The organism is uncultured Winogradskyella sp. (genome assembly GCF_947496485.1).
GTDB lineage: Bacteria > Bacteroidota > Bacteroidia > Flavobacteriales > Flavobacteriaceae > Winogradskyella.
Map to the genome: position 1 here is coordinate 57,672 of NZ_CANMCZ010000004.1, position 115,343 is coordinate 173,014.

Consider the following 115,343-nt stretch of genomic DNA (forward strand, 5'->3'; position numbering starts at 1 on the left):
TTCATTAACTCTAAATCAAGAAGTAATTGATAATATTTACACTAAGCCTACTAAGCAAAAATTACGTTCTACATTAAAGCAGATTTTGAAACTCATACCTAATCATAAAAATCATAAATTCTATACGCTTACAGACTACGGGTTTTTTATAGAATCTATTCGCAAAAATGTTGAAGAAAAGCATATAGATTGTATTGTAATGGGCACAAAAGGTGCTTCAGGATTAGAAAGAATAATCTTAGGGACCAATACAGCAGATGTTATTACCAAAGTAAAATGCAATGTGTTTGCTATTCCTGAAAATGCCGAATATATACCACCAAAAGAAATTGCCTTTCCAACAGATTTCTCATTATCTCATAGTTTACAGGTTTTGCAACCAATGACTGAAATTATAGAACGGTTCAATGCTTCTTTAAGAATTCTTCATATCAGTAAGAAAAAGGCAGATTTAAATGATGATCAAAAGAATAACAAAGAATTACTAGTGGATTATTTTAATAATCACGATTTCACTTTTCATTATTTAACAAACAAAAAAGTAGAAGATGCAGTGCAATGTTTTGTAGAGAGTAGAGATATTAATTTAATATGTATGGTTGCTAAAAATCTGAATTATTTTCAGCAAATATTATTTCATTCTAGAATTGAGAAGATAAGTTATCATACAGATGTACCATTTTTGGTATTACACGAAAAAAACTAATATTATGGACAATTCAATTTTTTTGGCAAAGTTTTGGGGCTGGTATCTCATTATTTTCTTTTTAATATTAAGTCTTAATCCTAAACGTATTAAACAAATATTTGATGATTTAAAAGATCAGAAATTCTTGATTCTTTCTGCCTTAATAGCAGTGATTGTCGGATTACTAAACATTGTTTTTCATAACATTTGGGAACCAAATTACAAACTTATTATTACACTAATTGGCTGGTCCTCCTTGTTTATTGGTTTGGCTCTATTTGTATTGCCTAAACGAACTGTTAGTTGGTTAGAATTTGTTAATATTAAACTTGTACAAGTTATATATATGTTGCTCTTTTTTATAGGTGTTTATTTACTCAATACAGCATATGGTATCGTGTTTTTTTAAGAAAAACTAGTTAGCTGATAAAGATCAGTGACAATGGTTTACTATCTGTTTATTTTTGTATTGTCATTTAGTAATGACTGAAGAAAGTGGGGATTTTCTTTAAAAATGCAATTAATCAAAAGAAAGCCAAAATAACAATTTGGCTTTCTTTTTTGAAAAAATTCCAAAAACTGATATTCCTCATTTTTGAACGCTATCTCTAGTTGTATATTAGTGTCATAATTTAAAATAACGTTCTTTAAAATATTGAATATAATGATTCTAATATATCTATAAACTTGAAAATTTTATAGATTATAAAAAAAGTGTTTTGAACTCGTATTTAGCAATAACTCATTCTAATGATGCTTTAGCTATTTAATTATGGTTAAAGGTTGCTTAAGGTTAAGTTTTAAAATTGAACACTTTTAGAAACAGGAGGTCTCGACTTCCTGTTTCTTTTCAAACAAACAGATTTTCATAGATTAGAGTAGAGAATTTGTATAGAAGTATTCAAATCTGTGGTTTAGTGATTGGGATTTTGATTATTAGGAATATTAAGAATTTTTAGTGATTGATTATATTGAACTATAGAATTGAATACTACTAAAAAGAAACAGGAAGCTTAAACTTCCTGTTTTTTTTGTTTTTAAGGCTTATTTATGTAAGGTGTAATGATTGTCCTTACATTTATAGCTTTAGTCCAAAATATAAATCACCTGCATCAACAAGTCCTGGTTTAATATAACCTTTGCTGGTTAACATATCATCAATAGTGGCGCTCCATAGATGTGCTACACCTTAAAATAATTTTTTAAAACATAATATTTTGGTAAATCATAGATTTAAGCTCTTTTGGTAGTTCGCTTCTTAAGTCTTCTAATTCGCCTAATGAGATGTATTTACGCAATAGAATAAATGTAGTGTCAATATAATTTGAAGCAACTTCATCAGACTCAAAATCATGGATAGAAGTTACACCGTCATAAGCTCTCACTACATCGATAAATTCGGTCATGTTTTTAATCTTTTCTTTTTTATGAAGTGTCCAGCCATTAACATAAACGGCTTTTAAAAACATTGGGAATTGAGCAATGAGTTGCAAGGATTCTTGTGTAGAAACTACATCTCTCAATCCATGAAGAATGGATGATAATATTCGTCCTGCTTTTTCTGTATCATCACCAATGTTTAATCCCTTTGTATATTCTTTTAAGAATGTGTTGGCTTCTGTCGCGAACTTATTAAAATTTAGTGCCATGATTTTTGTTTTTAACTGTATATAAAGATGCTAACTGAATGCAAAAATTGAAATGATATTTATCAGTGTGATTCAAATAGCACTTTTTTTAAGTTATTTTATTAAATAAAAAAGCATAACTGATATTTATCAGTTGCTATTAATTAATTTCTATTTATGTTTATAACGTCATTTGGTAATGACATCAAGAAAATGGGGATTTTCTAAAAAGTATGCTATTAATCAGAGAAGAAGCCAAGTTAAAGACTTGGCTTCTTCTTTTATGATTAATGCATTAAATCAGTGCAATATCTCTCAGATAATATTACAATCTCTTCTGATAATTATCATAGTTTTTGAGTTATCTACTAGTTAACTTTACTAGTGAATGCAAAAACAAGTACCAATGTTTTCAATACTGCTTCCTACCGATTTCTCCGAAAATGCAATGAATGCAATCAAATATGCCTTAGAATTTTTTAAGTACCATAAAACGGAATTCTATTTTATGCATGCTTACCAAAACGAATTTTATGATAGTGAAGAATTGGTGTCTAGAGATGTGTATGATGATATTCTAGATTCAGTTAGTAAACAATCTCAAAGTGGGTTAGAGGAGCTACTAACAAAAGTTAAACAAATTGCTCCTAACCCTAGATATAATTATCATACAATTTCAGCTTTTAATACACTTGTTGAAGAGTCAAATTCTATCGCCGATAAGTATAATATAGATTTGATTGTTATGGGAACAAAAGGCAAATCTAACGATCGAAATATTGTTTTCGGAAGCCGAACATTTCAGGTCTTAAAGTATGTGCAGTGTCCTGTGCTTGCTATACCATCTAACTATTCTAATACACAACCAAAGCATATTTTATTCCCTACAAATTATTTGATACCAAATAGGCGTAGAGAATTAAAATTATTATCAGAATTGGCGAAACCTTACAGAAGCGAAATAGATGTTTTATACATTTCTAAAAGCGATAAATTATCAATGCGCCAAGAAGATAATAAAGCTTTTATAGCAGACACACTAAGAGATAATAAAGTAAATTTTTGTAATGAGGACAGCAATAAAATAGCAGAATCTATAAAAAATTATATCAAAGAAAAAAATATAGACATTATTGCTATGGTAAATACACAGCATTCCTTTTTAGAGGATATGCTATTTCCTTCAGAGATCGATAAAGTGAGTTTAGGATTAGACATCCCATTATTAGCATTGCAAAACACTATACGCAATTAAAAAAATAGTATCATGAAACATATACTTTTACCAACAGATTTTTCCGAAAATTCTTGGAATGCCATTACTTATGCTATCAAACTTTTCAAAAATGAAAAGTGTGTTTTTCATTTGTTAAATACCTATACACCTGTAATATATCATGTTGAATATGTTCTAGGTTATCCTGCTCAATTTGGATTGGGAGATGCTGTTAGAAATACGTCGCAAGAAAACTTAAAAGAATTGGTGGAAAGAATTTCTATAGAATTTCCTAATAATCCCAATCATAAATTTGAAACTTTAGCGAGGTTCGATACTTTGATTTCTGGCATAAAGGAATTTTTGAACAAGCACAAAACGCATATTATAGTTATGGGTACCAAAGGTGCTACAGGAGCTAAAGAAGTATTATTTGGCTCTAATACAGTAAATGTGTTTAATGAAATAAAATATCCTGTTTTGGCAATTCCATCTGATTTTGAATATGAAAATCCGCTCGAAATATTATTTCCTACAGATTTAGAAGCTAACTATAAAGACACGCAACTTAGTTTATTGAAAGAAATTGCAAAGTCTCATAATTCTAGAATTAATGCTATGCACGTATCAACTGGCTATGAATTAACAGAAGAACAAATCAGTAAAAAGCAAGAGCTAGAAACTTTGTTTAAAGACAATTCATATCTGTTCCATGACTTAAGAAGCATGAATGTAGATGAGGCTATTAATGAATTTCAGATTAAAACAAAAACCAACATGTTGGTAATGATTAATAACAAGCATTCATTTTTTGAAAATTTATTTTTTCAATCTAAAGTCAAACAAATTGGATTTCATTTACATATTCCATTTTTGGTAATTCCTTCAGCACACTGATTGAAATCATTTCGTTAGGACATTGTAGGCACTAACTTTAAAATGAAATTAAAGACTTAAGTCATGAAAAAAAATATCTTACTACCCACGGATTTTTCAGACAATGCTTGGAGTGCAGCCGTATATGCTTTTAAACTATATGCAGAGGAACAATGCACATTTTATTTCTTGCACTCGTCCAAAATGAGAGTTTCGACTATGTCTAACATATCTAATAAATTAACGTTGATTATGGCAGAAAATGCCAAGAAAGAACTCTCGGAATTAAAGGCAATGGCAGAAAATGCTAAAGTTAATGCCAACCATAGTTTCCAGATTATTCTAAGCACCGATGATTTGGAAGATGCAATGGAAACTGCAATTCAAGAGCACAAGATAGATCTTGTTGTTATGGGTACAAAAGGTACGACAAAGGCTAAAGAAATTGTTTTTGGAAGTAATACTGTAACCGTTATTAAAAGGGTAAAGAGTTGCCCAGTTATGGCCGTACCAGATGAATTTGATTTTGTAGAACCAGAGCAAATTGCTTTTCCAACAGACTTTAACCGTTTTTATGGTGAAGAGTTAGATCCACTAAAACGTTTATCAAAACTCCATAATTCTAAAATTAGAATAGTTCATATTAATAAAGAAGACGATCTCTCAGATTTACAAAGCTACAATTTAGCAATGCTAAAAGCTTATTTAGAAGATTATCCTCATAGTTTTCATTGGATGCCAGACTACGGTAAAAAAGAACAAGCCATCAAGGATTTTATTGACGAACTCAATATTAATCTTCTGGTTATGATAAACTATAAGCACAGTTTTATAGAGAGCATAGTAAAGGAACCAGTTATTAAAAAATTAGGATTTCATCCTACAATTCCATTTCTCGTGATACCATCAAACCAAAAATAACCTGTTATGAAACGCTCAATTTTAATACCCACAGACTTTTCGGATAATGCATGGAACGCTATTGTCTATGCTCTTAAATTATATGCAAATGAAGAGTGTACGTTTTATTTTTTGCATTCTTGGGCAATTTCAAGGTCAACAGTAAGATCTTATATTACAACACATTACGTTGACTCATTAGAAGGAGATGCTTTAAAAGAATTAACAGAACTAAAAGAAATGGCAGAAAATGCCAATGTCAATGCTAATCATAATTTCGAAATCCTTTTGAGTAAAGAAAATTTGATTAAGGCCATTTCGACTGCTATAAAAAAGCATAACATAGATTTAGTTGTAATGGGCACTAAAGGTGCAACTAAAGCACAAGAATTTTTCTTTGGAAGCAATACTGTAGATGTCATTAAAAAGATGAAGCTCTGTCCGATTTTGGTCGTACCAGATGATTTCGATTTTGTGGAACCTAAGCAAATTGCGTTTCCAACAGATTTTACTAGATTTTATGGCGAGGAATTGTTACCTCTAAAGCTCATGTCAGAATTATTCAATTCTAAAATTAGAGTGGTTCATATTAATGAAAAGTCAAGTTTGTCTAAAACGCAAGACTATAATTTTTCTATGTTGCAAGTCTACTTAGAAGATCAACCACATAGTTTTCATTGGATGCCAGATTATGCAGACAAGGCAGTTGAGATCAATGATTTTATAGATGAGTTAGATGTTAATATACTTGCTATGATAAACTATGAACATAGTCTTATAGAACGTATAGTTAATGAGCCTATAGTTGCTAAAATAGGATATCACCCAGTAATTCCATTCTTGGTTATTCCATGTTCTGTCTGATATATATCATTTCAGTTCGAAGTTTTACATATTAATTTTAGCTAATGCAGATTTAATACTAATGTTATGAGACATAAAATTTTACTTCCAACGGATTTTTCAAAAAACTCTATGAAAGCAATTAATTATGCAAGAGAGTTATATAAAAATGATCATTGTATTTTTTATGTGCTAAATGTGTTCTCTGCTACTGGAAATATTTTAGAAAGTTTATTGAATATGGAACCTGGTAGTGAACTCTATGAAACCGCTAAGCTTAATTCTGAAAATGGTTTGGCAAAGGTTTTTGATATGATAACTATGAGTGATACTCATAATCCTAAGCATCATTTTGAAGTCATTTCCCAATTCAACAATGTTATTGAAGCCATAAAAAATATAGTAGATAAAAAAGATATTGAAATGATAGTAATGGGTACGAAAGGAGAAACCCATTCTAGAAAATCAGCTTTCGGTAGTACAGCAATATATGTAATGGAAAAAGTACGTAATTGCCCAGTACTAGTTGTGCCACAAAATGCAAAAATCAAATTACCAAAAGAGATCGTTTTTCCTACAGACTTTAAAATAAATTTCAAAAGAAAAGAATTAAACTATCTCACAGATATTGCAAAAAAATGTAATGCCACAATTGTAATTCTACATATAGCTGAACAAGATGAATTAGATAAAAACCAAAAAGAAAATAAACAGTTACTGGAAGAGATTTTACAAAACACAAATTATAAGTTTCACAATCTATCTCATACATCAGTTACGACTGCAGTTAATCTTTTTGTTGAGAGCAGAGAAAGCGATATGGTAGCTTTTATAAATAAGAAACATGCATTTTTCGGAAGTGTTTTGAGTAATCCGATGGTTAAGGAAATTTCATTTCATTTAAATGTTCCAATATTGACAATGCACGATTTAAAAAACTAAAATATATACTCATGAAAAAGACAGGCGTTTGGTTAGATAAAGACAAAGCATATATTGTAAACTTAGACAATGAAAAAGAAATATTTACAACAGTATCTTCAAACATAGAACACTATAACATTCGTGGTGGTTCTGGAACACGTTTAAAAGGAGGTCCTCAAGATGTTGTGCAAGACAGTAAATATTTAGAGCGCGAAAAGCAACAGTTAAAGAAATACTTTAAAGCTGTAGCTGCTCAAATAGATGATACAAATGCTTTGGTAATATTTGGTCCTGCAGGTACTAATGAGCAATTTTCTAAAGAGTTGCACGAAAATTACAATAACTTAAGTACAAAAATAAAAGCAGTGAAAAAAGCTGATAGTATGACAGAAAACCAAATAAAAGCTTGGGTAAGAGACTTCTTTAAAACGAATTAAGTTTTTCACATTTTTTAAAACAAATATCAATGAAAAACGAAAGTTTTGATATTATAAAAGCTTCAGGTGAAAAAGTTAAATTTTCATTAGATAAGCTAAGAGCATCATTAAATAGAACAGGTGCTGAAAAGCAAATAGTGGATCAAATTCTAGATAAAGTTCGCGATGAATTATATCAAGGTATTTCTACGAAAGAAATTTACAATAGAGCATTTTCATTACTAAAAAAGAAGAAAAGCTATTTAGCCTCAAAATACAAACTAAAAAAGGCCATATATGAATTAGGACCAACCGGTTTTCCGTTTGAGCGTTTTGTGAGTGCCGTTTTAGAATATTCTGGTTATACCGCCGAAGTTGGTAAAACTTTACAAGGTCGTTGTGTTACTCACGAAATTGATGTCTTAGCGCATAAGAATAATGAAACTACTATAATTGAATGTAAGTTTCATGGAGAGCAAGGCTTAAAGTGTAATGTTAAAATTCCTCTGTATATCAATTCTAGATACCAAGATGTAAAAACGCACTGGAATTCGAACCCTAAAAATGGAACTTTACTCACTAAAGGTTGGGTGGTAACAAATACAAGATTTACAAAAGATGCTTTGCAATATGGTAACTGCTCTGGACTCTATTTAGTAAGTTGGGATTATCCAAAAAATGATGGCTTAAAAGATAAAATAGATAGATTAGGTCTATATCCTATTACTGTTTCTACTTTACTTACTAATAGAGAAAAGCAGTTTTTATTAAGTAGAGACGTAGTGCTTTGTAGAGATTTATTAGACGATAAATTTTACTTAGATCATCTTGGTATTTCTGATACAAGAAAAGAAAAAATCCTAAACGAAATATCACAGCTGTGTGCTGTTGAAAATCATTAAAGATGAATCATTTTGTAAAAGTAAATTTTTTAGGAGCTTGTGGAGTTGTTACTGGTTCTAAGTTTCTTATTGAAACATCAGAGCTTAATGTTATGATTGATTGTGGTATGTTTCAAGGTCTCAAAGAACTCAGAGAATTAAATTGGACAGATCTTCCGATAAATGTGTCAGCAATTGATGTTGTTCTGCTTACTCATGGTCATTTAGATCATGTTGGGTATTTACCACGACTCGTAAAACAAGGATTTACAGGAAAGATTATTGGCACAGCACCAACACTGGCAATAGCAGAAATTATTCTAAAAGATAGCGCGAAAATACACGAAGAAGATGCAGAAAAAGCCAACAGAGAAAAATATACTAAGCATAATCCTGCTTTGCCTTTTTACACTGTAAAAGAAGCAGAAAACACTATAAAGCTTTTTAAAGCAGAAGGGGAGGACCAATGGCTAACATTATCAGAACATATAAAGTATCGTTTTCAATACAATGGACATATTATTGGTGCTACATTCATAGAATTAGATGTAAATGGTAAGCGCTTTGTGTTTTCAGGTGATATAGGAAGACGAGACGATTACCTTTTAAGTGAACCTAAAATGCCAGAATGGGCAGATTTCTTATTTATAGAAAGTACTTACGGAAATAAGTTACATCCAGAAGAAGATGTAGAAGCCTTATTGACAGAAATAATTATAGACACCATTCATAAAAAAGGAAATTTAATAATACCAAGTTTTGCAGTAGAGCGTTTACAAACACTTATGTATATCTTATGGCAACTTTACAAGAAAAATAAAATACCAAAAATTCCAACTTTTATAGATAGTCCTATGGGCAATAATGTTTTAGAAGTTTTTAAACAATTTCCGAAATGGCACAAATTATCTTCAAAAGACTACCAAGCCATGTGTAATCATTTCAATATTATTCAATCGTATAGAGAAACATGGGAAACCATTGATGATAAAAGATCTAAGATTGTAATTGCTGGAAGCGGAATGGTAACTGGTGGACGTGTGCTAACTTATTTACAACAATTAATAGATGAGCCATCCACAACTGTATTATTGGTCGGTTATCAAGCAGAAGGAACCAGAGGAAGACAATTACTAGATGGAGTGCACGAAATCCGTTTTTTTGGAAAATACTACCCTATAAAAGCTACTATAAAAAGTATAGAAAGTTTATCAGCGCATGCTGATCAAGAAGATCTTTTACATTGGATGAGTGCAATTAAAAATATTCCAGAGGCCGTCTATCTCATCCATGGTGAACCAACGGCATTAGATACTTTTAGAGTTAAGATAAAAGACAAGTATAATTGGAATGCAACTATTCCTAAACTTACTGATATGTATAAATTGGTAGTCTAAAATCCATGATTCTTCTATAATCCAATACGTTGTAATAAAGTACTGACATTACTGTTAAATTCCTGTTATCGAACAATCTAAACTGATTTATATCATTTCGAAAATAGCATGCCCAGATTATCTTAGTGTATATATTATAAGTTTAATCTATAAAAAACAAACATCATGACAACATTAATGAAACGCAGAAACAGAAGACGTAATTTAACGCCTTTAAGTGAGAGATTATTCCCAACTTTGAGTAATAGATTATTATCTCCATGGGAAGATAGAATGTTTCCATCTAATTTTGGTGAACTACAAAACATGGTAAAATTCGATGATATTTTTAATGATGATTTCTTTGAAGAAGACAGCCTTATGCCAGCTATGAATGTTAAGGAGCATAATGATGATTATGAAATAGAAATCGCGGCACCAGGTTTTAATAAAAAAGATTTTGAAGTAACTATCGATGGAAATATGCTTAATATTTCTGGTGAGAAAAAAGAAGAAATTGATGAAAAAGATGAAAATTATACTTGCAAAGAGTTTAGTTATAAGTCATTTAAGCGTTCTTCAACATTACCAGAATCTATTGATATAGACCAAGATGTAAAAGCAAAATACAAAGATGGTATTTTACAAATTAAATTATTAAAAAAAGAAGAAGCCAAAAAATTAGAGACTAAAAAAGTTATCGAAATTTCTTAATTTCAAAAAGCAGAAAGGAATTGATATTTCAATTCCTTTCTGCTTTTATTCTAAACCCAAATAAAATGAAAACGATACAAACAAATGCACGATATGTGGAATGGTTAAGTGCCGATGAAATGCACAACGAATCAAAAGAATGGTTGTCTCAGTTAGAATTTGTAAAAGATGAGCACCTATTTTTTGAAGACCTAATAAAATCATACACACTACAACTTATTCATCCAGAAAAATTTGCTCATAATAAAGAGATTATTGATGCTATTAACAAATCTCAAAAACAGAACAACTATTTAATTAAGGCTATAATAGTTCATGAAAGTAAGTTGCAAATATTGGTAGATGGCATTAATCAGCCTAAAGAAGAGAGACGATATAGAAATGAGCATAAAGCTTTAATCAATAGGATAAACGATCATTTGAAGCACTATAGATCTTTAAAGTCACAATTATTTGATATCGTAAAAAAGATAAAAAAAGAAGAAAAGATAGGACTCTTAATAGATAAAAGATAGAAATATTATAGCTATGAAACCTTTAATTACATTCATATTTGCTTTGTTATTATTGAGTTGCAATTCCACGCAGCTTGTAGATACCTGGAAAAATCCAGAAATAACAACTTATTCACCTACAAAAGTTTTAGTTGTAGGTTTAACGTCTAATTTAGAGGCAAGACAAGAATTTGAGAATAAACTTAAGTACGAATTTGAAATGCGTGGGGCAGAAGCAGCTAGTAGTATGGATGTTTTTAACCCGTCATTTAAATCCGAAAAGTTAACGATAGATGATCTTAAAGCATTAGAAAATGATTTAACTAATGATGGCTTTGATACCATTTTGTTTACAAAAATAGTTGGTGTTGAAGATAAAATGGTTGAGAAGATAGATTATGGTGATTTTGATGAAACGCACAAGAAGTTTCGAGAAGACTACTTAAAGCATCAAGATATTTTTTATGATCCAGAGTATTATGATGCCTATACAGTATATCATGCGGAAACAAGCATGTATTGTATTTGCCCTTCAAAAGATAGAGAACTTATCTGGAAAGGCTACATTGATATTATAGATCCAAGATCTGGTGATGATACTATTAAGAATTATGTAAACTTAATTCTACTTATTTTAGAGGAAGAACAACTAATTAATGTGAAGCAAATTATCGAAGAAAAACCACAGGAACAGGCAATTAATTAAGCACACTATTTTTGATCCTAGAAGGTTTTAAGAGTGAAATATCAATAAAGGCACTCTTATATTATTACTTATTTTAGTTGTTGGTGATCCTGTGAAGAAACGCTCAAAAAGACTTTCTTTTTGAACTAGTAGTATTGTTAAATCTATATGGTGCGTTTGTGTATAAGAGTCTACCGTTAATTCTATTGGAATACCAGTGATAACATGATATTCGTGTGGTATTTCCTTTAAAAAAGCACTAATATTTTCTTTGTCTTTTAGTTCTTCTTCTGAATCTTCGTTATTTGGTTTTATCCTTAGGAGATGAATTTTTTTACCAAAGCGCTTTACAAAACTTACAGCATCAGCAAAAGCATTTCCACTTAATGAATCGGTCAGGTCTAAAGGCAACAAAATTTCGTTAGGAGGTCTGTATTTAAAGCCTTTTGGGATGACTAGAGTAGGGCAATCTACTTTTCTAATAACATTAATAGTATTACTTCCAAAAATAACCTCACTTGCGCCTGTAACACCATTACTTCCCATAACCACTAAATCAATATTTTTAGATGTTTTTATTTGATTAATAGAGTCGGTTAGATTATCGTAATCTACTATAGACTTAATGGAATAGGTTTTGGTTTCAAACTCATCTTTAAGTTTTGCAACGAGTTCATCCAATTTGTCTTTGGTTTTTTTAATAATGGAATCGTATAGACTTTGGTTTCCTGATAGCATCAAATCATCACTCATAAAGGACGAAGAACTTTGCACATTTAAAACTGAGAAATTACATTTATCACTTTCAAATTGTTGTAATGCATAACGAATGGCATTGATTGAATTTTCTGAAAAGTCTGTAAGTAGCAGTATATTCTTCATAATACTAGGTTTAACTCTATAAATTTAAGATTAGTTAAGTAAAACAACTATGACAAAGGTCATACTGCTATAATTGAAGAACTATGAAATAATAAAGTTAATTATTCATAATAGTTAGTATTATTTCGTTTTAACCTAAACCTTCAAATCAGTTTGAAGATTTTTTAAAGATGTAATAAATGGCTGTTTGGTCAAAACTTCTCCAGTTGCAGCTTTGATAGCATTTGCCAAAGCACCACCTGCTGGTGGTAAACCCGGTTCGCCTAATCCTGTAGGTGATAATTCATTTTTCACAAAATGGGTTTCTACGATTGGAGTTTCTTTCATTCTTATTAAACGATAGGTATTGAAATTGACATCCTGAGGTTGTCCATTCTCAAATGAAAAGTCTCCATACATGGCATGTCCAATACCATCAATAACGCCACCTTCAATTTGATTTTTTGCTCCTGTTGGATTCACAACGATTCCACAATCTACAGCTACAGTAACTTTATCAATTGATGGTTGGCCGTTTTTCATCGTTATATCAACAACTTCTGCTACATGCGTATTATGACTGTAATAAGCAGCAAAGCCTTGAAATACATTATCACTAGTTTTTCTCCAATTGCCTTTTTCAGCTGCAAGTTTTATAGTGTCTGACATTCGTTTAGCTGAATACTGAATATTGGGATCTTCTCCGTCTTTCACTTCTTTCAGTAAATCTAGACGAAGTTGAACAGGGTCTATATTTAATTCATCTGCAAGTTCATCAATGAAGCTTTGTTCAGCAAAGGCTAGAAAATTTGTGTACGGTGCTCTCCATGCGCCTGTTGTGATATTACTTTGATAATTAGCTGTATCAACTTGATAATTTTCTATGGCGCCAGCTGGGAAAAAGTGTGGAATTAAGCCATACATATTACTATTGATAGCGGCTTCTTTTAGATGATAGCCCGAAATTTTATTATCCTTTATTGCCGCTGCAATTTTGTATTTAATTGCAGGACGATAAACGCCTAAAGCCATATCGTCTTCTCTAGTTGAAACTAACTTAACGGGTTGCTTAATTTTATCTGAAATTTCGGCTGCTTCATAAACAAAATCACCATAAAGACGTCTTCCAAAACCTCCACCCATTCTTGTCATATCTACGTGTACATCTTCGATATTACGATTTAATAAAGAAGCTACAACCTTAGCTGCTGCTTCGGGAGTTTGTATAGGTCCAACTAAATGTACTTTCTCATTTTTTACATCAGCGTAAAAATTCATTGGCTCCATACAATTATGAGGTAAGAAGGGAGATTCGTAAACCCGTTCTATAACTTTATCGGCATTAGCGAAAGCTTTTTTTACATTACCATCAGATCTTCTGGTATCAAATTCTTTTCCGTTTAATAGATCATTCAACTTTTTGTCATGTAATTCTGTACTCTCAGTCAAGGATTTATTTTTCCATATCGCTTTTATAGCTTTTTTACCCTTTATAACATCCCAAGTCGTTTTTCCTATTACGACCACTTTATCTGATTCACTTAAACGTACACTCCAATGTGCAGATGGGTCAAACTTTTCTTGATTTAAATAGTTTCTAGCTTTTTCTCCAATAACAATCACATCAATAACACCTGATAAAGCTTTGGCTTCAGAAGCATCATATGATTCTAAAATTTGTCCAAATGCAGGTGGTCGAAGTACTGAGGCATACAACATTCCATCTGTTTTATAGTCTAATCCAAATAATGGTTTTCCAGTTATAATATCATCTATATCTACATTAATAGCATCCTTGCCAATAATTTTATAATCTTTTGGTAATTTCAAAGTCACATCTTCTGGCACTTCTAGAGTAGCAGCTTCGTTGACCACATCTCCATAACTCAGTTGGTCACCATTTGAATTTTTAATAATACCATCTGAAGCGGTACAAGAAGATGCATCAACACCCCATTTTGCAGCTGCAGCATTAACTAACATTTGTTTTGCAGTTGCACCAGTTTGGCGCAAAGCATCCCAGCCAAAACGAATAGACTGACTTCCTCCGGCAACTTGTCTCTGAAAATTTTCGGTATCTAGAGCTCCTTGCTCAACAGATACATGTTCCCATGGTACATCCAATTCTTCAGCAATAAGCATTGGCATTGATGTTTTTACTCCTTGTCCAATTTCTGGATTTGGTGAAAAGATCGTCACATAACCATTATCAGCAATTTTAATAAAAGCATTAAAATCGTTGAAGTTGAGTTTTGAAACATCAACTGGTGGAACAGCCGCTTCTTTACAAGAATTAAAAAAGTTAAATCCGATTAAGAGTCCACCACTAGCAAGTGCAGAAGTCCTTATAAAATTACGTCTGCTAAATGTTATTTTGTTTTTATTTTCCATAATGATTCGGCTTAAGACATTTTTTTGGCTGCTAAGGCAACTGCTTTTTCAATTCGGTTATAACTCGCGCATCTACAGAGATTACCATGCATGGCATTTCTAATCTCTTCGTTATTTGGATTTGGATTTTGTTTTAAAAAAGAAGTTGCTGTCATTATTTGGCCAGCTTGGCAATAACCACATTGCGGAACATCTAACGCTTTCCAAGCATGTTGTACAGGATGCAACTTATCTTTTGCTAAACCTTCGATTGTTGTGATTTCAGACCCTTCTAATCCCGAAGCTGGTAATAGACAACTTCGAGTTGCTACACCATCAACGTGAACAGTACACGATCCGCATTGGCCAATACCACAACCATACTTTGTGCCAACTAAATTAAGTTCGTCTCTGAGCACCCAGAGTAGAGGAGTGTCTGAATCGGCTTCAATGCTGACTTTCTTTCCGTTAACTTTTAGATTATAACTTGCCATAGACTTTATTTTATTCATCTAAAGTTAATGTATTTTATTGAGTTTTTTTAGAATTTAACAACTCTTCATAATCTTCTATAGTATCAATATCTACCAAATTGGCATCATCTAAAGGAATAACATCTTGCTCGTTAGAATTTAAAAATGCTTTAGCACCTTTGTCTCCTTTAAGCATTAGCAATTTATCAAAATGGTTTTTAGGAATTATGGCTGGAACACCATAAGTTTTAGTATAAGTTGAAGCTACTATTTTTCCGTAATGATTTTTATAACTAGTAATCATACTATTTATATATTGAGTTTTTATAAAGGGTTGGTCACCCAATAGCAATATAATCGCATCAAGTTTTTGATTGGATATATGTTGAATTCCTGTAACTATACTAGAACTCAATCCAGATTTATATTCAGGATTAAAAATGGTTTCAATACTGTATTTTGAAATAGATTTTTCTATAGCCTTTAGATTTGCACCTAAAACGCAATAGACTTTATTGGCATCAGATTGTAATGCATTCTCAATGACTATACCTAACAATGTAGTGTTACCAACTGGTAATAGCTGTTTGGCAGAATTCATTCTGGTAGAACTACCTGCAGCAAGAATAAGAATAGCAATATTCATTAATTAAGTTTCATTTATAACTCATGCTAAAGTTATTCAAAATCTAATACATCTGTTGAAGCCTATGTTATGTTATTTGAAGTAGAATCGAAAAGTCTTAGTAACGAAGTAATTCTAAAATTGATGTTTAATTATTACTATATCCTTTTTTTGACTGATAACTTAAGATAAGACCATGTGTATTTCCAATGGGAGAATTATTTGTTGCGAGATTATAATTATAAATAACTCGAAAATTATTAAACAGATATATACCTGCTAATAGGTTATAAGAGTTACTGGTTCTATAACCAGCCCCGAGTTCAAATTTGTTTCTAAAACTTACAGTAACATTAATGTCTGCCTGTAATGGGGCACCATTTTCATACTTTAATAATACGTTTGGTTTAATCATTAAATTTTCAAAACGATTGTTGTAAAAACGATATCCAAAATAACCATAATAGGTATTTGTAATATTAAAACTCTTATCGGAAACGAGAGCATCGCCTATAACATTTGGTGAAGAAAAACCAACATAGAAGGCGTTGTGATTAAACAAAAAACCAAAACCAATGGTTGGTACTGTTGCATTAATATCTTCGGCAAAAACTTCGTCATTGATAATACCTAGTTCAGTTAAGTTGTCTTGATATTGTTGCACACCAGCTGTAATACCAAAAGAAAGTACACCAGGATGGTAGTTCTGCCAATAAGGACGGTCGCTATCAAAATCAAAATATATCTTATAGGCATATGCAGCAAAAAAGCTAGTGGAAGTCGTAACTCCAATTTGATCTCTAATGATACCAGCACCAAGGCCTATTTTTCTTCGATTAACGGAGCCATGTCCGCTTAAAGCAAAATTTTGAGGACTGCCTTCAAATTGGTTAAAGTAGCCCGAATTACTTATAGAAAACTCAGTACTTGGTGTGCCACCAGCATAAGCAGGGTTTATTAAAAACGGATTGTAATTATACTCTGAAAATAAAGGTGTTTGCTGAGCAAAAACAGTATTTAGTAAAGACATTACTAATCCAATGATTACAGTTGTAGCTGTTATTTTTTTTCTAAAATTCATCTCTTTATCTTTTAATAACAACGTAACCTTTTAAGGTTTTAAAATTATGTTCGCCACTAATTGAAAACTGAAAAAAGTAAGTACCATCTGGTAGTTTGCCAGCACCCATTTTGGTTTTTCTATTTGCTATACCTCTAAAGACATTAGACGTATTATTATAATCATTAATCTCAAAGACTAAATCTCCCCATCTATTATAAATAGTTACCGTATTTTGAGGATGATCTTCTATCCCTTCAATATTCCAAAAATCGTTTACACCATCTCCATTAGGAGAGAAGCCATACTTTACATCATTCTTTGGCACTAAAAGGCTAGTAAATGTACCTTCTGAACAGTTTTCAGCATCTCCATTTATATTGTATGCAATAATAGTAATGTAATAGGTGGTTATACTTTCTAAATCATCGTCAAAACTATATGATGTTGTGAGTCCAACGTCTAAATTATCTATAATGTCTGTTCCACCTGATGATGTACCTACAGATAATAAGTAACCATCTGCGTTTAAAATGGATTCCCAACTTAAGGTGGTTTCTACTGCTACATCTGTTTCCCCATCAAAAGGGCTAATAAGATTAGTACAAAGTGGAGTTTTTACCATATCAAAACTTTCTGAAATACATCCTGCGGCTTCAACAGTTCCATTGATAGGGATAATCGTTACAGCAACTACTTCATTGTTTAAGAATGGATTGGTAAAGTTGTAGAACGTATCTGTTGTTTCAAAATCACTAATATTATTATTCACAGTACCAGTTATGGTAACTTTATAGGAAGTGGCGTTAGCTACTGAATTCCATGTGATTTGATTTAGAATAGTTTCAATATCTATAGCACCATCCATTGGGCTAGTAAGATTGGTACAGCCAGGTGTTTCAGCAATAATTGTAAAACTTTCTGAAGAACAATTAACAGCCTCAACAGTTCCATTAATAGGAATGATAGTAACGTTTACAACCTCTTCATTTATAAACGGATTAGTAAAATTGTAGAAGGTGTCATTAGTTTCAAAATCAGTTACGTTGTTATCCGCTGTTCCTGTGATAGTAACTTTATATGAAGTAGCATTTGTTGCTGTACTCCAAGTGATTTGATTTAGTGTGGTAGTGACGTCAATAGCACCATCTAAAGGACTTGCAAGGTTAGTACAACTTGGTGTTTCGGCAATTATAGTAAAACTCTCTGAAGCACAACCTGCAGCCTCAACAGTTCCGTTTACAGGAATGATAGTTACAGTTACAACTTCATTATTCAAAAATGGATTAGTAAAATTGTAAAAAGAATCTGTTGTTTCAAAATCGATAATATCATTATTCATAGTACCAGTGATGGTAACTTTATACAAAGTAGCATCAGTTACTGAATTCCATGTTATAATGTTCAGAGCAGTTGTAATATTAACAGCGCCATCTAAAGGACTCATTAGATTGGTACAGCTTGGCGTTTCAGCAATAATGGTAAAACTTTCAGAAGAACAATTAACAGCCTCAACAGTTCCATTAACAGGAATAATAGTTATAGTTACAACCTCATCATTTAAAAAAGGATTAGCAAAATTGTAGAAGGTATCTGATGTTTCAAAATCGGTAACATTGTTATTTGCAGTTCCTGTAATAGTGACCTTATATGAAGTGGCATTTGTTGCTGCATTCCAAGTGATTTGGTTTAAATCTATCGCAATATCTGTAGCTCCATCTAAAGGACTAGTAAGATTTGTACAACCTGGTGTTTCGGCAATAATAGTAAAACTCTCCGAAACACAATTTACAGCTTCTACAGTGCCATCAATAGGAATAATAGTTACATTAACCACTTCGCTATTTAAAAATGGATTTGTAAAGTCATAGAATGTATCTGATGTTTCAAAATCGGTAATATTATTATTTGCAGTACCAGTGATAGTGACTTTGTAACTTGTAGCATTAGTTACAGCATTCCAAGTCATTTGATTTAAATCTACTGCAACACCTATATCAGTATCTATTGGACTAAGAAGGTTAGTACAGTTTGGTGTTTCAGCAATAATTGTAAAACTTTCTGAAGAACAATTAAAAGCCTCAACAGTTCCGTTAACAGGAATAATAGTTATAGTTACAACTTCATCATTTAAAAACGGATTAGTAAAATTGTAGAAGGTGTCCGTTGTTTCAAAATTCGTAATGTTGTTGTTCGCAGTTCCTGTAATAGCAACCTTATATGAAGTAGCATTTGTTGCCGCATTCCAAGTGATTTGATTTAAGTCTATAGCAACATCTGTAGATCCATTTAAAGGATTGGCAAGGGTTGTACAGCTTGGTACTACAGGAATAATAGTAAAACTTTCAATACTACAACCTGTTGCATTTTCAGTTGCGTTAAATGGAATAATAGTAACAGTGACAACTTCTCCATTTAGAAACGGATTTGTGAAATCGTAGAATGTATCTGTGGTTTCAAAGTTGGTAATATTATTGTTGGCTGTTCCTGTAATTGTTATTCTATATGAAGTTGCATTTGTTGCTACGTTCCAAGTGATTTGGTTTAAATCTATAGCGACATCTATAGCTCCATCTATAGGACTTGTAAGATTAGTACAGACAGGACTTGTTGAAATAGGATCTTCAGTTCTGAAAGTTTCTTCAGTACAACCTGTTGCATCTCCAATTGCATTATAAGGAATTATTGTGACGTAATACGTTCTGCTATTTTGTAGGTCATTTGGGATATTATATGTTGTCATATTACCAACATCTATACTATTGGCTATTTCAATTCCACCACTTGTAGTACCTATACTGATTAAATAACCAGTTGCATCTGGTACTGTATCCCAAGTTATATCTGTATCTATTGCTACATCTATTGCATTATTAAGTGGATTACTTAAACTTGTGCATAAAGGTGCTCTAGGAATGGTTTGCGTTGTAAAACTTTCTGTAGCGCAACTATTAGCATCACCTTCATCATTATAAGGTGTAATTGTTACATCTATAACAGTTTCTTCAGGTAAATCAGTAGTAAATTCATACGTGTTAATATTACCTACATCTTCATTATTTACTAGTATTACACCTCCAGGATTTGTAACTACAGTTATTCTATAACCATTAGCATTAGTAATCGGTGACCAACTTAAATCAGTATCAACTTCAACTTCGGTATCACCATTTAATGGTAATGTAAGATTTGTACAATCTGGAATGGTTGCAGGATCTGTTGATATTGTAAAACTTTCTTCCGCACATGGTCCTATAGCTTCTCCATTATCATTAAAAGGAATGATTGTTACAAAAACAGTTTCTCCACCAGCGAAATCAGTTGGAAATTCATATGAAGTGACATCGCCTAAAGTTTCATTGATGACTGTACCACTTGGCTGTATTGTTATTTCTAAACGAAAACCATTAGCAAATAGCACATCTTCCCAAGTCAAATTTGTATTTACAGGCACATCTGTTGCTCCGTTTAATGGTAAAATTAATTGTGTACATTCTGGGATAGGACAGTCTAAAACATCTCCAACGATATTCCAACCATAATTAGTTATAATATCTTGTCTTTCTTGTAATGCATCACAGTAGAGTAGTGTGGAAGCACCGAGAGTTAGTCCTGGTGTTAAGGTAAGATCTGACCATGCTATTAAAGTGGCATCGTAATTTTCTCTAGATAAGCCAGAACGATCTAACATATTGGTTGCATTAGTAACATTACTTATGTCCCAATCCACTAAATTTTGATTAAATGCACTTGCATCTCTAAACATACTTCGCATAGTTACAGTGCCAATATTCCAAGCATCCATAGATTGATTATATGATGTAGCATCTCTAAACATATTCTCCATATTCTCAACTCCTGTGACACGCCAATTATTTAAGGTCTGATTAAAAGATGTTGCTCCATAGAACATATTTTCCATGGTTAGTACTTGACGCACATTCCAGCTATTTATAGCGCTATCAAATGAAGTCGCATCTTGAAACATACCTTCCATGGTCGTTACAGAGGCAACATTCCATGATTCCATGGCTTGGTTATAAGTTGTTGCTTGCATAAACATTTCTTCCATGGTAGTTACGAAAGACACATCCCAATTATCTATGTCTTGATTAAATGTGGTAGCTCCTTTAAACATCGCTTCCATTGTAAGTACTTCGCCAGTATCCCAGTTATTTAAGGGCTGATTAAAGTCTGTCGCATCTTCAAACATGGACATCATATTGGTGACAGAAGCGACATTCCAACTATTTATTGGATTGTCGAAAAGAGAGGCTCCTTTAAACATAGCATCTGTAAGTGTTACAGAACTTACATCCCAAGCATTTAATGGTTGATTAAAACTTGTTGCATCTTCAAACATAGAAGACATAGTAGCAACTGCACTCACATCCCAATTGTCTATAGGTTGATTAAAAATAGCTGCACCTTCGAACATAGAACTCATATTCACTACAGAGTTGACATCCCACTGATTTAAAGGTTCGTTAAATGCGGTGGCATTCTCAAACATACTAGCAGTTGTTAAGACGTTTGTAACATTCCAGCTATTAATATTTTGATTGAATGACGAAGCATTTCTAAACATGCTAGACATATTAGTGACTGATGATACATCCCAAAGATTTAATGATTGATTGAATGAAGTTGCACCAGAAAACATTGAGCTCATAGTTATAACGTTACTAACATTCCAAGCATTAATTGGTTGATTAAAATCAGTTGCACTTGCAAACATTTGGCTCATGTTAAGTACATTATCAACATCCCATAATGCTATTGGTTGATTGAAAGTACTCGCAGATCTGAACATACTTTCCATGTTTGTAACATTGCTAACATTCCAACTACTTATATCATTATTATAAGCAGTGGCAGACTCAAACATATCTTCCATTGTTTCAACGCTGCTAACATTCCAATTGTTTAAAGATTGATTATAAACAGTTGCACGCTTAAACATACTTTCCATAGTAGTTACGTTGCCAACATTCCAATTATTTATGGTTTGGTTAAATGCTTTTGCATCTTCAAACATTCTACTCATGGTAGTTACATTTGATGTATTCCAGTTATCAATATTTTGATCAAATTCGTCTGTTCTAAAGAACATCAAAGACATATTGGTTACATTACTAACATCCCAATTATTTAAGGGTTGGTTGAATATACTGGCTACGCCAAAAGTTGCGAACATGTTAGTGACATTACTGACGTCCCAATTATTTATATTGCCATTAAAATTTTGACAGACGATAAACATTCTGCTCATATCAGTTACAATCGAGAGGTTAGGTATATCTGTTGCATTATATTCCATGTTATCACAACCTGCAAATGCTCCTTGCATAGATTCCCAAATTTGAGTTCCCCATTGGTCTATACTTATGAGTTTAAAAGCATCACTATTAAATTCTTCATGTCTTGGTGCAGGAAAATCACCGATTATACTGACCGTATAAACACCTGGGATTAAGTATGTATGAGTGAGCTCTCCTGTAACATTATTGTTATATTGTCCATCTCCCCAATCAATGGAATAATTGTAAGTTATACCCGAATTCGCTTGAATTTTCAATTGATTTGGAGGTGTAGTTTGATTACTTTCTTGAAGTTGTGTATCGTACGTTAACTTGAATGCTTCAGGACTGTTTACCCAACTTTCAACAGTTTTAAAATAGGTTTCCTCACAACCAACAGCTGGCCCTTCGTCATTGTAAGGAATTACAGTAACAAATACGTTATCACCAGAAAGAAATTCATTTGTAAAGGTTACGCTTACTACATTACCAACGTCTTCATTATCAAATATGATTTGTAATATGTTACCCATATCATCTTCTCTGCGTATACTAACTAAATAACCTGTCGCGTTAGGTGCAGGATTCCATATGATATTAGAATTGGCAGGCACATTTAAGTCACCATCGATAGGTGAAATTATATCAGTACATAATACGAAGGAACAATCAACACTATCACCAGTTATTGTCCAATTGTGGTCGTCAATGAGATCTTGTCTTTCATCTAGACTATCACAATAGGTTAGAGATATGGCACCTAAAGACACATTATTCTGAACACTTTGAGCTGACCAATCTATAAGTGTAATATCATAGTTTTCTAGTGATAAGTCAGAATTGCTTAGCATATTAGTCATGTTTGTTACACTTGTAATATCCCAAGAACCAAGACTTTGATTAAAAACTGAAGCTCCATTAAATGCATTAGACATATTTGTGACGTTGCTCACATTCCAATTTTCTAGCGGTTGGTTAAATTGTGGAGTATTAGAGAATATATTTTGAATGTTTGTAAGCGCATTAGTAGTCCAATTATTTAATGGTTGATTAAATTGTTCTGCACTACTAAACATACTTGCCATATTATCCACTTGGGCAACGTTCCAATTATCTAAAGGTTGATCGAAATCAGGAGTTAGATTGAACATAGAAGACATGTTAGTTACATTGGTAACATTCCAATTACCAATGGGTTGATTAAAATCACATCTTCTGAACATGGTACTCATATCAGTAACATTGCCTGTATTCCATAGGTTTAGTGGCTGATTGAAGTCAGTACCGCCAAATATGCCATCAAACATACCTCGCATACTGGTTACGTTACTTACATCCCAACTATTTATTGGTTGATTAAATAATCTAGCTCTCTCAAACATGAGAATCATTGAAGTGACATTACTTACATTCCAATTGGCTAGTGGTTGATTAAATACACTAGCCTCTTTAAACATATAGTCCATAAGCGTTACACTACCAACATTCCATGCTTCAATTGGTTGATTAAATGCATTTGCATCCTCAAACATACCTGTCATGTCAGTAACATTACTTACATCCCAATTATCTAATGGTTGATTAAACACTCGTGCGTCTTCAAACATCTCGTGCATCGTTGTAACGTTAGCTACATTCCAAGAGTTTAAGGGTGAATTGTATTGAGATGTTCCTCTAAACATGCGAAACATTGTAGTCACTTGATTGACGCTCCAATTGTCTATATTTTGATTGAAAGAGGAAGCCTCGTTAAACATTCCAGACATATCAGTTACAGAAGAAGTATTCCAGCTGTCTAGAGGCTCATTAAAATTTCCTGCATCAAAAAATGTTTCAGACATATCTGTAACAGAGCTGACATTCCAATTATCTAATGGTCTATTAAATATACCAGCATCAGCGAACATACCCGATATATTAGTTATGGTACTCGTATTCCAATTATTGACAATACCATTAAAAGAAATACAATCCCTAAACATATTTTGTAAACTTGTTACCTGCGATAAATCTGGTGAGGAAATGGCATCAAAATTTAAGTTTCTACAACCATAAAAGGAGTTCTCCATACTTAGCCATTGAATATTTCCCCAATCGAGGATTTCTTCAATCTTTAGTCGATCGCCAGTATCATTAAAATATATTTGAGGAAAAGTTCCTGATATATTTATGGTGTAACTACCTATAGATGCATATGTATGAGTGATATTGCCAGTAACGTTAGTATCTGTATTACCATCTCCCCAATCCACTGTGTAGTTGTATGTAAAAGTTGGGTTAGTTGGAATTTCAATTTGGTTATCTAGAGTGGAATTGTTTTCTATGTTAGCGGTGTTCCATATAGCACTAAAATCCTGAGAAAAAATATTAATGGTAAACAGTAATGCTAGTATAAATGTAAATTTTCTATTCATATTGCTAATGGATTCTAATTAAGATATGATCAAGTCTATGGGATCTATGAAAATCACACTACATCGACAAACATACAAAAAAATAGGTTAAACGGTAATTATTTGTATTAATAATAGTCGTTTTATTGTTTGTTTCTTTGACAGAAAAGTAAAAGATAGTTTCAGTCTTATAATATTTAGACCATCTTTTAATCATTTGCCTCAGTACTTATATTACATTCCAATCTTAATTTCTTTACACCTTTTTAATATTAGTAATGACATATATTTTTCAAGATTTACATTAAAGTTGCAAGATTGCTTTATTAGATTGAGAATTGTATACACTATTATTTTTATGACTATTTATTATTAAGTTTTACTTTACAAATTTAGTATTGAACATTATTCTATAATACCCTGAAAACCGTTAAATTTTAATTTATCCATGCTCTTGAAATTAATAATTCGCTTTAAGTTGTAAAATCAAACAACCCATAATTGCGTATTTTTACAAAAAATAAAATCAATGTCTATAATAGAAAAATTAAAATGGCGTTATGCCACCAAAAAATTTGATAATACTAGATCACTTTCTGAAGAAAAACTTACCATTTTAAAAGAAGCCTTTAACCTAACTGCACTGTCTTATGGTTTACAAACTTTAAAACTTGTTGTTGTTGAAAATAAAGAGCTTAGAGAAAATTTGGTAGAATTGTCTTATGGTCAACGTCAAGTTGCAGATGCTTCGCATTTACTGGTATTATGTATTCAGACTGAAATAGATGAAGAAGATGTCAATAAGCATTTTGAAACAATTAAGACAATAAGAAATACTCCAGATACCATTTTAGAACCGTTTAAAGCACAAATGAAATCTACAATTAATGGTATGCCAGTTGACAAGAAGATAGGTTGGGCGAGTAAGCAAGCTTATATTGCATTGGGAAATTTAATGACAGTTTGCGCTGTTGAAGGCATTGATAGTTGTCCTATGGAAGGTTTTATTCCAGATCAGATAGATAGAGCCTTGAATTTAGAAAAACATGGTCTAGCGTCTGTTTTGATGTTTCCTGTTGGTTACAGAGCGGATGATGATATGTTTGCTGACTTTAAGAAAGTAAGAAAGCCGTTGTCTGAAACCATCATAGAATTGTAAATATTTTATTAAAAAAAAATCTCAAAACTTATATTTGTTTGAGTAAATTCAACTTTTAATTGTAATAAAATTTATGCCAGGATTCGAATTATTTAGTGACCTAGAACGAAAGGAAGTCAATGATGTTTTAGACAACGGAGTTTTAATGCGTTATGGCTTTGATGGTATGCGCAAAGGCCACTGGAAAGCTAAAGAATTAGAATCTGAACTCGAAAAAACATTTGGTTCTAGTCATGTGCAATTAGTCTCTAGTGGTACTGCTGCTGTATCTGTTGCATTAGCATCTGCAGGTGTTGGCGCAGGTGATGAGGTTATTATGCCAACATTTACTTTTGTAGCGAGTTTTGAAGCTATTATGATGTTGGGTGCCATCCCTGTTTTAGTGGATATTGATGATACATTAACATTAGATCCTAAAGCGGTTGAAGCTGCTGTGACTTCAAAAACCAAAGCAGTTATGGTTGTGCAAATGTGTGGAAGTATGGCAGATATGGATGCTTTAAGACAAGTTTGTAATATCCATAAATTAATTTTTGTTGAAGATGCTTGCCAGGCCATAGGCGGAACTTATAAAGGAAAATCATTAGGAAGTATAGCAGATATTGGCTGTTTTTCTTTCGATTTTGTAAAAACCATTACTTGTGGAGAAGGTGGAGCAGTGGTTACCAATAACAACGACTATTATATTAATGCAGATCATTACAGTGATCATGGACATGATCATATTGGTAATGATAGAGGTGCAGAAACACATCCGTTTTTAGGCTATAATTTTAGGATTTCTGAGTTACATGCAGCAGTAGGTTTAGCACAAATAAGACGATTACCAGAGTTTATTGCTATACAAAAGAAGAATTATACAATACTTAGAGAAGCACTATCTCAAATTCCTGAAGTTATATTTAGAACAGTGCCACAAGGAGGCGAGGAGAGCTATGCGTTTCTAAATTTCTTTCTGCCAGATGCTGAATCTGCTCAAAAAGTGTCAGGGGCATTTAAAGAAAATGGAATTGATGTGTGCTGGAATTATTACCAAAATAATTGGCATTATATTAGAAAATGGAATCATTTAAAAGAATTGAAATCTTTATTTCCAATTTCTAAAGAAGTAAAAGAAGGTTTGAAATATCTACAGACCAAAACCTTTGAACAATCAGATCATTATATTGCTCGAAACATATCTTGCTTAATAAAATTATCTTGGACTGAAGATGAAGTTAGAGCTCGTGCTGATAAGATGGTAGAATGCATCACAAAAATTATCTCGAAGCGATAATTTTGTGCATGTATTGCTCGCGTATAGGTTAAAAATTAGTTTACACTTATAATTATTTATAGTTTTATAAAAAAAAGTTATGAAGTTAAATTACATTTTAACCAAACTGTGCTTATTATTTTGCTTCTTATCATTGGCACAACAAATGCCTATTGACTTTTCTGAAGGAACAGATAATTTTTTACCTTTTGGCAATAGCAGTTTTTCATTTAGCACTGATCCAGAAAACTCTAGTAATGATGTTGGTGAGTTTTTTAATGATGGTTCTGAACCATGGCAAGGTTTTTACTTGGATTTAAATCAGCCCATAGATTTAAGTGTAGAACAAATTATTACATTATCTTTTTATCAATTCGACTCTAATGCTCACAACATTATGATAAAACTAGAAAGCGGAATAAATGCAGATGTAGAAGTTGTTCAAAGCAATTCTGGTTCTGGCTGGACAGAAAATATAAGCTTTAATTTTGCTAATGCTACGTTTAGTGGTACCTCTACATCTGTTAATGCAACAGGAAGCTATAACAGATTAACCATTTTTATTGATGGTGGTGTTGCAACTTCTGGCACTTATTTAATTGATAATATAGATGATGGCACAGAACCAACAGATCCACATGCTTTAGATATTGTTTATTCTGATTTAGTCTGGTCAGATGAGTTTAATACAAATGGCCCAATAGATACCAATAATTGGTTCCATCAAACTCAATTACCTGCAGGAGGAAGTTGGTTTAATGGCGAGGAGCAACATTATACTAATCGTATAGAAAATTCATTTGTTGATGGTGAGTTTTTGAATATTGTGGCAATAAAAGAATCTTTTACAGATCAAGGGGAAACCAAGCAATATACATCTGCACGACTGAACTCCAAATTTGCATTCACTTATGGTAGAGTAGATGTAAGGGCAAAATTACCATTTGGTGATGGAACTTGGCCGGCAATTTGGACTTTAGGAAAAAATATTACTGAGGCTGGTGCGTATTGGCAAACTCAAGGGTTTGGTACAACAGGTTGGCCAGCTTGTGGCGAGATAGATATTATGGAACATGGACTTGGAGCTACAAACCATGTAAGTAGTGCATTGCACACACCTTCTAGTTTCGGAAATACAATAAATTTTCAGTCTTATGTGTTAAATGATGTGGCCAATGAGTTTCATGTATATTCTATGAACTGGTCACCTAACCAGATTACATTTTTAATTGATGGCGTAGGTTTTTATACTTATAACCCTACAGTGAAAGATGACAACACCTGGCCATTTTATGAAGATCAGTATTTACTTTTAAATGTGGCTATGGGTGGTGTAGCTGGTGCAATAGATCCCAGTTTCACAGAGAGTAGTATGGTAATTGATTATGTTAGAGTCTATCAAAATACAGGTTTGAGTGTTGATGATGTATTTACTAATAAGTTAGATGTTTATCCTAATCCAACTTCGAATGTCATCAATGTTATTTCTGAAGAAAATATAGATAGTGTTGAATTGTTTAATTCTTTGGGACAATTGGTAATTAATAAAAGCCAAGAAACCAAGCAACTCGATATTGAAAATTTAAACTCTGGAGTTTATATTTTGAAGATATATTCAGGAGATTTTTCTACAACAAGACGAGTAATAATAAACTAGTAGTTTACATACTCAACAATCTCTAAACCATAACCAATCATACCCACACGTTTAGTTTGTAAGGCATTAGACATAAGCTTAAGTTTACTAACTTTAAGGTCATGTAAAATTTGTGCTCCAATTCCAAAATCCTTAGAATCCATTGGTATTCTAGGTGCTTTAGTTAGTTTACCTTCGATTTGACTTTCTTTTAGTATTGAGAGTCGAGATAGTAAGTTCATAGATTCTGCCTGCTGATTAATAAAGATAATAGCACCTTTATTCTCAGAATTAATAGCATTGAACATATCATCAAGCTTCTGGTCCGCATTGTTTGTTAAAGTACCTAAGATATCATTATTTACCAAGCTCGAGTTTACACGAGTAAGCACAGGTTCATCTGATTTCCAATTGCCTTTAGTAAGAGCAATATGTATTTGATTATTTGTTGTTTGTAAGTATGCTCTAAGTCTGAATTTACCAAAACGAGTTTCTATCTCAAAATCTTCTTTCTTTTCAATTAGCGAATCGTACTCCATACGATAAGCCACTAAATCTTCAATAGATACTATTTTTAAGTTAAACTTTTTAGCTACTTCTATGAGTTGTGGTAAGCGTGCCATTGTACCATCTTCATTCATTATCTCAACGATAACACCTGCAGGTTCAAAACCAGCTAAACGCGCAAAATCTATTGCAGCTTCGGTATGTCCTGTTCTCCTTAAAACACCACCTTCCTTTGCTACCAAAGGAAAAATATGTCCAGGTCTCGCCAATTCAAATGGCTTAGTATCTTTTTTAACTAAGGCTTGTACTGTCTTTGCTCTATCACTTGCAGATATACCTGTACTTACACCATTTCCTCTTAAATCTACGGAAACTGTAAATGCCGTTTCCATAGGATCTGTATTATTTCTAACCATCATGTTGAGTTCTAAATCTTCACAACGATGTTCTGTTAGTGGTGCACAAATTAAACCACGACCATGCGTTGCCATAAAGTTTATCATCTCTGGTGTTACCTTATCTGCAGCTGCTAAGAAGTCTCCTTCATTTTCTCTGTTTTCGTCATCAACTACAATAATAACTTTGCCTTGTCTAATATCTTCGATGGCTTCTTCAATTGTATTTAAGCTTGTTTTAGTATTCACAGTATTGGTTATCATAGTACTAAGTTATAGTACAAAGGTACGTTATTTTAAATTTTTGCGAGAGACGAGTGCCTCATCAATTTGTTTTTTCTGAATGTAGTAAAATATAAAATATAGAGGTAATCCTAATAATATATAGAGAAGTGCATTGATACTTTTCGGTTTGCCCAAATGTTTATATAAATCTGAATGTTTGGAGAAAGATTTTATAAGTGAAAAAATAAAAATCACGAAAATAACTATACCAATAATAAAAAGTGTATTACCTAAAGTAGGGAACTTATTGTTTTCAAATATTCTTCCAGCCACAGAAAGTATTGTAGAAATTATGTAGGTAATAAGCGCAAGCTTAGAATCTTCTTCGTATGTGTTTTTTAAGCGAAGTGCTTCTTCATAATTTTCATTTGTTAGGTTACCTGTAAGCTTCAGTTCTTGTTTGGTAATACCTCTAGAATCTAAAATTGAAATAGCAGAGTTTTTATATTCAATCTTAAAATCTGAAGGGTTATAATTTTTTATAATACTTTTTAATTTGTCGTTATCATAATTTAATAGGGTCTTATATTCATTCGAATTTGTATCGAACTCAAGATCGCTAATTGAAACTTCTTTCTTCTTTATTCTAAATAGTTTTTTTAATGGTTCTAAAATGCTATCAATTTCGAAACCTCCTTTATCATTTGTAGCTCTAGAGGTTAAATAGATACTTAGAGGTAACATAACCGCCGTTGAAAGCCATGCACCAATAATTGGACTAAAACTTCCTTTTTCAGCACTGTTTTTTGCGAAAATGCCGAAGAAGTAATAGGTTAAAAACAATACTATGGCGATGACCATTGGTAAACCAAGTCCACCTTTTCTTATAAGTGCACCAAGAGGAGCGCCAACAAAAAATAGTATGATACATGCAAATGCTAAAACAAATTTATCGTGCAATACATGAATATGTTTGTTTAGTAAAATAGCCTTGCCTTGTGCTGTTTTTTTATTACTATCTAATATCTGTTTTGTACTGTTAGATGAATTTACGGCTAAATTTAAAATCTGAATTTTACTATTAATGGAAGTGAAAAGATCTAAAACATTACCGGTGTAGAGGGAGTCTTTTTCTGGCACTTGCATATTTAAATTTAATGCAGGATAATTAGTTCTATTATATAGTGTACTTGATAAAGTATTATAGTCTTCTGTTTTTTTATTATACAAGCTATCAATTGTATATTTAAGTTGCTTTACGTCTAACATGTTATATCTGTCACTGTAGCTTTTCTCATCTAAATCGTCAGAATTTAAAACCTCTAAATCTACATTGATAATGTATTTATCAAAATAACTTCTCGCATGCGGTTTATTAGTGTTTTTTCTTGAATCATTATTAACAATTTCTTGGTAGCGATTTCCATTAATCAATTCTAATTGCAGAACATTAGAATCTGGACTACTCTTTAATTCCCCTTTTTCAGCGACAATTACTGTATAGTTTCCACTACGTGTTTTGATTTTTTCATGGATGATAACATTATGAAGAAATTCACCATTATCACCACTTTTCTCTTCTACTTTAATATTTATGTTACCAATGTCATTAAATTGTCCTTCAGCTATGGCAAGAGCAGGCTTTTTCTTTGCGATATTTCGTCTTAGGTTATAAAAATTGTATTCTCCCCAAGGAATTACATTGTTGGCAAAGAAGAAACAACCAATACCAAGTGCAATAATAAATACACTTAGACTTCTCATAGCACGCTGCAACGAGATACCAGTAGATTTCATTGCTGCAAATTCATAGTTTTCGGCAAAGTTACCAAACACCATTATAGATGATAATAAAACAGTTAAGGGAACAACCAAAGGAATGAGCTTTGGCATGTAGTATAGAATAAATTTTGCAGTAACAGATATGTCTAGGTCTTTACCAGCAAGTTCAGCAATGTAGAGCCATACTCCTTGTAAAATAAAGATGAACATAAATATAATAAAGACGCTAAAAAACGTCCTTAAGAATGTGATAAGTATATACCTATCTAATATTTTCATGCACTAATTCTTATTTATCTCAATGGTTATATATAAATATCTATACATGTATCTCTCTAAGAGCGTTAATAAAATAGATGTTTAACTAAACCTTAATCGATTTTATTGATATAGTAATCACTGTACTTACCTTCGTCAAATGTAAATAAGGTTTTTGAGATAGGCTGGTCGGTTTTAAAAGAATTAACAGTTAATGTTGTTTTTGTTCCATTTTTACCAACTTCTATTAAATTATAAATATGATTAGTAGTTGCATCTATACCTAACAATACATGCTTAATTTCAGAATTAGTATCAATAGGGTTCAATTTTACGTACTGAATCTTTCTGCCTTTTACAGTTTGAACAATATCCATTTTGTATGTATAACCATCTTCATAAAACGATAACATTTTACTAGGAGTAATAGTGTTTTCGTCTTCTGAGTTATCTGAAGAAATAGTTACTTCTTCGTCTTCTGGACTTATAGTGTATAAAGTTTCTCCGTCAAAAATACGTGTAACGCCTAAGATATTTAGTTTATATTTTTCCCCTTCAATAACCACATCTCCACGCGTTTCTTGCGAGATATTTTCGCTAACATTGTTTAGTTCGTATTTAAAGTCTAAGCTAATGTTTTTATAGGCTTTAATTTTTGTGCTTACCTCATTTAGTAATGTTTCAGCTTTTGCATCACTTTGTGCAAATGTTGTAAGTCCTAATGCTACAAATGCTATTACAAATAATTTTTTCATCTTTATTAATTATATAATCTTATTAATTTTTTTCGTTTTCTAATAATTGATCTAAAGCTACTAAATCGGGCACTAATACTTGCCTGGCTTTGCTGCCTTCAAAAGAACCTACAATTCCTGCAGCTTCTAATTGGTCTATAATTCTACCAGCCCTGTTGTAGCCTAATTTCAACTTTCGTTGTAATAAAGAAGCCGAACCTTGTTGTGCAGTCACAATAATTTCTGCGGCATCTCTAAACAACTTATCTCTGTCTGATATATCTATATCAAGATTTGTGCCACCTTCCTCACCGACATATTCTGGTAATAAGTGAGCATCAGGATATGCTTTTTGGGAACCAATAAATTCAGTTACTTTTTCAACTTCTGGTGTATCCACAAATGCACATTGAATTCGGATTAAATCATTTCCTTGTGTATAGAGCATATCCCCTCGACCAATTAATTGATCTGCGCCAGAACCATCTAAAATAGTCCTTGAATCGATTTTACTCGTTACCCTAAATGCAATTCGCGCTGGGAAGTTAGCCTTTATAATACCTGTTATTACATTTACTGAAGGACGCTGTGTTGCAATTATTAAATGAATACCAATAGCACGAGCTAATTGTGCTAAACGTGCTATAGGTGTTTCTACTTCTTTACCAGCTGTCATTATTAAATCCGCAAACTCATCAACTACCAAAACGATGTATGGTAAAAATGCATGTCCATCATTTGGGTTTAATTTTCTGGCTTTAAATTTAGCATTGTATTCGGCAATATTTCTACAAAATGCGTTCTTAAGCATCTCATAACGATTATCCATTTCAATACAAAGCGAGTTTAAAGTATTTATCACTTTTGTATTATCTGTAATAATAGCATCTTCACTATCTGGTAACTTCGCCAAATAATGACGTTCAATTTTATTGAATAAAGTAAGTTCTACCTTTTTTGGATCTACTAATACAAACTTAACTTCTGCAGGATGTTTTTTGTATAATAAAGAGGTTAAAACTGCATTAAGTCCAACCGATTTACCTTGCCCAGTTGCACCAGCCATGAGTAAGTGAGGCATCTTTGCCAAATCCACAACAAATGTTTCGTTGCTAATGGTTTTACCAAAGGCAATTGGTAATTGCATTTCTGATTTTTGAAATTTCTGAGAAGCAATAACCGAACGCATCGATACAATAGTGGATTTTTTATTCGGTACCTCTATACCAATAGTTCCTTTACCTGGAATAGGTGCTATAATACGTATACCAAGTGCAGCAAGTGATAAGGCAATATCATCTTCTAAGTTTTTAATTTTTGAAATTCTAATACCTGCATCTGGTACAATTTCATAAAGCGTCACTGTAGGGCCTATAGTCGCTTTAATACTGCTAATACCTATTTTATAATTACTTAGCGTTTCAACGATTCTATTTTTATTTTCCTCAAGTTCTTCTTGATCTATCGAAATTCCTTCATTATCATATTTTTTTAATAAGTCTAAAGGTGGAAATTGATACTTTCCCAATTCGAGCGTTGGATCAAAAAGACCGAAATCTTCCACGAGTTTATCTGAAAGATTATCAGTTTCAGATTTTTCTTCTTCAACCGTTTCAACTTCCATTTCTAATTCTGGTGTATCAATGGTATCTTCTTTTGGTTTTTTAGCGACTTCCATTGTCAGCTTTTCATCCTTTGGTTCTGGTTTGGAGTAGTTACTGATAGTTGGCTCAGGTTTATCTAATGGGATTTCGAAAGCAGATTTTATAGCTTCAGCTTCTTCAGTTAAACTATTATCTATAATTACAGTAGATTCTGAATTGTTCGATTCTGAATTAAAGTCGTCTTTAATATTCCGTTTTGCACGCTTAAAAATATTTACAAATGTATCTCCAGTAACTTTAAATCGAATGGCTAAATAGGCAATGAGTCCAAAAAGCAATAATAGGGCAGTGCCAATTTTACCAATATAATCTTGAAAGAAGTGATTCATTTCAAAACCTATAGTTCCGCCGAGCATATCATATTTATGTGTAAAAAAACCAAACAAAATAGATAACCAAATAACAATTAGTGTTCCCCAAATCCAATGCTTACGTAATTTGGCTTTCTTCAAATTTAAAGTCACATATACACCGGAGAGGAATACTAAGCCAGAAAAAATAAAAGATGGAACACCAAAACCTTTGGTGATAAAGAATTCGCTCACCCATGCACCTAATTGATTTGCCCAATTTTTGTATTCTTGAGAACGTTCTGGAAATGTACTTAAAACACTTTGATCCTCTTTTCCGGTAAACACAAAAGATAAAAATGATATAAAAAGAAGCACACCAAGAATGATTAGCAAGCTACCAAAAACGAGTTTTTGTTGACTCGATAATTTATATGACCGCTTTTTAGCTTTAGCCTTTGGCTTTGCCTTGGTTGTAATTTTCTTTTTAGTTGTCTTTTTTGCCATTCTTACTTTCCGGTTTAATCGGAAATCTATTATTTATTAGTATTCTTTAGCCTTATTAGAAATACCATTTACATAGTGTTCTATAATGTTTAAGTTTTTTGCAAGTTCTGATCCTGTAAATCCATTAATATCATCATAACCGATGTTAGCATTATAAAACTCTATATAGGCACTAGCCAAGGGCAAATAAGACCAATGCCATTTTTCAAGATTATAACCAGTTCTTCCGTTTTCTTTTTCAGTATAAACTTGATAAAAACCATAATCGTTTGCGTTTGCATTCAGCCAATCGTAAATAGCTTTGCCTTTTCCGTTGCTAAAATACGAATTACTTAAACTATTTAGGTCTAAATCCGTTCCCCAATGATGACGAGAAGAGGTTGGCATAGAACTGTATTCTAGAATTTTCTGAGCACGCCCTAAAGGTTCAAGATTATTATACGCATTCCATTTACGTTCCCAAATGACCTTTTGTTCTTCATAATTTCGTGTGCCAGATAGGATATTTAATACGATGCCATCTTGTTTAGCTGCGTGAAACATTTTTAAAAAAGCACTATATACTTCTTTATTAAGATACAGGGTTTTTGCTGAGTGTTCTGAGTTTATTTTTATAAATGTAGTATCTGTTTTATATTCAAACTGCCCTAAAACAAAGGCTTTTGTGATAGTCTGATTAAGATTATCTATGGGTTTAATTGTATCTATTTGAGTGTGTGTAATTTCTGATGTATTGATTTTTTTAGCCTTCAAATTACAGCTTAGAACAATGAATACAATAGAAAATATAGCAAGAAAAGATTTCATTTTAAGTTTAAAGCTATTGCGAATTTTTAATTCAACAAAAATACAAATATGTAACGTTTATATTATTGCTTTTGGTATCTAAAGAATTTTAGGTAAATATATGATGCCTGCTATAATTACAGCTACAATTGAAGCAATGAAAACGGCTCCAGCTGCTACATCTTTTATTAATCCAATTTTTGGATGCTGATCTGGATGAATAAAGTCAGCAATGTATTCAATGGCAGTATTTACACCCTCAATACTCATTACCAAGCCAATCATAATAATTTGCACAAGCCATTCTGTTTTAGAAATTTCAAAATAAAAACCAGCAATAGTAACTACAATTGCAATACATAATTGAATTTTTATACTGGCTTCAGTTTTAATTAATATGAGCATTCCTTTAAAAGCATAGCCCACACTTTTTAATCTGTTAACTAAAAAAGAATCTTTTTTCTGCATAAAAAGTTATGCTAAGCTAGAAAGTGCACTCTCGTAATTAGGCTCATCTGCAATTTCTGAAACTTGCTCTGTGTGCAAAATAGTTCCGTCAGTATCTATAACGACTATGCAACGCGATAATAGAGTTTCAAAAGCTCCAGTTTTAAAGGTTAAACCATAATCATCACCAAATTTTCCGGTTTTGTAATCAGAAAGGCTTTCTACATTTTCTATTCCTTCTGCACCACAAAAACGAGCCATTGCAAATGGTAAATCTTTTGAGATACATAATACTTTAGTATTTTCTAATTGACTGGCTTTTTCATTAAATGTTCGTATTGATTGTGCACATGTGCCAGTATCTACACTAGGGAATATATTAAGAACCAATCTACTGCCTTTATAATCTGTTTTAGATTTGCTCGATAGATCAGTTGCTGTAAGTTTAAAATCTGGAGATTTGCTACCAACAGGTGGTAAGTTTCCTTTGGTTTCTACAGGTGTACCTCCTAATGTTACTTTTGCCATTTTATATAAGTTTTAGTGTGTTAAAAATAGCAACTTTTGTGTGTATTTCTATTAAATAAAGTATAATATTTGAAAATATTATGAGCTCATATTCAATCTTAATTGAAGTTGTCTTAATTATTTAATAATCAGTGTTTTAATTTTTTATAATTGAATTACTAGCACATTTAAACGAAGTTATATGTCGTTTAAGTAATTTATTGAGCTTAATAAAACAAATATTTTAACTTCGAACTCTCTAACTACTAGCTATAACTAAAACGTTTGGACAAAATCCCTATTTGTCTGTAATTAAACATTTTTTATGAATTTTAGAATACAAAAGTCTAAGGTTCTCCGCAATCTTTTTATTGCCGTGGGACTGTTAGCAATAGGGAATCTTTTTTCTGTCTATCTCATATTTAATTCTGCAGGAATGGAGAGTAAGGTGCCAAGACTTCTTATTAAGCTCTTCAATGTTAATTTAGAAGCTAATCTACCGACATATTTTTCATCTTTAATGTTACTAGCTAATGGAATTTTATTAGCAGTAATTGGTTATGGAAGTAAGGAGAAAAGTGGAAAATTTTGGTATTGGATTGGATTATCTGCTATTTTCGTTTTTTTGGCTTTAGATGAAATGATTCAAATCCATGAGCAGCTTCGTGCACCAATGGAGTCGCTCTTAGGAACTACCGGTATTTTATATTATGCTTGGTTTATTCCTTACATTATAATCGCTTTATTAATTGGTATTGCATATTTTAAATTTATGATGCAGTTACCTAAAAGGACATTAAAGCTGTTTATTGTTGCTGGCGTACTTTTTGTTTCTGGAGCCGTTGTGATGGAAGCCATAAGCGGTATGCATGCTGAAAAATATAGTGAGAGAACGCTTACTTATGCACTAATGTATAGTTTCGAAGAGTTTCTAGAAATGTCTGGAGCTGCATTATTCATGTACGCATTGATAGAATACATTACAATAGAGTTTAAAAATCTCAAATTAAAATTTAAGCCCAAAAAGGATAAAAGTAAAAAGAATAAGAATGCAATCCTTGAGGTTTAACTGCTAAAAAAATAATAAAAAAGGCTCATAAAATTTTATGAGTCTTTTTTATATGATATAACACTAAGCTATCGTAATTCAGCACCAAGCTTATTCTCGAAATTAGTCTGTAACTTAGACATAATCTTATCAATTTGCTTATCTGTTAATGTTTTGTTTTCGTCTTGAAGTGTAAAACTTACCGCATAACTCTTTTTGCCGGCTGGTAAATTTTTACCTTCATATACATCAAATAAATTCACATTTTTTAGCAATTGTTTTTCTGTTTGCTTTGCGATGGTATAAATGTCTTCAAAAGATACATTGTTGTCTAATAATAGTGCAAAGTCACGTCGTACTTCAGGATATTTAGAAATCTCGGTAAATTTAATTTTATTATGCTGAGCCATGTCTAAAACATTATCCCAATTAAAATCTGCAAACAATACATTTTGAGAAATTCCGAAATGCTTCAAGATGGGTTTTTTTACCAATCCAAAATCAACAAGTTGTTTCTTTCCAAGAGATAAGTTCATTCCTTCACTAAGAACGTCGTTCTTAGTTGGTGCTGATTTTAAACGGTTCAATCCTAAGCGCTGTAAGACGGTTTCTATAGTACCTTTTAAATAGAAAAAATCGCTTGGAGTTGTAATTGAATTCCAACGTTCCTCTGATTTATTTCCGGTTACAAAAACAGATAAATGTTTATGCTCTTCTCTAGTATCAGAATATTGATGATAGGTTTTTCCGAATTCAAATAACTTTAAATCTTCACGTTTTCTATTAATATTATGTGAAACCGCTTCTAATCCAGAAAATAATAGAGACTGACGCATCACTTCTAAATCATTACTAAGCGGATTTAGCATTTTTACGTTGTGGTCTTCGTTTAAATCTTCACTTAGCTCTACATATTTTGGTGAGGTTAGCGAATTTGCCAAAATCTCATAAAATCCTTGAGAAGCCAATTGGTTACCTATAATATTTTGTAGTTTATAATCTTCAAATCTGGATGAGTTAGAAATAGAAGCATTCAGCTTTTCAGTAGTGGCGATATTATTGTAGCCGTAAACTCTAAGTATTTCTTCAATAATATCAGCTTCGCGCTGTACATCATTTCTATATGCAGGAACCGTTAGTCCTAAACCAGCTTCAGTGACATTATTAACCTTAATTTCTAATGAGGAAAGGATACTTTTTATAGTCTCTTTCGGAATTTCTTCACCAATTAACTTTTTTGCATTTTCAAAACTTAGGCGAACTTCGAAATCCTTGATTTTATTTTGATAAGCATCAAAAATATCACTAGCAATCTCGCCACCTGCAATATCTGTTATTAAAAGTGCGGCACGTTTTAAGGCATATTCTGTAATGTTTGGATCTATTCCTCTTTCGAATCTAAAAGATGCATCTGTATTTAAAGCATGGCGCTTAGCCGTTTTACGGATACTTACAGGATCGAAATAAGCACTTTCTAAAAATATGTTAGATGTGCTTTCGGTAACACCAGAATCGATACCTCCAAAAACACCAGCGATACACATTGGTTTTTCTGCATCGCATATCATAAGGTCATCTTCGTGTAATTCGCGAATAACACCATCGAGTGTTGTAAATTTTGTACCAGATTTACACGTTTTAACTTCAATCTTATTACCAGAAATTTTATGTGCATCAAAAGCGTGGAGCGGCTGTCCCAACTCATGTAATACATAGTTGGTTGCATCGACTATGTTATTAATAGGAGATAGGCCAATAGCTTTTAAACGGTTTTGCAACCAACTTGGAGATGCCTCTACCTTAACTCCAGAAATCGTAACGCCACAATAGCGTGGTGCTTTTTCTATATTTTTTACATCTACATCGATCTTTAAGGAGCGTGCGTCTACATGATAAGAACTTACAGAAGGAGTAATTAACTCTAAAGCTATTTCTTGTTGTAATAAACCAGCTTTTAAATCGCGAGCCACTCCATAATGGCTCATAGCATCAGCTCGGTTAGGAGTTAAACCGATTTCAAAAACATCATCGTTTTCAATCTTAAAAACCAAGGATGCAGGTGAACCAACTTTTATTTTCTCATCGAGTACCATGATACCATCATGAGATTCTCCAAGACCTAGTTCGTCTTCGGCACAAATCATACCGTGACTTTCCTCACCACGAATCTTCCCTTTTTTTATCTTCCAAGCTTCACCTTCAGCTGTATATAACGTTGTTCCAATAGTCGCTACAGGTACCTTTTGTCCTGCAGCTACATTAGGTGCACCACAGACAATTTGTAAAGGGGTATCTGTACCAATATTTACAGTTGTAACTTTTAAGCGATCTGCATTTGGATGTTGCACACAAGTTAAAACTTCCCCAACAACAATACCCTCCAATCCGCCTTTTACGGATTCGTAGCGTTCTATACCCTCTATTTCTAAACCAAGATCGGTTAGTAATTCGCCAGTTTTCTCAGCGTCCCAATCTATCTTTATAAACTGCTTAAGCCAGTTGTATGATATCTTCATGTGTCAATTTAGTGAAGGTGCAAAGATAGTAATTCCGATAAGCTGATGAAACGGTTAATTAGCTTTTTTATGTAAGGTTTTTGTTGTTATTTCGAATATTATTAAAACTCAGATTATAATGCGATATATATTTACCTGTCTTATAGCAATAATGCTATTTTCTTGTACTGACGAAAAGAAACAGGAAACACTAAAAACCGGAACGTACAGAGCGGTCTTAGAAGTACAGGATAAAGAAGAATTACCTTTTATTTTTGAAGTAGAATCACCTACAAAACTAAAAATCTTTAATGCTGAAGAAGTTATTGAAGTCGACGAAGTAGAATATCGCAACGATTCTATTTTTATAAAAGCACCAGTGTTTGAGGGTTATTTTGCAGGTGTTTTTGAAGATGATTTTGCAATAAAAGGAACATTTATTAAAGAGAGCTTAGATAGAGTTGTTCCCTTTTATGCACAATATGAAAGATTAGAGCGCTTTTATGCGTCAAATTCTGCAAATAAAAGTGTTACAGGTATTTGGGAAACTGTTTTTAGTAAAGGCATTGAAGGAGAGGAATATATAGCGAAAGGTATTTTTAAGCAGGAAGGGGATAAGGTTACAGGAACATTTAGAACAACTACTGGTGATTATCGCTATTTAGAAGGTGTGATGGATGGTAACAAATTGAAACTCTCAACTTTTGATGGAGCACATGCTTTTCTGTTCACTGCTATAGTAACAGATTCTACAATGGAAGGTAGCTTCTATTCTGGTAACCATTGGAAAGAACCTTTTGTTGCTAAGAGAAACGAAGCTTACGAACTGCCGAGCGCAAACGACCTTACTTTTTTAAAAGATGGCTACGATAGCTTAGAGTTTTCATTCCCAGATGAAAACGGCAATATGGTGTCATTAAATGATGAGCGATTTGAAAATAAAGTAGTAATTGTACAGATTATGGGAACTTGGTGCCCAAACTGCCTAGACGAAAGTAAATACTACACCAAATTCTACCAGGCTAATGCAGAACGCGGAGTAGAGATTGTTGCTTTAGCTTTTGAGTATGCCAAAACTGAAGAGAAAGCATTTAATAGTATTAATAGACTGCGAGAAAAACTAAACATATCCTACCCAATTCTTTTGGCTCAATACGGAACATCTGATAAAGCCAAAGCACAAGAAAAGTTGCCGATGCTAAACCATGTGTTGTCTTATCCGACCTCAATTTTTGTAGATAAAACAGGTAAAGTACGTAAAATTCATACTGGTTTTAATGGACCCGCGACTGGTAAAAAGTATGAAGATTTTAAGACCGAATTTGAAGGATTTATTGACGCATTATTAGCTGAATAAATTTAGGTTGCATTTATCTTGCTTATTTCTCAAAAACTGCTACAGCTCTTACAGGCGAGCCAGTTCCTCCTTTAATTTTTAATGGAAAACCAATAAATCTGAATCTTCCTTTATCAATTAGTAAATGAAGATTTACCATATTTTCATAATGTGTAAAATTCAGTTCTCCACAAATATGATGAACCTCCTTATTTGATATTCTAGGAACGCCTGGTGACATAGTTTCAACTCCAAATGCTGATATTTTCTTTTCTCCAAGCCATCTCGCAGAATCAGCAGTAATTCCAGGACCATTACTCCAATTTTTTCCATTAAAGTTTTTTCGATAGTGGTCAGTATAAAATAGTACAGTATCTCCTTTTTTAATTTCTAAGCTGGCTTTTTTACAAGCATATTCAATTTCGTTTGGTTCAATTAGTTCTTTTAATCCTTTATGAGAAAAATCTAAACAGATACCTTCCGTATAGAACATTGATAAAGGCATTTTGTCGATAGATTTTCCAAAATGCTGAATTTCCATATGATTTATTGCATCAACATGAGTTCCTGTATGTTCTCCCAATTCTAATTTGTGTACAGCTGGTGTTCTTGTTTTTGGATTTTTTACCCCATTCCATTCTTCGTGAGAATTGTGAACTGCCATTTTAACTTGGGGAAGGTCTTTATAAACTGGCATTCCTTCGTAAATTTCTTGACTTAAATCAATTATTTCTGTCATTCAGATTGTGTTTTCAAATTGTGGGTAATGTGTTTGTGTATGGCTTGATTGCTTTTTACTAAGATAGCAAATAAAGAGAAGTCCATTTTTTAGAAACAACAGAAATTCCGAGTAGACTAGAACCACGTAATGAATTATACTCGTTGTTAGCAATAGTTATTTATATTCAGATTTTAATAACGCAAAAACTATCGAATCATCCATTTTATTATTATCAAAATAATGGTGTTTTAAAATACCTTCTTGCTTGAATTTCATTCTTTTTAGCAATTTTATCGAAGGCGTGTTATTTGGACTTACAAATGCTTCTATTCTTTCTAAATTCATTTTGTTAAACCCATAATTTACAATTAATGCTATTACTTCAGACATTATACCTTGACCTTTATAGCTGTCATCAAAAAGTTCATATCCTATTTCTGCTCGATTGTGGTCAGTGTACCAAACATGAAATCCACACCAGCCAATAATCACATTTGTTTTTTTATCAATTAATTGATGGTAAAGGAACTTCTTATTATGTGTAGAAAGACCTTTTTTATACTTTTCTTTTTCTTCCAATAATTTTTCAATCGAGTTTAAACCAAGAATATGTAATTGCTCATCTTGAGACATATCAGAATAGATAGAATCAAAACTTTCTTGAGTAAGTTTTCTCAAAATTAATCTATCAGTTATTATTTCTTCAAACTTCATTTTTAATTATAGACGTTGTTGAGTGTAGTTATCTATTCATTGATTGGTCAACAAAATCAACTGCTTCTTTAACTTCTATTGTAAATACTCCGCCTTTGCCACTGTCAAATGCTTCTTTCCATTGAAGGTAACCATCCATAAAGTCAGGTAATTCATCAGTTGTGCTTTCCAATTCAGTCAAACTTTTTATAATAGCTTCTTTGTCAAATGGTAAGTGTCCAATTTCTTTCGAAATTCCGCCCTCAATATGTTTATTTTTGATTTTTAATCCGTTAACAGCGATGTGGACTATTTCACCTCTTTTTCCATAATCTTCAACTTTTAAAATCACGATTCTGGATTTTTCTTCTCCTTTTCGCGTATTATATTTCCATATTTGTCCGCTTTTCAGTTCTGATGTATTTTCATTTTTCTTGCTTTGTCCGAATAAACCAAAAAAAGAGAATAATAATATCATTGGATAAAGTTTATAAGATTGTTTCATTTTGTCTTGGACGTTTTCTCTAATTATACACGTTATTGGTAACAGTATTTTATTCAGCTAATATGCCTTTTTTTACACTATCATTCAAAATGTTTTTGGTGAAATCCCACAATTTTTCTGAACCTTTTTTTATAACTTTTTTCTTTTCAAAAACTGTTTCGTAGTCAACTTCAAATTCTTTCCAAGTTCCGCCATTATTTGAAGCATTTTGTAAAATTGGTTCGAGATTGTCTAGTGATTTGGCGAATTTTGCCTCGTTAGAAGTTCCGTTCTCAAATTCAGACCAAACTTCAATAAATTCGGTTGCTTGTTTTTCTGGAAGAATACCAAATATTCTTTCCGCACACTTCTTCTCTTCTTCGGTATTATCGTGACTTTTTTCCTTATCATACAAAAAGGTGTCTCCAGCGTCAATCTCCACTATATCGTGTATCAGTACCATTTTGATAACTTTCAATAAATCAATTTTATGGTCTGAATAGTCACTTAAAACTACAGCCATCATAGCTAAATGCCAACTATGTTCAGCATCGTTTTCTTTTCTATCACTATTGAAAAGTTTAGTCTTACGTTGTATGTATTTGATTTTGTCAATTTCTTTAATGAACTCTATTTGCTTTAATAAATCTTCTGTAATCATTTAGATTTGTTACTTTTTTGTATGTACCCAATATTGTTGTATACTGTATTAACTTTTGTCAGATATACTTTTTATTTTTCCGTTTTCAAATTCAAACTCTGACTCTCCCTTTAATTCTAATGTGTCTCCAGACTTCATTCCGTTTGGTAAATCAATTGCCAAAACTGCTTTGTAATCAATACTAATAGAAACTTTCGAATTATTAAAATTCCATGAAGTTATAGTTTGTTTCCTTTGTTTGAAATATTGCTTTGCTGATTTCGCTTGCTTTTTGAATTCATTTATTCCTTCAGTTCTTAAATCAACATTACTATTGGAAATATTTTCGAATACAATATTATCATTCAGGTTTTTTACCATTCCATTAATGTCAAAATTGTTGTATGAGTCTACATAACTTTCAATTATTTTTTTCTGATGTTCTTTCATAGTGCTTTTATATTGACAACTCAAAGTTAGAATTAGTAATAAAGTTAGCTTTAGATATTTCATTTAGGTGTTCCTAATATTGCATGCCAACGGTTTGTGTATGGTTAGTTGCGTGGTTCAGCAACTAAGTTAGCAAACAAATGACAGATAGAAAATTCCAGTGGACTTTTCAAAGTAGGCGAGAACAAGTAATTGCTTATAGCCATTGCTGTGTGCAGTTTTATTTAATTGAAATAAATTTTATTCTCTACTAATAAACATATTTAAAAACCTAGTTTATTATCATGGATTGTTGACATGAATAGTTTGTAATATCACAAGCTGGAAATTGAGGGGAAAAGATATTATTCACGCTCCATGTTCCGTCAAATAAATCATTATCTGGATTATATACTCCATTAAAGGATAATGTTGCAATCCAATCACCGCCATTATTGGGGTCTTCACAATCTTGTACTCCGCCATAATCTATATCAATGCTAAAACTAAGATTATTATTGCTAAAACTATATGTGGTCATTTCATTCAACAAGCTATGTGCTGTACTAGTAAATGTAATCGTATTATTATCATTAACAATAAATGTAAATGCCCAATCACCAGCGTTGTCAGAGTTCGAGCAATTTCCAACGAAATCGGTAGTTTCTCCTGAATAACTACCTGTAAACTCAAATTCATTTTCCTCTGAGTTTGCACTAAATGTTGTTATACTTTCAATATTTGTTCCATCAGCTTTTTTTACAGTTACTTCGACTGTTTGAGAATCAGTATTATCACCAAGTGTCCAAAACACTTGAGCAAATCCATTTTCATCTGTTATAACCGATTCTTCATCCAAACTTCCACCACCTGCTGTTACAGAAAAATAAACAGGGACAAAAGGCATTGGATTATCTAAAGCATCTATAACTTTTACTTTTAAAGGTTCGTCTAGAATTTGTCCTTGGTCTGCTGTTTGATTATTACCTGATTCAATAGTCAATGAAGTTGGTGCATTCCAAATAGGCTCTTCATAACTGTCTGTTGATGAAAAGTCAGCTAGTGTATTTCCAAAAATTGTAATGTCAACACCTGTTGTTAAATTTAATCCTGCTTTTAATTCAGCATCCCAATCTAAAGAAGGTGAAGCCACATTAAAATTAAAATCTTCCGTAAGTTCTGGTTGGCAATACGGTCCAATAACACCATAGAATTTTAAACTTGCTCTTGGTGTTATGGTAAGGTTTTGTGCTATATTAACCTGTCCTCCAAAATCCATAGAATTAAGTTCTAAATCAGAAGTTAAATCAAAATTCCCAGTCCAATTATCATTTTCGTATTTAACTCCAGTGGTCACACCAAATGTATTTGTCCAACTAGAGAGCCAAGTCACATTGGTATCAATGCTAGCATTTAATTCTGCAACTAATTGCGTATTTATAACCACTACTACAGGAACACCAGCCACAAGAAAAGTTAAGTATTTATCGTAATCAAGTAATGTTTCCGAAAATTCAGGTAGGCTTAAACTACCAGCCACAGTTACATCAAAATCGCAGTTTATTTCTAAGTTAGCATTATCAGCTTTGAATTCTAAAAAATCTAATCCACCAAAGAATGAGTAGTCAGCGTTGAAACTAAAATTAGGGTCAAATGTTGCATTTCCATTAGTTATGGTAAACGTTGCATTTCCATCATCATACAAAACCGTATTTGAAAAATTATAGCCCAAACCATTTTTATAAAAACTAACACCTTTTCGAATATAATTTACTTGAGTTTTTTGAGTAACAGGATTTGCCATTCTTGAACTTTCCGAAATATCTGTATTAAATTGAATATTTACATTGTTAAAAACGTCATCAATCGTTGCTTGAGTAGTTTGCATAGACAAACTATTCCCATTGGAACTTACTGAAATTACCTTTCTTAAAAATCCTTCTCCTTCGTCTCCGACAATAATGTCGTTAGTATTTATTTCTGGCACTTCACTTGTAAAATCTATGTTATAGATGCCACTGTTTAAGTCAGATTCAGAACTTGTGAGATTAGATTTATCGTCTAAAATGATGACAACATTTTCGGCAACTTCAGGGTCTAATTGATTATCAGGATTTTCATCTGCCCTAGAATCATCTTTTGAACACCCGAAAAAGATTAAAAGTGTTAAGAGAATAGTTAGTTTTTTCATTGTTAAGAGAGATATTTATTAATAGCTTGTTAAAAGTAGGAAAAATATTAATAATAGTACGTACCATATACCAGGTATTCAGTTTCTTAAAGTGAACACAACTAGTTGTTATTAACTAAAATTATAAAGCTTAATCTTTATATCCTTAACCATTCTTCATAAGTGACCACGCGCTTTTCACTATCAGGTTTTGTTTTTCCGTTTAAAACGCCAATAAATTCTAGCTCATGTCCGTCTGGATCATTAAAGTAAATTGATATTGCAGGCATCCAAACAAAAACCATTGGTCCTTCTGTTCCGTCATTTAAAAAATTCCAACATTTTATGTCTCGAGATTTCAGATAATTCAAAGATTCGTTTTGAATCCAATCTGAGTCACACTCAAAAGCAAAATGACGAATGTCAATTTCTTCTTTTGGTTTTTCCCACAAGCCGAGCATAAACTGCTTATCTTTTCCAATCCAAAAAAAAGCGGTTCTACGTTCTGCACCATAACGACACTGCTTTAACCCAAGTGTTTTTGAATAAAACGCAATAGAGCGTTCAAGATTTTCAACAAATAAATGAGTTTCGTAAAGTCCTTTTATCATAAATTCTTATGGTTTTTTAATAACATTTAATTCTATTTCTAAATATTAAAAGTACTAGGCATTTTATCTTTCAATTTAATCCGTATATAGTCATCAGTAACATAACTTTTTATAAATCTATTTACTTTGTTATTTAATTCCTACGGATTCACTTCTTTTTTCTAAAAGAATTGTGTTACGCCAAATTCCGTTCATTTGCCCAATCTTTTCTCTATAGCCAACTTTTCTAAATCCAAGTTTTTCGTGAATGATAATACTTCCTTTATTTTCAGGGAAGATTCCAGCTTGTAATGTCCATATACCATTCTCTTCACTTTTTGAGATCAATCTTTTCAATAATTGCGTTCCTATCTTCTGTCCCGAAAATTTTGATGACACATAAACACTCACTTCTGCAACCCCTCCATAAACACAACGAGAAGATACTGGTGATAATGCTGCCCAACCAATAATTGTATTGTTTATTTCTGCAATAATTCTACATTCTTTTATATGTGCAGAATTCCATTCTTGCCAATCTGGAATATTGGTTTCAAAAGTAGCGTTACCTGTATCAAGTCCTTCTTGGTAAATTTTGGAAACGGATTCCCAATCTGTTTCCTTTAATTTTCTGAATATTAGTCGGTCGCTCATGTAATTGTATTTTTTTACAGTCAACTTCATTTCTTCGTTTTCCTATTTATCTCTTATTGTTGGCTGCAGTTGTTTAAATCAATTCTTAATTTCGGTCCTTTTTGTTTGAATCCATTTCTTTCATAAAACTTAATAGTTTTTGGCCATTCTTCGGCATTTGGAGCTCCAACTTCAACCTTATTCCAGTTCATAGATTTCGAGAAATTAAAAACATGATTCAATAGTAATTTTCCAATTCCATTAGACCTTGAGTTTCTATCTACATAAAATTCTGTAATTACTCCAAAGTCACCACCATTATATATGGAAAATGATTCTGCAACTGTTATTAACCCTTTTGGATTATTTTCTGAATCATAAGCAATAAATGCTCCGTAATTGGTTCTTTTAATTAAGTTTCTTGTTGTTTTTTTAAGTTTAGTTTTATCTACAATAAAATTGTTATTGTTTTTATTATTGAGGTCAATTAATAATTCGACAACTAAGTCTGTGACTATTTTTTTTTCATTAATAGTCGCTTTTACTATTTTTATTTCACCCATTTTTTTGTTATTGTAGCTAATGCACAATGATAATTTGTCGTCGTCTCCTTACTATAACAAACGATGTTACCTGGTGTTAGCCTTTGTTTAGCCTTTGTTTGTCCTTAAGTATTATATTTCATCTATTACTGAGTGACCTTTTGATTCGTCTCCTGATGTCCATTCCCATGATTCATGAAGGCGTATTTTTCCATTCTGCATAATTTCAGGTTTTGAAAAGCAAATCCCAGTCATTAATTCTCCTTTAGCGTTGACTTGATGATAACGCATTTCTATATTTCCGTTTTCATCTACTAATCCGATGAGATGGCCATTTACTATTTTACCACCTTTATATTCGGATGTTAAAATGTTTCCAGTTTGTTTATATTCAAAAATGGTTTCTTCTGTAGTTTCTCCGTTTTTAGTATTTTGAACGGGTTTAAATTTTTTATTGTTATAGTTAATTTTCATATTGCTTTACAGTTTTACTTACGTTTTTGACAACTGTAGATATTCAGATTATTTTCTTTTGAAAATAACATACTTCTCCCTCTTTATAATGGTCTGGTAATCCATCGGTATTTTCAATTTCTTTTGTTCCTAAAAACTTGAAACCTAGTTTTTCATAATGACTAATTAAGCCTTTATTTAGTCCGACTGTGTCCATTCTAATAAATTTTAGGCTTTTATTTTTTCCAAATTCATTCGCCCAATCAATTAATTTTTTAACTAAATTTTGACCTCTAAACGAAGGATTTGTAGCTATTCTATGAATATAAAGGGAAGGTTCATTGTTTTCATTTCCCCAAATTAATTCGTCATTGAGAGTTGTGGCCCATATACACGCAATTTGTTCATTAATCAATAACTTCCATTGCCTATGTTCTTCTATTTCATTTAGAATTAATTCTTTCGGAAACTCAGGCCAATAAACTTGATTTTTTGATTTCATATACTGCGTAGCTATTCTGTATAATTCAAATATTTTAGGGACATCTGTTAGTTCACTATTTCTTACTGTCATAAGTTTTCGTTTAACGGCTGCTACAGCGAGTTCTTATTTTGCTCATAATAATTCAAAACATGTTTTGAAATTTCCATTTGTTGAGGCAAGCCTTTATCAGCAATTGGGTATTCCGCTATTTGCTTTAAAGGTACTAAACCAGCCCAAACGTCTAAATCATAATCTTCTGGCTCGTCGGCAACTCCAACATCTCTTATTTTTGCAGAAGCGGTTTCAATGGTCATTTCAACTACTAATGTTCGTTCTAATTCTTCTTTGTGCATTGGTCTAATACCATCCCAACGGCCTTTCATCATATGTTCCATAAAACAAAAAAGAGCTGCGTCTTTTTCTTTTGGATCTTCGAGATTTTTAATAGAACCAAATAAAGTTGCGGAGCGATAATTTACAGAATGATGTAAGCCAGAACGTGCTAAAACCAAGGCATCTAAATGCATAACGGTCATACTCATTTCTTTGGCTTCTAATAACGCGAGTAACATTCTGTTGGCTTGTGAGCCATGCAAATAAATTTTATTGTCTTGTCGCCCGTAGGCCATTGGTAATGTAATTGCCCTGCCTTTATAGACATAACTTACATAACCAATAAATCCTGCATCTAAAATGGTGTTGATTTTTTCAACATTGTAAGTTGCTCTAATTTTTCCGCGTTTTACTCTATTTAATTTCGATTTCGAATAGGCTTCCATGTTTATATATTTTTTGAGAATACTATATTGTCATAGCTTTTTCTGCTTACTATGAAGTTTATGTTTCCAACGTTTTGAAATTCATTTTTTTCATAGAATCTAATGGCTCTTTTGTTTTTTATGTAAACCGTAAGCCAAATCGTATCTAACTGTAATGCCTTAGCTTCCTTTTCAACAAAAGTTAGAAGTTGTTGTCCAATTTTTAAGGGTATAAATTCATTGAGGATGAAGATGCGTTCTAGACGACAATTGTTTTGAGAGGCAACACTTTCTTGTTCTTCGTTTAATACTAATTTTGCATAACCAACAGGTAAATCATCGACATAAATGATATAGAAACGATGCTTTGGGTTGTTTATGTCTTGTTTCGTTTTAGAAACTGAAAAATTAGCGTTTAAGTAGTTTAATAGATTGTTCTTATCATCTATATAATGACCATGAGATTCAGCCCATGTTACTCTTCCTAAAAGTGCTAAAACATCTGTATCAGCTTCTTTGGCTAGTCTTATGTTAATCATAGTTCTCTTTTTTAATTCGTAAACGTCTTATGTGGTAGCCATGTAGAAATACAGCAATAGTGCATCCTACAATTATAGGAGTTGCGATAATTAATACGCCGTATATAATGTAAATTACATTAGCGATTAATGAGATTAGCCTTAGCTTATATTCACCTTTAGTAGACATTGAATATAAGTTTATGACTAAACCTCCGTAACCAATACAATCAATCAAAAATGGACTCATATATTATCTTCTTTTTGGTGAAACATTTTTAAATTGATCTGAATTTAGTTTTGCTTTTTCTAAATCTTTTGGTTTGAATATTTGTTTGGTTGAAGCTGGATATAACGTGATTTCTTTTTGTGGTCTTATTGGACGTTCAACAAAATTTCCACTGCAACTCGGACATACATTTTCAAAGATTTCTAGAGCACATGTTTTACAATATGTACATTCAAATGAACAAATCATGGCTTCAGTTGAAGTGTTTGGTAAATCTTTGTTGCAATGCTCACAATTAGGTCTTATTTCTAGCATATTATAAATAGTTGTTTTGTATGACTTCCATATGCCAAATATCATGACCTATAACAGTAAAAGCGGCAGCTCTTGCAGACATAGGATATCCGCTAGAATTGCCTACAAAAGACAAGTCTTCATCGGATAAACTATTTAGCAATGAAATGGAGTGCTTGCGATTTACTGTAAATTCAGTCAATAAATCATCTATGGACTTATTATCAGCTTCAGATGGTTTTATGTATACATCTTGATCATATCCTGCTAAGGCAGTTTTATCTCTCCTAGCAATTCTAAAACAGCGATACATAAAAATACGTTCTGTATCTATTAAATGTTGAAGGACTTCTTTTATAGTCCATTTTTCGGGTTGATAACGGTAACTCCATTTGTCTTTAGGTATGGATTTCAAAAAATCAATTAGTGCTATTTCGCCATCCGCAAATCCTTTTCTAAGATCAGTTTTATTAGATAACTTATCGATATATCTTAAGTAATAGTCATCAAATTCTGATGGATTTAAATCTAATTTTGTCATTTTGTATGTTTTATACTTCAAAAATACTATATTGGTGGACTAACATAATCATCCAGAATAAATATTATTAATAGTCCAGATGTTTCCGTTTAAAACCAGTATTAAATTCGATAGAGAGTGCAATCAAGCCTTGTATTTACAATTATCTAATCAAATTATTCAATTAATTAAAAATCAGACTTTAGCTCCCAATACTAAATTACCAGGTAGTAGAACTTTGGCAGAACAGTTAGATGTGCATAGAAAAACAATTGTTGCGTGTTATGACGAGTTGCTGCTGCAAGGTTGGGTAGAAAGTATTCCTAAAAAAGGAACTTTTGTACATAGTAGTTTGCCTGTATTAGAGCAGCAAAAATTAGACAACGCTGTAGTTTCTGATTTAAAAAATAATACGGGTTTTTCTTTTTACAAGTATCCTATTTTACCTAAAAAGGCTCCAAAAAAGGACAGAACCATTATGTATTTAAACGATGGAGTTTCGGATGGACGCTTAACTCCAATTGATGAAATTGCCAGAACCTACAGAAGAGTGTGTTCCAAAAAAAACGTGTTCGATCATTTGTCTTATGGTTCTACGTATGGCAATGATACGTTGCGAGACGTTTTAGTTGATTATTTAAACACCACTAGGGGTTTACATATTACTAAAGACAATGTGTTGATTACGCGTGGTAGCCAAATGGGCATTTGGTTGTCGTCGCAACTATTGTTTCAAAAAGATGATATTGTTGTAGTCGGAAACACCAATTACGGAGCTGCTGATGCTACGTTTTTAAACCAACATGCAAAACTAGAACGCGTTATGGTAGATGAACATGGCCTTTCTACGAGAGACATTGAAAACCTATGTAAACGCCAACAGATTAAAGCTGTTTATGTTACATCGCATCATCATCATCCAACCACAGTAACGCTTTGTGCAGAACGAAGAATTCGTCTGTTGAATTTAGCGAAGCAGTATAATTTTGCCATTATTGAAGATGACTACGACTATGATTTTAATTACAATCACGCTCCGATTTTACCTTTAGCAAGTCACGATAACAACGGAAACGTCGTTTACATAGGTTCTGTTTGTAAGACGGTAGCTCCAGTGTTTAGAATTGGGTATTTAATTGCGTCTAGAGACTTTGTAGATGAAGCCTCTAAATTAAGAGGCTATGTAGACCGGCAAGGGGATGCCTTATTAGAATTAACTTTTGCGGATTTTATAAAATCTGGTGATTTGGATCGGCATATTCGTAAAGTGATGAAAATTTATAAGCAAAGGCGCGATTTGTTTTGTAAACTTTTAAAGGATGAATTAGGTGATTTTTTTGCCTTTGAAATTCCTAAAGGAGGCATGGCAGTTTGGACAAAATTGAATCCTAATTATTCTTGGGAAACTATTTCTGTGGTTGCACGAAACTATAAATTAGAAATTGGTGACTGGCAACGTTATGATATTGAAAAATTAAATCATAATTGCATAAGAATTGGTTTTGCAACATATAACGAAGAAGAGATTTATGAACTAATAAATAGATTTAAGGAAATATTTAATGAGATTAAAACTAAATGACCAAAAGACTAATTTTAATATGTCTTTAGCTTACAGCTATTTTATAATAAAATCATCTTCATCTTCATAGGTCTTTAATTCTTCTATTAAATAATGTGATGAGAATATCTATTTAAATCGTCTCTTTGTTTTAATATTTCTGGTATTACGATTACTTTTCATGAGTTTCATTTCGTAATCACTATAAATTCTTCTGCTTTTGTATCAAGTATCAAAGTACTCTCATTAAACGGCTGATTTCCAAGCCAGCCACCAATTCTTGTAAAAGGAGTTACCAAAGGTTGAGACCAAGAGTACATGTCAACATAGCTAACACGTTTTAAACTTAATTGGGTGTTTCCAATGCCAAATAGCTTGTCACTAGTTTTACTTCGAATAGGAATACTGCTTTCCCAGCTTTTTGCATCGTAATTAATTTGTTTAGTACTTTCTTTCGTATAGTCGTCAAATCGACTTTTTATGGTAATTAATCCAAAAGCACTGCAACCAGAATCATAAAGAAATTCATAATCTTTATTATCTAAGGTTACAGGTAGCATAATACGTCTTCCTATATAATCGAAAGATTTGAACTCTGGTAATTCTGTCATCCAATCTGGACGCTGATTAAATAACTGTATTTTCTGATTTTTAAAATCAATTGACGTAATGCGATTCTCCATAAAATCACTACCAATAGTTCCTATGCCTATTCTGCTTATAGTATCGTTTCTATTAAAAGAGTGCCCATAATTAGGGTATATTTTAATCATAGACGCTTTTATATGATTATCACCGAACATAAAATCTAAGTGTTCTACATAACGTGCATCGTCTTTTACGACTTCTTTTATATCTAACCCCATATTACGTAAAGATTTTAAATTGTTTTCATAGATAAACGAGTCGTAGGCTCCTGTATCGAATTGCATATAGAATTGATGTGCGAAGCCTTTTATTTTTAATGGAATTATTAGAGCAGCCTGGGCTTCATAAATACCAGCTATAGAATCTCCAGCCCAATCAAAATGAATAGGTTGAGACCCAAAAGTATAGTCTAAGTAGTTCGATTTTTCTCTAAAGATGGTGTTGTTAAATTTCCAAATCCCGATAGATGCAACGATGACAAGGAGAACAAGAATGGTGAGTAGCGTGTAACCGATTTTTTTCTTCATGATTAATGATTTTTGATATGATGAAATTGTATGAACTTAAATAAAGCTCAGTCTCTAATGTAATATTAAAAGTGAGAGCATGGACATCACTCCTTTCTTTTACCATTGGTAATATAGCTTGCTCCTGGTCCTAATGTTTCGCCTTTAAATTCGTCATTGGTAAATACACCTTTAAATTCAAAAATTGTACCCTGAACATCAAATTCGCAAGACATCACTCCATTTTTTAAAACGAGGTTTCTCATATCAAATTCACCCATCATAGACTTAAGCTCTCCTGTAAATAGTCCTGCTTCATTTTTTGTAATAGTCATGCTTACAGGCACGTCTCCTTGAGGTGTCCCTTCAGCAATAAGACTCCAGTCACCTACAAGTTTATCATCGGTATTAATAGCAGTTTTAGCAGATCCGCAGCTTAATAGTAAACCAGTAAGAAGGAAGATGTAAATAATGTGTTTAGTTTTCATAATAATAGATTTTTTAATTGATTACTACGAAATAAATACAATGCGTTGAGATATGGTGACTCAGAATACCGCCAATTTTACGACAATTGACTATTTATGGTCTTATATAAAGCGAAGTGGACTATTTAGAAAGTTGAAATTATTGCGTTGTAATTTCATTGCAATACGGCAAACAATAATGATATTAATTACATAAGCTAAAAACAAAACCATTAGAATTATTGGTGTGTTTGAGAAAAATGTACGACCAATAAAAGGGGAGAGGCATAATAGAATAGAAAATATAATCCACCAAATAATTTGAAAATTGATAATACGCCTTCCAACTTCATCAACCAGCTTTGATTTTCGATTTTTCCACCAAAGTATAAACGGAAAAATGAGGTTTCCGAATGGAATTCCTATAAAAGCGAGTATCGATAAATTAATAAGTTGAATCGAGGTTTTTTCAGATGCTTGTGCTTTTCCAATATTCTGAAATTCTTCTTTTAGCAATTTAGGTTCCATTTTAAAAACATCAGCGAGTACTTTTAAAGTATGGCCTTTAGGCTCTGTATTGTTACATTCTAAACGCTGAATAGTCCTTAACGATAAGCCACTTGTGCTAGCTAATTCAGCTTGTGTAAATCCTAATTGCTCTCTTATGTTTTTAATGATTTTCAAAGTGTCTTTGTAAAAGTTACACAACTAATTTAATGAAAGAAAACGTTTTCTTGAAATTTTTAAGTCATTTTAGAATAATATTGCGTTAAAACATCAATACCCAACCATAATAAATAGATACTAGCGAAAGGAAAATAACACCTATATATGTTAATAATTGTAGTCTTCTTTTTGGACGTTGCTTCTCAAGAAGATCCTCGCTCATTACATTTTTTAAGTTCATATAACCTACAATAGGAGCCAAGACAAATGACACTGTCGTTGCAAAGGCAAGAATTAATCCCATATTGGCACTTAATACAAAAAGGACAATCAGGCTGACAATAGAGATAACAATGATACCCATAGCATAATATTTCTTTCCTTTGAACTTGTTGTGTTCATCAACTAATAATCCAATAATATCAATACTAACACGAGCAGTTGCATCATGATTAGTTAGGCAAGTACTATACATAGTTGCAAAAGCAGAAATAGCAATTAAAACGTATGCCCATTCACCAATATGGGTTGTAAATAGATTAATGACCTGATCTGCAAATGTTATGGCATTTCCACTGAGTTCTGTCCCAGAACCATAAAGGGTCATACAACCAATAATTAGAAAGAAAATAGCCAGAATAGCTGTTAAAATATAACCGAGATTAAATTCTTGAAGCGCATCTTTTAAAGCTGGTTTTGTGCCATTCGTTTTATATTTTTCAACACTCCAAAGACTTAACCAGCTACTGGCTTCTACAGCAGTTGGCATCCAGCCAATCAGTGTTATAATAAATAATATACCTAATTCATCAAAGATTTTTGGTGGTTCAAAATTAGTGACAGGAGTAATGGCTCCTTTATTGATTACTAAGATTGTAGTTGCTAATAAAGCGGCAAATAGAACAGGTATCAAAAATTTTAGAGTGGTTTCTAATAATTTGTATTTACCAATAATTAGAATAATACTATTAAAAATGAATAGTCCAAGAGCTACTAGAGCTAAGGACACATTCTGAAGCCCTAAAAGATTTATCAAAAGTCCGGCCGTTATAGAACAAAGCGCAGCAGGAGTCGCTAGACCTGTTGCAAGCGTAATAAATGCGTAAAACCATAAATACCCTTTTCCTCTATTTCGGTAACCTTCAATAAGGCTTTTGCCAGTGGCATTGGTGTAGCGAATTCCAAATTCAAAAAAGGGATATTTTAGAACGTTGGCCAAAACGATCGGAATTATCATCAACCAGCCATATTGAGCACCAGCTTTTGTAGAAAGGACTAAATGCGATGTGCCAATGGCCATACTAGCAAATAAAAGCCCTGGCCCCAGATTTTTTAAAATTGTGTTAAGCTTAAGCATGGTGATTGGTTGGTCGTTAGTTTAAATAAATTAACTATAAAAAAATAATCGTTTCAAGATACAAATAAATCATAATCTGAATTCTGCGCTCATAGAATCTTAAAAGTTTATTAAATTCTTATTTGCATCAACATAAGAATGATTTGCGCTAAGATTATGAGATGATTCAACCTAATTTTGGAATGAACCAAAAAACATAAATCATGTCATTATTAACAATAGTATTAAGTATTATACTGCCACCCCTAGGAGTTTTTTTAAAGCAAGGAATGGGGTCAGAATTTTTAATCAGTATCATATTAACTGTAATCGGATGGTTACCTGGTGTCATTTATGCTTTTTATGTAAATAGTAAATAAATTATGGAAAACATATTAGTAGCAGGTGCCAATGGTACCACAGGAAGAAAAATAGTTAATCTTTTAAAAGCATCACAATATTTCAATCCAATTGCGATGGTTAGAAAAGAAACGCAAATAAACCAATTTAAATCTGAAGGTATTGAAACTGTTTTGGCAGATTTAACCAAGGATTTAACTCATACAATAGAAGGTGTCGACAAAGTTATTTTTGCAGCAGGTTCTGGCGGAAAAAATGTGGTCGAAGTCGATCAGGAAGGTGCTAAACGTTTAATGGCAGTTTCTAAAATGGGAAATGTCAAACGTTTTGTAATGTTGAGTTCTATGGGAGCAGATAATCCGGAAGCAGTTGAAGATTTAAAAGATTATATGAAAGCAAAGCAAAATGCAGATGAACATCTTATGAACATTGGACTTAAATACGCCATTGTAAGACCAGGAACTTTAAATAATTCTGAGGGAAAAGGAAAAATTGAATTAAAGGATAAATTGAATAGACAAGGAGAGATTAGCAGAGCAGACGTAGCTCAGACTTTAGTTAGAGCGTTGCATGATGATGCTCCATACAATAAGACATTTGAAATTTTAGAAGGTGATACTTTAATAGGTGAAGCGATGAAAGAACTAAAAACAAATGTTAATTAGGTTGAGCCTATGTATGTTGAATGATTGAATAACGAAAAAAAGAACACGAATTTAAAAGTATAAAAAATAAACAATGGAAAATTTAAATAAAAAAACAGTAGCAATACTAGCAACAAACGGATTTGAAGAGAGCGAATTAAGAGAGCCAAAAAAAGCATTAGAAAAGGCAGGCGCGGATGTACATATCGTATCCTTAGAGACTGGTGAAATCAAAAGTTGGGCAGATGGGAACTGGAGTAATACATACAAAGTTGATAAAACTTTAAATGATGTCGATCAGAAAGATTATAATGCTTTGATGTTACCTGGTGGTCAAATCAATCCAGATATTTTAAGAAATAATAAAGACGCGGTGAGTTTTGTAAAATCGTTTTTCGAAAATCATAAACCAGTAGCAGCAATATGCCATGCACCTTGGTTATTAGCCGAAGCAGGAGTACTAGAAGGTAGAAAAATAACATCATATGGTTCTATTAAAACTGATATGATAAATGCTGGTGCCAAATGGGTAGACGAAGAAGTAGTTGTAGATTCTGGATTAGTAACGAGTAGATCACCAAAAGATTTACCTGCATTTAATGCTAAACTAGTTGAAGAAGTTTATGAAGGAAAGCACGATGAGCAAACTGCATAATCAAAATTTATCATGAAAAAGAAGAGAAGAGAGGTGTTTTATGCACCTCTTTTTTATTGTGACTAATTTGTTAATTAACAATTCGTCAAATTACTTTAACAACTTTCTAACAGCCTTGCTTAGAAAATGCGAGTAGATTGGTGTATTAATAGTGAGTAGACTATTAATTTTCATCAGCAAAACACGATTACTTATGTTTTGGAGGTCTGGTCTTAGTTGGTTGATCAGACCTTTTTTTGGTCAGTATTTTAAACAGGTAAAATTAAATAGAAAAGTACAAAAGTCTTATAGATTAAACTAATTTTCTTTTAGTCAATTGGTACTATGAGTGTTGGTATATCTGACTCTTTTATGATTTTTCGGGTTACACGACCAAAGATGGCTTTATAAAGAAAACTGCGTTCAGAATGACCAGCAATAATTAAATCGATGTTTAATTTTTTCGATTCTTCAAGTATCATTTCGATTGTAGCCCCTTGAACGAGTAAGCCCTCAGAATCAACATCTTTTTCTTTTAAATTGTTGGTATAAGACTCTAAAAGTTTATGTTCTTTCCTCAGCTGTGTGGCGCGGTTATCTCTTATGAATTGTGGACCAGCTTCGTAGCCAACATAATCAGGATTTGGGGCTGCAATATGGATAAGCCAAATTTTTGCGTCAAATGCCTTCGCAAATTCATATGCTTTATCAATTAATAATTGCTCATTTCCTTTAAAATCTATTGCTACTAATATATTTTTCATAGCGCTTTGTATTGAAAGTTTGTAAAGGATAACGTTTTAGAACCTAATTAAACGCTCCACATACTAAGTTAGTTTTTTTTAACTATAAAATCAAGAAACGTACTGAAAATTAACGTCTTACTAACTAATATAGTTCCAAATATTTCGATACTTACTCATTTGCCGATAAGTATTTAAAATGACTTTGTGCTCAGGTAGCGTAAGACTAGGATCTAAGTTTAAAACCGTTTTAGCATAATACCTGGCTTGCTCCAAAATGTCTTTATCTTTTACAATGTCTGCAATTCTAAGATTTAAAACACCACTTTGTTGTGTGCCCATAATATCCCCTGGTCCGCGTAGTTTTAAATCAACTTCAGCAATTTCAAAACCATCACTACTTCGTACCATGGTTTCTAATCTGGTTTTACTATCCTGACTCAGCTTATGACTTGTCATTAAAATACAATAGCTCTGTTCCGCACCACGTCCAACACGTCCGCGCAATTGGTGCAATTGCGATAAACCAAAGCGTTCTGCACTTTCGATAATCATTACTGAAGCATTTGGCACATTAACTCCAACTTCAATAACTGTTGTGGCAACCATTATATTGGTCTCACCTTTTACAAAACGTTGCATTTCATAATCTTTGTCTGCTGGTTTCATTTTGCCATGAACAATGGAAATCTGATACTTTGGCATTGGGAATTCTCTAGAAATACTTTCGTAACCATCCATTAAATCTTTATAATCCATTTTTTCACTTTCTTGAATCAATGGATAGACAATATAAATTTGCCTTCCTAAAGCGATTTCATCTTTCATAAACTTGAAAACCTTCAGACGATTATTGTCATAGCGATGTACCGTTTTTATCGGTTTACGACCTGCAGGTAATTCATCAATTACTGAAATATCTAAATCACCATAAACAGACATTGCCAAGGTTCTTGGAATTGGGGTAGCAGTCATTACAAGTACGTGTGGAGGAGAAGTGTTTTTGTGCCATAATTTGCTTCGTTGTGCGACTCCAAAACGGTGTTGTTCATCAATAATTGCGAGCCCTAAATTTTTGAATTTCACCTTATCTTCGAGTAGTGCATGCGTGCCAATCAGTATCTGTAAATTGCCATTTTCTAGATTTTCATGAATTTCTTTTCTTTCTGAAGTTTTACTTGAACCAGTTAATAATGAAATACTGATATTTAATGGTTTACATAGTTCAAGTAATCCGTTATGGTGTTGAACTGACAAAATAGCAGTTGGCGCCATTAAACAGCATTGAAAACCATTGTCAAGTCCTATGAGCATTGACATAAACGCTACTATGGTTTTTCCAGAGCCCACATCTCCCTGTAAAAGCCGATTCATCTGTGCATTACTTCCTAAGTCTTGTCTGATTTCTTTTAAAACGCGCTTCTGTGCATCAGTTAATTCGAAGGGTAAATGTTCATTATAAAAGGTGTTAAAATAATCACCAACGTTGTTAAAAGTGAAACCTTTTATTTTTGATTTATGAATGAGATTTTTAAGAATTAATTGTAATTGTATGTAAAATAATTCTTCAAATTTTAATCGAAATTGAGCTCTCGCCAAGAGCTCTGGAGTCTTTGGAAAATGAATATTAAAAAGTGCTTCAGATTTTGAAATTAATTTTAATTCCCCTTTAATTGTTTCAGAAAGTGTTTCTACAAATTGCCCTTTAGTTTCTAAAAATAATTGCTGCATTATTTTGGTCACTACACGATTAGTGATGCCTTTATTCGATAATTTTTCAGTTGAAGGGTAAATGGCCTGCATGGCAGAACGCAAATTATTGTCGTGTTCAGATTGTAATTCTAGTTCAGGATGTGGTATACTATATTTTCCGCTAAACCAATTGGTTTTTCCGAAAATGACGTAAGGTTGACCGATTTTTAGACTTTCTCTTATCCATTTCTGACCACGAAACCACACTAATTCCATCATGCCTGTATCATCTTTAAAGTCGGCAACTAAACGCTTACCGCGTTTTTGAGCAACTTCTCTAAAGCCTGTTATAACACCAATTACTTGAACTTCTGCGTTATTTCGCTGTAGTTCTCTGATTTTATAATATTTAGTCCGATCTATATAGCGATTTGGAAATAGATTGATGAGGTCTTGATAGGTTTTAATGCCTAATTCTGAGCGCAGTAAATCTGCTCGGTTGGGGCCAACGCCTTTGAGATAATCAATGGGAGTTTGTAAATTAACGCTCATAGTTGCGAATTTACCAATTTCCTGCGAACGCAGGAATATTTTTGTTATTGAGAGCAAAGTGAAGAATCTTTAAAATTATGTTATTTATAACTACTAACTTTTAAGTAATGATATAAAATCTTTACTTTGGTGTTATTCTTGATTTTAAATTATTTATGAAGAAAATTCCTGTGTTTTTTTGCCTTTTTATTTTGAGTATGTCCTTTGCTCAGCAATCTGATATAGTGGATTTTAAGAGGGTTGAGGCTTTGATTGTATTTAATCAATTTGAAGTTGATAGTACAAATTACAACTCATACGATGTTACCTTTGATATCATTAAGTCATCAGATTCGATTTATTTGGATGCAATCGATATGAAAATCAAGCATGTTGCTTTAGATGGTGTTGCGGCTAAATACCGTAATAATGGTAAGAAGCTTATTGTTTATAATGACTTTGCAAAAGGAAAAAGTCATAAGTTGAGTTTTATTTTTTTTGCTTCTCCAAAAAAGGCAATGTATTTCTTGGGTTGGGAAAATGAAGGGAGAAATCAAATATGGACGCAAGGCCAAGGAAAATATACTAGTCATTGGTTGCCGAGTTTAGATGACACCAATGATAAAATAGAATTTGATTTAAAATATGCGGCGCCAAAAGGATATAAGGTTTTGTCAAATGGTATTTTAAAATCAAAAACCGATAATACTAATCATGTTTTATGGGAGTATGATATGGTAAAGCCTATGTCTAGCTATCTTGTTGCTGCAGCTATTGGGAAATACAATAAAAAAACCGAAACCTCTAAAAGTGGTATTCCTCTAGAATATTATTATTATCCAGAGGATTCAATGAAAGTTGAACCAACTTATCGTTACTCTAAACAAATGTTCGATTTTCTAGAAGAAGAAATTGGTTTCGCTTATCCTTGGCAAAATTATAAGCAGGTTCCTGTACACGACTTTTTATATGCTGGTATGGAAAATACGAGTCTTACGATTTTCTCAGATGCTTTTGTGGTAGATTCTATTGGGTTTAATGATAAAAATTTTGTCAATGTCAATGCACATGAATTAGCGCATCAATGGTTCGGCGATTTAGTAACAGCTAAATCTGGTGATCATCATTGGTTGCAAGAAGGTTTTGCGACCTACTACGCATTATTAGCTGAGCGTGATATTTTTGGTGATGATTACTTTTATTTCAAACTTTTTGAGTCTGCTTTAGATTTGGGTCGACAAGATATTTCAGGAAGTGGTACATCACTTTTAAACCCTAAATCGAGTAGCTTAACGTTTTATCAACGTGGAGCTTGGGTTTTACATGCTTTACGAAGTGCTGCAGGAGACGCGGTTTTTAAACAAGCGGTAAAAAATTATCTTGAAAAGCATCAATTTGGTAGTGTGGAAACTTCAGATTTTATTCGAGAAGTTGAGCGTTTGCATGGTAAATCTTTATCTGGCTTTGTTAATTTTTGGATAAAGCAAAAGAATTTCCCTGTGGATAATGCTTTTGATTTGCTAAAAAAACAATCAACTTATGTAAATGAGTATTTAATGGTAGATTGTCAAGCAAAGTCATCTAAATGTGCTGACTATCTTAAGTATTATGTTTCTGATGATGCAAAAGTTAAAATCATATCGCAAGTTCCAGAATTGGTTACTGCAGATACATTCAAAAACAACATAAAAGTACGACAGGCAATTTCAAAATATGTAAAAAAGATTCCTGAGCATCTAAAAGAAAATTATGAATCGCTTTTGGATGATAAATCTTATATCACCATCGAAAATGCCTTATACAACCTTTGGACTGCCTTTCCAGAAGACCGTTCAAAATACCTTTTTAAAACAAGAGAGATTGTTGGTTTTAGCGATAAAAATGTGAGATTATTGTGGATAGTTTTAAATTTGAATACACCATTTTACGAAGCGGATAATAAACAAGCCTTGTATAATGAGTTGGTGAGTTATACGAATCCAGAAAACAATGCGGATCTGCGTATTAATGCATTTAATTATCTCAACTTAATAAATGCTTGTAATGCTGATTGTAAATCTAATTTAGAAGATGCAAAATCACATCATAACTGGAGATTGGTTAAGTTTGCAAAAGAGTTTTCAGAACAATTAGAGCAAAAACAAAATTGATGCGAGCATTAGTAATATCTGGTGGTGGGAGTAAAGGTGCATTTGCAGGTGGAGTAGCGCAGTATCTCATGGAGCATGAAAAGCGTGAGTATGATATGTTCTTGGGTACGTCTACTGGTAGTCTTTTGGTGCCGCATTTGGCTGTTAATGATATTTCTAAACTCTACGATATTTTCACTAATGTTCAGCAACAAGATATTTTTAGTGTGAGCCCTTTTGTGCAACGTAAAAAAGGTGATAGAGAATTTGTATCTATTGATTTTGTAAATTCCTTATGGCAGTTTATTAAGCGAAAACGAACCTTTGGTGAAAGTAAAGCGTTAAGACGCAAGATTCGTAAAGACTTCACTTTTGAGGAATATCAGAAAATAAAAAAGGAAAAGAGTGATGTGGTAGTTACTGTTTCTAATCTTTCTATGAATAGAGTAGAGTACAAGTCTATACAGGATTGTTCTTATGAAGAATTTTGTAATTGGATATGGATTTCTTGTAATTATATTCCGTTTATGTCTTTAGCTAAAGTCAATGGTTATGAATATGCTGATGGAGGTTTGGGTTGTGTTATTCCTATTAGAGAAGCTATATTAAGAGGTGCTACCGAGATTGATGCTGTAGTTTTAGAAGCGGAAAATTTAGGTAAACAAAGGGTGTTAGGTAAAAATCCTTTTTCTTTAATGATGAATTTGTTTGGGCACTTAATGGACCGCGTGGAGCGTAACGATATTTTAATCGGTAAATTGGCAGCAAAAAATAAAAACGTAAAACTTAACCTCTATTATACTCCAACTACATTAACAGAGAATTCCTTAATCTTTAGTAAGCGTCTTATGGAAAAATGGTGGCAACAAGGTTACGAACATGCAGAGCAAAAACACTCTAAGTAATTACCACATTTCTCCAACCTCTTTCTTTATGTAAGATAATGCTGCACCACTTGGAGGCTGCTTGTCCATTAAGTCTGTTAATATAACTTCTCTGAGCTTATTCGCAGAATCTGTTTTTTCAGTCATATTAGCTTTTCTAATCAGCTGAATTGTTGCGTTTTTAGCAGCTAAAAGAATGTTCCAACATTCATCACTAACATAGATTTGCTGTGACAAATTATGTTCAAATTCTTGTTCAATTGTTGCTATAAGTAAATTCTCGTAATCTTCTTTATTTGAAGATGTTGGGTTAATTCTTGTGAGTAATTTGGATGGTGAAATCCGTTCTAAGAAAAGTGCCATACGTTCGTAGGCTTGTAGGCGTAAAGGGAAGGCCTCTTTCTGCATATTTTTCTGTAATAAAAAACGTCTTCTGCGTTCTTCATTGTCTGTATGTTGTTTAAAGAAATAAAAGGCAACTGCACCAACAATAAGTGCTGGTATTAAGCTTAAGATAACCTCTAATATTTTGTCAAAATCCATTTACGTTTCTATTTTATTTGTCCGCCAAGATACTCACAATCTTTTAAATGTTGCAAGCTTTTAAATTTAACAGGAGATTTTTCATACTTGAAAGTTAGGCTAAAATCTTTAGCAAGATTATGGTCATCAACATTCATTTCAACATCATCCATGGTAAACTGGCATGGATGTTCATAACCAGCAGCATGAGTAATTTCAATCAATTCTTTTCTAAAGGTTTTAAAGTATTGTGCTAAGCGCTCAGATTTCAAAGGTATATTGATTCCGTTTTGTAGCCATTTGCTTTGAGTAGCTATACCAGCAGGACAGCGATTGGTGTGACAAATTTGAGCTTGGATGCATCCAATACTCATCATCGCTTCACGAGCCACATTAATACAATCTGCACCCATTGCAAACGCCATAGCTGCTTTGGCTGGAAAGCCTAACTTTCCGCTACCAACAAATACAATTCGTTCAGTTATTCCTCGTTTTTGAAATAATTTATAAATGTCACTAAATCCATAAATCCAAGGTAACGATACATGATCTGCAAAACTTGGTGGTGCAGCGCCAGTGCCTCCTTCACCACCATCAACAGCAATAAAGTCTGGACCACGATTTTCAGCTTTCATAATGTCAGCTAATTCTTCCCATTGGTCTAATTTTCCGATTGCGGCTTTAATTCCAACAGGTAAACCTGTGGCTTCAGCTATGGCCTCAATAAAATCTACTAATTCTGGCACATTAGAAAAAGCCTTATGATTCGGAGGCGATAATACTGTTTTACCAACTTCAACTCCTCTTATTTCCGCAATTTCTTTAGTGATTTTTTTTCCAGGTAAAACACCTCCTTTTCCAGGCTTGGCACCTTGAGACAATTTTACTTCTATAGCTCTAATGAACGGATTATCGTTAACTAGTTTTACCATTTTTTCCATAGAAAATCCGCCATCTTCGGCACGTACACCAAAATATCCTGTTCCAAAATGAAAGACAACATCACCACCATTACTGTGGTAAGGCGATAGACCACCTTCACCTGTATTATGATAGGCTCCAGCAAGTTTAACACCTTTATTTAAAGATTCTATAGCTTTTGCTGATAAAGAACCAAAGCTCATTGCGGATACGTTAATAATAGAAGCGGGTCGGTATGGTCGTTTACGCCTATTATATGCTCCCATAACTTTTGCACATGGTGCAAAAGAATTATCTAAGGCATTTGGGTGATTGTCTTCTACTTTGTATGGCATCATGGCATTGTTAATAAAAATATGCTGATGCGCATAAATGTCTCTATCTGTCCCAAAGCCTTCGTAGTTGTTTTCTTTTTTTGCCGAGGCATATATCCAACCACGTTCTATACGGTTAAAAGGTAATTCTTCTCTATTGTTAGCGACAAAATACTGTCGCATTTCTGGACCAATACTCTCTAACCAATAGCGCAAATGCCCAACTATTGGAAAATTATGACTTATAGTGTGCCCTTTTTGAAAAAAAATATCTCTAATGGCTAAACATACTAGTGAAATAATAATCCATAACCACCAGGATATTGATCCTAAGAATTCTAAAACGGAATCCATATAATTAGTTGTTATTTAAAAAATCTAAAGTAATTTGAGTAAATGCTTTTACACCTAATAGCATACCACTATCATCAATTTTAAAATCTGGTGTATGATGAGGGAAAGATTCCTCTGTACCAGGTGTCATACCTCCTAAAAAGAAATATACTCCAGGAACCACTTCTTGGAAGTATGAAAAATCTTCTCCACCAGTCGTAGCTTTCATGATTTGTACATTCCCTTCTCCTGCAACTTTTTGAAGTGATGGTAGAATTTCAGATGTAAGTTCAGCATCATTAAAGGTGATTGAAGTATTGTTTTGCCAATCAATTACTGCACTTCCATTATATGCAGTAGCTAAATCGTGTGCCATGTTATCCATACGTTTCATAATTAATTCACGTGTTTCTGGATCTAAAGTTCTTACAGTTCCAATCATTTCTACCGATTCAGGAATAATATTAAAACGTGTGCCACCAGTAATCTTACCTACCGTAATTACAGCCGCTTCGTCTGTTAGTTTTACTTCTCTACTTATGATAGTTTGAAAACCATCGATAATTTTTGCAGAAATTAAAATAGGATCGACGCCAGACCATGGCTGAGAACCATGCGTTTGTTTACCTTTAACTGTAACCACAAAGCGCTCTACTGAAGCCATAATGCCACCAGTTTTATATTTTATAGTACCAACTGGAGTTTGAGAATTGATATGCAATCCAAAAATAGCATCTACTTTTGGGTTTTCTAATACCCCTTCTTTGATCATTAGTTTTGCACCACCTTCTTCGCCAGGAGGTGGACCTTCTTCAGCGGGTTGAAATATAAATTTAATAGTACCATTTATTTTGTCTTTATGTTTTGATAATACTTCGGCTGTAGCCATTAAAATAGAAATATGTGTGTCGTGTCCACAGGCGTGCATCACTCCGGTTTCTGTGTTTAAGAAAGTTGTTCTTACTTCAGATTTAAATGATAAGTCATTTCGTTCTGTAACAGGAAGTGCGTCTATGTCTGCTCTAAGTGCGACTACTTTGCCAGGATGGTTACCTTTTAAAATACCAACAACGCCTGTTTTGGCTATTCCTGTTTCCACTTCTAATCCAAGAGATTTTAAGTGCTCTGCTATCTTTTCTGCAGTTTTAAATTCTCTGTTCGACAACTCGGGATTTTGGTGAAAATAATGTCTCCATTCTATCAATTTGTCTTCAATATCTATGATGTCTTGTTCAATAGAATTTTGAGCAAATGAAAATATTGATAAAAATAAAAGGAGGAAAGATAGGTTTTTCATGAAATAAAAATTTGCACTAAGATATTGAAATTTAATCAACTTAATTTTTTGATAGTTTGTTTATAATTAATGTAATTTCTATATGGAAAAACCTGTGACAATTCTTAATTTCACAGTTCGAAAAAAAATGCATTTGGAAAAGTATCTCAGTCAACTAAACGACGCACAATTAGCACCGACTTTACAGAAAGATGGCCCAATGATAATCATTGCTGGTGCGGGTTCTGGTAAAACACGTGTACTAACGTATCGTATCGCCTATTTAATGAGTCAAGGTGTTGATCCGTTTAATATTTTGGCGTTAACATTTACCAACAAGGCTGCCAAAGAAATGAAAGGCAGAATCTCTGATATTGTTGGTGATAGTGAAGCAAAGAATTTATGGATGGGAACTTTTCACTCTGTTTTTGCTAAAATTTTGCGCTTTGAAGGACATCATCTAGGATTCCCTAGCAACTTTACGATCTATGATACTCAAGATTCCCAGAAGCTGCTTGGTTCTATTATCAAGGAAATGGGACTAGATAAAGATATCTATAAAACAAAACAGGTTTATAGCAGAATTTCATCTTATAAGAACAGTTTAATTACAGTTAAGGCTTACTTTAAAAATCCTGAATTGATGGAGGCTGATGCTATGGCAAGACGACCAAGATTAGGAGAGATTTATCAAGAATACGTAGAACGATGTTTCAAGGCTGGCGCTATGGATTTTGATGATCTTTTGTTACGAACAAATGAGCTATTAACGCGTTTTCCAAATGTGTTAGCTCAGTATCAAAATAGGTTTCGATATATTTTGGTAGATGAGTATCAGGATACAAATCATTCTCAATATTTAATTGTAAGAGCTCTAGCAGATCGTTTTCAAAATATATGTGTTGTCGGTGATGATGCGCAAAGTATCTATGCGTTTCGCGGTGCAAACATTAATAATATTCTGAATTTTCAAAAGGATTATGATGGTGTTAAAACCTACCGTTTGGAGCAGAATTACCGTTCTACAAAAAATATTGTTGGCGCGGCAAACTCTGTTATTGAACATAACAAAACCAAGCTCGATAAAATTGTTTGGACAGCAAACGATATTGGTGAAAAAGTAAAAGTACATCGTTCATTAACTGATGGTGACGAAGGCCGTTATGTAGCGAGTACTATTTGGGAAACCAAAATGAATCAGCAACTACATAATAGTGATTTTGCAGTTTTATACAGAACTAATGCTCAATCTCGTGCTATAGAGGATGCATTGCGCAAACGCGATATTCCATATCGTATTTATGGTGGTTTATCTTTTTATCAACGAAAAGAGATTAAAGATGTAACGGCATATTTGCGGTTAATTCTCAATTCTGCAGATGAAGAAGCACTGAAACGTGTCATTAATTATCCAGCCAGAGGAATAGGGCAAACGACTGTTGATAGATTAATAGTTGCAGCTAATGCAACAGGAAAAACTATTTATGATGTTTTAAAAGATATTGATTCTATAGAAATCAATATTAACAGTGGTACTAAGAACAAGCTTAGAGATTTTGTAACACTAATAGAGAGTTATAAAGTGATGAATCAGAATGCTAATGCATTTGATTTAGCAGAGCATGTCACTAAAACGAGTGGATTGATTAGAGAATTAAATAAAGATGGTACTCCAGAAGGTGTCACTCGAATGGATAATGTTCAAGAATTATTAAACGGTATTAAAGATTTTGTTGAAGGTCAGATTGAATTGGCTGATGCAGGAGATTCTTTAGCAGAATTCTTAGAAGATGTTGCTCTAGCTACAGATTTAGATGCAGATAAAGGTGATCCAGACCATGTGGCATTAATGACTATTCACTTAGCAAAAGGCTTAGAATTTGGTCATGTATTTATTGTTGGTATGGAAGAAGATTTATTTCCAAGTGCTATGAGTATGAATACTCGTAGTGAGCTCGAAGAAGAACGACGATTATTCTATGTAGCTTTAACAAGAGCCGAAAAACAAGCCTATTTAACCTATACTTTGTCTAGATATCGCTGGGGAAAACTGATTGATGCTGAACCAAGTCGATTTATTGAAGAGATTGATGATGAGTTTGTAGATATTGTTACACCATTAAAAGAGCAACGTTTTAATCCAATGTTAGATGCGTCCATATTTGGTGATATTGAGCCTAATAAAGTGCGATTTGCGAAACCCAAAATAGCAAAAATGGCAAAAAAGAAAGCAAAAGAAAAGCCTGAAAATTTCACAATTAGTACACCTAAAAAAATGAAGCCATTAACTAAATCTGACGATAACTCAAATTTATTTGATAGTAAGTTGACTGTTGGTAATATTGTAAACCATCAAAGATTCGGTAGGGGGGAAGTAATGAAAATTGAAGGTAAAGGAGGCGATGCTAAAGCAGAAATTAAATTTCAAAAAGGAGATACTAAAAAATTATTGTTGCGTTTTGCGAAGCTTACAATAATGCGGTAATTAATTATTGCATATGTGTTTCAATAAAGGTTCTTAATTTTAGGGTTGTATCTAATAAATTCAACCCAACCCAACCATGGCCTTCGTCTGGATAGAAGTTAAATTCATGAGTTACGTTTAGTTCTTCAAGCTTATCTCTCATATCTGTGCCTTGCGTTGTTGGTATTAATGGATCTTGCCCTCCGTAAAACATAATTGTAGGAGGTGATGACACTGTTGCTCTATGATAAGGACTTACTTCTTCTAAAAACGGTATGGATGTGTCAGTTCCTATGGCATCTAATATTTCTTGTATTAAAGGATTTGTATTATTTAAATATACTGGATCTGTAAAGTTGGTTGGACCAACAACACTGCATACCATTTCACTTTGGTTTTCAACATCAAAAGCATAACACCATAATAATGACAAATGTGCACCAGCACTAACTCCTACAAAACCAATATCATTAGAAATAGTATAGTTGTTTTGATTAGTTTCTAAATAATCCACAACAGTTGTTATGTCATTTATTTGCATTGGGTAAGGTGGATTGTTTTCGTCTGCCAATCTGTAATTCATGTTCACAATAGCATACCCATTCATTTGTGTCTTTATATATTCCTTAAATGGGTTCATATCTGCTTTGTCACCAGATGTCCATCCACCACCATGAATAAGAATCACGGTTTTCGTAGCACTAGTTCTATTAGCGGGTAAATATAAATCGAAAACCTGATCGCTATCACTTCCATAAGAAATGTCTAATTCTTCATAGGCAGCTAATGGATTTAATATATCTAGATTGCCATCATCTGAACTCTCAGAAGAACATGATATAAATAGTACAATGACAAATAAACTATTGAATATAAATTTTAAGGATTTCATGTTGAAAAATTATTTACATTGTAAACGTATTTGTAAGATACATATTATGGCCGAATTTATTAAAATATATCCTGAAAACCCTAATCCTAGAGAAATTCAGAAGGTAGTTAAAACCTTAAAGCGTGGAGGTTTAATCATCTACCCGACTGATACTGTTTATGGTTTAGGTTGCGATATTACTAATGTTAAGGCCTTAGAACGTATTGCAAGAATTAAAGGAGTGAAGCTCGAAAAGTCTAATTTTTCATTTGTTTGCGAAGATTTAAGCAATCTTAGTGATTATGTGAAACAAATTGACACCACAACATTTAAAATTTTAAAACGCGCCTTACCTGGTGCATATACTTTTATTTTACCAGGTTCAAAGAATCTTCCAAACCCGTTTAAAAAACGAAAAACAGTTGGTATTAGAGTACCAGATAATTCAATTGCTTTAAATTTAGTTGCTGCTTTAGGAAATCCAATAGTTTCTACATCTATCAGAGATGAAGATGATGTTATTGAATATACCACAGACCCAGAATTAATTCTAGAAAAGTGGCATAATTTGGTAGATATCGTCGTTGATGGAGGTTATGGTGGTAATGAAGCTTCAACAATAATTGATTTATCAATTAGTCCACCAGAGATTATTAGAGAAGGGAAGGGAAGTTTAGAAATTTTTTAAACCGTTTTTAATAATTTTCTAAGGGTACTGCTATTAAAATAGAATAGTACTATAGAAATGACTCCGCATACCACAAAACCAATAAAAAGTGGTACAACTGAATCTTTTACAAAACTTCCTATATAATTTGCAATTGGCACTGCCATAACTGTAGAAATAAAACCATTTAAAGCCGACCCGATACCTGCAATATGTCCCAAGGGTTCCATGGCTAAGGCTCTAAGATTTCCAAATAAAAAGGCTACACTTGCAAATTGCAGACTTAAAAATAATAATAGTACTTCAATACTTGGATTTTTCCCAGACCAATGAAGTAAAACGTATAGTAAAGAAATAATTATGAAGGCAATTAAAGCAATATTCACTAAGTTTTTCATTCCAAATCGCATTACCAAGAGACTATTAAAATAAGTGGCTAAACCTATGGTTATGGCTAAGCTCGCAAAAATATAAGGGAAGTATTCTGCTAAATCATATTGTTGCTGAAAAATTTGTTGCGAGGTACTTAAATATACCATAAAAGAACCAGTGATAAAGCCGGATAATAAGGTGTAAATTATTGCAGATTTGATTTTAAAAAAAGCTATTGTACCTGTTTTAAAAATAGAAAGACTAAAGGATTTTTTATATTCTTTATGAAGCGTTTCTGGTTGTCGTCTCCAAAACCATATAAGTACCAAAAAGCCAAAAGCTAAGTTGAAAGTAAATATAGATTTCCAACCAAACTGAAATAATAAAAACTGTCCTAGCATTGGTGCAACTACAGGTACTAAAATAAAGGTCATTACTACAATTGATAGAATCTTAGCCATATGGTCTCCATTGTAAGAGTCTCTAACAATAGCAATGCACATTGTTCTTGGTGATGATAACCCTATTCCTTGTAGAATTCGCCCAAAAAGCATCATTTCGAAGTTTTTAGTAGTAATACAAATAATGGAAGCTATGACAAAAACGCCAAAACCAAAATATACCATTGGTTTGCGTCCAAAACTATCTGAGAGTGGTCCAAAAATAAGTTGGCCAACACCAAGCCCTAAAAATATAAGCGTAATAATTTTTTGATTTTCAACATCACCTAAGCTGCTTAAATAATTGCCAATTATAGGAAGTGCAGGTAATACGGCATCAATTGATACGGCTACGATAGACATTAAAGCAGCCATTAAGACCACAAATTCTAATTGCGAACGTTGTTGGTTTTGCATGGCATAAAAGTAAGGCAATAAATGTCTATTTTTGATTGGAAGTAATACTAAAATCAGATATTAATATATATTAAATACATTGCATGTTAACAGAGACATTAATTAAACTATTTAGTAGAGATCTCAATAAGTTAAAAACGGAAATCCAGTTATATAATGATGAAGCTAATCTTTGGAAAACAGATGGTTCGGTTTCAAATTCTGCTGGAAATCTGTGTCTTCATCTCGTTGGAAATTTAAATCATTTTATAGGTGCAATTTTAGGAGATTCAGGTTATGTAAGACAGCGTGATTTAGAATTCTCTCTCAAAGATATTTCAAAATTAGATTTGATTAAGCAGATAGATAATACTGTTGAAGTTGTAGAAAAGACTTTAAGTAAATTAACTCAAGAACATTTGCAGAAAGAATACAAGCCTCGCGTATTCGAATATACGATGACAACAGAATATTTTTTAGTACATCTCACAACGCACTTAGCATATCATTTAGGTCAAATTAATTATCATAGACATTTGCTGGATTAAGAATTGAGTTTCTATTTTCAAAATAAATTATAAAACACAATTGATTCATTGTTCTGTAGTTTCAGACAAACGTATATTTACATAAAAATTAAATGCAACACTTAAAAGATAGTCCTAAAAAGTTCAAAAAAGACAAGCCAAAGGTTACAATGGCAACTGCCTTTAAGACCATAATTTGGCCAAGACGTAATTTAGTTCTTATAGGTTTAGTATTAATCGTAATTAGGAGCTTATCTGGTCTTATTTTACCATGGCAGAGTAAAGTATTGTTAGATGATGTAGTGCCAAATAAAGATTTTAATGGATTATACATGCTTATTGGTATCGTGCTCACAGCAATTTTAGTTCAGTCTGTAACTTCTTTTTTATTAACTCGAATTTTGAGTGTTCAAGCCCAATTTCTAATTTCAGAATTGCGAGCACAAGTCCAAAAGAAAGTACTTTCATTGCCCATTAGTTTTTTTGATAATACTAAATCGGGTGCTTTGGTATCACGTATTATGAGCGATGTTGAAGGAGTACGAAATTTAATAGGTACAGGTTTGGTACAATTAGTTGGTGGTTCATTCACTGCAATCGTTTCCTTAGTCATTTTGATAAAGTTAAATGCATGGATGACGTTATTCGTTTTTGTACCATTATCGTTATTCGGAATTGTTGCATTAAAAGCATTTAAATTTATTAGACCAGTTTTTAGAAACCGAGGTAAGATAAATGCAGAGGTCACGGGTAGATTAACTGAAACACTCGCAGGTGTTAGGGTAATTAAGGCATTTAATGCTGAAGAACAAGAGAATAAAGTGTTCGAAAAAGGTGTGGAGCGTTTATTTGAAAACGTTAAAAAGAGTTTAACCGCAACAGCTTTAATGACAAGTTCTTCAACATTTTTAATAGGTGTAGCAACTACAGGAATTATGGGGATTGGTGGTTATTATATGATCCAAGAGGCAATGACCACAGGTGAATTTTTGTTTTTTACTTTAATCCTTGGGTTTATGATTGCCCCAATTGTACAAATGAGTAACATTGGTAGCCAATTAACGGAAGCATTGGCTGGCTTAGACCGAACAGAAGAGCTCATGAATTTAGCTGCCGAAGATGAACAAGAAGATAGAACCATTCAATTAGAAACTATAAAAGGCGATATAAAATTTAATGACGTGTCTTTTGCCTATGAAGAAGGTAAACCAGTATTGCATAATATTAATTTTGAAGCACCTTCTGGTTCAGTGATTGCATTAGTTGGTAGTTCGGGTTCTGGTAAATCAACAATAGCAGGTTTATCAGCTACATTTTTAAATCCCGAATCTGGTATGATTACCATTGATGGTCAAGATTTATCAAAAGTAAAGTTGAACAGCTTTAGACGGCACTTAGGTGTTGTACTGCAAGACGAATTCCTGTTTGAAGGTACAATTAGAGAGAACATTATGTTTCCTCGACCAGATGCAACAGAATCCCAACTACAGTATGCGGTAAAAGCGGCTTATGTCAATGAGTTTACAGATCGCTTTGATGATGGTTTAGAAACTCTAATAGGTGAACGTGGCGTGAAATTGTCTGGAGGACAGCGACAACGAATTGCTATTGCAAGAGCCATTTTAGCGGACCCTAAAATCATTATTTTAGATGAAGCGACTTCTAATTTAGACACAGAAAGTGAAGGCTTAATTCAAAAAAGTTTATCAGAATTAACCCATAATAGAACCACCATAGTTATAGCGCACCGTTTAAGTACAATAAAAAGGGCTAATCAAATTTTAGTCATCGAAGCTGGACATATTGCAGAGCGCGGTACACATGATGAATTAATAAAAGCTAAAGGACGTTATTATGATTTGTACACTTTTCAAGCGAAAATATAAGTGTTAAACGCATCATAAACTGTCATAATCATCAAGCGTTTTATATAAATTTATATTTGATAAAAATTAATCTATATGAAAATCAGAATTACAGTATTCTTATTAATATCATTACTCATTTCAAACACTAGTATAGCTCAAGACTTAACTTTCGAAGCATATAATCCTAAATCAACTCTTGTAGTACCTGGTAAGATCGTAAAACGTGCAAAATTCCCATTTATAGATGTTCACGGTCATCAATTTAGAATGGCTACTCAAGATTTGAAACCTGTAATTACTGCCATGGATACCTTGAATCTTCAGGTAATGGTCAATTTAAGTGGAGGAACAGGTGAAAATTTAGTTAAAGCTTTGGCTAATGCAAATACCAATTATCCTGGGCGTTTTATGGTATTTTGTAATATTGATTTTGAGGGAGCTGGAGCGGATGAATGGATAGAAGAAAAAGTAAAACAGTTAGAAGTAGATGTTAAAGCAGGTGCTGTTGGTCTTAAAGTTTATAAAAGTCTAGGATTACGTAATACTGATTCTGAAGGAAAGCGTTTAGCCATTGATGATGCTCGATTGGATCCAATTTGGGCTAAGTGTGGTGAATTAGGTATTCCGGTATTAATACATTCTGCAGATCCAAAATCTTTTTGGGATGATTTTGATGGTGACAATGAACGTTGGCTTGAACTGAAAACACGGCCAAACAGAAAACGTGGGGCCAATAACCCAGCGCCTTGGGAGCAGATTATACAAGAACAACATAATATGTTTAAAAAGCATAAGAATACCACTTTTATTAATGCTCATATGGGTTGGTTTGCTAATGATTTAGGTAAGCTGGCTGAGCTGTTAGATGAAATGCCAAATATGAATGTAGGCATTGGTGCTATTATAGCAGAATTAGGACGTCAACCAAGATTTGCAAAAGCATTCTTCGAAAAGTATCAAGACCGAATCTTATTTGGAAAAGATAGTTGGAAACCAGAAGAATTTCCAACCTATTTTAGAGTTCTAGAATCTGATGATGAGTATTTCCCTTACCATAAAAAGTATCATGCATTTTGGCCAATGTATGGTTTAGATTTATCAGATGAAGTATTAAAAAAAGTATATTATAAAAATGCACTTCGAATTGTCCCAGGAATAAATAAAAGTAAATTCCCAGAATAGTATGAAAATGATATTTGATAATTTTAAAATTGATTTACTCCAACCTAATGAAGGTGAAGAGCTTTTCAATTTAATTGATAATAATAGAGCAAGACTAGAAGATTTCTTTGCAGGTACAGTTTCTAAAACACGCACTTTAGAAGATACTTTAGCTTACGGAGTTGAAATCCAAAAACGTATTAATTTTATAAGTTATTTGCCTTATATGATAACCGATGTCAATACCAACAAATTTATTGGTTTAGTAGATGTAAAAAATATTGATATGAATGTGCCTAAAGCAGAATTAGGTTCATTTATAGATGAAGATTATGAGGGTAGAGGTATAGTATCAAAAGCAACAAATTTAGTCATAGATCATATTATTGTAGAGTATAAATTTATAAAACTACTGTGCAGAGCTAATAGTAGAAATAAAGGAAGTATTGCTGTAATCCTTAAAAATGGATTTGAGCTCGAAGGTACCATCAGAAAAGATTACAGAACAACAAAAGGTGAAATAGTAGATTTAAACTATTATGGCCGCATATTTGATTAAAGCGGAATATTCCCATGCTTACGCTTAGGTCTATTTACCTCCTTATTTTCAAGCATACTAAATGCCTTTATAAGTTTACGTCTTGTATTTTTTGGTAAAATAACTTCGTCAACAAACCCACGTTCTGCCGCACTATACGGATTGGCAAATAGCTCAGCATATTCAGCCTCCTTTTCTTTCCATTTTGCTTCTGGGTCTTCAGCAGAAACAATTTCGCGCTTAAATATAATTTCCGCAGCACCTTTAGCTCCCATTACGGCAATTTCTGCATTTGGCCATGCAAAATTCATGTCAGCACCAATATGTTTTGAGTTCATTACGTCATAAGCTCCGCCATAAGCCTTTCTGGTAATTACAGTAATTCTTGGCACTGTAGCTTCACTAAAAGCATAAAGTAGTTTTGCCCCATTCACAATAATACCATTCCATTCTTGATCTGTTCCTGGTAAGAATCCTGGAACATCTTCTAAAACTAATAATGGAATATTAAACGCATCACAAAATCTTACAAAACGTGCACCTTTTTTAGAACTTTTTACGCCAAGAACACCAGCTAAAAACATAGGTTGATTAGCAACAATACCTATCGATTTTCCTCCTAGACGAGCAAAACCTACAATGATATTTTCTGCATAATCTTTATGAATTTCGTAGAATGAATCTTCATCAATAATGCCTTCAATAACCTGATGCATATCATAAGGCTTATTAGGATTTTCTGGCACTATATCAGATAAGCTTTCTCTAATTTCTTCTTTTAATTGAAATGGTAAATCTTCTACTGTTTCTCTATTGCTTTGTGGTAAGTAACTTAACAAAGTCTTTACATCTTCTAAGCATTCAATATCATTGGTTGAGGTTTTATGTGCAACACCAGATTTTGATGAATGAACACTTGCTCCACCTAACTCCTCACTTGTAACTTCTTCATTGGTTACTGTTTTTACAACATTTGGTCCAGTTACAAACATATAACTTGTATCTTGTACCATTATAGTAAAATCTGTCATGGCAGGTGAATATACAGCACCACCAGCACAAGGTCCCATAATTGCAGAAATCTGCGGAATCACTCCAGATGCTTGTACGTTTCTATAAAAAATATCGGCATAGCCACCTAAAGAACGAACACCTTCTTGTATACGTGCTCCACCAGAATCATTGAGTCCTATTATTGGTGCACCGACATTCACGGCCATGTCCATAATTTTGCAGATTTTTTCTGCATGAGTTTCTGATAATGAACCACCAAAAACAGTAAAGTCTTGAGCGAATACATAAACAAGTCTTCCATTTACTGTTCCATAACCAGTCACAACACCATCGCCATAAAACTTTTGGTTAGCCATGCCGAAGTCTTTAGTTCTATGTGTAACTAACGCACCAATTTCTTCAAAGGAACCTTCATCTAGCAAATACAATACGCGTTCTCTTGCAGTTAGTTTTTTCTTTTGGTGTTGTTTATCTATTCGGACTTGTCCACCTCCTAATTGAGATAATGCTAATTTTTCGTTTAGTGTTTTTATTTTGGAATTCATAATGTCTTAATTAGGTAATCTTAATAATTTCTGATCTTCTAAATATTTTTTCAATGCAATTTTTGCCGCAATTTCAGCTTCAATTTTATGCTGTTCTACAAGTAAGCTAGGTGAGTAGTAGTTTTTTACAAAATGTGTGTCAAAATTACCGCTTCTAAAAGCTTCATGCTCACAAACAAAACGACCGAAAGCTAATGTTGTCTGTACTCCTTTTACATGATAATTATCTATGGCTTTAATCATTAATTCTATTGCTTCCTCTCTAGTGTCTCCATATGTAATAAGCTTTGATAGCATCGGATCGTAATAAATAGGAATGTCCATACCTTCTTCAAATCCATTATCAACTCTAATGTTTTTACCAACAGGTAATTTGTAAACCTCCAAGTTACCGACACTCGGTAAGAAATCATTCATAGGATCTTCTGCATAAACACGAAGCTCTAAGGCATGACCATTAATTTTTAAATCTTCTTGTTTAATGTCTAATTTTTCACCTCTAGCAACTTTAATTTGAAGTTCTACCAAATCAACACCAGAAATCCATTCAGATACAGGATGCTCTACCTGAAGTCTTGTATTCATTTCTAAGAAATAGAAATTGTGATCTGCATCTAATAAAAATTCCACAGTACCAGCTCCAAGGTAATCACAAGAGCGTGCCACGTTAATCGCAGCTTGTCCCATTTCTTCTCTCAGTTTTGGAGTTAAAACAGCAGAAGGGGCTTCCTCTACCACTTTTTGATGACGGCGTTGTACGGAACATTCGCGTTCAAAGAAATGTAAAATATTTCCATGGCTATCTGCCATAACCTGTATTTCGACATGTCTGGGTGAAGTCACATATTTTTCTACAAAGACTGAGCCATCACCAAAAGCTGAAGTTGCCTCGCTAATGGCACGCTTCATTTGTTCTTCAACATCCTTTTCTTTTTCAACAACTCGCATTCCTTTTCCACCACCACCTGCTGCAGCTTTTATTAGAATTGGAAACCCAATCTCTTTAGCTATCTGAACGGCTTCAGTTGGATCTGTAACTGCTCTATCAACACCAGGAACCATTGGGATATCATAATCCTTAACAGCATCTTTAGCCGCTAATTTATCTCCCATCATCTTAATCGCTTTGGAGCGTGGACCAATGAATATGATATTATTTTTTTCTGCTAATTCAGCAAAATCAGCATTTTCACTCAAAAAACCATAGCCAGGATGAATACCATCTACATCCAATGCTTTAGCAACGTCTATAATTTTATCTCCTCTTAAGTAAGATTGGTTAGATGGAGCGGGACCAATGCAAACTGCTTGGTCTGCATACCTTACATGTAGCGCATTTCTATCTGCTTCAGAATATACAGCAACAGTTTTAATACCCATTTTTTTTGCTGTTCGCATCACACGAATGGCAATTTCTCCTCGATTAGCTACTAATATTTTTTTCATACTATTCGAATTCTATTAAAAGTGCATTCTTATCTACAGTCTCTGTTTGTTTCACTTTGATTGATTTTATAACTCCGTCTCTAGGTGAATTTATCACATTTTCCATTTTCATGGCTTCAAGAATCAGTAAGGCTTCATCCTCTTTAACTTCTTGTCCTTCATTGACATTAATTTCTAAAATCAATCCTGGCATTGGTGCTTTTATATCATTTACTTTTTTAGATTTTCCAACTTCAAAACCTAAGGCTTCAATTTGTTGATCTAAAGCATCATTAATATTAACTTCATAAATATTATTATTCACTTTAACAGTATAAAGTTTTTTATTGAAGTTTGTATCTAAGATAGTAGCTTTAGTAGAACTGTTCTCTTGAAGTATATGATAAGTATTGTCAGTAATTTCAATACAGTCAAGGGCTTCAGCATCTGTTTTGGTAAGATCAAATTGATGCGAAGCATTCACTTTAATTTTATACATAGTTACATTTTTATGAGGTTAAAATTATACATTAAAAGGCTCTAAAAACATGAAATTAATCATGTTCTTCAATTGTTTTTTGAGGCGTTTTAAAATGCGAATTATCCTGATGTCGTTTTATGGCTTTTCGCGATAAAAAGATACCAATTATTAATGATATAAATGCTCCAATAGAAATACCAGGAATAAATCCTATAAATAGGAAAAAGTCATAGGCTCCATGAAACAAAACGGCTAAAAATAGTCCAGCCATATTTAATTTAAATCTATTGTTTGAAAATTTCGCCTTTCCCATAAAATAGCCCATCAGAATTCCAAAGGTTGCATGTGCAGGCACAGCAGTAAAAGCCCTTAAAATTGCAGTTTGATAACCTCCTTCTAGCACATACATAATGTTTTCGGTACATGCAAAGCCCATGGATACCATAACGGCATATATAATTCCGTCATAAGGCTCGTTAAAGGCTTTTTTTGGTTGGTTAAAGTATTTTACGATTACATATTTGCTAAATTCTTCAGACAATGCAACCACTACAAAAGCTTGTATGAATTGCTGCCACACACTAAATTTATCTGTGATAGGAATAAAATGCCCTGTAAATAAATATAAGATTGTAACAATGATGATGCTAACTATTGCACCAAAAAGAAAACTTGCAATAAGTAAGCCTGCTGGTTCTTTTTCGTATTTATCTTGAAAATAAATATATATTATAATCGTAAATACTGGTGCAACTGCTAATAAGAGTAAATTCATGTTTTCAATCGGTCTTTAATGGCATTCAAAACAAATGAATAGTATGATTTGTTACTCGGTATAAAATGATGATTAGATTCACTATTGGTTAGTAAGTCTTCAAATTCTTCAAAAGATACGAGTTTTAATGCTTCCACTTCATCTTCCTGAGGTAATAGTTCATTTATATCGATGTGTAACTCTGATATATATACTTGATGATATTCATTATCTTTGATTTTGCCTTCAGCATAATTTGTTTCATGAAGAAAAACACCAATTTTTTGAAGGTGATTTGCTTCTAATTGCAATCCAATTTCCTCTTTAGTCTCTCTTAGTGCAGCACTAATAAACGTTTCACCAGAATCGATATGACCTGCAACCGAAACATCCCAAAGTAAAGGATAAATCACTTTTTTGTGAGAGCGCTGCTGTAATAAAATTTCACCTTTAGTTGTGTAAAGCCATAAATGAATAGTGTTATGGTACCAACCATTTTTATGCGCTTCAGATTTTAAAGCGCTTTTGCCTGTTGGTTCCCCTGATGAATTCACTATGTCGATATATTCATCCATTATTGGGTGACTAATGTTATAGTTTTAACTAGTTTTTCAAAATGTGCTTTGGTATTAAATAAGTGACAAGACAAACGAATGTAATCACCTCTGAATGATACAATGATATTTGCATTTTTCAGTTGGTGCTTCAATTTATCTAGATCAATAGTTTTTGGAATCTTAATACCTAATAAATGTTTTGCTCTAAGTTCTGGCGATTCACTTCGAAAACCAATATTTTTTAATTTTTCTAACGCATCTTCTGTGATAGAATTGCAATAATCTTGTAAATCTTGAGGATTGATGTTTAAAATTTCTTTTAAAGCTGCTATTTGCATTTTTATATAAATAAAACTTGCAGATTCTCCTGCAGCATAGCGCTGAGCTTTTGGTTTGTATTCGGATTGGTATTGGGTTAAACCAGACAGATTCTCGCTTCCTAAGCGAATAGACCAATTTTGCTCTATTGGTATTCCATCATCAAAATAGTCACTGTAATAAGCATAGGCACAACCGTAAGGACCAAATAGCCATTTATAACCAGCACAAATTAAAGCATCTGGTTGAATGTCTTTAATAGAGAAGGGTAGTGCACCAATAGATTGGCTTCCATCAATAATTAATAATGCTTTGTGTTGTTTTGTTTTTTCTCTAATAGCTTTTAAATCGAATATGAAACCATTAGCCCAATGGATTTGAGCTATAGCAACAACAGCTGTTTTTTCTGTGATAGCCTCAAGAATTTTATGATTCCAATCTGCTATATATTTCGGTTGTTTTATGGTAATAATTTTAGCTTCAAATTTATCCGCTAGTTCCTTCCATATATAAACATTACTTGGAAACTGCTCTTCTACTAAAATTATTTCATCTCCTTTTTGAAGCGTAATATTTCTGGCTGCATTCGCCATTCCATAAGATACTGAGGGAATTGTAACTATACGATTGTAGTCATCTGAATCAATAACTTTTGCGAATAATTTTCTAAGCTCTATTACTGGATCAAATAAATCTGAAGATTGAAAATAATCAGGACGAGATTTTGCTTTTACTGCATTTAAACCAGCAGTCTTAACCGATTTAAAGGCAGGTGAAAAGCTAGCCGTATTTAAATAGACAATATCTTCTGGAAAGTCAAATTTATCTTTTTGGTTAGTTAGTGACATATAAATATTTAAAAGCTTTTAAAATCTCTGTCAGTTTGAGCGCAGTCGAAAACTATATATTTTTGACTTTCTAAGCATTTCGACTGCGCTCAATGTGACAGTGTACCATTTATATGCTTTAGTATTATTATTTAAAATAGCTAAACGTTTCTCCGTCTTCTATTTTTAAGAGTGTTTCGTAAATCAATTTTATAACGTTTTCTACATCACTTTTATGTACCATTTCTACAGTAGTGTGCATATATCGTAATGGCAAAGAAATTAAAGCCGAAGCTACACCTCCATTACTGTAGGCAAAGGCATCTGTATCTGTACCAGTAGCTCTTGATAATGCTGCGCGTTGAAAAGGTATTTTCTTTTCTTCAGCAGTATCTGTGATTAAATCCCTTAGTTTTTGTTGTACAGCTGGTGCATAAGCGACTACAGGCCCATCACCAATTTTTGCTAAACCTTGCTTTTTAGGATCAATCATTGGAGTCGTGGTATCGTGCGTTACGTCTGTAACTATAGCAACATTTGGCTGTATGGTCTCAGTAATCATTTGAGCTCCACGCAAACCAATTTCTTCTTGCACAGAATTGGTGACATATAATCCAAAAGGCAGTTTCTTTTTGTTTTCATGAAGTAAACGTGCAACTTCAGCAATCATAAAACCTCCCATTCTATTGTCTAAGGCTCTACATACAAACTTGTCTTTGTTCAAAATATGAAATTCGTCAGGATAGGTGATTACACAACCTACATGAACTCCCATTTTTTCTACTTCTTTTTTATCCTTAGCTCCTATATCAATACAAATATTGTCTGGTTTAGGTGGTTCTTCTTTTGCTCTGCTTCTAGTATGTATTGCTGGCCATCCAAAAACGCCTTTTACAATGCCTTTTTTAGTGTGAATATCTACAATTTTACTCGGAGCAATTTGATGATCACTACCACCATTTCTTATCACATAGATTAAACCTTTGTCAGAAATATAGTTGACATACCAAGAAATTTCATCTGCATGACCTTCAATAACCACTTTAAATTTGGCCTTTGGATTAATCACGGCAACTGCTGTACCATAAGTATCTGTAATAAATTCATCTACATAAGGTCTTAGATAATCCATCCAGATTTTTTGTCCTTCCCATTCATATCCTGTAGGTGAAGCGTTATTTAAGTATTTTTCTAAAAAGTCCATGGACTTTTTGTTTAGTAATTGCTTTTTAGCCATGTGTGTAAAATTTTTCTTTAAAAATAATAATATTAATACGAATTTAAGGTTAAAGGATATATTAATTCTTAATTTTGGAATGGTTTTAGTATAATATAAATTCATGAAATATATTACCTACATAGCACTGTTTTTTTCACTGGCTATTTTTGCCCAAGAAGATCCTGTAAAACAAGATTCAACTCAGGTACATTACATGATTATTGAAGGTGATTCTATTCCTGTTACAGCTGTAGAATTAGATGAGGTTATGGTGCTACCTAACTTAAATTTTGAGGATAGAGATGCACGAATTCGATATATCATACTACGTCGAAAAACATTAAAAGTTTATCCTTACGCCAAGCTTGCTGCGGAACGTTTAGAAGCACTACAAAAACGATTAGATGAATTAGAGCGAAGAAGTGATAAAAAACGCTATGCTAAGATTATTCAGAAATATATAGAAGACGAGTTCTCTGCAGAGTTAAAAAAATTGACAAAAACTGAAGGTCAAATTTTAGTGAAATTGATTCACAGACAAACAGGGAAAACTACCTTTCAACTCATTAAAGAGTTACGGAGTGGTTGGCGTGCCTTTTGGTTTAATAATACTGCTAGTTTATTTGATATTTCCCTAAAAAAAGAATTCAACCCCTTAGTTGAAGAAGAGGACTATTTAATTGAAGATATTTTGCAACGTGCGTTTCAAAATGAGCGATTAAAGCGTCAAGATCCTGCTTTTGATATCGATTTTTATGCCTGTGTTGATAAATGGTCAAAGCCCAAATCTGAAACTAAATCTAAACCCAAAGGTTAAATGCGAACACAATCAAAGTTAGAGGAACAACTCAACACATGGACACATGGTATTGGTGCTGCTCTTGGAATTGTTGCTTTGGTGTTGCTGATTGTGTATGTAGATACTGATATACCTTTTAGTCTATTTAGTGTTATTATTTATGGAATTTCAATAATAATTCTGTTTTCAGCTTCTACATTTTATCATGCCGTTAAAGATGAAAAAAGGAAGCATTATTTTAGAATTGTAGATCATATTAGTATTTATCTGCTTATTGCAGGAACTTATACTCCAGTATTACTAATTAGTCTATCAAATAGTTTAGGCTGGACACTTTTTTGGGTAGTTTGGGGAGTTGCTACGTTTGGTGTTATTTTAAAACTCTTTTTTACGGGAAAATTCGAAATTTTTTCAACCCTTCTATATTTAGTGATGGGTTGGCTTATTGTATTTGATTTTTCAAACTTGTCCGAAACAATTGGTCCAAATGGAATTTTGTGGTTGTTTGCTGGTGGTTTATCTTATACTGTGGGTATAATTTTCTATGCTATTCAACGTATTCCATACAATCATGTGATTTGGCATTTATTTGTTTTAGGCGGAGCTATAGGCCATTTTTTTATGATATTCTTTCACGTGATTTAATATTGAGTTATCATTTTATTTAGAATTATAATTTGCCCCAAATGATAATGTGTGTGCTCAATTAAACCCATAAGATTAGTAGCATAAGTGCCATACTTCTTATCAGTAAAAGGCTGATCTAAAATGGAGTCTGGTAATTGTTCTAATAACTCTGTAAATCGCTCTGCATCTTGCCACATCACTTTATGTAAGGCTTCCCACTCAGATTGCGATGTAATATTTGGATGGTTATAACTTTCACTGTCTTTGCCTTCTAAAATACCTTCTTCTAAAACGCGTAATTGAACTTTCGTGAAATAATGAATGTGATAGGTGAGTGCTAGAATTGAATTAAAACCTTCTTTTTTTTGACTTGCAGTTTTATATGAAATATTAGAGACCGTGTCTTTTAAATTAACTTCTGTCCAATTACCACCAAAATAGACTTGGTAAACGTGTTTTGAAAGTTGTTTTGAAGTTGGCATTTTGAGTTTTTAAATTTTATAATTCATGTTATTATAAATATTATTTGGCCCAATAGTCTATAACCAAAACATCCTCTAAATGAGGACCAAGTATATCTACAAAGGCTTTGTGGTCTGGATGTGGTAAATATTTTGATCTTGCCTCTTCACTATTAAATGTTACAAAAAAGCAATGTGTAAAACCTTTATCCAATCCTTCTGGACTATTGTTTAGACCCCATTCAAAATCCTCTATTTCTTTTATTTTATCTGGTAGTTCTATGAATGCAGTTTCTATTTTTTTGATATCATCTTTTGTTGCAGACTCCTTAAATTTAAAAAGAACCACGTGACGCAATTTTTTAGCTATGATTTCCATACCATCTAAAGTGGTTTTTTCATTAGACTCTTTTTCCTTTTTTTGTTCATCAATACAACTAGTTAAACATAGTCCAAGGGTAAATATTATAATCGTTGTTTTTAATCTAAAACGGTTTAGAATCATGTAGAATAAATTATTTATTGGCTTTCAAAGCTGTTAACTCAGCAATTTTACAAATCACCTCAACAGCCTTTAGCATACTTTCTACTGGTACATACTCATAACGACCATGAAAATTATGACCTCCTGCAAAAATATTAGGACAAGGTAATCCCATATAGGAAAGTTGCGAACCATCTGTCCCTCCTCTGATAGGTTTAATTAAAGGTTTAATATCTAGTTGTTTCATGGCTTCTTCAGCGATATCAACAATATGCATAACTGGTTCCACCTTTTCTTTCATGTTGAAGTATTGGTCGGTGAGTTCAATTTTAAAAACTTCGGCTTCAAATTTTGTGTTGAGATCTAATACCACTTTTTCCATTAGTGCCTTACGCGCATCAAACTTGGCTTTATCGTGGTCTCTAACAATATATTTTAGTATAGTTTCTTCAACTTTGCCTTCTATGCTATGCAAATGAAAAAAGCCTTGATAACCTTCTGTATGTTCTGGTGTTTCTAATCGTGGTAAAGCATTAATAAATTCTGTAGCATAGTACATAGAATTTACCATTTTTCCTTTTGCATAACCTGGATGGACAATTTTGCCTTTGGCTGTAATTGTTGCGCCAGCAGCATTAAAATTCTCATATTCTAATTCACCGATTTGACTGCCATCCATGGTGTAAGCCCAGTCTGCATCAAATTTTTCTACATCAAATTTGTGTGCTCCTCTCCCAATTTCTTCATCTGGCGTAAAACCTACTCTTATAGCACCATGTTTAATTTCTGGATGATTAATAAGATACTCCATCGCTGTAACAATCTCAGTAATACCAGCTTTATCATCGGCTCCCAAGAGTGTAGTACCGTCGGTAGTGATCAATGTCTGACCTTTGTATAACAACAAATCTTCAAAATAATCTGGTGATAATATGATATTTTCTTCTGCATTAAGTACTATGTCTTTACCATCATAATGCTCTATAATCTGCGGTTTTACATTCGCTCCTGTAAAGTCTGGTGAGGTATCAAAGTGAGAAATAAACCCAATGGTTGGTACATCATGTTCTACATTACTTGGTAACGTTGCCATAATATAAGCGTTGTCGTCTATTGTGATATCGCTCATACCAATTGCTTTTAGTTCTTCCGCTAATTTATTGGCCAAATCCCATTGTTTTTTGGTGCTTGGTGTGGTTTTAGAATTTGGGTCAGATTCTGTATCAATAGTAACGTAGCTGATAAATCTTTCTATAATGTGCTGTTTTGAAGTCATTGGATTTGGTTTGTACTCAAAAATAATCAACACTTTGTTAAGGCACAAGTTTCTTTTAATTTGATTCTATTTGGTTTATTTTTGCAAAGCAAAAGCGTTCTCATGTATAAAGCCATTATTCGACCTGTTTTATTTCGTTTCGATCCAGAGAAAATTCATCATTTTACGTTTTCTTTAATCAGAACTATTTCTAAGTTACCTGGAATAAAAAGCTTATTTAGAAGCTTGTATTTGGTTGAGGACAAAAGACTAGAGCGCGAATTATTCGGACTAAAATTTAAGAACCCAGTTGGCTTGGCTGCAGGTTTCGATAAGAACGCCGTTTTATATAATGAATTGGCAAATTTTGGCTTTGGTTTTATTGAAATAGGAACCGTAACACCAAAGGCCCAAGAAGGAAATCCTAAGCAACGTTTATTCAGACTAAAAGAAGACAAAGGTATTATTAATCGAATGGGATTTAATAATGAAGGACTTAAAGCTGCAATTGCCCAACTGAAAAAAAATAAGGGACAACTCATTATTGGGGGAAATATAGGTAAAAACACACAAACACTTCCTGAAGATTATACAAAAGATTACTTAGATTGTTTCAATGCTTTACACCCTTATGTTGATTATTTTGTGCTTAATGTAAGTTGCCCAAACGTGGGAAGTCACGCCAAATTAAACGACAAAGATTATTTACTAGAGTTAATTTCTGCTGTACAAAAAGCAAATTCTACCTTTAATGATCAAAAGCCAATTCTCCTTAAAATTGCACCAGATTTAAATGATATACAATTAGATGAAATTGTAGAATTGATAGAAGAAACTAATCTCGATGGTGTTATTGCTAGCAATACTTCAGTTGATAGAACAGGCCTAAAAGCTAGTGACACAAGACTCAAGGACATTGGTAATGGTGGTTTAAGCGGACAACCAATTAAAGATAAATCGACAAGAGTAATTCAATACTTAGCCGAAAAAAGCAAGAAGTCATTTCCTATCATTGGAGTAGGAGGTATACACTCGGCAAAAGATGCTATTGAAAAGCTTGAGGCAGGAGCCGATTTGGTACAGGTTTATACAGGATTCATTTACGAAGGCCCTAAGCTTATAAAGGATATAAATAGAGCTTTATTAAAAAAGGCACAATAAATGCGCCTAACTATTTCAATATAATTTTTAATAAAGATAATACCTGACGCGAATTGTCTTTAATCAATTTGGGTAATTTATTCCTTAATTTATGATTAATTTTTTGCTTTCAGTATTTCCTGAAATATTCTTCAATCTAACAATGTAGATACCTTTGTTTAAATCAGAAACGTTAATAATGGTATTATCCTTATTATTAATATTATCTAATTGCTTAACGTTTTTACCCAGAATATCATAGATAGTTATTTGATCCAATGAGTTTGAGTTAGTTACTGTAATTTTACCAGTATTAGTTGGATTCGGAAAAATTCTAACCTCATTAGTGCTTGCAAAATCATTTGTGCTTAGCGTTGTACTTTTAAAAGTAATCGTTAAAGTTCCAATTTTTGCTGAATTAAATGGATAACCAGAGACTCCAGCAATATTGGTTATAACACCTTGTGGATTTGTTTCGGGATTATTTATAGAATAACCAAAACCATCTTCAGTACCAGCATCGTAAGGGAATAAATCTACAGTAAATGTTTCTCTCCACTTGTTTAAATTTTGGTCCCACAAATCCAGATTATTCACTGCAATTATCCAATCCGGACTTGGAGCTATCATTGATACCAGAGTTAATAGTGGAAAATCTTGGGATACTGTAATATCACTTAATGTGGCGGAGCTTATGGCAGCAAACGGAGAAAAAGACTGTTGTAGCCATTGTTCTGCTTCACCATTAATAATAGCAGATTGGACTTCGGAATTAAAGGCCGTATTTGATCCGGTTTCTGCAACATTCTCAATGCCAGTAGTTGCAGTACCTCCTAGTTCTAAAAAGGTAATATTACTATTGTGATTTGCTCCAACTAAGTCAGACCAATGTGCATTACTTGGCAGAGTTCCATGGTCGCTAGAATTCCATGTGCTGGTAAAATTAATATCATAAGTCGCTGTAGATTGGGCTTGGGTACTAATAGAAAATAAAAATGCTAAGGGTATTAAACCTATAAGAGTAATTTTTTTCATAGTGTTTTTACAAATTTGGTCGAGAGTAATTACGCAACTTTACAAATAATTATGTTTTAATGTATTTTAGTACAAATTTTAACTTTGAACTACCAGATAATTCTATCATTTGCCTTAGCAACATCTGCATTGGCTATTTCGCCTGGACCAGATAATATATTTGTATTAGTGCAGAGTATTACTAATGGAAAATCTTATGGATTGGCAACAGTTTGCGGTTTAATTACTGGCTGTATAATTCATACAACGTTATTAGCTTTTGGTGTTTCTGCTATTATTGCCTCAAATGAATCAATCTTTTTCGTCATTAAACTATTAGGTGCCATGTATTTAATTTACTTGGCCTATAAAGTGTTTAAATCTGATGGACAAATCGATTTGGAATCTAATGTTGCTCCAAAGAAAAGCTTAAAAGGTTTATTTATTCAGGGATTTTTTATGAATGTTCTCAACCCAAAAGTTACCATTTTCTTTTTAGCTTTTTTCCCAGGTTTTTTATTTAGTGATTCAATGTCTACTGTTTGGCAATTCTATATTTTAGGTGGAATATTTATGCTTATTTCCTTTGTCATTTTTTCTATGATTGCATTACTAGCAGGACAAATTAAAACCTATACCTTAAAGCATAAAAACTCTGGGCTGGTTTTTAAATGGATTCAGATTTTAGTATTTATTGGTATTGCGGTTTTCATTTTGTTGTAATAAATACGAGATAGAAAATCAACTTCATAAAAGCATTTTAAATAATCAAAATATTATTTAGTTTTGTACATATTTACTGACCCAATTTATAATATGAATTTAGTATGAAATATTTTTACACTTTATTACCATTCCTTTTCTTAACTCTAATATTACAAGCTCAAACAACAAATTTTGTTAGTATCTCTGACATGCCAAGTGCAAAAAGCGCAACTAGTTCTGCCAATGATGGTACGCATATTTATGTGACTAACGGATTTAGTTTGGCTGGTGGCTACACTATGGATGTGTTTAAGTTTGATATTGCCAATAATTCTTGGAGTGTTTTAACCAACAGTACCATAGCCAAGCGTTTTGGTTCGGCGGCAATAATGGGTAATAACTTATTTATTTTTAATGGTTATGTCTCAAATAACGTATTTAATGATGCCATTGAGGTTGTAGATGTATCAACAGGAACAGTAACAAATACTGGTCTGGTAAATCCACAACCAGCTGCTGCCGCTGGAGTATCGGTAGATGGTAATATCATCTATTCCTTTGGTGGAAGCACAGCTACAGGTTTTTCTAATAAATTGTATGCTGTAAATACGGCAACATTAACTTTAACTGAATTAGCTACGATGCCAGTTGCGCTAGAGACTAAAGGCGAAGTTGTTAATGGTAAGCTTTATGCCATTGGTGGCTTTAATGGTAGTGTTTCAGATAAAGTTTACGTCTATGATATTGCAACTGATACTTGGACAGATGAATATACTTTACCACAAACATTGTCTGCAAATGCAACAGCTGTAGTAGGAACAAGGATTTATGTAGTGGGTGATTTTTCTGATCAGACTTTTACAGGATATTTTGATACGGCAACAAATACATTTACAGAAACAACAAGCAACTTAATAAATCGACGACATGCTTCTGCTGAAGGTGTAAATGGGGAGTTATACGTTATGGGTGGCAATACATCATCAAGTGGAAGTTCAGCTCTTGCAAGCGTTCAAAGTACTAATACGACATTAAGTATTGATAGCTATAAAGAAGAATTAATATCTATATTCCCAAACCCAACATCAGATTATATAAATTTCTCAAAAGAAATTAGTAGACTAACATTATTAAATATTTCAGGTAGCATCATTAAAAGAGCTTCTGATGTTAAATTTTTAGATGTCCAAGATCTTCAAAAAGGGATCTATTTTCTAAACGTTAAAGAGGGAAAAAATGTAGAAACTTTGAAGTTGATAAAGAATTGAAAATACCTCTAAAAAACTTTTTAGGCTTTTATAATTTTTTGGATTTTAGTATGGTTTAATTTCCACTATATTTGGTGTTAATGAACAAAGCCGTAAAAATCATAGAATGTCCACGTGATGCCATGCAAGGCATTAAGGAGTTTATACCTACGGAAAAGAAGGTCCAATATATTCAGTCGTTGCTGCGTGTAGGCTTTGATACTATTGATTTCGGAAGCTTTGTTTCTCCGAAAGCTATACCACAAATGGTGGATACAGCTGCTGTTTTAGCGCAACTAGATTTAAGTAAAACAGAAAGCAAACTTTTAGCAATTATTGCCAACACCAGAGGTGCTAATGATGCATCTCAACATGCTGAAATTGATTACTTAGGCTTCCCGTTTTCAATATCTGAAAACTTCCAGATGCGTAACACTCACAAAACGATTGCTCAATCTGTGGTGACCCTTAATGAGATTTTAGAAATTTCAGATAAAAGCAATAAAGAAGTGGTCGTTTATATTTCCATGGGTTTTGGAAATCCTTATGGTGACCCTTGGAATGTGGATATAGTAGGTGAGTGGACTGAGCGTTTAGCTAAAATGGGAGTGAAGATTTTATCACTGAGTGATACCATTGGAAGCTCAGACCCAGAAAATATTGATTATCTGTTTTCAAACTTAATTCCAGCCTATTCGAACATAGAATTTGGTGCACATTTGCACACCACACCAACAACATGGTTCGAAAAAATTGATGCAGCATACAAAGCAGGTTGTAGACGTTTTGATGGAGCTATACAAGGTTTTGGTGGTTGTCCTATGGCAAAAGATGAATTGACTGGGAACATGCCAACCGAAAAAATGTTGTCTTACTTCACTCAGAAAAAAGCGCATCATCTTAATGCGATGAGTTTTGAGAGCTCTTACAATGAAGCTACCAAGATTTTTACACGCTACCATTAAATTTAATCCAGAAAGGATCATTAATTTATCATTAGAGTTAAACTTAATGACATTTTAATCTTATATTTGATTCCCTTTTTAATAACAAAATAGCTAATAATGAAAAAGATTCCCCTAAATCTAGTCATTGTCTTATGCCTTATTATGGCCTCATGTTCTAATAACGATGACAACAGTTCTAATGATGATCAACTTATAGTCCCTTCAACTTACCAATATTTTCGAAACGGTTCATCATCCATTAATTATAAAAAGCAAACTGACGAAATATTGATGTCTGATGCATTTATCTTGAGTTTCAATGATAATAGTAGCTCAGAGCCACAGTTAAATGGCCTTTTTACTAATACAGGAGATTATTTTAGTTCTCAAGCCTTAAATCAATCAAATACAAGTATCAGAGAAAACTTAGCAGTTTCTGAAGACTATTTTGGTAATAATATGACGCTTTCAAATAGCATAAAGTCAGATTTTGATGGTTGGATTACTAAGCAATTGAGTGAAGTTTTTCCTAATTGGACTATAGATGCAACTCCAGGAAATTCAGGTAAGCTAGCCGAGTCAGATGGTATTACTGTAAAACGATTTAATGCTAAGGGTTTACGATATGGTCAAGTGATTGGTAAAAGTTTAGTTGGTGCTCTAATGATAGATCAAATTCTAAATGATAAGTTAAGCATTTCGGTCTTAGATGCTGGAAATAATAGAAGTGACAATGACAATGGTATTTTAGTACCTGGTGAGAACTATACTAAAATGGAACATCTCTGGGATGAAGCTTTTGGATATGCTTATGGAACTGACAATGCGTTGTCGCCTCAATTACTTCAAGATTTTTTTCTTAATAAATATATATCTCGAGTTGAAAATGACTCTGATTTTTCAGGTATAGCAGACGAAATCTACAACGCATTTAAGTTAGGAAGAGCTGCTATAGTAGGAAAAGATTATGATCTCAGAGATCAACAAATTGAAATTCTAAGAGAAAAAATCTCTGAAATTGCAGGAATACGATCTGTATATTATTTGAAACAAGGCGGTGGAAACTTAATAGCTAATAAAGCAAAAGCTTTTGACGATTTGTCTGAAGGTTATGGGTTTATTTATTCCTTACAATTTACACGCAAACCTGGCACATCCGCACCATATTTCACAAAAACCGAGGTTGATAATTTCTTAGGTCAATTAATGGTAGACAATGGCTTTTGGGATATCTCTAATGAAACTATTGACGAAATGGCTACATCTATCTCAAGCCGTTTTGACTTTAGCGTTGAACAAGCTGAAAACTAATATTTTTTCGAAATAGCTTCGACTTACTAAGTCCGTTGAAAATTTTTGATTGAATTTATAAAATACTTACAAAGAATTAATAAATAAAAAAGCACTACTTGTATTTTAAGTAGTGCTTTTTTTGAACCAACCAATATTAAATTTAGAATCTAAATTCTAATCCTAGGTTTGCACCAAAAGGATGTCCTGGACGAAGACCAGCTGGTACTCTCGATACTGCATAGACCTCATCGAGCATATTTATGATATTTCCTGTTGCAGTTAAATTTTTTGAAAAATGATATTTTGCCGAAAAATCTACTATAAAATTTGAGGCGACAAGTTCGTTATCTGGTATACTACCAGAACCAGCTAATGTTCTAAATTCACCATTGTAGCGACCACTAATATTCAATTCATATTTCTTATGCTCTAAGGATAGCATTAGATTAAACTGATGCTTCGGAATATAAGGTAATTGATCACCTTCAGTAACTTCTCCCCAAAGAGCATCAGTACTCCCAAAACTGTTTAAAAATTCGGTATTAGTAAATGTGTATCCAAAAGTCAAAGGTAAACTGAATTTGTTATTTTTAGATAATAAATCATAATTAAGCAGAAGTTCTAAACCGCTAACTGCAACTTCACCAGCATTAAATTGTTCTAAAGATCCTGTACCTCCTGTTGCAGCTAAATCACTACCCAATAAGTTGCTGTAGTCATTGTAAAAACCAACAAGCTCACCACGCACATTTCCAATAACAAAACGTGAACCAAGTTCATAGTTAATACTCTCTTCTGGTTTTTGACCCTCTTGATTGCTAGGTGGAGAAAAACCTTTATGCACACCGCCAAAAACAGAGATTTCTTTGGTAAAAGCGTAATTAAAACCGATACCTGGAATAAAAATATCTACTTTGTTTTCACGAGAAGATAAACCAAAACCTGTTCTACTAGGATCATCACTGTAATTATCGCGTTGTAAAATAATATTTTCATATCGAAGTCCAGGTGTTAATGTTAGGTCATTATATTTTACTTTGTACATTATAGAACCAGCAAAAGCAGTAGCACTGCTAATGCGATTGCCTTGGGCACCTCTTTCACCCAAAGAGGTTAATGACATATTACCATTAAGTATATTGTAGCCATCTTCCCATTGAAAACGATCTTCCTCATCGTAATGATAACGAAGTCCGATTTCTAAATCGTGAAATATGTTTTCGCCATACCAATGATAGTCTAATTTTGTCTGTATACCTTTTGATATATATGCCCTATTGTTAGCCTTAACTAATAAAGCATCATCAGAAGAATTTATATTTCCTTTTAAAATCTCTAAGTGATTCGTAAATGATTCAGGATTTGAAACAACATCGGCAATTTTCTCCTTTTCACCATTAAATATAACATCATCTAATTTGTACCAGTTTCTTTTGAATTTGTTGTAGTATCCATTTGTGGTAATTCTAAAGTTTTTATTAAACTGTAATTTATGTGTTAGCATTAATTGCAAATGCTCTGCATTCATTTGGTCCTCTTGAGAAGATGCGTATCTAGAAAAAGGTGAGCTGTCGAAATCTTCCTCAGTTAAGCCTAAATAAGTTTCATTAGAGATTTCATCGGAATATTGAAATTTTATTTCTAAAGCTTGTTGTGTTTTAGCTTCGGCCTTAGAATTAACTCTAAACTTAGCAACCACTTCATTAATATCAAAACCAGTATTACTATTATCGGGTAAATCTTTGAAACCGTTAGAATTATAATTAAGATACTCTACCATATATCCAAGAGTAGGTTTGCTTTCTCCGACTCTAGCATGAAATTGGCTAGTATTAAAACTACCGTAATTGGCCCTAATTTCTCCGCTAAATGAATCAGGTATCTGTGCGGATATCATATTTATTGCACCACCAGTTGTAAAAGGACCATACTGTACCTGACTGCTACCTTTTAAAATTTCAACGGCTTGCATCCTTGCTACAGAAGGGAAGTAATATGCGGAAGGCGCGCTATAAGGAGCAGGTGCTATTAGCACACCATCTTCCATAAGAGAAATTTTCGCACTTCGTTCTGGCGACGTACCTCTTAAACTAATATTTGGCCTTAAACCAAAACCGTCTTCTTCATAAAAGTTGACTCCGGGAACAGATCTTAAAGCTCTATTAATATCGGTATAGCTAAATTTTTTGAGCTCTTCAGGTGATAAATAATAGGCAGATCCTGTTCGGTTTCTAGCGACATATTTACTGCCAAAAATTGTATTTGCATTAATAATGACCTCATCTAAACTTGTTATAGAATCTTTTGGCTTTTCTTTAGTTTTTTCTTGTGCTTGCAGGTTTACTCCAAGTATTAATCCGGGCAATAATAGGGCTAATTTAACATTCATTTATTTAGACTTATTAAAAATAACGTTTTTTAGAATGTGCAAATTTAAGGTGTGATTTTAGTTTAAACAAGTTTATTTAGAATAAATAAAAATAAAATTTATAAATATTTGATTCAGAAAATATTAGCCTTTAGTACGATTTTAGTTCTTATTGAATTTAACTCTAAATCCATGATTGCTATTTGAAAAAAGATGTATATTTATTCATATAATGTCTATTTAATTTATACGTCTTCATGAATTTATACTTAAATGTTCATAGTTGCTTTAAATGAAATAAAATGTGTAAATTTGCATGCAATTATATCTTAATTGCATCATGAAAGCACACGAAAATAAAATCTTAGGTGAAGGTCTCACTTACGATGACGTCCTATTAGTTCCAGCATTTTCCGAGATTCTTCCACGCGAAGTCAATATTCAAACAAAATTTACGAGAAATATTACCATTAATATTCCAGTGGTTTCTGCTGCTATGGATACAGTTACGGAAAGTAAAATGGCAATTGCCATGGCTCAAGAAGGCGGTATTGGTGTGCTACACAAAAACATGACTATTGAGCAACAAGCCGATAAAGTGCGTCGTGTAAAACGTGCAGAAAGCGGAATGATTATAGATCCAGTTACCTTACCATTAACAGCAACGGTTGCAGATGCTAAGCAAAATATGGCAGAGCATAGTATAGGTGGAATTCCTATTGTTGATGATAATGGCACCTTAAAAGGTATTGTGACTAATCGCGATTTGCGTTTTGAACACCAAAACGACAAACCAATCATAGACGTTATGACTAAAGAAAATTTAGTTACTGCTGCTGTTGGAACCTCGTTAAAAGATGCGGAAAAGATTCTTCAACAAAATAAGATTGAAAAATTACTCATCGTTGATGACAATTATAAGTTGCAAGGTCTTATTACGTTTAGAGACATTACTAAAGTGACACAAAAACCAAATGCCAATAAAGATTCTTACGGAAGACTGCGTGTCGCAGCTGCAATAGGAGTAACTGGTGATGCAGTGGACAGAGCAGCCGCTTTAGTAAAAGCAGGAGTAGATGCCGTAATTATAGATACAGCACATGGCCATACCAAAGGTGTGGTGATGGTATTAAAAGACATTAAAAAGAAGTTTCCAAAACTCGAAGTCATAGTTGGAAACATTGCTACAGGTGAAGCCGCAAAATATTTAGTAGAAGCAGGAGCAGATGCTGTAAAAGTGGGTATAGGACCAGGTTCTATTTGTACAACAAGAGTTGTAGCAGGTGTTGGTTTCCCACAATTTTCAGCCGTATTAGAAGTCGCTAATGCTATTAAGGGTTCTGGTGTGCCAGTGATTGCAGATGGTGGTATTCGTTATACTGGTGATATACCAAAAGCGATTGCAGCTGGTGCTGATACAGTGATGTTAGGTTCGCTTTTAGCAGGAACTAAAGAAAGTCCTGGTGAAACCATTATTTATGAGGGCAGAAAATTTAAATCTTACAGAGGCATGGGTTCTGTGGAAGCCATGAAACAAGGCAGTAAAGATCGTTATTTCCAAGATGTAGAAGACGATATTAAAAAGTTAGTACCAGAAGGTATTGTTGGTCGTGTACCTTATAAAGGCGAATTATACGAAAGTATTCATCAATTTGTTGGTGGCCTCAGAGCTGGTATGGGTTACTGTGGTGCCAAAGACATTGCGACTTTAAAAGAGCATGGACGATTTGTGAAAATTACAGCTAGTGGAATTAACGAAAGTCATCCGCATGATGTGACTATTACTAAAGAAGCCCCTAATTATTCTAGGTGATACTTTTTTTTATTTATAGACTTTATTGTTTATAAACTCTTTCTCAATCCAATTCGGCTACTTCCATCAGAATACCAGTTCTCCATTTCTGTGAATTGCTTGTAACCATGTCTGGTGTAGAATCTCAATGTAGGTGCTCCGGAGGTCCAAAGCCAAATGTTTTGAACTCCTATAGTTCTTGTGTTTTCTTCTAATTCTTTTAGTAGATCGGAACCTAAGCCTTGATTGCGAAATTTCTTCTCAACAAATAGATCTGTCAAGTAGAACCAACCTGAATAGTTCCCTCCATTCTTATGAGCTAAACCTGACGAACATCCAATAAGACAGTCTCCATTTAATGCCACAAAGCTTATGCGTTCTGTACTTTCTAATTCTATACCTTCCTCAAATGAAAGGTCATCAAATCCTGAGTTTACATGTTCAATTTCGTCTGAAGTCAATTCCCGATTTACAATGTTGATAGCATTCATTTCTTTCAATTAGTTATTGGTTATCTAAACACTGAGCATCTTGGTTTTATATATAGTTTTTTATTCAATTATTAAATCCACATATACTTTTCCATCTGTACCGATATATTCACGGTTGAATATCTTTTTCCCAATAATCTCTCTTTTTGCAGTGGATATTCCTTTTAGATCACCAGCTAATTCGATTTTGAATTTTTTAGTGCTCTCATTAGGCGTAGTTTTATAAAAATCGGATACGTGCAATAAATATTTATCCAGAATATCTTCTAACGGATATTGATTATTGGTTTCGTCTGATTCTAATTCATAAGATATAGTCATTCTGTATTTATCTAAGCTATCATCTTTTGAGTCGAGATAAACTCCATTCTCCACAAGCTCATATCGTTTAGAGTTTTCGTATTTCTCACATTTTTCTAATGAGATGTTGTTCATAACATTAAATTCCAATCGTAGTTCCTGTTTATTTGAAGATTCAGAACTATTTTTCTTTGATTGACCGAATAAATTACTGAATAGTCCTATTATTAGGGTTAACATCAATACTTTTCTCATTTTTATAGTATTTACTAAAATTACACACAACGGTCAGGCTATGGTATAGTACCGTGGTTAAGCAACTAATTTAGCAAATAAATCACAGATAGAAAGTCTGTATGGACTTTTGTAAGTAGGTTATAATCTAGCAACTAGTTATACACGTTTTTTGCTCTAGTTTTACTAATTCATAAAAATTTTATAAATTTATGTAAAGAATTGAAAGTGAAATAATTATGAAATTTAGACTGTTGTTTTTTGTACTGATAATTGTTGCTTGTTCGTCTAACAATAACAATGATGAATACCCGACTCCAGATCAATTTAACGGAGAGGATTTGTTTTTACAATCTTCGAATTTAGAAAGGATATTGATAGGTAAGTGGTATTATGGGTATGGTTATAATGAAATGCAAGATGGATCTGTTGAGATTAGTTACGAAACGGGAACTCATTGGCCGACAGGTGATAGAACAGATACAATACAATTTTATTCAAATAAATTGGTTGGCTTTAGTTGGGACTGTCCATATGAAAACCCCTCTAAACCCCTTGTTAAACTTGCAGTGTCCGAAGCAGCATCCTATTTTCATTGGTGTTTTCCGAGCGGAGTAAATGGTTGGCTTATTGAAAATGATTCTCTTCATTATTACAGAGGATTCGATACAAATGATTTTATTTCTTATCCAATTATCGAAATTAATAACGATTCGATTTTTTTCATGGTTAGAGATTGGCCAGTAAACAATAATAATGGAGTTGATAAGGAATATGCTATTTTCTTTAAAAAACAAGAATAAAGCTTAAACTAATAATTAGAAAAAAATAGATATTATTTTAAAGCTAGCACAATCAAGGTTTTGTTAATTACTGCCATGGTGCTATGTAAGTTTAGTTCCGTCGGCTAGTTTGAAATAAACTATAACAAACCAGAGGGAAATTCGAAGGGTTTTCTGGGTTGATGTAAACTTTATTACCTGTTGGCTTTTCTTATCATGCACTAGTTTAAATTGGGAAGAAAGAATTTTTGATTAACTTTTTCATATGCTAATTGTTACTTCTTATATTTTGATGGTAAAACACCATAAGCTTCATAAAAACATTTTGAAAAATAAGCAGGACTACTGAATCCTGTTTGATAAGCAATTTCAGAAATATTTGACATATGTTTATCTAATAATTCAAGCGCTTTATTCAATCGAAACTCCTTAATGAAACTGTTTGGTGACTTCCCAATAATTGGCATTATAGTTCTATATAGTTTTGATTTACTTAAGCCTAAATTCTTGTTATAGTTTATGGCACTTATATTCGAATTTGTCCAAACACTTTCAGTATAATGAAATAAGCGAATTACAAATTCCATTTCAGTAATACTTAATGGTTTAATACCATTAATATTGATTGGATTATTTTGATTCTCACTTTCGTATAGATCTTTAACTTCTGGCGTTAATATTATTTTTCCATTAGTAACATAAGTCAAGTACTCCGCTTTTTTAATTGTATCTTCAAATATGCTTTCTTTGTTAGTGACAGGTATTCCTGCACTTATGCCAATTTTGAAATCTAAATCTGGTGTAATAACAGAATTATGTAATTCTTGGATTTTGATAGCACTTTCAACAGCATTAGTAGCAGAAGTAAATGACATTAAAAATGAATTAGATTCCTGCTTTACCATCCGTCCTTTGTGCTTACTAATAATATTGATTACTGACTTTTTATAACCACGAATAGCAGCATTTAATGTTCCAATATTTTCAGTTCTTAGTATTTTCTTTTTTAAATGAGTAACCATCAATATTCTAAATGCAGAATCATTAATGATATTTAGTTCGGTATTTTGAGTGTTCTCAGGATCTTCAATACGACCTAAAAAAGATTCAACAAGAGTGTCATTTACCTCTATTATCCGTTGAGGAACAGCTCCATGAGATTTTTCGTGAAGTTCTTTTATTGCTTGTTCATTAGGCGCTTCTATTAAACAAAATCCTGTTCGTCTTTTTTCATCACACCAATAGGTTAATCCTCGACAATTGTATTTGTGCTCAATTTTTAAATCCGCTTGATGCATTTCTGCTACATCTTTAGCAGTTACTCCATCTGGCAAATCATGAAAATCCATATATATTGGCATGAGAAATAAGTTTTATGTAATATACTATTTTAAATAAGAAGCTGTCTGCTGTGATAGTTTGACAGCTTCTTAAAAGAGTTTTAAGTATTTTTAATGTTCTGCTGTTGCAGGGCTAATTACTGTTGTGACTTCACTTACCGAATTTACTGGAAAGCCACCTTTCTTTGCATGTTTTTCAATTAATTCTTTATTCTCTGCTTTGTAAACACAATACACTTTGTCACCAGTAACATAGCTGTGTTGCCATTCAATTTTTGGCCCCATTTCTTTTAAGACTGAACATGATGTTTGAGATATACCTTTCAGTTGTTCAGCTGTTAAGTCTCCTGCTCCTGGAATAATACGCTCAATTACATAAGTTTTCATGGTGTCATTGTTTTTAATTGTTTTCTGATTTTCTTTTTGTTGTGCTTGTGTATAATTAAGTGTAAACACAATTAGGACTAAAACTAATTTCATTGTTTTCATTATAAATGTTTTAAAATATTAATAATTCAAAACTAAAGCACTTTATAATCAATGAATTATGCTTTTAGTCCAAAAAATCACAATTTTGGTTCAATACTTTTTTTTAGCTTGCAGAGCGGACTCACATGACATCAGTTACCGGTTGATATGTATTACTTTTCGGTTTAGCACTAATGTTAGTAATTCCGAGTGGATTCGGCCGTAATAAAATCCACAGTAATTGTGGTTATACTTTGATGTGCACAGTTATTTTTAATGTTCGTGTCCGTGATTTTCACTATTCATTTGCTTTACCTTTTCTCTTTGTTGAGCCAAAGTTTCTACTCCATATCTGATACGTTCAGTATCAGAAATTTTCGTAGTGTCAATGTCTCCAAGTTTCCAAGGTTCATCACCCATTTTTTGATATTGAGTTCCGTAAATTTGTGGCTCCCCTTTACTTAATAAATATCTGTCTGTTGCGGCAGCAAAAAGCCATTTATTTATCGTGGAATCTTTTTCAATTGCATTTTTCATTAATCTTACGGCCAATCCGTAATCAGTAGAATCTTTTCCATGTTGAAAGACCATAGCAGCATTTTTAAAATCCTTTCCTGTTTTAATTTTTCCGGAATCTAAAAGCTGATGTACTCTTTCTCTCCTTATACTGTCTCTTTTATTCACTTTAGACCAATCAATATTGTCAGTCATTCGGTCGTTCTGGTCATTTTCATAAATTTCAATCAATTCAGTATTGTCATTGTCGATTTCGACAATTTCATTTTCTGGTTTCTGCTTCTTTTCAGTTTTACAACTCAAAATAGTAATTGCTAAAATCAGGTAGAATGTTTTTTTCATCTGGTCTGGTTCTATTATTCCCAACGTGTTTGTGTATTGTTAGTTATGTGGTTAAGCAACTAATTTAGTAAACAAAAACTAACGCGTGAAAATTCCTAAAGAATTTTCCAAATAAGCACTTGTCAAAGCAACTAATTATACACGGTGTTGTGGCTAGTTTTTCTTTCTAATGATTTTTACAATTCGGTTAATTGTAATTTCCGATAAGTTCCATTCATAACCATTAAAATCATTGGTATTGATGAATTGGACCACTACTGCATCTATATCTTTGTGGTATTCTGAAAGACTTTGATAGCCAACTACCAGGCCTCCATGATTATATTCATAAGGATAGATCTCCTTTTCTTCCTCGTCAAACACCGAACCATCGTTTAAGGCTCGCAAGAATATACCCACGTCTTCTGCTGTAGCCATCATTCCATATTCACGAGCTTTAAAATCCTCCTCATATCCTACATAATATCCACTCATAACATCATCTAAATCGACTTCAGTAATCGAAAAGAAAGTGTTTTTCAGCTCTAATGGTATTAATATTTTCTCTTTGATGTACTCATCGTGATTATATCCTAATACTTTATCCATAATCCTGCGAAGCAATAAATAATTTGTGTTCGAATATTCATATCCTTTATCAGGTTCAAAACTAGCTGGTAAATCAAGGGCGAAATCTAAGGCTCTTTTTCCGTTTGCCTGTTCGTCTTTCCAATATGCGGAATTATCGGTGAAATTGGGAATTCCAGACCGATGTTGTATCATAGTTTTCAATGTGATTTTCTCAGCATTTTCAATTCTACCTGCAAGCTCTGGAAAGTAATCGGCAAGTGTTTCATCTAAAGACAAACGCTTTTCTTTGACCATTTTAGTGATGGCAACAGCCGTGTATAACTTACTAATACTCGCAATTTTGAATAGTGAATTTGGGTCGGCTGATATTTTATTTTCTCTATCTTTCCAACCACCTGTGTAAAATGCTGGTGGTTTTCCTGCTTGATCCACATAAACAATCATGCCATCAAATCCATGTCCAATTGCTTCATCTACTTGTTCTTGTACGTTATCTGGTAGCGGTAAAATCCAAGCTTTTACCAATATCCAAGGCACGAAGTACAAGGAAATTAAAGTTCCTGCCAATAATACTATTCTAAGTATTTTTTTTTTCATAATAATATTTGCTTTTAAGTGGAGTAGGATGGTATTTATGTAAATTCTACAAACAAAATTTCATTTTTATATTAATAATAGAAATAATAGATTTCTGAATTGTTGAATATTCTTGATGAGCTGTTCATTTTTGTTCAATGGGCAGAGACATACTCAAAATTGGCTACAACGGTGTCGTATGAGAATAGTTTCCCGGTTGAGCACTCAACTTTCCAAAGTAGGCGAGAATCAGCAATTATTTTTAGCCCTTATTGTGTTAGTACTTTTAAAACTACTTTAGAACTAAAAAGATATTGTACTCATACTATTTCCATTTAATATTACAACCCATACTAGGTTTTTGGTTTGTACTTACTGTTTCATTGTTAACTAGAGCATCCATAGCAGCTCTAAGATCTTTTCCTGTTACAGGTATGCCATTTCCTGGTCTAGAGTCGTCTAATTGCCCAGCATAAACCAATTCTAAATCAGTATTAAACAAAAAGAAATCTGGAGTACAAGCCGCATCATAAGCTTTGGCGACATCTTGGGTTTGGTCATATAGATACGGAAAAATATAGTCGTTGTCAATAGCGTTTTGTTTCATTAACTCAGGTCCATCTTGTGGGTAATTATCAACATCGTTACTAGAAATTGCGATGCAGTTGATACCTTTTGAGATATAGTCTTTGGCGAGTTGCGATAATTGAGAATTGACGTGTACCACAAAAGGGCAGTGGTTACAAATAAACATCACTAATGTACCAGTAGTACCTTTTAATGCGTCTAGCGACTTTGTTTTGTTGTCAGTTGTATCTATTAAGTTAAAGTCTGGTGCTTTAGTGCCCAAAGGCAACATATTTGATTCTGTTCTTGCCATAGTTTTTATTATATTTATGTTTTAATTAAAACGATTTCAGTTAACACAGAATGCGATACTGAAACAAGCGTAGCATAGGATGGATAATATAATAACATTTGAAGACTTTACCAAGGTAGATTTGCGTATCGGAACTATTATTAAGGTTGACGATTTCCCTAATGCTAGAAAGCCAGCATATCAACTTACAATTGACTTTGGTGATTTAGGCGTTAGAAAATCCTCTGCTCAAATTACAACACAGTATACAAAGGAAGATTTACACAATCGCCAGATTGTTGCTGTGGTAAACTTCCCTAAAAAACAAATTTCTGATTTTATGAGCGAATGTTTAGTTGTTGGAGCTGTAAAAGAGAATGATGTGTTTCTTCTGCATCCTGAGACCAAAGTTAAAAATGGAATGGTGGTGTCTTAAATGAAGGTCTTGCTACATTTCATCTCTAAAGAAAATAGCATTCATTAATAACTTATTAGTACCATACCAAAAGGCTCTAAAATTAGTGTTGTCTGTAAAAGCAATAATATGTCCTCTACCAACACCACCAATTTTTAATGGTACAGTGCTACTTATACTATCTAAGTTTTTATCAGAAATATAACCACTCAATAAAGGGTTTTTAGTATATTGAATAGGGTTGTTGTAGCTGTTTTTATCTGCATTTATAAATAATGTGGTATTCCTAAACATGGCGAGTTTGTTATTATTATACCCAAAATTTATAGGATGTGAGCGGTCTAATTGAGTTTCAAAAATAGCACCACCAATAACTTGTGCTCCTCTAAAATCTCCACGTTCTTCGAAACTGATATTTTTTGCTACAAGTTTATTTTTCTTAAAATCAATTTTCAATAATTCTTTAGAATTGAGGTAACGCAAGGCATTTCTATAGGCTACCAAAGTACCACCATCTTGTATCCAGGTTTTTAATTTTTTTGTATCACTTTCATTGAGGCCAGATGAAGAGTTGACCATAATAATAGTGTTGTAGCGACTTAAATCTGCGCGTCTAAAATTTTTAGTATCTAGCTTAGTAGCAATAATATCATAACGTGTATCAAACAAATGCCATATTTCGCCAGCATCGGATGAGGTAATACCATCTCCAACTAAAATGGCAATTTTTGGTAACTCTAAAGCTCTAAAATTTCTACTTCCTAAATCAATACCATCGGTTAGCCCTGTCGTAACGGCATCGATTTTAATATAACTTTCTTGAGCAAGATCGTTTAAGAATGTATAAACCTCTGAAGTGGTAATATCCTGGTTTTTTGCAGGAATCATTATAGTGCCGTAGTCATAGGACTTTCCATTGGCCTTAAACGTTTTTAGACTCACTTTAGCTCTTAATCCTTTCTTTAAAATAGCATTCAATAATTTAGGTGCATAGTATTCGTTCCATTCAAATAAATAGGCATACTCACTTTTTGCATCCACACCACCTTTAAGGTGCTGTAAGTCGGTAACTTGTTCGCCAGCATTAGCAGTCGATGTCGTCGTATAATCTAAGTTAAATGCCAATGGAAATGTCCAAGCAGATACGTCATAAAACAAGCTATCTTGAAACGTAGTTCGCTTTTCGAACATAGCATTTATCAATCTCGTATTCTTCTGGTTCTTTGGGACAATGTAGCTATAGCCTTTTTTGTAATTTTTTCCGTTGAGAGTGAGATCAGATTTAATGTCGTGAAATTTAATACGGTGTCGCTTTAAAATTTCAGCTAAATGATAGGTTTTTGCAGCATCTTTTTCGTCTCCAAATACAATCGCTTTATTACCTTCTCTAGACCCTTCATTTCGTGCATTCTTATAAAAATTGTGTTGGTAATCTAAAATTTCTTTTCGCATGTTATATGCTGCATCTAGAGTTGATAAGGCTGCAGTAAATTGATTTCTTATGGTAAACGGAAAGGTAAGAAGACCATTGTCACTTTCTTGAATATGGCCTCGGGAACTCGCTTGTTCAAACAAAATACCAATACTTCCATTTATATCTGGAAACGTAGAGCCTTTGCCATAATAGAAGTCATCAAAACTTTCTTCAGAATAATATAATGAGCCTATTTTATCAAAGGCTTTGGCATGATAATTTGCAATGCCTTTGGTTAACTCTTGGTTTAATTTTGGAGTTAAAGGATGTGTTCTAGAGGGAATACCTGGTTGAAAAAAGAAGCTTGAATTGGTTCCCATTTCATGATGATCTGTTAATATATTTGGCAACCAATTATGAAAGGTTTCAATACGTGCTCGAGACTCCGGTAATTGTACAGGCAACCAATCTCTATTCATATCAAACCAATAATGATTGGTACGACCACCAGGCCAAACTTCGCGATATTCTCTATCATTCGGATCTGGATTGAGGTTAATATTTTTATTGGTGTTTGCCCAATAGGCGAAGCGTTGTAAGCCATCTGGATTTAGCGAAGGATCGAATAAAATAACTGTATGCTTTAACAAATCATCAATTTCAGAACCTTCAGCAGCAGCCAAATAATATGCCATTACTAAAGCTGCATTAGACCCACTTGGTTCATTACCATGAATTGAAAATCCTTGATAAACTACAATCGGTCTTTCTGCTGAATTGGCTGTATTGGTTTCGGTAGCAGCAATATGCTCAGTTTGAATGGTCTCTATATTTTGATGATTTTCTGGCGAGGTTATAGTTAATAGGAGCAACGGACGATCTTCAAAAGTTTTACCACGATTTTCTATTGAGATACGATCTGATGCCAATGCTAAGGCTTTCATGTATTCAGCTAGTTTATCGTGAGTAATATGCCAATCTCCTACATTATGACCTATAACACTTTGTGGAGTAGGAATACTAGGGTTATAACCTACGTTTTGAGGGAGATAGTAAGATAAATCTATTTTTGATTGAGAAAATAAGTTTGTAGTGGCTAATAACAGTATTAGTGCAATGCGTTGCATATATTTAGAAGTTGGTTAAGCACTAAAAATAAAAAAACCGTTACAAAGGGTAACGGTTTTTATTATAATTTAACAGAAGTTAATTTTAAATATCGTCAAAACTAATATCGGTAAAATCTTCTGTGCTTTTTGTGTCTTCTGGTGTTTTAGCTTCTTGAGCTACGAAGTTATCTTCGCGTTTGTAATCTTTTTGGTGACGATCACTAATCACTTCTTCACCTTTTTCATTAATGATGTAATCCGTCATTTCGGTTAAAATCTCTTTAAACTCACTAAAATCTTCTTTGTAAAGATAGATTTTATGCTTTTTGTAGTGAAAAGAACCATCATCATTGGTAAACTTTTTACTTTCAGTAATAGTTAAATAATAATCTTCAGCTTTAGTGGCTCTAACATCAAAGAAATAGGTTCTTCTTCCAGCACGTAATACCTTAGAATATATTTCTTCTTTGTCCATCATTCCATAATCACTCATAACTCAATTTTTTTTTAATTTCAATCCAAAAATCTAAAAAAAAAATAAGGTAACCAACAAATTAGTAGTTTTCTTTTTCTGAGAGTTGTTTGGTATATAATTCCTTGTAGTAACCATCAGTATTGACAAGACTTTCATGACTTCCCCTCTGAATAATTTTACCATCTTCTAGAACAATTATTTTATCTGCATTTTTAGCAGATGACACTCTATGGCTTACAATTATAGTGGTTTTACCTTTAGTAAGTTTTACTAGGTTTTTGAGAATTTTTTCTTCGGTTTCAGTATCTACAGCAGATAGGCAGTCATCGAATAGTAAGATATCTGGCTTTTTTATAATTGCTCTTGCAATAGAAACACGTTGTTTTTGTCCACCAGATAAGGTAATGCCACGTTCTCCTAAAATGGTCTCATACCCTTTATTAAAACCAATGATATTTTTGTGAACTCTAGCATTTTTCGCAGCTTCTATAACTTCATCTTCGGTAGCATCTTCTTTTCCGAATTTAATGTTATTGCCAATAGTATCAGAAAATAAGAAAGCATCTTGTGGTACATAACCAATGCTTTCTCTAAGACTAGAAAGATTTAATTCAGAAATGATGGTATTATCAACTAAAATTGAACCATTGTCTATATCATATAAACGACCTATAAGGTCTAAAATGGTTGATTTTCCTGAGCCTGTTTTTCCTAAAATAGCTAGTGTTTCACCAGACTTTAAGGTAAAGCTCACATCTTTTAATGCCTCAATATTAGTATCTGGATATACAAAAGACACATTTTTAAACTCAATATCTCCTTTTATAGGTGTAAGCGCTTCAGCTGTGTTTTTAATATCAGGTTCGGTTTTTAAGAATTCATTAATACGTTCTTGAGATGCTTCTGCTTGCTGCACTAAAGAAGTTACCCAACCGACTGTTGCAACTGGCCAAGTCAACATATTTACATAAATTATAAATTCGGCAATAGTACCGATTTTTTCAATTTCACCATTCATGTATTGCATTCCACCAATGTATATCACTATTAAGTTACTGATACCGATTAATAAAATCATTAATGGAAAAAACAAAGCTTGTACTTTGGTAAGGTTGATTTGCTTTTGGCGATTTTCTGCTGAAAGTCCCTCAAATTCTAAATTAGTTCTAGGTTCAATACCATAAGATTTTATTACAGAAATACCACTAAATGTTTCTTGCGAATATGTAGAAAGTGTAGATAGTGATTGCTGTACAATAGTACTTCGTTTATTAATAAGTCTGCTTAGTTTATATATAGCAACAGATAGAATTGGAAGTGGTAATAAAGTATATAAAGTTAATTTAGGGGCTGTACTTGTCATATAGATTATAGCTACAGTAAACAAAGTCACTGTATTTATAGTGTACATTAATGCTGGACCAACATACATGCGCACTTTACCAACATCTTCACTAATGCGGTTCATTAAGTCTCCTGTTCTATTGGATTTATAAAAATTTAATGATAATACTTGGTAGTGTTGGTAGATTTCATTCTTTAAATCATATTCAATATAGCGCGATACATTTATAATAGTTTGACGCATTAAAAAAGTGAACAAACCAGCAATAACAGCTGCTCCAATTAAATAAAGAATATTAATCATTAATTCACTTCTAAAGACTTCTTCCGTGATTATCCCATTTAAACGGTCAGAAACAACGTTAATTGATGCTCCAACAAGTCTAGGAGTAAAGAGTGCAAATATCTTGGCAACAATAGTAATAATAACGCCAATTATGAGACGATATCTATATTTATAAAAGTATTTATTAAGATGTTTTAATGCTTTCATATTGTATTTCGTAGGTCAAAAGTATTACGATAATCGTATTTTATAGTTAATATTTTGCTAATCCTCTATTAATAATTTATTTTTGCACGCTGTTTTTAGATTATCTTCAAACACCCTAAAATCTAACATGCATGACTTCGGAAATTATTAATTCAAAAGACCTAAAAAAAATGGATCCAGTTTTTGGACAACATTCTTTTGACGATCATGAGCAAATTGTTTTTTGCAATGACAAAGATACTGGTTTAAAAGCTATAATTGGTATACATAATACAGTTTTAGGTCCTGCTTTAGGTGGTACCAGAATGTGGAATTATGCAAACGAGTGGGAAGCACTTAATGACGTTTTACGCTTGTCTCGTGGAATGACCTTTAAGTCTGCAATCACAGGTCTAAATCTTGGTGGAGGTAAAGCTGTTATTATAGGTGATGCTAAGACCCAAAAGACTCCAGAATTAATGCGACGTTTTGGTGAGTTTGTACATTCCTTAGGTGGACGCTATATTACAGCTGAAGATGTTGGTATGACAACAGGAGATATGGACACGGTAAGAGAGGTTACTCCTTATGTTACAGGTATTTCTGAAAATAAAGGTGGTGCTGGTAATCCATCACCAATAACAGCTTATGGTGTATTTATGGGAATGAAAGCCGCTGCACAGTTTCAGTTTGGCTCTGATATCCTAGAAGATAAAAACGTATTTGTACAAGGTATTGGAAATGTGGGTGAAGCATTGGTTGAGCATTTAGTTAATGAAGGAGCCAATGTAACTATTGACGATATTAGCCAAGAGCGCTTAGAGGAAGTACAATCTAAATATGGGGTAACCATTTACGGCGGTAATGATATTTATAGTGAAAATATGGATATTTATGCGCCATGTGCTTTAGGAGCTACGGTTAATGATGACACCATCTACAAGTTAAATGCTAAGATTATTGCTGGAGCTGCAAACAATCAGTTAGCTGAAGAAAATAGACACGGTAAAATATTGCAAGAAAGAGGTATTGTTTACGCACCAGATTTTTTAATTAATGCAGGTGGAATTATCAACGTGTATGCAGAGCTTGAAGACTATGGAAGACAAGAAATAATGCGTAAAACAGAAAATATTTATAACACCACACTAGAAATTTTAGACAATGCGAAGTTGAACAATGTTACTGCCCATACAGCGGCTTTGAATATTGCCAAAGCACGTATTGAAACTCGTAAAAGAGAAAATTCTAAATAATTTTTTTACGATATAAATAATAGTATTTTTGCAAGGTGAGTTAAAGCTCACCTTTTTTAATAACAGATAATTAAAGTAGTTCTTATACATGCTAAGCCGAAGACACATCAGAATAAAAGTAATGCAATCTATGTACGCTTTTAAAGGTACAGAAAGTGATGATCTTTCAAAAGATGAAAAGTTTTTATTACACAGCTTAGATAGCATGTACGATTTGTACTTATCAATTTTAGCCTTACTTACCGAACTTCATAAAAAGAGTAAGGACCATAATGAAAAATTACAAAAGAAGCTTGTAAGATCTGATTCTGATAAAAACCCAAATACTAGATTTCAAGACAACCAACTTTTGAATCTTATTAGTAATAATAAAATGCTACAAGAGCATATTGCCAAACAGAAGCTGAATTTTTGGGATTTAGATTTTGAATATGTAGATATCCTTTTTAAAGAGATTCTAAAAAGTGATTTATATGAAACTTATAGTAATGATTCTGAAAGTTCATTTAAGAAGGATAAAGGTTTCATTTTAGATCTTTATACTGAGATTATTGCACCAAATGAAAAGTTATACGATTATTTTGAAGATAAAAAACTGACTTGGGTAGATGATCTTCCTGTTGTAAACACAGCACTTTTAAAGGTTTTAAGAAAATTAAAATTAACATCTCCTGAAAGTTTTTTATTACCAGATTTGTATAAAGACGAAGAAGATATAGAATTTGCAAAAGACTTATTTAAGAAGACCTTGCTAAATAGTTCTAAGTTTTCAGAAGAAATTTCAGCAAAAACCACAAATTGGGACAGTGAACGTTTAGCTAGTTTAGATGGAGTATTGTTAAAGATGGCACTTTGTGAGTTTCAAAAATTCCCATCTATTCCTTATAAGGTAACCATAAATGAATATTTAGAAGTTGCTAAAGAATATTCTACACCAAAGAGCAGCAATTTTATTAATGGAATATTAGATAAGATTGTTAAAGAGTATCAGTCTAAAAATATTCATCAAAAATCGGGAAGAGGTCTTATGTAAATTCCTACAGGTTTTTGTTAACAACGGCTTAAAAATTTTAATTGGTTGAAATAATTACTACCTTTGCAAGCTGAATAATTTACGTAAAAAATTAATTAAAAAATAAAGTAATGAAAAAAGTAATTTTAGGACTTAGTGCATTATGTATGGTAGCTTTTACGTCTTGTAAAGAAGATGCTGCTAGTAAAATTAAATCTGAAAACGTAGCAATTGCTGCAGATAGAGATGCTAACGCTGGCGATTTTCCAGTTATTGCTTTCGATAAAACAGAGCATGATTTTGGTACTATTGCTAACGGAACTCCAGTAGAAACAACATTTACATATACAAATACTGGTAACTCAATGTTAGTGGTAAGTAATATAAAGAGTACTTGTGGATGTACTGTACCATCTAACTGGACAAAAGAAGTAGCACCAGGTCAAAAAGGTGAATTTGCAGTAAAGTTTAACGGTAAAGGAAACGGAAACAAAGTTTCTAAATCTATTACTATGACTACTAATACTGAAAAGGGTAAAGAAATTGTAAAGATTTCCGCTTTTGTAGAGAAGGATCCTAATGCGCCAGCTAAGGCTGCTGTTCCTGCTCAAAAAGCAGGTTCTGCAACGATAAATCCTTTATCTACTGCAACTCAAAAGACCTCTACACAACCAGGTCACGAAGGTCATAACCATAACTAAAATATTTAGATGGAAGGTATAGGATCATTTTTACCATTTATTGCCATATTCGCAGTGATGTATTTCTTTATGATTGCACCACAGATGAAACGTGCTAAACAAGAAAAGAAATTTGCTGCTGAGTTAAAGCGTGGCGATCGTGTAATTACCAAAAGTGGTATGCACGGAAAAGTCGTAGAGCTTAATGATAAAGATAACAGTTGTGTTATTGAAACATTAGCCGGGAAAATAAAATTTGACCGCTCTGCAATCTCTATGGAAATGAGTAGAAAATTAAATACACCAGCTGTTGTAAAATAAGCTGATTGCTTTAAAATAAAAAAAGACCGTTCATTACTTGAACGGTCTTTTTTTATAGATTAAAACCAACATCACTTATACTTATCGTTTAGTCCGCTTCCTTTTAAAATCATAGGTGTAATTTTATCTAGACGTCTTTGTTTAGTTTTCTCTCGTTTGGCTTCTGCGATGTATTCGCAGTACTCACGTTTGCAAGATGGAGTTAGTGTATTAAAAGCACTTTTTAGTGCCACATTGTTACTTAGAGCGTCTTTTAATTCAACAGGAATTACAACAGGTTTTTTAGTTTTTGTATGGCGTACTGGCTTTATTTCTTTGCCTAATCGCTGATTTTCTATAGCTTCTTTTACATACGCTAAAACGGCAGCTTTATTAATATCTCCTTTAGTTTCAAAACGCATTTGTCGAAGTGCTTTTGTTTTATTTTCCTGAGCATTAATTAGTAGATTGTATTGATCTTTTAGAAATACTCCGTTATGAAACCACAAACAAAAATGGTTTTTAAAAGCACCAATACCTAGAACATTTTTACCATTAAGACAATACGTTGGCATACTCCATTTTACGGTTTCTTCTAGTTCTGTAGAATTTATAATTCCTCGTAAAATAGCTAATGCTTCTGCGTAATGCGGATTAATTTCTATGTATTCTTCTACCGAGTATACCTTTTTCATATCTCTGATATTATGATTGTTACTAACTGTTTACGGATAGTTTAGTATTTAAATTTAGTAAATAAAAACCGAATAGAAAATCCGCGAGGATTTTTGTAAGTAAGCTGGAACTAGCCATTAATTATACACAGTGTTAGGCATTGGTTTTTAGTTCTTATTCTCCAAATCAGAAATTAAACTTAATGTTTTTCTTCTGTTAACATCTAAATTCTTTTTATTAAAGATGTAAGCTACAACAAAAAGAATGACTGTCGCTAAATGAAAAAACATTCGATTTTCGTCGTTAATCTCAAAATTAAATATTGTTCCATTTTTGTTTAAACCAAGCAATGCTATATTTAAAGCCGTTATTATAACTGACATATATATCAATAAATGTTTAATACTGTAATCCATTTTCTTAGTCAGGTTTTGAATGAAGTCACGATTGTTAAAATCTGATTCATTATAAATAACTTCATATTTGCTTTTATAAAGAGGTAATAGTTTTATGAAAACACCAGTTAATAACATTATAAAGGATATTAAATAATACTTATTTGCTAATAATTCAGAGGCTCCAATTGAACAAGCTGTTATAAGAATGATTGATACAACAATTAATTTAGTTCTTTGGTTTTGAGCGTCTCTTTCCATTTGATTTAATCTTTCAATAAGTTCATTCGATTCAAGTGTATTTGATTTTTGTTCTTGCCACATATTTTTCCATTTTATTATTTGTGTTTCCATTTTCTTAAATTTTAGTGATTAATTTCTTCTTAATTCTGTTTATTCTCGCACCTACATTAGATGTACTAATTCCTGTTATTTCCGCTATTTCTTTGTAGGTATTATCTTCTAACAGTAAGCTAATTATTATTCTGTCTATTTCTTTTAGAGTTGAAATAGCTTGATACAATTTTTTAATCTGGTCTTGTTTGTCAGATTCGACTACTTGAGTAGTTTCTGTTTTTAAATTATTGGGTAATAGGTTTGTTTCCCTATATTTAGATTTATTGATTTTATTTATTGATAACAGAGCAGTATTTGTCGTTATCC

111 protein-coding genes and 1 pseudogene (2 of these 112 cut by a window edge) are annotated in these 115,343 nt (G+C 32.8%); 44 read left to right on the forward strand and 68 right to left on the reverse strand.

Going from position 1 to position 115,343, the window contains the following annotated elements:
• Both Q0822_RS12950 and Q0822_RS12955 read left to right on the forward strand, forming a co-directional pair.
• On the forward strand, nt 1–706 hold the 3' portion of the coding sequence (locus tag Q0822_RS12950; RefSeq protein WP_299124343.1) for a universal stress protein. It extends 143 nt beyond the left edge of the window; only the last 706 of its 849 coding nucleotides appear in the window; its start codon lies off the left edge, out of view; its stop codon occupies nt 704–706.
• Between the two features lie 4 nt (nt 707–710).
• Entirely contained in the window at nt 711–1,097 is a 387-nt protein-coding gene (locus tag Q0822_RS12955; protein ID WP_299124346.1) for a hypothetical protein, read from the forward strand.
• Nucleotides 1,098–1,766: 669 nt separating this feature from the next.
• Here the strand turns inward: Q0822_RS12955 and Q0822_RS12960 are convergent.
• Together Q0822_RS12960 and Q0822_RS12965 are read right to left on the reverse strand one after the other, a co-directional pair.
• Nucleotides 1,767–1,868, reverse strand: a pseudogene (locus Q0822_RS12960) (uracil phosphoribosyltransferase); the annotation flags it as partial.
• Between the two features lie 22 nt (nt 1,869–1,890).
• Nucleotides 1,891–2,337: a DUF2267 domain-containing protein gene (locus tag Q0822_RS12965; protein ID WP_299124348.1), complete on the reverse strand. Its 447-nt coding sequence runs from the start codon at nt 2,335–2,337 to the stop codon at nt 1,891–1,893.
• Between the two features lie 367 nt (nt 2,338–2,704).
• Between Q0822_RS12965 and Q0822_RS12970 the strand changes: the two genes are divergently transcribed.
• The 11 genes from Q0822_RS12970 to Q0822_RS13020 all read left to right on the forward strand — a co-directional run bounded on the left by Q0822_RS12970 (nt 2,705) and on the right by Q0822_RS13020 (nt 11,662).
• On the forward strand, nt 2,705–3,571 hold the full coding sequence (locus Q0822_RS12970) for a universal stress protein (RefSeq protein ID WP_299124349.1): 867 nt from the start codon (nt 2,705–2,707) through the stop codon (nt 3,569–3,571).
• A gap of 12 nt (nt 3,572–3,583) precedes the next feature.
• Nucleotides 3,584–4,429 (forward strand): universal stress protein, encoded by an 846-nt coding sequence (locus Q0822_RS12975; RefSeq protein ID WP_299124350.1) that lies wholly within the window; start codon nt 3,584–3,586, stop codon nt 4,427–4,429.
• 63 nt (nt 4,430–4,492) lie between these two features.
• The gene (locus tag Q0822_RS12980) at nt 4,493–5,329 is read left to right on the forward strand and encodes a universal stress protein (RefSeq protein WP_299124351.1); all 837 of its coding nucleotides are present in this window, start codon (nt 4,493–4,495) and stop codon (nt 5,327–5,329) included.
• A 6-nt stretch (nt 5,330–5,335) separates the two neighbouring features.
• Nucleotides 5,336–6,172, forward strand: a complete 837-nt coding sequence (locus tag Q0822_RS12985) for a universal stress protein (protein ID WP_299124352.1) — start codon at nt 5,336–5,338, stop codon at nt 6,170–6,172.
• 66 nt (nt 6,173–6,238) lie between these two features.
• Nucleotides 6,239–7,093 (forward strand): universal stress protein, encoded by an 855-nt coding sequence (locus tag Q0822_RS12990; RefSeq protein WP_299124353.1) that lies wholly within the window; start codon nt 6,239–6,241, stop codon nt 7,091–7,093.
• 11 nt (nt 7,094–7,104) lie between these two features.
• Nucleotides 7,105–7,512 (forward strand): hypothetical protein, encoded by a 408-nt coding sequence (locus Q0822_RS12995; protein ID WP_299124354.1) that lies wholly within the window; start codon nt 7,105–7,107, stop codon nt 7,510–7,512.
• A 29-nt stretch (nt 7,513–7,541) separates the two neighbouring features.
• Nucleotides 7,542–8,393, forward strand: coding sequence for an ATP cone domain-containing protein (locus Q0822_RS13000; protein ID WP_299124355.1), 852 nt, complete (start codon nt 7,542–7,544; stop codon nt 8,391–8,393).
• 2 nt (nt 8,394–8,395) lie between these two features.
• Nucleotides 8,396–9,769: an MBL fold metallo-hydrolase gene (locus tag Q0822_RS13005; RefSeq protein ID WP_299124357.1), complete on the forward strand. Its 1,374-nt coding sequence runs from the start codon at nt 8,396–8,398 to the stop codon at nt 9,767–9,769.
• A gap of 165 nt (nt 9,770–9,934) precedes the next feature.
• Nucleotides 9,935–10,462, forward strand: coding sequence for an Hsp20/alpha crystallin family protein (locus Q0822_RS13010; protein WP_299124359.1), 528 nt, complete (start codon nt 9,935–9,937; stop codon nt 10,460–10,462).
• 65 nt (nt 10,463–10,527) lie between these two features.
• Complete coding sequence (locus Q0822_RS13015; RefSeq protein ID WP_299124360.1) at nt 10,528–10,977, forward strand: hypothetical protein; 450 nt, start codon at nt 10,528–10,530, stop codon at nt 10,975–10,977.
• Between the two features lie 13 nt (nt 10,978–10,990).
• Complete coding sequence (locus Q0822_RS13020) at nt 10,991–11,662, forward strand: hypothetical protein (RefSeq protein WP_299124362.1); 672 nt, start codon at nt 10,991–10,993, stop codon at nt 11,660–11,662.
• 27 nt (nt 11,663–11,689) lie between these two features.
• Here Q0822_RS13020 and Q0822_RS13025 read toward each other — a convergent pair whose 3' ends face one another.
• The 6 genes from Q0822_RS13025 to Q0822_RS13050 all read right to left on the reverse strand — a co-directional run bounded on the left by Q0822_RS13025 (nt 11,690) and on the right by Q0822_RS13050 (nt 24,744).
• Nucleotides 11,690–12,523, reverse strand: coding sequence for a universal stress protein (locus tag Q0822_RS13025; RefSeq protein ID WP_299124364.1), 834 nt, complete (start codon nt 12,521–12,523; stop codon nt 11,690–11,692).
• A gap of 135 nt (nt 12,524–12,658) precedes the next feature.
• A complete protein-coding gene (locus Q0822_RS13030; protein WP_299124366.1) occupies nt 12,659–14,893 on the reverse strand; it encodes a molybdopterin cofactor-binding domain-containing protein in 2,235 nt (744 codons plus the stop codon).
• A gap of 11 nt (nt 14,894–14,904) precedes the next feature.
• On the reverse strand, nt 14,905–15,366 hold the full coding sequence (locus Q0822_RS13035; RefSeq protein ID WP_299124801.1) for a (2Fe-2S)-binding protein: 462 nt from the start codon (nt 15,364–15,366) through the stop codon (nt 14,905–14,907).
• 34 nt (nt 15,367–15,400) lie between these two features.
• Nucleotides 15,401–15,991 (reverse strand): nucleotidyltransferase family protein, encoded by a 591-nt coding sequence (locus tag Q0822_RS13040; protein ID WP_299124368.1) that lies wholly within the window; start codon nt 15,989–15,991, stop codon nt 15,401–15,403.
• A gap of 127 nt (nt 15,992–16,118) precedes the next feature.
• Complete coding sequence (locus Q0822_RS13045) at nt 16,119–17,051, reverse strand: PorP/SprF family type IX secretion system membrane protein (protein WP_299124370.1); 933 nt, start codon at nt 17,049–17,051, stop codon at nt 16,119–16,121.
• A 4-nt stretch (nt 17,052–17,055) separates the two neighbouring features.
• On the reverse strand, nt 17,056–24,744 hold the full coding sequence (locus Q0822_RS13050; protein ID WP_299124372.1) for a BspA family leucine-rich repeat surface protein: 7,689 nt from the start codon (nt 24,742–24,744) through the stop codon (nt 17,056–17,058).
• Between the two features lie 508 nt (nt 24,745–25,252).
• On the opposite strand from Q0822_RS13050, the gene Q0822_RS13055 reads away from it, so the two are divergent.
• The 3 genes from Q0822_RS13055 (at nt 25,253) to Q0822_RS13065 (ending at nt 28,794) form a co-directional block, all read left to right on the forward strand.
• Entirely contained in the window at nt 25,253–25,882 is a 630-nt protein-coding gene (locus Q0822_RS13055) for an NAD(P)H-dependent oxidoreductase (protein ID WP_299124373.1), read from the forward strand.
• Nucleotides 25,883–25,955: 73 nt separating this feature from the next.
• The gene (locus tag Q0822_RS13060) at nt 25,956–27,158 is read left to right on the forward strand and encodes a DegT/DnrJ/EryC1/StrS family aminotransferase (RefSeq protein ID WP_299124374.1); all 1,203 of its coding nucleotides are present in this window, start codon (nt 25,956–25,958) and stop codon (nt 27,156–27,158) included.
• A gap of 79 nt (nt 27,159–27,237) precedes the next feature.
• Nucleotides 27,238–28,794, forward strand: a complete 1,557-nt coding sequence (locus Q0822_RS13065) for a family 16 glycosylhydrolase (RefSeq protein ID WP_299124375.1) — start codon at nt 27,238–27,240, stop codon at nt 28,792–28,794.
• Here the strand turns inward: Q0822_RS13065 and ribB are convergent.
• From ribB to tpx, 7 genes are all read right to left on the reverse strand, one after another.
• Nucleotides 28,791–29,939 (reverse strand): 3,4-dihydroxy-2-butanone-4-phosphate synthase, encoded by a 1,149-nt coding sequence (gene ribB, locus Q0822_RS13070; protein ID WP_299124376.1) that lies wholly within the window; start codon nt 29,937–29,939, stop codon nt 28,791–28,793. The two genes, Q0822_RS13065 and ribB, sit on opposite strands and share 4 nt — an antisense overlap.
• 27 nt (nt 29,940–29,966) lie before the next feature.
• Nucleotides 29,967–31,961 (reverse strand): LptF/LptG family permease, encoded by a 1,995-nt coding sequence (locus tag Q0822_RS13075; protein ID WP_366125110.1) that lies wholly within the window; start codon nt 31,959–31,961, stop codon nt 29,967–29,969.
• A gap of 92 nt (nt 31,962–32,053) precedes the next feature.
• Complete coding sequence (locus Q0822_RS13080) at nt 32,054–32,695, reverse strand: outer membrane lipoprotein carrier protein LolA (RefSeq protein WP_299124377.1); 642 nt, start codon at nt 32,693–32,695, stop codon at nt 32,054–32,056.
• Between the two features lie 22 nt (nt 32,696–32,717).
• On the reverse strand, nt 32,718–35,135 hold the full coding sequence (locus tag Q0822_RS13085) for a DNA translocase FtsK (RefSeq protein ID WP_299124379.1): 2,418 nt from the start codon (nt 35,133–35,135) through the stop codon (nt 32,718–32,720).
• A gap of 36 nt (nt 35,136–35,171) precedes the next feature.
• A complete protein-coding gene (locus Q0822_RS13090; RefSeq protein WP_299124381.1) occupies nt 35,172–35,942 on the reverse strand; it encodes a M15 family metallopeptidase in 771 nt (256 codons plus the stop codon).
• A 78-nt stretch (nt 35,943–36,020) separates the two neighbouring features.
• On the reverse strand, nt 36,021–36,389 hold the full coding sequence (locus tag Q0822_RS13095; protein WP_299124383.1) for a diacylglycerol kinase family protein: 369 nt from the start codon (nt 36,387–36,389) through the stop codon (nt 36,021–36,023).
• Between the two features lie 6 nt (nt 36,390–36,395).
• Nucleotides 36,396–36,896 carry a thiol peroxidase gene (gene tpx, locus Q0822_RS13100; protein ID WP_299124386.1) on the reverse strand — a complete coding sequence of 167 codons (501 nt, stop codon included), beginning with the start codon at nt 36,894–36,896 and terminating at the stop codon, nt 36,396–36,398.
• A 355-nt stretch (nt 36,897–37,251) separates the two neighbouring features.
• Here tpx and Q0822_RS13105 point away from each other — a divergent pair, with 355 nt between their 5' ends.
• On the forward strand, nt 37,252–37,944 hold the full coding sequence (locus Q0822_RS13105; RefSeq protein ID WP_299124388.1) for a hypothetical protein: 693 nt from the start codon (nt 37,252–37,254) through the stop codon (nt 37,942–37,944).
• 68 nt (nt 37,945–38,012) lie between these two features.
• On the opposite strand, the gene pheT is transcribed toward Q0822_RS13105, so the two are convergent.
• Complete coding sequence (pheT, locus tag Q0822_RS13110; protein ID WP_299124390.1) at nt 38,013–40,439, reverse strand: phenylalanine--tRNA ligase subunit beta; 2,427 nt, start codon at nt 40,437–40,439, stop codon at nt 38,013–38,015.
• Nucleotides 40,440–40,557: 118 nt separating this feature from the next.
• Here pheT and Q0822_RS13115 point away from each other — a divergent pair, with 118 nt between their 5' ends.
• A complete protein-coding gene (locus tag Q0822_RS13115; RefSeq protein WP_299124391.1) occupies nt 40,558–41,775 on the forward strand; it encodes a TlpA disulfide reductase family protein in 1,218 nt (405 codons plus the stop codon).
• Between the two features lie 22 nt (nt 41,776–41,797).
• Here Q0822_RS13115 and Q0822_RS13120 read toward each other — a convergent pair whose 3' ends face one another.
• The 16 genes from Q0822_RS13120 to Q0822_RS13195 all read right to left on the reverse strand — a co-directional run bounded on the left by Q0822_RS13120 (nt 41,798) and on the right by Q0822_RS13195 (nt 51,933).
• Entirely contained in the window at nt 41,798–42,493 is a 696-nt protein-coding gene (locus Q0822_RS13120) for a cyclase family protein (RefSeq protein ID WP_299124393.1), read from the reverse strand.
• A 156-nt stretch (nt 42,494–42,649) separates the two neighbouring features.
• Nucleotides 42,650–43,189 carry a GNAT family protein gene (locus tag Q0822_RS13125; RefSeq protein WP_299124395.1) on the reverse strand — a complete coding sequence of 180 codons (540 nt, stop codon included), beginning with the start codon at nt 43,187–43,189 and terminating at the stop codon, nt 42,650–42,652.
• 28 nt (nt 43,190–43,217) lie between these two features.
• Nucleotides 43,218–43,646: a hypothetical protein gene (locus Q0822_RS13130; RefSeq protein WP_299124397.1), complete on the reverse strand. Its 429-nt coding sequence runs from the start codon at nt 43,644–43,646 to the stop codon at nt 43,218–43,220.
• 76 nt (nt 43,647–43,722) lie between these two features.
• Entirely contained in the window at nt 43,723–44,313 is a 591-nt protein-coding gene (locus Q0822_RS13135; protein ID WP_299124399.1) for an HD domain-containing protein, read from the reverse strand.
• Nucleotides 44,314–44,361: 48 nt separating this feature from the next.
• Entirely contained in the window at nt 44,362–44,742 is a 381-nt protein-coding gene (locus tag Q0822_RS13140) for a nuclear transport factor 2 family protein (protein WP_299124401.1), read from the reverse strand.
• A gap of 271 nt (nt 44,743–45,013) precedes the next feature.
• Nucleotides 45,014–46,912 (reverse strand): hypothetical protein, encoded by a 1,899-nt coding sequence (locus Q0822_RS13145; protein WP_299124402.1) that lies wholly within the window; start codon nt 46,910–46,912, stop codon nt 45,014–45,016.
• A gap of 137 nt (nt 46,913–47,049) precedes the next feature.
• Nucleotides 47,050–47,502, reverse strand: a complete 453-nt coding sequence (locus Q0822_RS13150) for a VOC family protein (protein ID WP_299124404.1) — start codon at nt 47,500–47,502, stop codon at nt 47,050–47,052.
• A gap of 129 nt (nt 47,503–47,631) precedes the next feature.
• Complete coding sequence (locus tag Q0822_RS13155; protein WP_299124406.1) at nt 47,632–48,135, reverse strand: GNAT family N-acetyltransferase; 504 nt, start codon at nt 48,133–48,135, stop codon at nt 47,632–47,634.
• Nucleotides 48,136–48,188: 53 nt separating this feature from the next.
• Nucleotides 48,189–48,677, reverse strand: coding sequence for a GNAT family N-acetyltransferase (locus tag Q0822_RS13160; protein WP_299124408.1), 489 nt, complete (start codon nt 48,675–48,677; stop codon nt 48,189–48,191).
• Between the two features lie 111 nt (nt 48,678–48,788).
• The gene (locus Q0822_RS13165) at nt 48,789–49,130 is read right to left on the reverse strand and encodes a n-acetylglutamate synthase (protein WP_299124410.1); all 342 of its coding nucleotides are present in this window, start codon (nt 49,128–49,130) and stop codon (nt 48,789–48,791) included.
• A 43-nt stretch (nt 49,131–49,173) separates the two neighbouring features.
• The gene (locus Q0822_RS13170) at nt 49,174–49,683 is read right to left on the reverse strand and encodes a GNAT family N-acetyltransferase (RefSeq protein WP_299124412.1); all 510 of its coding nucleotides are present in this window, start codon (nt 49,681–49,683) and stop codon (nt 49,174–49,176) included.
• Between the two features lie 20 nt (nt 49,684–49,703).
• Nucleotides 49,704–50,372, reverse strand: a complete 669-nt coding sequence (locus tag Q0822_RS13175) for a pyridoxamine 5'-phosphate oxidase family protein (protein ID WP_299124414.1) — start codon at nt 50,370–50,372, stop codon at nt 49,704–49,706.
• Nucleotides 50,373–50,374: 2 nt separating this feature from the next.
• Complete coding sequence (locus Q0822_RS13180) at nt 50,375–50,890, reverse strand: GNAT family N-acetyltransferase (RefSeq protein ID WP_299124416.1); 516 nt, start codon at nt 50,888–50,890, stop codon at nt 50,375–50,377.
• Nucleotides 50,883–51,119 carry a hypothetical protein gene (locus Q0822_RS13185; RefSeq protein WP_299124417.1) on the reverse strand — a complete coding sequence of 79 codons (237 nt, stop codon included), beginning with the start codon at nt 51,117–51,119 and terminating at the stop codon, nt 50,883–50,885. Before Q0822_RS13185 ends, Q0822_RS13180 begins: the two co-directional genes overlap by 8 nt.
• Nucleotides 51,120–51,122: 3 nt before the next feature.
• Nucleotides 51,123–51,413 carry a DUF1272 domain-containing protein gene (locus tag Q0822_RS13190; RefSeq protein ID WP_299124418.1) on the reverse strand — a complete coding sequence of 97 codons (291 nt, stop codon included), beginning with the start codon at nt 51,411–51,413 and terminating at the stop codon, nt 51,123–51,125.
• A 1-nt stretch (nt 51,414) separates the two neighbouring features.
• The gene (locus Q0822_RS13195; protein WP_299124419.1) at nt 51,415–51,933 is read right to left on the reverse strand and encodes a DinB family protein; all 519 of its coding nucleotides are present in this window, start codon (nt 51,931–51,933) and stop codon (nt 51,415–51,417) included.
• 79 nt (nt 51,934–52,012) lie between these two features.
• Between Q0822_RS13195 and Q0822_RS13200 the strand changes: the two genes are divergently transcribed.
• Nucleotides 52,013–53,494 carry a PLP-dependent aminotransferase family protein gene (locus tag Q0822_RS13200; RefSeq protein ID WP_299124420.1) on the forward strand — a complete coding sequence of 494 codons (1,482 nt, stop codon included), beginning with the start codon at nt 52,013–52,015 and terminating at the stop codon, nt 53,492–53,494.
• A gap of 167 nt (nt 53,495–53,661) precedes the next feature.
• Here the strand turns inward: Q0822_RS13200 and Q0822_RS13205 are convergent, their stop codons facing one another.
• The 4 genes from Q0822_RS13205 to Q0822_RS13220 all read right to left on the reverse strand — a co-directional run bounded on the left by Q0822_RS13205 (nt 53,662) and on the right by Q0822_RS13220 (nt 57,117).
• A complete protein-coding gene (locus Q0822_RS13205) occupies nt 53,662–54,648 on the reverse strand; it encodes a hypothetical protein (RefSeq protein WP_299124421.1) in 987 nt (328 codons plus the stop codon).
• An 86-nt stretch (nt 54,649–54,734) separates the two neighbouring features.
• A complete protein-coding gene (locus Q0822_RS13210; protein WP_299124423.1) occupies nt 54,735–55,115 on the reverse strand; it encodes a hypothetical protein in 381 nt (126 codons plus the stop codon).
• A 102-nt stretch (nt 55,116–55,217) separates the two neighbouring features.
• Nucleotides 55,218–55,778, reverse strand: a complete 561-nt coding sequence (locus tag Q0822_RS13215; RefSeq protein ID WP_299124425.1) for a helix-turn-helix domain-containing protein — start codon at nt 55,776–55,778, stop codon at nt 55,218–55,220.
• Between the two features lie 85 nt (nt 55,779–55,863).
• Entirely contained in the window at nt 55,864–57,117 is a 1,254-nt protein-coding gene (locus tag Q0822_RS13220; protein ID WP_299124427.1) for a divalent metal cation transporter, read from the reverse strand.
• Nucleotides 57,118–57,320: 203 nt separating this feature from the next.
• Between Q0822_RS13220 and Q0822_RS13225 the strand changes: the two genes are divergently transcribed.
• From Q0822_RS13225 to Q0822_RS13235, 3 genes are all read left to right on the forward strand, one after another.
• Nucleotides 57,321–57,476, forward strand: a complete 156-nt coding sequence (locus Q0822_RS13225; RefSeq protein WP_299124429.1) for a YqaE/Pmp3 family membrane protein — start codon at nt 57,321–57,323, stop codon at nt 57,474–57,476.
• Between the two features lie 3 nt (nt 57,477–57,479).
• On the forward strand, nt 57,480–58,121 hold the full coding sequence (locus Q0822_RS13230; RefSeq protein WP_299124431.1) for an SDR family oxidoreductase: 642 nt from the start codon (nt 57,480–57,482) through the stop codon (nt 58,119–58,121).
• Nucleotides 58,122–58,194: 73 nt separating this feature from the next.
• Entirely contained in the window at nt 58,195–58,755 is a 561-nt protein-coding gene (locus Q0822_RS13235) for a type 1 glutamine amidotransferase domain-containing protein (RefSeq protein ID WP_299124433.1), read from the forward strand.
• 308 nt (nt 58,756–59,063) lie between these two features.
• Here Q0822_RS13235 and Q0822_RS13240 read toward each other — a convergent pair whose 3' ends face one another.
• The gene (locus Q0822_RS13240; RefSeq protein ID WP_299124435.1) at nt 59,064–59,498 is read right to left on the reverse strand and encodes a universal stress protein; all 435 of its coding nucleotides are present in this window, start codon (nt 59,496–59,498) and stop codon (nt 59,064–59,066) included.
• Nucleotides 59,499–59,618: 120 nt separating this feature from the next.
• Nucleotides 59,619–61,721, reverse strand: a complete 2,103-nt coding sequence (gene recG / locus Q0822_RS13245) for an ATP-dependent DNA helicase RecG (protein ID WP_299124437.1) — start codon at nt 61,719–61,721, stop codon at nt 59,619–59,621.
• 155 nt (nt 61,722–61,876) lie between these two features.
• On the opposite strand from recG, the gene Q0822_RS13250 reads away from it, so the two are divergent.
• Nucleotides 61,877–63,850 carry a M1 family metallopeptidase gene (locus Q0822_RS13250; protein WP_299124438.1) on the forward strand — a complete coding sequence of 658 codons (1,974 nt, stop codon included), beginning with the start codon at nt 61,877–61,879 and terminating at the stop codon, nt 63,848–63,850.
• The gene (locus tag Q0822_RS13255) at nt 63,850–64,734 is read left to right on the forward strand and encodes a patatin-like phospholipase family protein (protein WP_299124440.1); all 885 of its coding nucleotides are present in this window, start codon (nt 63,850–63,852) and stop codon (nt 64,732–64,734) included. The genes Q0822_RS13250 and Q0822_RS13255 overlap by 1 nt, the downstream gene beginning before the upstream one ends.
• On the opposite strand, the gene Q0822_RS13260 is transcribed toward Q0822_RS13255, so the two are convergent.
• From Q0822_RS13260 to Q0822_RS13270, 3 genes are read right to left on the reverse strand one after another with little or no spacing between them, the layout of a single operon-like run.
• Nucleotides 64,735–65,256 carry a hypothetical protein gene (locus Q0822_RS13260; protein WP_299124442.1) on the reverse strand — a complete coding sequence of 174 codons (522 nt, stop codon included), beginning with the start codon at nt 65,254–65,256 and terminating at the stop codon, nt 64,735–64,737. It abuts the gene before it with no gap.
• Nucleotides 65,257–65,264: 8 nt separating this feature from the next.
• Nucleotides 65,265–66,824 carry an FMN-binding glutamate synthase family protein gene (locus Q0822_RS13265; RefSeq protein ID WP_299124444.1) on the reverse strand — a complete coding sequence of 520 codons (1,560 nt, stop codon included), beginning with the start codon at nt 66,822–66,824 and terminating at the stop codon, nt 65,265–65,267.
• Nucleotides 66,825–66,828: 4 nt separating this feature from the next.
• Nucleotides 66,829–68,100, reverse strand: a complete 1,272-nt coding sequence (locus Q0822_RS13270) for an amidohydrolase (RefSeq protein WP_299124446.1) — start codon at nt 68,098–68,100, stop codon at nt 66,829–66,831.
• Between the two features lie 133 nt (nt 68,101–68,233).
• Here Q0822_RS13270 and Q0822_RS13275 point away from each other — a divergent pair, with 133 nt between their 5' ends.
• Nucleotides 68,234–70,564 (forward strand): UvrD-helicase domain-containing protein, encoded by a 2,331-nt coding sequence (locus Q0822_RS13275; RefSeq protein ID WP_299124448.1) that lies wholly within the window; start codon nt 68,234–68,236, stop codon nt 70,562–70,564.
• Between the two features lie 4 nt (nt 70,565–70,568).
• On the opposite strand, the gene Q0822_RS13280 is transcribed toward Q0822_RS13275, so the two are convergent.
• On the reverse strand, nt 70,569–71,435 hold the full coding sequence (locus Q0822_RS13280) for an alpha/beta hydrolase (protein WP_299124450.1): 867 nt from the start codon (nt 71,433–71,435) through the stop codon (nt 70,569–70,571).
• Nucleotides 71,436–71,481: 46 nt separating this feature from the next.
• Here Q0822_RS13280 and Q0822_RS13285 point away from each other — a divergent pair, with 46 nt between their 5' ends.
• Nucleotides 71,482–72,102, forward strand: coding sequence for an L-threonylcarbamoyladenylate synthase (locus Q0822_RS13285; RefSeq protein ID WP_299124452.1), 621 nt, complete (start codon nt 71,482–71,484; stop codon nt 72,100–72,102).
• Here Q0822_RS13285 and Q0822_RS13290 read toward each other — a convergent pair.
• Entirely contained in the window at nt 72,099–73,310 is a 1,212-nt protein-coding gene (locus Q0822_RS13290) for a multidrug effflux MFS transporter (protein WP_299124455.1), read from the reverse strand. The genes Q0822_RS13285 and Q0822_RS13290 overlap by 4 nt on opposite strands.
• Before the next feature lie 83 nt (nt 73,311–73,393).
• Between Q0822_RS13290 and Q0822_RS13295 the strand changes: the two genes are divergently transcribed.
• The 4 genes from Q0822_RS13295 to Q0822_RS13310 all read left to right on the forward strand — a co-directional run bounded on the left by Q0822_RS13295 (nt 73,394) and on the right by Q0822_RS13310 (nt 77,404).
• Entirely contained in the window at nt 73,394–73,837 is a 444-nt protein-coding gene (locus Q0822_RS13295; protein ID WP_299124457.1) for a DinB family protein, read from the forward strand.
• Nucleotides 73,838–73,929: 92 nt separating this feature from the next.
• Nucleotides 73,930–75,702 carry an ABC transporter ATP-binding protein gene (locus Q0822_RS13300; protein WP_299124459.1) on the forward strand — a complete coding sequence of 591 codons (1,773 nt, stop codon included), beginning with the start codon at nt 73,930–73,932 and terminating at the stop codon, nt 75,700–75,702.
• A 75-nt stretch (nt 75,703–75,777) separates the two neighbouring features.
• Nucleotides 75,778–76,866 carry an amidohydrolase family protein gene (locus tag Q0822_RS13305; RefSeq protein ID WP_299124460.1) on the forward strand — a complete coding sequence of 363 codons (1,089 nt, stop codon included), beginning with the start codon at nt 75,778–75,780 and terminating at the stop codon, nt 76,864–76,866.
• A gap of 1 nt (nt 76,867) precedes the next feature.
• Nucleotides 76,868–77,404, forward strand: coding sequence for a GNAT family protein (locus Q0822_RS13310; RefSeq protein WP_299124462.1), 537 nt, complete (start codon nt 76,868–76,870; stop codon nt 77,402–77,404).
• On the opposite strand, the gene Q0822_RS13315 is transcribed toward Q0822_RS13310, so the two are convergent.
• The 7 genes from Q0822_RS13315 to Q0822_RS13345 all read right to left on the reverse strand — a co-directional run bounded on the left by Q0822_RS13315 (nt 77,401) and on the right by Q0822_RS13345 (nt 84,541).
• A complete protein-coding gene (locus Q0822_RS13315) occupies nt 77,401–78,942 on the reverse strand; it encodes an acyl-CoA carboxylase subunit beta (protein ID WP_299124464.1) in 1,542 nt (513 codons plus the stop codon). The two genes, Q0822_RS13310 and Q0822_RS13315, sit on opposite strands and share 4 nt — an antisense overlap.
• A gap of 6 nt (nt 78,943–78,948) precedes the next feature.
• Complete coding sequence (gene accC, locus Q0822_RS13320) at nt 78,949–80,388, reverse strand: acetyl-CoA carboxylase biotin carboxylase subunit (RefSeq protein ID WP_299124466.1); 1,440 nt, start codon at nt 80,386–80,388, stop codon at nt 78,949–78,951.
• A gap of 1 nt (nt 80,389) precedes the next feature.
• On the reverse strand, nt 80,390–80,866 hold the full coding sequence (locus tag Q0822_RS13325) for a biotin/lipoyl-containing protein (protein WP_299124468.1): 477 nt from the start codon (nt 80,864–80,866) through the stop codon (nt 80,390–80,392).
• Nucleotides 80,867–80,921: 55 nt separating this feature from the next.
• The gene (locus Q0822_RS13330; protein ID WP_299124470.1) at nt 80,922–81,623 is read right to left on the reverse strand and encodes a PrsW family glutamic-type intramembrane protease; all 702 of its coding nucleotides are present in this window, start codon (nt 81,621–81,623) and stop codon (nt 80,922–80,924) included.
• Nucleotides 81,620–82,177 (reverse strand): NUDIX domain-containing protein, encoded by a 558-nt coding sequence (locus tag Q0822_RS13335; RefSeq protein WP_299124472.1) that lies wholly within the window; start codon nt 82,175–82,177, stop codon nt 81,620–81,622. The genes Q0822_RS13330 and Q0822_RS13335 overlap by 4 nt, the downstream gene beginning before the upstream one ends.
• Nucleotides 82,177–83,325 carry an aminotransferase class V-fold PLP-dependent enzyme gene (locus Q0822_RS13340; protein ID WP_299124474.1) on the reverse strand — a complete coding sequence of 383 codons (1,149 nt, stop codon included), beginning with the start codon at nt 83,323–83,325 and terminating at the stop codon, nt 82,177–82,179. The genes Q0822_RS13335 and Q0822_RS13340 overlap by 1 nt, the downstream gene beginning before the upstream one ends.
• Before the next feature lie 127 nt (nt 83,326–83,452).
• Entirely contained in the window at nt 83,453–84,541 is a 1,089-nt protein-coding gene (locus tag Q0822_RS13345; protein WP_299124476.1) for a M42 family metallopeptidase, read from the reverse strand.
• A 103-nt stretch (nt 84,542–84,644) separates the two neighbouring features.
• Here Q0822_RS13345 and Q0822_RS13350 point away from each other — a divergent pair, with 103 nt between their 5' ends.
• A complete protein-coding gene (locus Q0822_RS13350; RefSeq protein WP_299124478.1) occupies nt 84,645–85,340 on the forward strand; it encodes a DUF4294 domain-containing protein in 696 nt (231 codons plus the stop codon).
• Nucleotides 85,341–85,967 carry a hemolysin III family protein gene (locus Q0822_RS13355; protein WP_299124481.1) on the forward strand — a complete coding sequence of 209 codons (627 nt, stop codon included), beginning with the start codon at nt 85,341–85,343 and terminating at the stop codon, nt 85,965–85,967.
• Here the strand turns inward: Q0822_RS13355 and Q0822_RS13360 are convergent.
• Genes Q0822_RS13360 through pepT form a run of 3 tightly spaced genes read right to left on the reverse strand, consistent with a single transcriptional unit; the run spans nt 85,964 to nt 88,170 of the window.
• Nucleotides 85,964–86,431 carry a DinB family protein gene (locus tag Q0822_RS13360; protein ID WP_299124483.1) on the reverse strand — a complete coding sequence of 156 codons (468 nt, stop codon included), beginning with the start codon at nt 86,429–86,431 and terminating at the stop codon, nt 85,964–85,966. The genes Q0822_RS13355 and Q0822_RS13360 overlap by 4 nt on opposite strands.
• A 40-nt stretch (nt 86,432–86,471) precedes the next feature.
• Nucleotides 86,472–86,915 carry a Dabb family protein gene (locus Q0822_RS13365; protein ID WP_299124485.1) on the reverse strand — a complete coding sequence of 148 codons (444 nt, stop codon included), beginning with the start codon at nt 86,913–86,915 and terminating at the stop codon, nt 86,472–86,474.
• A 10-nt stretch (nt 86,916–86,925) separates the two neighbouring features.
• The gene (pepT, locus tag Q0822_RS13370) at nt 86,926–88,170 is read right to left on the reverse strand and encodes a peptidase T (protein ID WP_299124487.1); all 1,245 of its coding nucleotides are present in this window, start codon (nt 88,168–88,170) and stop codon (nt 86,926–86,928) included.
• Nucleotides 88,171–88,272: 102 nt separating this feature from the next.
• Here pepT and Q0822_RS13375 point away from each other — a divergent pair, with 102 nt between their 5' ends.
• Nucleotides 88,273–89,310 carry a quinone-dependent dihydroorotate dehydrogenase gene (locus Q0822_RS13375; RefSeq protein ID WP_299124489.1) on the forward strand — a complete coding sequence of 346 codons (1,038 nt, stop codon included), beginning with the start codon at nt 88,273–88,275 and terminating at the stop codon, nt 89,308–89,310.
• Nucleotides 89,311–89,394: 84 nt separating this feature from the next.
• Here the strand turns inward: Q0822_RS13375 and Q0822_RS13380 are convergent, their stop codons facing one another.
• Entirely contained in the window at nt 89,395–90,324 is a 930-nt protein-coding gene (locus Q0822_RS13380; RefSeq protein WP_299124491.1) for a spondin domain-containing protein, read from the reverse strand.
• A gap of 84 nt (nt 90,325–90,408) precedes the next feature.
• Between Q0822_RS13380 and Q0822_RS13385 the strand changes: the two genes are divergently transcribed.
• From Q0822_RS13385 to Q0822_RS13400, 4 genes are all read left to right on the forward strand, one after another.
• Complete coding sequence (locus tag Q0822_RS13385) at nt 90,409–91,026, forward strand: LysE family translocator (protein WP_299124493.1); 618 nt, start codon at nt 90,409–90,411, stop codon at nt 91,024–91,026.
• 104 nt (nt 91,027–91,130) lie between these two features.
• On the forward strand, nt 91,131–92,276 hold the full coding sequence (locus Q0822_RS13390; protein ID WP_299124495.1) for a kelch repeat-containing protein: 1,146 nt from the start codon (nt 91,131–91,133) through the stop codon (nt 92,274–92,276).
• Between the two features lie 80 nt (nt 92,277–92,356).
• Nucleotides 92,357–93,220 (forward strand): hydroxymethylglutaryl-CoA lyase, encoded by an 864-nt coding sequence (locus Q0822_RS13395; RefSeq protein WP_299124497.1) that lies wholly within the window; start codon nt 92,357–92,359, stop codon nt 93,218–93,220.
• A 99-nt stretch (nt 93,221–93,319) separates the two neighbouring features.
• A complete protein-coding gene (locus tag Q0822_RS13400) occupies nt 93,320–94,513 on the forward strand; it encodes a DUF4856 domain-containing protein (RefSeq protein ID WP_299124499.1) in 1,194 nt (397 codons plus the stop codon).
• A gap of 142 nt (nt 94,514–94,655) precedes the next feature.
• On the opposite strand, the gene Q0822_RS13405 is transcribed toward Q0822_RS13400, so the two are convergent.
• Nucleotides 94,656–96,884, reverse strand: a complete 2,229-nt coding sequence (locus Q0822_RS13405; RefSeq protein ID WP_299124501.1) for a TonB-dependent receptor — start codon at nt 96,882–96,884, stop codon at nt 94,656–94,658.
• Between the two features lie 319 nt (nt 96,885–97,203).
• On the opposite strand from Q0822_RS13405, the gene guaB reads away from it, so the two are divergent.
• On the forward strand, nt 97,204–98,676 hold the full coding sequence (gene guaB, locus Q0822_RS13410; protein WP_299124503.1) for an IMP dehydrogenase: 1,473 nt from the start codon (nt 97,204–97,206) through the stop codon (nt 98,674–98,676).
• Nucleotides 98,677–98,705: 29 nt separating this feature from the next.
• Here the strand turns inward: guaB and Q0822_RS13415 are convergent, their stop codons facing one another.
• The gene (locus tag Q0822_RS13415; RefSeq protein ID WP_299124504.1) at nt 98,706–99,146 is read right to left on the reverse strand and encodes a GNAT family N-acetyltransferase; all 441 of its coding nucleotides are present in this window, start codon (nt 99,144–99,146) and stop codon (nt 98,706–98,708) included.
• A 60-nt stretch (nt 99,147–99,206) separates the two neighbouring features.
• Nucleotides 99,207–99,581 carry a hypothetical protein gene (locus tag Q0822_RS13420; protein ID WP_299124505.1) on the reverse strand — a complete coding sequence of 125 codons (375 nt, stop codon included), beginning with the start codon at nt 99,579–99,581 and terminating at the stop codon, nt 99,207–99,209.
• A gap of 338 nt (nt 99,582–99,919) precedes the next feature.
• On the opposite strand from Q0822_RS13420, the gene Q0822_RS13425 reads away from it, so the two are divergent.
• A complete protein-coding gene (locus tag Q0822_RS13425) occupies nt 99,920–100,483 on the forward strand; it encodes a hypothetical protein (protein ID WP_299124506.1) in 564 nt (187 codons plus the stop codon).
• 254 nt (nt 100,484–100,737) lie between these two features.
• On the opposite strand, the gene Q0822_RS13430 is transcribed toward Q0822_RS13425, so the two are convergent.
• The 5 genes from Q0822_RS13430 to Q0822_RS13450 all read right to left on the reverse strand — a co-directional run bounded on the left by Q0822_RS13430 (nt 100,738) and on the right by Q0822_RS13450 (nt 105,154).
• Nucleotides 100,738–101,823, reverse strand: coding sequence for a nickel-binding protein (locus Q0822_RS13430; RefSeq protein WP_299124507.1), 1,086 nt, complete (start codon nt 101,821–101,823; stop codon nt 100,738–100,740).
• A gap of 90 nt (nt 101,824–101,913) precedes the next feature.
• The gene (locus tag Q0822_RS13435; protein ID WP_299124509.1) at nt 101,914–102,291 is read right to left on the reverse strand and encodes a DUF4242 domain-containing protein; all 378 of its coding nucleotides are present in this window, start codon (nt 102,289–102,291) and stop codon (nt 101,914–101,916) included.
• Nucleotides 102,292–102,543: 252 nt separating this feature from the next.
• Nucleotides 102,544–103,128 carry a DUF6624 domain-containing protein gene (locus Q0822_RS13440; protein ID WP_299124511.1) on the reverse strand — a complete coding sequence of 195 codons (585 nt, stop codon included), beginning with the start codon at nt 103,126–103,128 and terminating at the stop codon, nt 102,544–102,546.
• A gap of 153 nt (nt 103,129–103,281) precedes the next feature.
• Nucleotides 103,282–104,295 (reverse strand): serine hydrolase domain-containing protein, encoded by a 1,014-nt coding sequence (locus tag Q0822_RS13445; RefSeq protein WP_299124512.1) that lies wholly within the window; start codon nt 104,293–104,295, stop codon nt 103,282–103,284.
• A gap of 304 nt (nt 104,296–104,599) precedes the next feature.
• The gene (locus Q0822_RS13450) at nt 104,600–105,154 is read right to left on the reverse strand and encodes a thioredoxin family protein (protein ID WP_299124514.1); all 555 of its coding nucleotides are present in this window, start codon (nt 105,152–105,154) and stop codon (nt 104,600–104,602) included.
• Nucleotides 105,155–105,233: 79 nt separating this feature from the next.
• Between Q0822_RS13450 and Q0822_RS13455 the strand changes: the two genes are divergently transcribed.
• Nucleotides 105,234–105,569 (forward strand): tRNA-binding protein, encoded by a 336-nt coding sequence (locus Q0822_RS13455; RefSeq protein ID WP_299124516.1) that lies wholly within the window; start codon nt 105,234–105,236, stop codon nt 105,567–105,569.
• 12 nt (nt 105,570–105,581) lie between these two features.
• Here the strand turns inward: Q0822_RS13455 and Q0822_RS13460 are convergent, their stop codons facing one another.
• From Q0822_RS13460 to Q0822_RS13470, 3 genes are all read right to left on the reverse strand, one after another.
• Nucleotides 105,582–108,089 carry a M14 metallopeptidase family protein gene (locus Q0822_RS13460; protein WP_299124518.1) on the reverse strand — a complete coding sequence of 836 codons (2,508 nt, stop codon included), beginning with the start codon at nt 108,087–108,089 and terminating at the stop codon, nt 105,582–105,584.
• Nucleotides 108,090–108,174: 85 nt separating this feature from the next.
• Nucleotides 108,175–108,564, reverse strand: a complete 390-nt coding sequence (locus tag Q0822_RS13465) for a PUR family DNA/RNA-binding protein (protein WP_299124520.1) — start codon at nt 108,562–108,564, stop codon at nt 108,175–108,177.
• A 61-nt stretch (nt 108,565–108,625) separates the two neighbouring features.
• Nucleotides 108,626–110,383, reverse strand: a complete 1,758-nt coding sequence (locus Q0822_RS13470) for an ABC transporter ATP-binding protein (protein ID WP_299124522.1) — start codon at nt 110,381–110,383, stop codon at nt 108,626–108,628.
• Between the two features lie 131 nt (nt 110,384–110,514).
• Between Q0822_RS13470 and Q0822_RS13475 the strand changes: the two genes are divergently transcribed.
• The 4 genes from Q0822_RS13475 (at nt 110,515) to yajC (ending at nt 113,631) form a co-directional block, all read left to right on the forward strand.
• The gene (locus Q0822_RS13475; RefSeq protein WP_299124524.1) at nt 110,515–111,618 is read left to right on the forward strand and encodes a Glu/Leu/Phe/Val dehydrogenase dimerization domain-containing protein; all 1,104 of its coding nucleotides are present in this window, start codon (nt 110,515–110,517) and stop codon (nt 111,616–111,618) included.
• 121 nt (nt 111,619–111,739) lie between these two features.
• Nucleotides 111,740–112,651 (forward strand): transcription antitermination factor NusB, encoded by a 912-nt coding sequence (gene nusB / locus Q0822_RS13480; RefSeq protein ID WP_299124525.1) that lies wholly within the window; start codon nt 111,740–111,742, stop codon nt 112,649–112,651.
• Between the two features lie 110 nt (nt 112,652–112,761).
• On the forward strand, nt 112,762–113,331 hold the full coding sequence (locus Q0822_RS13485) for a DUF1573 domain-containing protein (protein ID WP_299124527.1): 570 nt from the start codon (nt 112,762–112,764) through the stop codon (nt 113,329–113,331).
• A 9-nt stretch (nt 113,332–113,340) separates the two neighbouring features.
• The gene (gene yajC / locus Q0822_RS13490; protein ID WP_299124529.1) at nt 113,341–113,631 is read left to right on the forward strand and encodes a preprotein translocase subunit YajC; all 291 of its coding nucleotides are present in this window, start codon (nt 113,341–113,343) and stop codon (nt 113,629–113,631) included.
• 71 nt (nt 113,632–113,702) lie between these two features.
• Here the strand turns inward: yajC and Q0822_RS13495 are convergent, their stop codons facing one another.
• The 3 genes from Q0822_RS13495 to Q0822_RS13505 form a co-directional block, all read right to left on the reverse strand.
• Complete coding sequence (locus Q0822_RS13495) at nt 113,703–114,305, reverse strand: YdeI/OmpD-associated family protein (RefSeq protein ID WP_299124531.1); 603 nt, start codon at nt 114,303–114,305, stop codon at nt 113,703–113,705.
• 147 nt (nt 114,306–114,452) lie between these two features.
• Nucleotides 114,453–115,034 (reverse strand): hypothetical protein, encoded by a 582-nt coding sequence (locus tag Q0822_RS13500; RefSeq protein ID WP_299124534.1) that lies wholly within the window; start codon nt 115,032–115,034, stop codon nt 114,453–114,455.
• A gap of 4 nt (nt 115,035–115,038) precedes the next feature.
• Nucleotides 115,039–115,343: the 3' portion of an RNA polymerase sigma factor gene (locus Q0822_RS13505; RefSeq protein WP_299124536.1), read on the reverse strand. The gene runs 187 nt beyond the window's last position; only the last 305 of its 492 coding nucleotides appear in the window; the start codon falls outside the window, past its right edge — the gene reads right to left on this strand; it ends in the stop codon at nt 115,039–115,041.

Coding starts and splice junctions, on each gene's coding strand:
- Q0822_RS13095 (WP_299124383.1), bottom strand. CDS start 36,389: ATGCAGAAAAAAGATTCTTTTTTAGTTAACAGATTAAAAAGTGTGGGC.
- Q0822_RS13365 (WP_299124485.1), bottom strand. CDS start 86,915: ATGATTCTAAACCGTTTTAGATTAAAAACAACGATTATAATATTTACC.
- Q0822_RS13405 (WP_299124501.1), bottom strand. CDS start 96,884: ATGAATGTTAAATTAGCCCTATTATTGCCCGGATTAATACTTGGAGTA.
- Q0822_RS13000 (WP_299124355.1), top strand. CDS start 7,542: ATGAAAAACGAAAGTTTTGATATTATAAAAGCTTCAGGTGAAAAAGTT.
- Q0822_RS13185 (WP_299124417.1), bottom strand. CDS start 51,119: ATGAGTCCATTTTTGATTGATTGTATTGGTTACGGAGGTTTAGTCATA.
- Q0822_RS13420 (WP_299124505.1), bottom strand. CDS start 99,581: ATGAACAACATCTCATTAGAAAAATGTGAGAAATACGAAAACTCTAAA.
- Q0822_RS13240 (WP_299124435.1), bottom strand. CDS start 59,498: ATGAAAAATATATTAGTAGCAATAGATTTTAAAGGAAATGAGCAATTA.
- Q0822_RS13315 (WP_299124464.1), bottom strand. CDS start 78,942: ATGAATTCCAAAATAAAAACACTAAACGAAAAATTAGCATTATCTCAA.
- Q0822_RS13005 (WP_299124357.1), top strand. CDS start 8,396: ATGAATCATTTTGTAAAAGTAAATTTTTTAGGAGCTTGTGGAGTTGTT.
- Q0822_RS13085 (WP_299124379.1), bottom strand. CDS start 35,135: ATGGCAAAAAAGACAACTAAAAAGAAAATTACAACCAAGGCAAAGCCA.
- Q0822_RS13395 (WP_299124497.1), top strand. CDS start 92,357: ATGAACAAAGCCGTAAAAATCATAGAATGTCCACGTGATGCCATGCAA.
- Q0822_RS13015 (WP_299124360.1), top strand. CDS start 10,528: ATGAAAACGATACAAACAAATGCACGATATGTGGAATGGTTAAGTGCC.
- Q0822_RS13445 (WP_299124512.1), bottom strand. CDS start 104,295: ATGAAAAAAAAAATACTTAGAATAGTATTATTGGCAGGAACTTTAATT.
- Q0822_RS13160 (WP_299124408.1), bottom strand. CDS start 48,677: ATGGGTGAAATAAAAATAGTAAAAGCGACTATTAATGAAAAAAAAATA.
- Q0822_RS12965 (WP_299124348.1), bottom strand. CDS start 2,337: ATGGCACTAAATTTTAATAAGTTCGCGACAGAAGCCAACACATTCTTA.
- Q0822_RS12980 (WP_299124351.1), top strand. CDS start 4,493: ATGAAAAAAAATATCTTACTACCCACGGATTTTTCAGACAATGCTTGG.
- Q0822_RS13455 (WP_299124516.1), top strand. CDS start 105,234: ATGGATAATATAATAACATTTGAAGACTTTACCAAGGTAGATTTGCGT.
- Q0822_RS13075 (WP_366125110.1), bottom strand. CDS start 31,961: ATGAAAATATTAGATAGGTATATACTTATCACATTCTTAAGGACGTTT.
- guaB (WP_299124503.1), top strand. CDS start 97,204: ATGAAAGCACACGAAAATAAAATCTTAGGTGAAGGTCTCACTTACGAT.
- Q0822_RS13040 (WP_299124368.1), bottom strand. CDS start 15,991: ATGAATATTGCTATTCTTATTCTTGCTGCAGGTAGTTCTACCAGAATG.
- Q0822_RS13135 (WP_299124399.1), bottom strand. CDS start 44,313: ATGATTACAGAAGATTTATTAAAGCAAATAGAGTTCATTAAAGAAATT.
- pepT (WP_299124487.1), bottom strand. CDS start 88,170: ATGACTTCAAAACAGCACATTATAGAAAGATTTATCAGCTACGTTACT.
- Q0822_RS13205 (WP_299124421.1), bottom strand. CDS start 54,648: ATGAAGAAAAAAATCGGTTACACGCTACTCACCATTCTTGTTCTCCTT.
- Q0822_RS13285 (WP_299124452.1), top strand. CDS start 71,482: ATGGCCGAATTTATTAAAATATATCCTGAAAACCCTAATCCTAGAGAA.
- Q0822_RS13380 (WP_299124491.1), bottom strand. CDS start 90,324: ATGAAAAAAATTACTCTTATAGGTTTAATACCCTTAGCATTTTTATTT.
- Q0822_RS13270 (WP_299124446.1), bottom strand. CDS start 68,100: ATGAAAAACCTATCTTTCCTCCTTTTATTTTTATCAATATTTTCATTT.
- Q0822_RS13230 (WP_299124431.1), top strand. CDS start 57,480: ATGGAAAACATATTAGTAGCAGGTGCCAATGGTACCACAGGAAGAAAA.
- Q0822_RS13250 (WP_299124438.1), top strand. CDS start 61,877: ATGAAGAAAATTCCTGTGTTTTTTTGCCTTTTTATTTTGAGTATGTCC.
- Q0822_RS13450 (WP_299124514.1), bottom strand. CDS start 105,154: ATGGCAAGAACAGAATCAAATATGTTGCCTTTGGGCACTAAAGCACCA.
- Q0822_RS13265 (WP_299124444.1), bottom strand. CDS start 66,824: ATGGATTCCGTTTTAGAATTCTTAGGATCAATATCCTGGTGGTTATGG.
- Q0822_RS13145 (WP_299124402.1), bottom strand. CDS start 46,912: ATGAAAAAACTAACTATTCTCTTAACACTTTTAATCTTTTTCGGGTGT.
- Q0822_RS13430 (WP_299124507.1), bottom strand. CDS start 101,823: ATGCCAATATATATGGATTTTCATGATTTGCCAGATGGAGTAACTGCT.
- Q0822_RS13355 (WP_299124481.1), top strand. CDS start 85,341: ATGCGAACACAATCAAAGTTAGAGGAACAACTCAACACATGGACACAT.
- Q0822_RS13390 (WP_299124495.1), top strand. CDS start 91,131: ATGAAATATTTTTACACTTTATTACCATTCCTTTTCTTAACTCTAATA.
- Q0822_RS13045 (WP_299124370.1), bottom strand. CDS start 17,051: ATGAATTTTAGAAAAAAAATAACAGCTACAACTGTAATCATTGGATTA.
- Q0822_RS13035 (WP_299124801.1), bottom strand. CDS start 15,366: ATGGCAAGTTATAATCTAAAAGTTAACGGAAAGAAAGTCAGCATTGAA.
- Q0822_RS13150 (WP_299124404.1), bottom strand. CDS start 47,502: ATGATAAAAGGACTTTACGAAACTCATTTATTTGTTGAAAATCTTGAA.
- Q0822_RS13460 (WP_299124518.1), bottom strand. CDS start 108,089: ATGCAACGCATTGCACTAATACTGTTATTAGCCACTACAAACTTATTT.
- Q0822_RS13305 (WP_299124460.1), top strand. CDS start 75,778: ATGAAAATCAGAATTACAGTATTCTTATTAATATCATTACTCATTTCA.
- Q0822_RS13400 (WP_299124499.1), top strand. CDS start 93,320: ATGAAAAAGATTCCCCTAAATCTAGTCATTGTCTTATGCCTTATTATG.
- Q0822_RS13130 (WP_299124397.1), bottom strand. CDS start 43,646: ATGATATTATTATTCTCTTTTTTTGGTTTATTCGGACAAAGCAAGAAA.
- Q0822_RS13220 (WP_299124427.1), bottom strand. CDS start 57,117: ATGCTTAAGCTTAACACAATTTTAAAAAATCTGGGGCCAGGGCTTTTA.
- Q0822_RS13435 (WP_299124509.1), bottom strand. CDS start 102,291: ATGAAAACAATGAAATTAGTTTTAGTCCTAATTGTGTTTACACTTAAT.
- Q0822_RS13465 (WP_299124520.1), bottom strand. CDS start 108,564: ATGAGTGATTATGGAATGATGGACAAAGAAGAAATATATTCTAAGGTA.
- Q0822_RS13115 (WP_299124391.1), top strand. CDS start 40,558: ATGCGATATATATTTACCTGTCTTATAGCAATAATGCTATTTTCTTGT.
- yajC (WP_299124529.1), top strand. CDS start 113,341: ATGGAAGGTATAGGATCATTTTTACCATTTATTGCCATATTCGCAGTG.
- Q0822_RS13325 (WP_299124468.1), bottom strand. CDS start 80,866: ATGTATAAAATTAAAGTGAATGCTTCGCATCAATTTGATCTTACCAAA.
- Q0822_RS12970 (WP_299124349.1), top strand. CDS start 2,705: ATGCAAAAACAAGTACCAATGTTTTCAATACTGCTTCCTACCGATTTC.
- Q0822_RS13120 (WP_299124393.1), bottom strand. CDS start 42,493: ATGACAGAAATAATTGATTTAAGTCAAGAAATTTACGAAGGAATGCCA.
- Q0822_RS13290 (WP_299124455.1), bottom strand. CDS start 73,310: ATGCAAAACCAACAACGTTCGCAATTAGAATTTGTGGTCTTAATGGCT.
- Q0822_RS13225 (WP_299124429.1), top strand. CDS start 57,321: ATGTCATTATTAACAATAGTATTAAGTATTATACTGCCACCCCTAGGA.
- Q0822_RS13190 (WP_299124418.1), bottom strand. CDS start 51,413: ATGCTAGAAATAAGACCTAATTGTGAGCATTGCAACAAAGATTTACCA.
- Q0822_RS13155 (WP_299124406.1), bottom strand. CDS start 48,135: ATGAGCGACCGACTAATATTCAGAAAATTAAAGGAAACAGATTGGGAA.
- Q0822_RS13310 (WP_299124462.1), top strand. CDS start 76,868: ATGAAAATGATATTTGATAATTTTAAAATTGATTTACTCCAACCTAAT.
- Q0822_RS13360 (WP_299124483.1), bottom strand. CDS start 86,431: ATGCCAACTTCAAAACAACTTTCAAAACACGTTTACCAAGTCTATTTT.
- Q0822_RS13255 (WP_299124440.1), top strand. CDS start 63,850: ATGCGAGCATTAGTAATATCTGGTGGTGGGAGTAAAGGTGCATTTGCA.
- Q0822_RS13200 (WP_299124420.1), top strand. CDS start 52,013: ATGTTTCCGTTTAAAACCAGTATTAAATTCGATAGAGAGTGCAATCAA.
- Q0822_RS13375 (WP_299124489.1), top strand. CDS start 88,273: ATGTATAAAGCCATTATTCGACCTGTTTTATTTCGTTTCGATCCAGAG.
- Q0822_RS13180 (WP_299124416.1), bottom strand. CDS start 50,890: ATGATTAACATAAGACTAGCCAAAGAAGCTGATACAGATGTTTTAGCA.
- Q0822_RS12985 (WP_299124352.1), top strand. CDS start 5,336: ATGAAACGCTCAATTTTAATACCCACAGACTTTTCGGATAATGCATGG.
- accC (WP_299124466.1), bottom strand. CDS start 80,388: ATGAAAAAAATATTAGTAGCTAATCGAGGAGAAATTGCCATTCGTGTG.
- Q0822_RS13025 (WP_299124364.1), bottom strand. CDS start 12,523: ATGAAGAATATACTGCTACTTACAGACTTTTCAGAAAATTCAATCAAT.
- Q0822_RS13060 (WP_299124374.1), top strand. CDS start 25,956: ATGCCAGGATTCGAATTATTTAGTGACCTAGAACGAAAGGAAGTCAAT.
- Q0822_RS13050 (WP_299124372.1), bottom strand. CDS start 24,744: ATGAATAGAAAATTTACATTTATACTAGCATTACTGTTTACCATTAAT.
- Q0822_RS12995 (WP_299124354.1), top strand. CDS start 7,105: ATGAAAAAGACAGGCGTTTGGTTAGATAAAGACAAAGCATATATTGTA.
- Q0822_RS13330 (WP_299124470.1), bottom strand. CDS start 81,623: ATGAATTTACTCTTATTAGCAGTTGCACCAGTATTTACGATTATAATA.
- Q0822_RS13195 (WP_299124419.1), bottom strand. CDS start 51,933: ATGACAAAATTAGATTTAAATCCATCAGAATTTGATGACTATTACTTA.
- Q0822_RS13295 (WP_299124457.1), top strand. CDS start 73,394: ATGTTAACAGAGACATTAATTAAACTATTTAGTAGAGATCTCAATAAG.
- Q0822_RS13345 (WP_299124476.1), bottom strand. CDS start 84,541: ATGGCTAAAAAGCAATTACTAAACAAAAAGTCCATGGACTTTTTAGAA.
- Q0822_RS13235 (WP_299124433.1), top strand. CDS start 58,195: ATGGAAAATTTAAATAAAAAAACAGTAGCAATACTAGCAACAAACGGA.
- tpx (WP_299124386.1), bottom strand. CDS start 36,896: ATGGCAAAAGTAACATTAGGAGGTACACCTGTAGAAACCAAAGGAAAC.
- Q0822_RS13300 (WP_299124459.1), top strand. CDS start 73,930: ATGCAACACTTAAAAGATAGTCCTAAAAAGTTCAAAAAAGACAAGCCA.
- Q0822_RS13340 (WP_299124474.1), bottom strand. CDS start 83,325: ATGTCACTAACTAACCAAAAAGATAAATTTGACTTTCCAGAAGATATT.
- recG (WP_299124437.1), bottom strand. CDS start 61,721: ATGAGCGTTAATTTACAAACTCCCATTGATTATCTCAAAGGCGTTGGC.
- Q0822_RS13335 (WP_299124472.1), bottom strand. CDS start 82,177: ATGGATGAATATATCGACATAGTGAATTCATCAGGGGAACCAACAGGC.
- Q0822_RS13055 (WP_299124373.1), top strand. CDS start 25,253: ATGTCTATAATAGAAAAATTAAAATGGCGTTATGCCACCAAAAAATTT.
- Q0822_RS13425 (WP_299124506.1), top strand. CDS start 99,920: ATGAAATTTAGACTGTTGTTTTTTGTACTGATAATTGTTGCTTGTTCG.
- Q0822_RS13440 (WP_299124511.1), bottom strand. CDS start 103,128: ATGAAAAAAACATTCTACCTGATTTTAGCAATTACTATTTTGAGTTGT.
- pheT (WP_299124390.1), bottom strand. CDS start 40,439: ATGAAGATATCATACAACTGGCTTAAGCAGTTTATAAAGATAGATTGG.
- Q0822_RS13065 (WP_299124375.1), top strand. CDS start 27,238: ATGAAGTTAAATTACATTTTAACCAAACTGTGCTTATTATTTTGCTTC.
- Q0822_RS13485 (WP_299124527.1), top strand. CDS start 112,762: ATGAAAAAAGTAATTTTAGGACTTAGTGCATTATGTATGGTAGCTTTT.
- Q0822_RS13475 (WP_299124524.1), top strand. CDS start 110,515: ATGACTTCGGAAATTATTAATTCAAAAGACCTAAAAAAAATGGATCCA.
- Q0822_RS13165 (WP_299124410.1), bottom strand. CDS start 49,130: ATGAAAATTAACTATAACAATAAAAAATTTAAACCCGTTCAAAATACT.
- Q0822_RS13175 (WP_299124414.1), bottom strand. CDS start 50,372: ATGGAAGCCTATTCGAAATCGAAATTAAATAGAGTAAAACGCGGAAAA.
- Q0822_RS13415 (WP_299124504.1), bottom strand. CDS start 99,146: ATGAATGCTATCAACATTGTAAATCGGGAATTGACTTCAGACGAAATT.
- Q0822_RS13210 (WP_299124423.1), bottom strand. CDS start 55,115: ATGAAAACTAAACACATTATTTACATCTTCCTTCTTACTGGTTTACTA.
- Q0822_RS12990 (WP_299124353.1), top strand. CDS start 6,239: ATGAGACATAAAATTTTACTTCCAACGGATTTTTCAAAAAACTCTATG.
- Q0822_RS13470 (WP_299124522.1), bottom strand. CDS start 110,383: ATGAAAGCATTAAAACATCTTAATAAATACTTTTATAAATATAGATAT.
- Q0822_RS13500 (WP_299124534.1), bottom strand. CDS start 115,034: ATGGAAACACAAATAATAAAATGGAAAAATATGTGGCAAGAACAAAAA.
- Q0822_RS12975 (WP_299124350.1), top strand. CDS start 3,584: ATGAAACATATACTTTTACCAACAGATTTTTCCGAAAATTCTTGGAAT.
- Q0822_RS13090 (WP_299124381.1), bottom strand. CDS start 35,942: ATGAAATCTTTTCTTGCTATATTTTCTATTGTATTCATTGTTCTAAGC.
- Q0822_RS13260 (WP_299124442.1), bottom strand. CDS start 65,256: ATGGATTTTGACAAAATATTAGAGGTTATCTTAAGCTTAATACCAGCA.
- Q0822_RS13350 (WP_299124478.1), top strand. CDS start 84,645: ATGAAATATATTACCTACATAGCACTGTTTTTTTCACTGGCTATTTTT.
- Q0822_RS12955 (WP_299124346.1), top strand. CDS start 711: ATGGACAATTCAATTTTTTTGGCAAAGTTTTGGGGCTGGTATCTCATT.
- Q0822_RS13080 (WP_299124377.1), bottom strand. CDS start 32,695: ATGAAAAAATTATTTGTAATAGCATTTGTAGCATTAGGACTTACAACA.
- Q0822_RS13495 (WP_299124531.1), bottom strand. CDS start 114,305: ATGAAAAAGGTATACTCGGTAGAAGAATACATAGAAATTAATCCGCAT.
- Q0822_RS13140 (WP_299124401.1), bottom strand. CDS start 44,742: ATGAAAGAACATCAGAAAAAAATAATTGAAAGTTATGTAGACTCATAC.
- nusB (WP_299124525.1), top strand. CDS start 111,740: ATGCAATCTATGTACGCTTTTAAAGGTACAGAAAGTGATGATCTTTCA.
- Q0822_RS13280 (WP_299124450.1), bottom strand. CDS start 71,435: ATGAAATCCTTAAAATTTATATTCAATAGTTTATTTGTCATTGTACTA.
- Q0822_RS13020 (WP_299124362.1), top strand. CDS start 10,991: ATGAAACCTTTAATTACATTCATATTTGCTTTGTTATTATTGAGTTGC.
- Q0822_RS13125 (WP_299124395.1), bottom strand. CDS start 43,189: ATGAAGTTTGAAGAAATAATAACTGATAGATTAATTTTGAGAAAACTT.
- Q0822_RS13170 (WP_299124412.1), bottom strand. CDS start 49,683: ATGACAGTAAGAAATAGTGAACTAACAGATGTCCCTAAAATATTTGAA.
- Q0822_RS13010 (WP_299124359.1), top strand. CDS start 9,935: ATGACAACATTAATGAAACGCAGAAACAGAAGACGTAATTTAACGCCT.
- ribB (WP_299124376.1), bottom strand. CDS start 29,939: ATGATAACCAATACTGTGAATACTAAAACAAGCTTAAATACAATTGAA.
- Q0822_RS13030 (WP_299124366.1), bottom strand. CDS start 14,893: ATGGAAAATAAAAACAAAATAACATTTAGCAGACGTAATTTTATAAGG.